At 63.0% G+C, this 85,493-nt stretch carries 87 protein-coding genes, 1 tRNA gene and 2 pseudogenes; 54 read left to right on the top strand and 36 right to left on the bottom strand.

Features of this window, described 5'->3' with window-relative positions:
- Positions 1 to 123 precede the first annotated feature (123 nt).
- The 3 genes from QYH69_RS29615 to QYH69_RS29605 all read right to left on the bottom strand — a co-directional run bounded on the left by QYH69_RS29615 (position 124) and on the right by QYH69_RS29605 (position 2,571).
- Positions 124 to 639 (bottom strand): hypothetical protein, encoded by a 516-nt coding sequence (locus QYH69_RS29615; protein WP_308835249.1) that lies wholly within the window; start codon positions 637 to 639, stop codon positions 124 to 126.
- A 62-nt stretch (positions 640 to 701) separates the two neighbouring features.
- Positions 702 to 1,250, bottom strand: coding sequence for a hypothetical protein (locus QYH69_RS29610; RefSeq protein ID WP_308835248.1), 549 nt, complete (start codon positions 1,248 to 1,250; stop codon positions 702 to 704).
- A 256-nt stretch (positions 1,251 to 1,506) separates the two neighbouring features.
- The gene (locus QYH69_RS29605) at positions 1,507 to 2,571 is read right to left on the bottom strand and encodes a sigma-54 dependent transcriptional regulator (RefSeq protein ID WP_308835242.1); all 1,065 of its coding nucleotides are present in this window, start codon (positions 2,569 to 2,571) and stop codon (positions 1,507 to 1,509) included.
- Positions 2,572 to 2,984: 413 nt separating this feature from the next.
- Between QYH69_RS29605 and QYH69_RS29600 the strand changes: the two genes are divergently transcribed.
- The 6 genes from QYH69_RS29600 to otsA all read left to right on the top strand — a co-directional run bounded on the left by QYH69_RS29600 (position 2,985) and on the right by otsA (position 7,746).
- Complete coding sequence (locus tag QYH69_RS29600) at positions 2,985 to 3,302, top strand: DUF883 family protein (protein WP_308835241.1); 318 nt, start codon at positions 2,985 to 2,987, stop codon at positions 3,300 to 3,302.
- A gap of 60 nt (positions 3,303 to 3,362) precedes the next feature.
- Positions 3,363 to 3,623 carry a hypothetical protein gene (locus QYH69_RS29595; RefSeq protein WP_308835240.1) on the top strand — a complete coding sequence of 87 codons (261 nt, stop codon included), beginning with the start codon at positions 3,363 to 3,365 and terminating at the stop codon, positions 3,621 to 3,623.
- A gap of 296 nt (positions 3,624 to 3,919) precedes the next feature.
- On the top strand, positions 3,920 to 5,326 hold the full coding sequence (locus tag QYH69_RS29590; protein WP_308835239.1) for a sigma-54 dependent transcriptional regulator: 1,407 nt from the start codon (positions 3,920 to 3,922) through the stop codon (positions 5,324 to 5,326).
- A 125-nt stretch (positions 5,327 to 5,451) separates the two neighbouring features.
- Positions 5,452 to 5,679, top strand: coding sequence for a hypothetical protein (locus tag QYH69_RS29585; RefSeq protein WP_308835238.1), 228 nt, complete (start codon positions 5,452 to 5,454; stop codon positions 5,677 to 5,679).
- 242 nt (positions 5,680 to 5,921) lie between these two features.
- The gene (locus tag QYH69_RS29580; protein ID WP_308835237.1) at positions 5,922 to 6,134 is read left to right on the top strand and encodes a hypothetical protein; all 213 of its coding nucleotides are present in this window, start codon (positions 5,922 to 5,924) and stop codon (positions 6,132 to 6,134) included.
- Between the two features lie 190 nt (positions 6,135 to 6,324).
- Positions 6,325 to 7,746 carry an alpha,alpha-trehalose-phosphate synthase (UDP-forming) gene (otsA, locus tag QYH69_RS29575; protein ID WP_308835236.1) on the top strand — a complete coding sequence of 474 codons (1,422 nt, stop codon included), beginning with the start codon at positions 6,325 to 6,327 and terminating at the stop codon, positions 7,744 to 7,746.
- A gap of 157 nt (positions 7,747 to 7,903) precedes the next feature.
- On the opposite strand, the gene QYH69_RS29570 is transcribed toward otsA, so the two are convergent.
- From QYH69_RS29570 to dcm, 4 genes are all read right to left on the bottom strand, one after another.
- Positions 7,904 to 9,349, bottom strand: coding sequence for an MFS transporter (locus tag QYH69_RS29570; protein WP_308835235.1), 1,446 nt, complete (start codon positions 9,347 to 9,349; stop codon positions 7,904 to 7,906).
- Between the two features lie 178 nt (positions 9,350 to 9,527).
- Positions 9,528 to 10,028, bottom strand: coding sequence for a YbhB/YbcL family Raf kinase inhibitor-like protein (locus QYH69_RS29565; RefSeq protein WP_075156592.1), 501 nt, complete (start codon positions 10,026 to 10,028; stop codon positions 9,528 to 9,530).
- Positions 10,029 to 10,153: 125 nt separating this feature from the next.
- Positions 10,154 to 10,600 (bottom strand): very short patch repair endonuclease, encoded by a 447-nt coding sequence (locus QYH69_RS29560; RefSeq protein WP_308835234.1) that lies wholly within the window; start codon positions 10,598 to 10,600, stop codon positions 10,154 to 10,156.
- Positions 10,601 to 11,989: a DNA (cytosine-5-)-methyltransferase gene (dcm, locus tag QYH69_RS29555; protein WP_308835233.1), complete on the bottom strand. Its 1,389-nt coding sequence runs from the start codon at positions 11,987 to 11,989 to the stop codon at positions 10,601 to 10,603.
- 513 nt (positions 11,990 to 12,502) lie between these two features.
- Between dcm and QYH69_RS29550 the strand changes: the two genes are divergently transcribed.
- From QYH69_RS29550 to QYH69_RS29540, 3 genes are all read left to right on the top strand, one after another.
- Positions 12,503 to 12,673 (top strand): hypothetical protein, encoded by a 171-nt coding sequence (locus tag QYH69_RS29550; RefSeq protein ID WP_198039212.1) that lies wholly within the window; start codon positions 12,503 to 12,505, stop codon positions 12,671 to 12,673.
- Between the two features lie 319 nt (positions 12,674 to 12,992).
- Positions 12,993 to 13,325 carry a DUF4148 domain-containing protein gene (locus tag QYH69_RS29545; RefSeq protein WP_308835232.1) on the top strand — a complete coding sequence of 111 codons (333 nt, stop codon included), beginning with the start codon at positions 12,993 to 12,995 and terminating at the stop codon, positions 13,323 to 13,325.
- A gap of 352 nt (positions 13,326 to 13,677) precedes the next feature.
- The gene (locus tag QYH69_RS29540; RefSeq protein WP_308835231.1) at positions 13,678 to 14,448 is read left to right on the top strand and encodes a YoaK family protein; all 771 of its coding nucleotides are present in this window, start codon (positions 13,678 to 13,680) and stop codon (positions 14,446 to 14,448) included.
- A gap of 27 nt (positions 14,449 to 14,475) precedes the next feature.
- On the opposite strand, the gene QYH69_RS29535 is transcribed toward QYH69_RS29540, so the two are convergent.
- A complete protein-coding gene (locus tag QYH69_RS29535) occupies positions 14,476 to 14,691 on the bottom strand; it encodes a hypothetical protein (protein ID WP_308835230.1) in 216 nt (71 codons plus the stop codon).
- A 226-nt stretch (positions 14,692 to 14,917) separates the two neighbouring features.
- Between QYH69_RS29535 and QYH69_RS29530 the strand changes: the two genes are divergently transcribed.
- On the top strand, positions 14,918 to 15,223 hold the full coding sequence (locus QYH69_RS29530; protein WP_308835229.1) for a DUF4148 domain-containing protein: 306 nt from the start codon (positions 14,918 to 14,920) through the stop codon (positions 15,221 to 15,223).
- Between the two features lie 323 nt (positions 15,224 to 15,546).
- The gene (locus QYH69_RS29525) at positions 15,547 to 15,852 is read left to right on the top strand and encodes a hypothetical protein (RefSeq protein WP_308835228.1); all 306 of its coding nucleotides are present in this window, start codon (positions 15,547 to 15,549) and stop codon (positions 15,850 to 15,852) included.
- 112 nt (positions 15,853 to 15,964) lie between these two features.
- Here the strand turns inward: QYH69_RS29525 and QYH69_RS29520 are convergent.
- A tRNA-Arg gene (locus tag QYH69_RS29520) sits at positions 15,965 to 16,039 on the bottom strand.
- Between the two features lie 217 nt (positions 16,040 to 16,256).
- On the opposite strand from QYH69_RS29520, the gene QYH69_RS29515 reads away from it, so the two are divergent.
- On the top strand, positions 16,257 to 17,357 hold the full coding sequence (locus tag QYH69_RS29515; RefSeq protein ID WP_308835227.1) for a tyrosine-type recombinase/integrase: 1,101 nt from the start codon (positions 16,257 to 16,259) through the stop codon (positions 17,355 to 17,357).
- 2 nt (positions 17,358 to 17,359) lie between these two features.
- Here the strand turns inward: QYH69_RS29515 and QYH69_RS29510 are convergent, their stop codons facing one another.
- The 13 genes from QYH69_RS29510 to QYH69_RS29450 form a co-directional block, all read right to left on the bottom strand.
- Positions 17,360 to 18,277: a DNA adenine methylase gene (locus tag QYH69_RS29510; protein ID WP_308835225.1), complete on the bottom strand. Its 918-nt coding sequence runs from the start codon at positions 18,275 to 18,277 to the stop codon at positions 17,360 to 17,362.
- A 2-nt stretch (positions 18,278 to 18,279) separates the two neighbouring features.
- Positions 18,280 to 19,719, bottom strand: a complete 1,440-nt coding sequence (locus QYH69_RS29505) for a hypothetical protein (protein ID WP_308835224.1) — start codon at positions 19,717 to 19,719, stop codon at positions 18,280 to 18,282.
- A gap of 97 nt (positions 19,720 to 19,816) precedes the next feature.
- A complete protein-coding gene (locus QYH69_RS29500; RefSeq protein WP_308835222.1) occupies positions 19,817 to 20,047 on the bottom strand; it encodes a hypothetical protein in 231 nt (76 codons plus the stop codon).
- Entirely contained in the window at positions 20,044 to 20,574 is a 531-nt protein-coding gene (locus QYH69_RS29495; RefSeq protein WP_308835221.1) for a hypothetical protein, read from the bottom strand. The genes QYH69_RS29500 and QYH69_RS29495 overlap by 4 nt, the downstream gene beginning before the upstream one ends.
- A complete protein-coding gene (locus tag QYH69_RS29490; RefSeq protein ID WP_308835220.1) occupies positions 20,567 to 21,031 on the bottom strand; it encodes a hypothetical protein in 465 nt (154 codons plus the stop codon). Before QYH69_RS29490 ends, QYH69_RS29495 begins: the two co-directional genes overlap by 8 nt.
- On the bottom strand, positions 21,028 to 22,308 hold the full coding sequence (locus QYH69_RS29485) for a hypothetical protein (protein ID WP_308835247.1): 1,281 nt from the start codon (positions 22,306 to 22,308) through the stop codon (positions 21,028 to 21,030). Before QYH69_RS29485 ends, QYH69_RS29490 begins: the two co-directional genes overlap by 4 nt.
- On the bottom strand, positions 22,301 to 22,912 hold the full coding sequence (locus tag QYH69_RS29480) for a hypothetical protein (protein ID WP_308835219.1): 612 nt from the start codon (positions 22,910 to 22,912) through the stop codon (positions 22,301 to 22,303). Before QYH69_RS29480 ends, QYH69_RS29485 begins: the two co-directional genes overlap by 8 nt.
- On the bottom strand, positions 22,902 to 23,144 hold the full coding sequence (locus tag QYH69_RS29475; RefSeq protein WP_308835218.1) for a hypothetical protein: 243 nt from the start codon (positions 23,142 to 23,144) through the stop codon (positions 22,902 to 22,904). Before QYH69_RS29475 ends, QYH69_RS29480 begins: the two co-directional genes overlap by 11 nt.
- Complete coding sequence (locus tag QYH69_RS29470) at positions 23,141 to 23,377, bottom strand: hypothetical protein (protein WP_308835217.1); 237 nt, start codon at positions 23,375 to 23,377, stop codon at positions 23,141 to 23,143. Before QYH69_RS29470 ends, QYH69_RS29475 begins: the two co-directional genes overlap by 4 nt.
- Before the next feature lie 117 nt (positions 23,378 to 23,494).
- Positions 23,495 to 23,698 (bottom strand): hypothetical protein, encoded by a 204-nt coding sequence (locus tag QYH69_RS29465; protein WP_308835216.1) that lies wholly within the window; start codon positions 23,696 to 23,698, stop codon positions 23,495 to 23,497.
- Positions 23,699 to 23,706: 8 nt separating this feature from the next.
- On the bottom strand, positions 23,707 to 23,943 hold the full coding sequence (locus QYH69_RS29460) for a hypothetical protein (protein WP_308835215.1): 237 nt from the start codon (positions 23,941 to 23,943) through the stop codon (positions 23,707 to 23,709).
- A gap of 161 nt (positions 23,944 to 24,104) precedes the next feature.
- A complete protein-coding gene (locus QYH69_RS29455; RefSeq protein WP_308835214.1) occupies positions 24,105 to 24,584 on the bottom strand; it encodes a hypothetical protein in 480 nt (159 codons plus the stop codon).
- Positions 24,526 to 25,029: a helix-turn-helix domain-containing protein gene (locus QYH69_RS29450; RefSeq protein WP_308835213.1), complete on the bottom strand. Its 504-nt coding sequence runs from the start codon at positions 25,027 to 25,029 to the stop codon at positions 24,526 to 24,528. The genes QYH69_RS29455 and QYH69_RS29450 overlap by 59 nt, the downstream gene beginning before the upstream one ends.
- A gap of 119 nt (positions 25,030 to 25,148) precedes the next feature.
- Here QYH69_RS29450 and QYH69_RS29445 point away from each other — a divergent pair, with 119 nt between their 5' ends.
- The 32 genes from QYH69_RS29445 to QYH69_RS29285 all read left to right on the top strand — a co-directional run bounded on the left by QYH69_RS29445 (position 25,149) and on the right by QYH69_RS29285 (position 57,327).
- Complete coding sequence (locus QYH69_RS29445) at positions 25,149 to 25,376, top strand: hypothetical protein (RefSeq protein WP_308835212.1); 228 nt, start codon at positions 25,149 to 25,151, stop codon at positions 25,374 to 25,376.
- A 109-nt stretch (positions 25,377 to 25,485) separates the two neighbouring features.
- Positions 25,486 to 25,995 (top strand): phage regulatory CII family protein, encoded by a 510-nt coding sequence (locus QYH69_RS29440; protein ID WP_308835211.1) that lies wholly within the window; start codon positions 25,486 to 25,488, stop codon positions 25,993 to 25,995.
- Positions 25,996 to 26,538: 543 nt separating this feature from the next.
- Positions 26,539 to 29,259 carry a VapE domain-containing protein gene (locus QYH69_RS29430; protein WP_308835210.1) on the top strand — a complete coding sequence of 907 codons (2,721 nt, stop codon included), beginning with the start codon at positions 26,539 to 26,541 and terminating at the stop codon, positions 29,257 to 29,259.
- Positions 29,260 to 29,491: 232 nt separating this feature from the next.
- Positions 29,492 to 30,280 (top strand): hypothetical protein, encoded by a 789-nt coding sequence (locus QYH69_RS29425; protein WP_308835245.1) that lies wholly within the window; start codon positions 29,492 to 29,494, stop codon positions 30,278 to 30,280.
- 247 nt (positions 30,281 to 30,527) lie between these two features.
- Positions 30,528 to 31,289, top strand: a complete 762-nt coding sequence (locus tag QYH69_RS29420; protein ID WP_308835209.1) for a hypothetical protein — start codon at positions 30,528 to 30,530, stop codon at positions 31,287 to 31,289.
- A 145-nt stretch (positions 31,290 to 31,434) separates the two neighbouring features.
- Entirely contained in the window at positions 31,435 to 32,004 is a 570-nt protein-coding gene (locus tag QYH69_RS29415; protein ID WP_308835208.1) for a helix-turn-helix domain-containing protein, read from the top strand.
- Complete coding sequence (locus QYH69_RS29410) at positions 31,931 to 33,967, top strand: phage terminase large subunit family protein (RefSeq protein ID WP_374992520.1); 2,037 nt, start codon at positions 31,931 to 31,933, stop codon at positions 33,965 to 33,967. The genes QYH69_RS29415 and QYH69_RS29410 overlap by 74 nt, the downstream gene beginning before the upstream one ends.
- Before the next feature lies 1 nt (position 33,968).
- Positions 33,969 to 34,178: a phage head-tail joining protein gene (locus QYH69_RS29405; protein ID WP_308835207.1), complete on the top strand. Its 210-nt coding sequence runs from the start codon at positions 33,969 to 33,971 to the stop codon at positions 34,176 to 34,178.
- On the top strand, positions 34,178 to 35,680 hold the full coding sequence (locus QYH69_RS29400; protein WP_308835206.1) for a phage portal protein: 1,503 nt from the start codon (positions 34,178 to 34,180) through the stop codon (positions 35,678 to 35,680). The genes QYH69_RS29405 and QYH69_RS29400 overlap by 1 nt, the downstream gene beginning before the upstream one ends.
- Before the next feature lie 59 nt (positions 35,681 to 35,739).
- Positions 35,740 to 36,783 (top strand): head maturation protease, ClpP-related, encoded by a 1,044-nt coding sequence (locus QYH69_RS29395; protein WP_308835205.1) that lies wholly within the window; start codon positions 35,740 to 35,742, stop codon positions 36,781 to 36,783.
- 3 nt (positions 36,784 to 36,786) lie between these two features.
- Entirely contained in the window at positions 36,787 to 37,125 is a 339-nt protein-coding gene (locus QYH69_RS29390) for a head decoration protein (RefSeq protein WP_308835204.1), read from the top strand.
- A gap of 127 nt (positions 37,126 to 37,252) precedes the next feature.
- Positions 37,253 to 38,260: a major capsid protein gene (locus QYH69_RS29385; RefSeq protein WP_308835203.1), complete on the top strand. Its 1,008-nt coding sequence runs from the start codon at positions 37,253 to 37,255 to the stop codon at positions 38,258 to 38,260.
- A complete protein-coding gene (locus QYH69_RS29380) occupies positions 38,260 to 38,592 on the top strand; it encodes a hypothetical protein (protein WP_308835202.1) in 333 nt (110 codons plus the stop codon). The genes QYH69_RS29385 and QYH69_RS29380 overlap by 1 nt, the downstream gene beginning before the upstream one ends.
- A complete protein-coding gene (locus QYH69_RS29375) occupies positions 38,589 to 39,008 on the top strand; it encodes a hypothetical protein (RefSeq protein ID WP_308835201.1) in 420 nt (139 codons plus the stop codon). The genes QYH69_RS29380 and QYH69_RS29375 overlap by 4 nt, the downstream gene beginning before the upstream one ends.
- Before the next feature lie 41 nt (positions 39,009 to 39,049).
- Positions 39,050 to 39,991 carry a phage tail tube protein gene (locus QYH69_RS29370; RefSeq protein WP_308835200.1) on the top strand — a complete coding sequence of 314 codons (942 nt, stop codon included), beginning with the start codon at positions 39,050 to 39,052 and terminating at the stop codon, positions 39,989 to 39,991.
- 2 nt (positions 39,992 to 39,993) lie between these two features.
- Positions 39,994 to 40,413 (top strand): hypothetical protein, encoded by a 420-nt coding sequence (locus QYH69_RS29365; protein ID WP_308835199.1) that lies wholly within the window; start codon positions 39,994 to 39,996, stop codon positions 40,411 to 40,413.
- 53 nt (positions 40,414 to 40,466) lie between these two features.
- Positions 40,467 to 40,802 carry a DUF1799 domain-containing protein gene (locus QYH69_RS29360; RefSeq protein ID WP_308835198.1) on the top strand — a complete coding sequence of 112 codons (336 nt, stop codon included), beginning with the start codon at positions 40,467 to 40,469 and terminating at the stop codon, positions 40,800 to 40,802.
- A gap of 47 nt (positions 40,803 to 40,849) precedes the next feature.
- Positions 40,850 to 43,675, top strand: coding sequence for a phage tail length tape measure family protein (locus tag QYH69_RS29355; RefSeq protein ID WP_308835197.1), 2,826 nt, complete (start codon positions 40,850 to 40,852; stop codon positions 43,673 to 43,675).
- Complete coding sequence (locus tag QYH69_RS29350) at positions 43,675 to 44,172, top strand: hypothetical protein (protein ID WP_308835196.1); 498 nt, start codon at positions 43,675 to 43,677, stop codon at positions 44,170 to 44,172. Before QYH69_RS29355 ends, QYH69_RS29350 begins: the two co-directional genes overlap by 1 nt.
- The gene (locus QYH69_RS29345; RefSeq protein WP_308835195.1) at positions 44,172 to 44,711 is read left to right on the top strand and encodes a DUF1833 family protein; all 540 of its coding nucleotides are present in this window, start codon (positions 44,172 to 44,174) and stop codon (positions 44,709 to 44,711) included. Before QYH69_RS29350 ends, QYH69_RS29345 begins: the two co-directional genes overlap by 1 nt.
- On the top strand, positions 44,708 to 45,097 hold the full coding sequence (locus QYH69_RS29340) for an NlpC/P60 family protein (protein ID WP_308835194.1): 390 nt from the start codon (positions 44,708 to 44,710) through the stop codon (positions 45,095 to 45,097). Before QYH69_RS29345 ends, QYH69_RS29340 begins: the two co-directional genes overlap by 4 nt.
- 1,323 nt (positions 45,098 to 46,420) lie before the next feature.
- Complete coding sequence (locus tag QYH69_RS29335) at positions 46,421 to 48,262, top strand: host specificity factor TipJ family phage tail protein (RefSeq protein ID WP_308835193.1); 1,842 nt, start codon at positions 46,421 to 46,423, stop codon at positions 48,260 to 48,262.
- A 53-nt stretch (positions 48,263 to 48,315) separates the two neighbouring features.
- Positions 48,316 to 50,568 carry a right-handed parallel beta-helix repeat-containing protein gene (locus QYH69_RS29330; RefSeq protein WP_308835192.1) on the top strand — a complete coding sequence of 751 codons (2,253 nt, stop codon included), beginning with the start codon at positions 48,316 to 48,318 and terminating at the stop codon, positions 50,566 to 50,568.
- Positions 50,569 to 50,576: 8 nt separating this feature from the next.
- Positions 50,577 to 50,840 carry a hypothetical protein gene (locus tag QYH69_RS29325; RefSeq protein WP_308835191.1) on the top strand — a complete coding sequence of 88 codons (264 nt, stop codon included), beginning with the start codon at positions 50,577 to 50,579 and terminating at the stop codon, positions 50,838 to 50,840.
- A gap of 116 nt (positions 50,841 to 50,956) precedes the next feature.
- The gene (locus QYH69_RS29320) at positions 50,957 to 51,220 is read left to right on the top strand and encodes a hypothetical protein (protein ID WP_308835190.1); all 264 of its coding nucleotides are present in this window, start codon (positions 50,957 to 50,959) and stop codon (positions 51,218 to 51,220) included.
- Between the two features lie 3 nt (positions 51,221 to 51,223).
- Positions 51,224 to 51,694, top strand: coding sequence for a glucosaminidase domain-containing protein (locus QYH69_RS29315; RefSeq protein ID WP_308835189.1), 471 nt, complete (start codon positions 51,224 to 51,226; stop codon positions 51,692 to 51,694).
- A 59-nt stretch (positions 51,695 to 51,753) separates the two neighbouring features.
- The gene (locus QYH69_RS29310) at positions 51,754 to 51,984 is read left to right on the top strand and encodes a hypothetical protein (RefSeq protein ID WP_308835188.1); all 231 of its coding nucleotides are present in this window, start codon (positions 51,754 to 51,756) and stop codon (positions 51,982 to 51,984) included.
- The gene (locus tag QYH69_RS29305) at positions 51,981 to 52,313 is read left to right on the top strand and encodes a hypothetical protein (RefSeq protein ID WP_308835187.1); all 333 of its coding nucleotides are present in this window, start codon (positions 51,981 to 51,983) and stop codon (positions 52,311 to 52,313) included. The genes QYH69_RS29310 and QYH69_RS29305 overlap by 4 nt, the downstream gene beginning before the upstream one ends.
- 10 nt (positions 52,314 to 52,323) lie before the next feature.
- Positions 52,324 to 52,776 (top strand): hypothetical protein, encoded by a 453-nt coding sequence (locus QYH69_RS29300; protein ID WP_308835186.1) that lies wholly within the window; start codon positions 52,324 to 52,326, stop codon positions 52,774 to 52,776.
- Positions 52,773 to 53,612 carry a patatin-like phospholipase family protein gene (locus QYH69_RS29295; protein ID WP_308835185.1) on the top strand — a complete coding sequence of 280 codons (840 nt, stop codon included), beginning with the start codon at positions 52,773 to 52,775 and terminating at the stop codon, positions 53,610 to 53,612. Before QYH69_RS29300 ends, QYH69_RS29295 begins: the two co-directional genes overlap by 4 nt.
- 178 nt (positions 53,613 to 53,790) lie before the next feature.
- Positions 53,791 to 54,582, top strand: a complete 792-nt coding sequence (locus QYH69_RS29290; protein WP_308835184.1) for a DNA adenine methylase — start codon at positions 53,791 to 53,793, stop codon at positions 54,580 to 54,582.
- 285 nt (positions 54,583 to 54,867) lie between these two features.
- Positions 54,868 to 57,327 carry a PAS domain S-box protein gene (locus tag QYH69_RS29285; protein ID WP_308835183.1) on the top strand — a complete coding sequence of 820 codons (2,460 nt, stop codon included), beginning with the start codon at positions 54,868 to 54,870 and terminating at the stop codon, positions 57,325 to 57,327.
- Between the two features lie 188 nt (positions 57,328 to 57,515).
- On the opposite strand, the gene QYH69_RS29280 is transcribed toward QYH69_RS29285, so the two are convergent.
- Positions 57,516 to 57,809 carry a hypothetical protein gene (locus QYH69_RS29280; RefSeq protein WP_308835182.1) on the bottom strand — a complete coding sequence of 98 codons (294 nt, stop codon included), beginning with the start codon at positions 57,807 to 57,809 and terminating at the stop codon, positions 57,516 to 57,518.
- Positions 57,810 to 58,100: 291 nt separating this feature from the next.
- Here QYH69_RS29280 and QYH69_RS29275 point away from each other — a divergent pair, with 291 nt between their 5' ends.
- Together QYH69_RS29275 and QYH69_RS29270 are read left to right on the top strand one after the other, a co-directional pair.
- Entirely contained in the window at positions 58,101 to 58,655 is a 555-nt protein-coding gene (locus QYH69_RS29275) for a low affinity iron permease family protein (protein ID WP_308835181.1), read from the top strand.
- 2 nt (positions 58,656 to 58,657) lie between these two features.
- The gene (locus tag QYH69_RS29270; RefSeq protein ID WP_308835180.1) at positions 58,658 to 58,930 is read left to right on the top strand and encodes a DUF6723 family protein; all 273 of its coding nucleotides are present in this window, start codon (positions 58,658 to 58,660) and stop codon (positions 58,928 to 58,930) included.
- Positions 58,931 to 59,390: 460 nt separating this feature from the next.
- Here QYH69_RS29270 and QYH69_RS29265 read toward each other — a convergent pair whose 3' ends face one another.
- The 4 genes from QYH69_RS29265 to QYH69_RS29250 all read right to left on the bottom strand — a co-directional run bounded on the left by QYH69_RS29265 (position 59,391) and on the right by QYH69_RS29250 (position 63,116).
- Positions 59,391 to 60,542, bottom strand: coding sequence for a HAMP domain-containing sensor histidine kinase (locus QYH69_RS29265; RefSeq protein ID WP_308835179.1), 1,152 nt, complete (start codon positions 60,540 to 60,542; stop codon positions 59,391 to 59,393).
- A 597-nt stretch (positions 60,543 to 61,139) separates the two neighbouring features.
- The gene (locus tag QYH69_RS29260) at positions 61,140 to 61,478 is read right to left on the bottom strand and encodes a hypothetical protein (protein ID WP_308835178.1); all 339 of its coding nucleotides are present in this window, start codon (positions 61,476 to 61,478) and stop codon (positions 61,140 to 61,142) included.
- Between the two features lie 324 nt (positions 61,479 to 61,802).
- Complete coding sequence (locus QYH69_RS29255; protein WP_308835177.1) at positions 61,803 to 62,675, bottom strand: NmrA family NAD(P)-binding protein; 873 nt, start codon at positions 62,673 to 62,675, stop codon at positions 61,803 to 61,805.
- Positions 62,676 to 62,720: 45 nt separating this feature from the next.
- Entirely contained in the window at positions 62,721 to 63,116 is a 396-nt protein-coding gene (locus QYH69_RS29250; protein WP_308835176.1) for a DoxX family protein, read from the bottom strand.
- Between the two features lie 117 nt (positions 63,117 to 63,233).
- Here QYH69_RS29250 and QYH69_RS29245 point away from each other — a divergent pair, with 117 nt between their 5' ends.
- Positions 63,234 to 64,139: a LysR substrate-binding domain-containing protein gene (locus tag QYH69_RS29245; RefSeq protein ID WP_308835175.1), complete on the top strand. Its 906-nt coding sequence runs from the start codon at positions 63,234 to 63,236 to the stop codon at positions 64,137 to 64,139.
- A 467-nt stretch (positions 64,140 to 64,606) separates the two neighbouring features.
- Here QYH69_RS29245 and QYH69_RS29240 read toward each other — a convergent pair whose 3' ends face one another.
- Complete coding sequence (locus QYH69_RS29240; protein ID WP_308835243.1) at positions 64,607 to 64,789, bottom strand: rubredoxin; 183 nt, start codon at positions 64,787 to 64,789, stop codon at positions 64,607 to 64,609.
- A 241-nt stretch (positions 64,790 to 65,030) separates the two neighbouring features.
- On the opposite strand from QYH69_RS29240, the gene QYH69_RS29235 reads away from it, so the two are divergent.
- Both QYH69_RS29235 and QYH69_RS29230 read left to right on the top strand, forming a co-directional pair.
- Entirely contained in the window at positions 65,031 to 65,432 is a 402-nt protein-coding gene (locus QYH69_RS29235; protein WP_308835174.1) for a DUF4399 domain-containing protein, read from the top strand.
- A 267-nt stretch (positions 65,433 to 65,699) separates the two neighbouring features.
- The gene (locus tag QYH69_RS29230; RefSeq protein ID WP_308835173.1) at positions 65,700 to 67,625 is read left to right on the top strand and encodes an ATP-binding cassette domain-containing protein; all 1,926 of its coding nucleotides are present in this window, start codon (positions 65,700 to 65,702) and stop codon (positions 67,623 to 67,625) included.
- Positions 67,626 to 67,748: 123 nt separating this feature from the next.
- On the opposite strand, the gene QYH69_RS29225 is transcribed toward QYH69_RS29230, so the two are convergent.
- Entirely contained in the window at positions 67,749 to 67,907 is a 159-nt protein-coding gene (locus QYH69_RS29225; RefSeq protein ID WP_308835172.1) for a hypothetical protein, read from the bottom strand.
- A gap of 458 nt (positions 67,908 to 68,365) precedes the next feature.
- On the opposite strand from QYH69_RS29225, the gene QYH69_RS29220 reads away from it, so the two are divergent.
- The 3 genes from QYH69_RS29220 to QYH69_RS29210 all read left to right on the top strand — a co-directional run bounded on the left by QYH69_RS29220 (position 68,366) and on the right by QYH69_RS29210 (position 73,546).
- Complete coding sequence (locus QYH69_RS29220; protein ID WP_308835171.1) at positions 68,366 to 70,357, top strand: DNA topoisomerase IV subunit B; 1,992 nt, start codon at positions 68,366 to 68,368, stop codon at positions 70,355 to 70,357.
- Positions 70,358 to 70,454: 97 nt separating this feature from the next.
- Positions 70,455 to 72,782: a DNA topoisomerase IV subunit A gene (parC, locus tag QYH69_RS29215; RefSeq protein ID WP_308835170.1), complete on the top strand. Its 2,328-nt coding sequence runs from the start codon at positions 70,455 to 70,457 to the stop codon at positions 72,780 to 72,782.
- A 305-nt stretch (positions 72,783 to 73,087) separates the two neighbouring features.
- Positions 73,088 to 73,546, top strand: coding sequence for a CopD family protein (locus QYH69_RS29210; RefSeq protein WP_308835169.1), 459 nt, complete (start codon positions 73,088 to 73,090; stop codon positions 73,544 to 73,546).
- 84 nt (positions 73,547 to 73,630) lie between these two features.
- On the opposite strand, the gene QYH69_RS29205 is transcribed toward QYH69_RS29210, so the two are convergent.
- The 7 genes and pseudogenes from QYH69_RS29205 to QYH69_RS29175 form a co-directional block, all read right to left on the bottom strand.
- Entirely contained in the window at positions 73,631 to 74,941 is a 1,311-nt protein-coding gene (locus QYH69_RS29205) for a hypothetical protein (RefSeq protein ID WP_308835168.1), read from the bottom strand.
- Between the two features lie 201 nt (positions 74,942 to 75,142).
- Positions 75,143 to 77,512: an EAL domain-containing protein gene (locus QYH69_RS29200; RefSeq protein WP_308835167.1), complete on the bottom strand. Its 2,370-nt coding sequence runs from the start codon at positions 77,510 to 77,512 to the stop codon at positions 75,143 to 75,145.
- Positions 77,513 to 78,109: 597 nt separating this feature from the next.
- Positions 78,110 to 79,036 (bottom strand): annotated as a pseudogene (locus QYH69_RS29195) (PhzF family phenazine biosynthesis protein); the annotation flags it as partial.
- 109 nt (positions 79,037 to 79,145) lie between these two features.
- A complete protein-coding gene (locus tag QYH69_RS29190) occupies positions 79,146 to 79,610 on the bottom strand; it encodes a RidA family protein (RefSeq protein ID WP_308835166.1) in 465 nt (154 codons plus the stop codon).
- A gap of 49 nt (positions 79,611 to 79,659) precedes the next feature.
- On the bottom strand, positions 79,660 to 80,877 hold the full coding sequence (locus tag QYH69_RS29185) for a PLP-dependent aminotransferase family protein (RefSeq protein ID WP_308835165.1): 1,218 nt from the start codon (positions 80,875 to 80,877) through the stop codon (positions 79,660 to 79,662).
- 65 nt (positions 80,878 to 80,942) lie between these two features.
- Complete coding sequence (locus tag QYH69_RS29180) at positions 80,943 to 81,851, bottom strand: DMT family transporter (RefSeq protein WP_308835164.1); 909 nt, start codon at positions 81,849 to 81,851, stop codon at positions 80,943 to 80,945.
- 16 nt (positions 81,852 to 81,867) lie between these two features.
- Positions 81,868 to 82,554 (bottom strand): VOC family protein, encoded by a 687-nt coding sequence (locus QYH69_RS29175; RefSeq protein ID WP_308835163.1) that lies wholly within the window; start codon positions 82,552 to 82,554, stop codon positions 81,868 to 81,870.
- Positions 82,555 to 82,840: 286 nt separating this feature from the next.
- Between QYH69_RS29175 and QYH69_RS29170 the strand changes: the two genes are divergently transcribed.
- Both QYH69_RS29170 and htpG read left to right on the top strand, forming a co-directional pair.
- Positions 82,841 to 84,295 (top strand): PLP-dependent aminotransferase family protein, encoded by a 1,455-nt coding sequence (locus tag QYH69_RS29170; protein ID WP_308835162.1) that lies wholly within the window; start codon positions 82,841 to 82,843, stop codon positions 84,293 to 84,295.
- 176 nt (positions 84,296 to 84,471) lie between these two features.
- Positions 84,472 to 85,419 (top strand): annotated as a pseudogene (gene htpG, locus QYH69_RS29165) (molecular chaperone HtpG); the annotation flags it as partial.
- Positions 85,420 to 85,493 lie beyond the last annotated feature (74 nt).

Here is an 85,493-nt window from a genome sequence, read left to right as displayed (position 1 = left end):
GCGGCCGAAGAGACGCTCGACGCGGTGATCAACTGGGGACGTTATGGCGAGATCTTTTCGTATAACGACCAGTCGGAGATTTTCAGCCTCGAAGACGTCGAGTCCTGACCGGCGCGGGAACCGCTACTGCAGGTTGCCCCACCGGTCGACCGCGGGCTCGGCCGAAGCCCATTTCCACCAGCGCTTGTCCTGCTGCATCTGACAAGCGGCAGCCGTGTACCAGTGCTCGGGCGAATTCGCTTCGTCGCCGTCGGCGACCGAAAACGCGAACTCCTTGCAGTCCGCGAGCGCCGATGAGAACGCGCGCGTCACGCGGATTTGCCCGTGGCCGTTCTCGATTGGCAGCGTGTGCTTGACGTTCCACGGCCGTGTGTCACCGACCTTCATCGTGCCGACGAGTGCCGCGATCACGTTTTGCTGATCGCTGTGCATGACGCGGTAATAGCGATTGATCGATTCGGTAGTCACCGCCTGCACCGCGATGCCGACGCCGATGCCGATCGCCGGATTCGCGGTAACGATGCCGGTTGCCGTGCCTGCCGCCGCACCGCCTGCCGCGCCGAGCGACGTGGAACTGCAGCCGCTCACGAGCGCCCCGGCGCTTGCGCATAGCGCGACGACAAACGCGGCGCGCAGCATGCGCCTCGCCTTGCACGCTTCATGCGTTACGCCGAGGGCTTTCGGACCGCCTGCGGCCGCGCTCATTGCAGCGCGCCCCAACGTTCGGTCGCGGGTTCCGCCGAAGCCCACTGCCACGTGTTGCCGTCGCGGCAGATCGAAGCGACATAGAACGCGCTCGACGCGGGTTTGTCCTGCGTGGCGGCCTTGTCGACCGAAAACACAATCTCCTTGCAATCGAGCGGACCGCTGCTGATGATGCGGCTCACGGTCACGCGCCCATGTTCGTCCTCTTCGAGCGGCACCGAATGCGTGACGCTCCACGGCGCAACGCCGCCGACGTCGAGTGGCCCCGCGACCTGGGCAATGCCGTTCTGCGTATTGCGATGGATCACGCGCTCCGAATACTGCACGCCCGCGCGCGCCGCGGCGACGGCACCGAGGCCGATGCCGGTTGCGACTGCCGCGTTGTTGGTGACGGACCCGGCGATCGCCGCGCCGGCGATGCCGGCGCCCGCCGTTGCGCTTTCGGAGTAGAGAGACGAGCAGCCGCTCAGTGCGGCAGCGGCCGCAACGACGACGAGCGCGGCCAGCAGCGCGCCCGGACGCGGCACCCGCAAGGCGCCGGACATGATGTTTTGCATTGCTTCTTTTTGCTCCTGCTCACCCGTCGCGCCTTGTGGAGGAGGCGGCCGCTACGGGTCAGATCTCATGACTTGTTTGCAAAAAGGATTGTGCAGGATGCCTTTTGTAATTGGCATAGAAAAAATGCAAATAATTGCAAAACCTGATGCGCGCGCCAAACGTTTCTGTTTAAAGCGCTTGCGTATTGCGGTTGCGCCGCCCGGCGTGCCTGCCGGTTGCGCATGCGCTCATGTCGCCTGGCCGCTAGCTGCTGCTTTCCGGGCTTCCGTCTTCTTCGTCGCCGTACATGCTGAGGCGGTTGTAGAGCGTCTTGAGACTGACGCCCAATGCTTTTGCCGCGCGCCGCTTGTCGCCGCCGCAGTACTTGAGCGTGCCGAGGATGATCTGCTTCTGCGCGTCCGCGAGCGGCGTGCCGATCCACACGCTCATCGAATCGCCGAGCGTGACGGGCTTTTTCACGCGCGACATCAGATGCGGATGGGGCAGTTCGACCGACTTCTCCGCGAGGATGAACGCGCGATACACGGCGTTCTTGAGCTCGCGCACGTTGCCGGGCCACGACCAGGTGCGCAGCGTTTCCATCGAGCGCTTGCTGAATACCTTGTTCGTGCCTTCCTGCTGGTTCAAGGCGGCGAGAAAGTGCTGTGCGAGCAGTTCGCGGTCGCCCTCGCGTTCGCGCAATGGCGGCGCGCGCAACGGAAAAACCGCGAGCCGGTACATCAGATCTTCACGCAGTCCGTTTTCCTTGACGGCGACGGCCGGGTCGCGGTTGGTCGCGGCGATCACGCGCACGTCGCCGCGAATCAGCTCCGAGCCGCCGACACGAAAGAACGTGCCGGTTTCGAGTGCGCGCAGCAGCTTGACCTGGCGCACGGGCGACATTTCGGTTACTTCGTCGAGAAACAGCGTGCCGCCGTTCGCGTGTTCGAAGTAGCCGATGCGGCCTTGCACGGCGCCTGTGAAGCTGCCCTTCTCGTGACCGAACAGTTCGGCTTCGATAAGCTCGTCGGGAATCGCGCCGCAATTGACCGCGACGAATGCGGCGCCCTTGCGCGCGCTGTGTTCGTGAATCGTGCGGGCGATCAGCTCCTTGCCGGTGCCCGATTCGCCGATGATCAGCGCGGTCGCGTCGGTCGCGGCCACGCGTTCGATCTGCTCGTAGAGATCGAGCATGACGGGAGACGAGCCGTACAGCGTTCCATACGACTTCAGTCCCGCGACGCTTTCCGCGCCGCGCGGTTTCGCCTGTGACCTTGCGCTGCCGCCGGCGGTGTCGGCGGCGGGCGAGTCCAGATCGGTTGACGCCATAACCAGGGTGTCCTGTGCAAATGTTCGAGGATGTGATGGCGCGGTAGGGAGATGGCCGGGTCGTCCAGAGACGTCGTCAGGAACTGCGCGCTGCATCGCGCGCTTTCGGGCGCGACGTGCGCCGGATGCGATCCGCTATCTCGCAAAAGCCAATTTAACCACTGGCACGGCATACCCGGCAAGGCGCTTGCATTCGTCGCGCAAGGTCGCGTCAGGCGGAAAAAAGTTCGTCGCAGGCGTTTGCGGACGTGGCAGTCGGCAACATTGCCCGAAGTCCGCGAGAGGCTTCGCGAGGAACGCTGCATCGTGGGCGCCGATCGACACGCTTGTCGGGTATGGCCGTTGCAAGCGTCCATTCATCCACACAACAATCGACGCAAAGATCGGCAAGACATGACAAACGGAGAAACACGATGACAGCCACCACCGAACAGTTCGCGCTCGGCAAGCAGAAGATCGTCGAGGACCTGAACGTGTTGTTGACGGACTCGGAGGAAATGCTGCGGCTCGTGGCCCAATTGCCGGGCGAAGGCGTCGGCGCATTGCGCGAACGGTTGCGCACGCATGTCGATACGCTGCAGGCGGCGCTCGCCGATGCGCAGGTCGCCGCGCAGCGCGGCTATCGAAGCGCGACGGTGCAGACCGAGCGATATGTGCGTCTAAACCCGTGGCGGTCGCTCGGCATTGCCGCGGGGGTTGGTTTCGTGCTCGGCGTGGTGGTGGCGCGCTGAGCCGGCAGTCGTTTCGTACATGTTTCATTGCCCACGGTTCTCACAAGCAAGGAGGTCAACATGGCTCGACCCAGAATCGGCATCTTCAGCGCGCTCTTCGCTATCGGCGGCATGCTTGCCTGGCGTTGGGCGCAGAACCGCCGCGCTGCTCAAGCAGCGACCGTGCGCGATCTGACGCGGTGGGAGGGGGAGGGCGGCTCGGTCTCGGCTGACCGTGACGCGTTACAGCCTGCGACCTTGCCGGGCGGGACGCACCCGCGTGCCGGTAACGGCGCCGATCACGCTGCGAGCGGCGGCGCCTGGCCGTTCCCGCGCAGTTAAGCCGCGCAGTTAAACCGCGCAGTTAAGCCGTCCTGCCAATGCATTACCGGCCACTCCGGCAAACCGGAGCGGCCGGTATCGTTTTATTGGGATATCGCCGTATAATAGGTAAATGAACAACAATGAACCGTTTTGATATACCGGCGGACGGCAATTGTTGCAAGATTGCGCAAAGTTGGTAAATTTTTCATATACGGCCGCTCCGAGCGGCCGTTTCACACCTAGCATGGTTATAGGCTCGCGACCTTGCGCGTTCGAGCTGTCTACCACTCGTACTTTTAAGTTTCGGAAACGCGATGCCACACGCACTGATTGTCGATGACGATCCGGGTACCCGCGAGGCGCTAGCCGCGATCATCGCCGAAGACGGCCTGACGACTGCGACTGCCGGCGACTTGCGCGAGGCCCGTATTCAACTCGTCCGGCAGATGCCGGACGTCGTATTCACGGACCTGAAGCTGCCGGACGGTACTGGCGTCGACCTGTTCGAGGACCTCGATCCCCGCTCGGGCGTCGAGTTCATCGTGATCACGGGGCACGCGACCGTCGAGTCCGCCGTGAGCGCATTGAAGATGGGCGCGGCCGACTATCTGGTCAAGCCGATCAACATGCAGCGCGTGAAGGCGATTCTGAATCGCCTGCCGCGCGCGGGCGATCTCAAAGCCGAAATCGGCACGTTGCGCGGCGAGCTGCGCCGCATGGGCCGCTTCGGTCTGATGCTCGGCAATTCGCCGGTCATGCAGCAGGTGTACGACCAGATCAGCCGCGTGGCGCCGACGGCCGCGTCGGTGATGCTCGTCGGCGAATCGGGCACCGGCAAGGAAGTTGCCGCGCAGACGCTGCATCAGTTGAGCCTGCGCCGTAAGCATGCGTTTCTCGCCGTGAATTGCGGCGCGATATCGCCGAACCTGATCGAGTCGGAAATGTTCGGCCACGAGCGCGGCTCGTTCACGGGCGCCGACCGTCAGCACAAAGGCTATTTCGAGCGCGCCAACGGCGGCACGCTGTTCCTCGACGAAATTACCGAAATGCCGATTGAGCTGCAGGTGAAGCTGCTGCGCGTGCTCGAAACCGGCATGTTCATGCGCGTGGGCACGACGAAGGAAATCGAGACCGACGTGCGGCTCATCGCCGCGACCAATCGCGATCCGGAGCAGGCGGTGCTCGAGGGCAAACTGCGTCTCGATCTGTATCACCGTCTCAACGTGTTCCCGATCAGCCTGCCGCCGCTGCGCGAGCGCGGCAAGGACGTCGAACTGCTCGCCCAGTCGTTCCTCGACGAGCTCAACGAGCAGCACGGCACGCGCAAGCACTTTCCGCCGGCGGTCAAGGAAATGCTGCTGTCGTATCCATGGCCCGGCAACGTGCGCGAACTGAAGAACTACGTGCAACGCGCGCACATCATGTCGGGCACCGATTCCGACAGCACGGCGACGGTGCCGCTGCAGATCACGCTGTCGAAGTCGACGGCGGGCACGGCGATCACGATTCCGTTCGGCACGTCGCTCGCCGAAGCGGACCGTCAGCTGATTCTCGCCACGCTCGACCAGTGCGGCGGCGTGAAGACGCGCGCCGCGGAAATTCTCGGCATCAGCCTGAAGACGCTTTACAACCGGCTTGTCGAATATGGCAACGATGCGGGCCGCGCTGACGATGGCGACGGCGCCGAAGAGCCGCAGGCGTTCGGCAAGGCTGACGCTTGATCATCCGCATGCGCAGGTGTCTGCCGATGCCCGGAGGTATCGGCAGATATCGTCGTCCAACCTCAACGGCACAGGCTTTGCAACGCCCTCGAAGCGACATACGAAGACGCTAACGAGGAGGCCCCATGTCCGATCCGGAGTGCGACACCGTCGCTCTATTTGATGCATCGGCATTGCTCGCGCGGCGAGCGTTGCCGGTGACGGACCGGCTCCATCGTCCCGAGCCGATCGAACCGCCAGGCCCCGACGAGCCCGATGAGGGCGACGAGGCGCCGCCCGACCCTGACCGGCTGCCCGGCGAACCGCTTGCGCCGCCGATCGGCGATCCTCCGCCAAATTACGCGCCGCCGTAAATTCATGCGCGCGCGGGCGCGCTGCGCAGCCGCTGCGAACGGCCGCGTTGTCGATGCACTGCCGCCTCAATCGTATTGATCCGACTTTTGAGATGTGCCAGGCGGCCCGGCGTTGCATGTGCGCGACTTGATGTACTCGTTACAAAACCAACGAACTTTTTACCGGCAATTTACGTTGCCGGCTCCTAGACTGTGGTGATGCCACCGCTCGGTGGCAAGCCTTCCCCTGGAGGCAATCGATCATGAGACACCCCGCATTGCGGCGCTCCGCGCGCCACTCGAAGCGCGAACCGCGCCCCGGCAGTGTTCCGGCCAGCCCGTCCAATGCACCGGATCCGGCTGCGCAGAATCGCGCCGCGCCCGATGCCCCGCCGGACGGGGATCACAACCAGGGCGGCACGCGTAAGGAAGGACTCGATTACCAGCGCGATCTCGGTTCCGAGCAGGACGCCTGAGCGCTGCGGTCGATCTGCGAGGCGAAGGAAAAAAGCTTGCGGGCGCATGCCGCGCGCAGGATGTTTTTCGCTCGTTTGTCACATTTGCATACATTTTTCTGTTCGCGTTTGTCGCAATGCGGCATAACTTTTGCGTGCACTACTTCGGCGCACCGCCGCACCGAACGTCAACTGAATGAGGGGGAGCTGTATGAGCAGATTGATCGTAGTGTCGAACCGCGTCGCGCCGACGCAGGAAGGCCGGCCCGCAGCGGGCGGTCTTGCGATCGGCGTGCTGGATGCGCTGAAGGAAACGGGCGGTGTCTGGTTCGGCTGGAGCGGAGAGATCGCGGGCGAGTCGTCTCAGCCGGTGATCGAGAGGCAGGGCAACGTGACCTACGCGACCGTGGCCCTCACGAAGCGCGACTACGACCAGTACTACCGCGGTTTCTCCAACGCGACGCTGTGGCCGACCTTCCACTACCGCAACGACCTGTCGCGCTACGACCGGCAGGAGTACGCGGGCTATCTGCGTGTGAACGCATCGCTCGCGAAGCAGTTGAAGGAGATGCTGCGGCCCGACGACATCATCTGGGTGCACGACTATCACCTGCTGCCGTTCGCACGCTGCCTGCGCGAGATCGGGGTGAAGAACCCGATCGGTTTCTTCCTGCATATCCCGTTTCCGGTTCCGCAAGTGCTGCTGACCGTGCCGCCGCACGAAGAACTCGTGCGGGACATGTGCAGCTACGACGTGGTGGGTTTCCAGACCGAAGCCGACCGTCAGTCGTTCGTCGACTATATCGAACGCGGCCGTCACGGCAGCGCGAGCGAGGACGGCATCGTCCACGCGTATAACCGTTTCCTGAAAGTGGGCGCGTACCCGATCGGCATCTATCCGGATGCGATCGCGAAAGCGGCCGAGCAGTTCGGCGATCGCAAGGCGGTGAAGAGCCTGCGCGACGCGATGCGCAACCGCAAGCTGATCATGAGCGTCGACCGGCTCGACTATTCGAAGGGTCTCGTCGAGCGCTTCCAGGCGTTCGAGCGGCTGCTGCTCAACGCGCCCGGCTGGCATGGCCGCGTGTCGCTCGTGCAGATCGCCCCGCCGACGCGTTCGGACGTGCAGACCTATCAGCGCATCCGTCAGAACCTCGAAGGCGAGGCGGGCCGCATCAACGGCCGGTTTGCGCAGCTCGACTGGACACCGATCCAGTACCTGAACCGCAAGTACGAACGCAATCTGCTCATGGCGTTGTTCCGCCAGTCGCAGGTCGGCTACGTGACGCCGCTGCGCGATGGCATGAACCTCGTCGCCAAGGAATATGTCGCGTCGCAGGATCCGGCCGATCCGGGCGTGCTCGTGCTGTCGCAATTCGCAGGTGCCGCGGAGCAGTTGCCCGGGGCGCTCGTCGTCAATCCGTTCGATCTGTCGCAAATGGCCGAGGCGCTCGAGCGCGCCTTGTCGATGCCGCTTGCCGAACGGCAGGCGCGGCACGCGGACATGATGGCGCCGCTGCGCGAGAACAATCTCTCGGTGTGGCGCGATACGTTCCTCGCGGATCTGCGGCATGTCGCGACCGCATCGTCGGTGACCGAAAAAGCGGTAAAGCGCGCTGACGTGACGGCTTGATGATGTTTTGACGTGGCGGCTGTCACGTCGACGCGCAGATTTGGAACCCGACTTGGAACCTGAATCGCGCATCCGAACGGTGCGCGGGTAATCGACGGCAGCTGCGGCTGCCGTTTTTTATTGCGCTCGCGTCGAACCGCGCGCTTCGCGTTGCGCGTCATGCGGACGCGGCCGCGCCCGTTTGCGTCACGCGCAGCGAACTGACCACGGCCGCGACCGCGGCAAAGCAGGCGGCGACATACAGCGCGACGACCGGTCCATGTTGCTGCACCACGCCGAAGATCAGCGCGACGAGCGCGGCGCCGAGGGTCTGCCCGGTCAGGCGCGCGGTGCCGAGCATGCCGCTTGCGCCGCCGCTGCGCGAGCGCGGCGCGGAGGAGAGGATCGTCCGGTTGTTCGGCGACTGGAAGATACCGAAGCCCGCGCCGCACAGCGCCATCCGCCACGCGATATCGAACGGCTGCGGGTGGGTGCCGATCGTCGCCGCGAGCAGCAGCAGGCCGCAGGTCAGCAACGCGAGCCCAATGCCGCCGAGCAGTCCCGCCGACATGCGATCGGACAGCACGCCCGCGACCGGCGCGGCGACGATGATGACGAGCGGCCACGGCGTCATCAGCAGGCCTGTCTGCACTTGCGACATGCCGAGCGCGTTCTGCATCAGGAACGGCAGCGAGACGAACGCCAGCATTTGCGCGGTGAACGAGCAGACCGACGTGCCGATCGACAGGGCGAACACCGGATTGCGCATCAGATCGACGGGTAGAAGCGGTGCGGGCTGCGTCAACTGGCGCCGCACGAAGAAGTAGCCGATCACGAGCGCCGCGACGAGTTCGACCGCGACATACGCGTAGGATTGCCCATGCCCGAGCCCGTCGACGGCGAAAATCAGCAGGCCGAATACGAACGCGTTCATGACGGCGCTCACGTAGTCGTACGGTGAGTCGTGACGCACGTTGCCGGGCAGCGCCTTGATGCCCATCACGAATGCGGCAATGCCGATCGGCACGTTGATCGCAAAGAGCCACTGCCACGATGCGACCGACAGAATGCCTGCCGCGACAGTCGGTCCGACCGCCGACGATACCGCAACGACCATCGCATTGATCGAAATGCCGCGGCCGAGCGACGCTGGCGGATAGATCATCCGCACGAGCGCCGTGTTCACGCTCATGATGCCCGCGGCGCCGAAACCCTGAATCACGCGCGCGAGCGCGAGCGTCGGCAGCGAACCGGCCAGCGCACAGCCGAGCGACGCGATGGTGAACAGCACGAGCCCGCCCAGATAGACGCGCCGGTAGCCGATCCGGTCGCCAAGCGACGACAGCGGCAGCAGCGAAATCGTGACGGCGAGCTGATACGCATTGACGACCCAGATCGAACTGGCCGCGCTCGCATGCAGATAGCGCGCGATGGTCGGCAGCGCGACGTTCGCGATCGCGCTGTCGATGACGGAGACCGAGATGCCGAACGCGACGACGAGGATCGCCCAATATCGTTGCGGCAAGGGCAAGCCCAGTTCGTTGTCTTGCGCTGCGGCCGGGCCCCGGGCGGCGGGATGGGCGGAGGAAGTCGAAGAAGGGCTGCGGGAAGGTTGTGCGCGCATCGGCTGTGGCGGTGTAGCGATGGTTGTTTTTGCTTGATGGCCTCGCGGCCGCTCAAATCGTTGTCAATGGAAAGGCGAGGCAGGCTTGCGAGCCGGCCTTGCCGGTCGATGCAATGTGCCGGCGTTTTCCGATGTGCTCGCGGGTCCGGCGTGTGTCTTCGCAGAGCGGATGCTCCGGCTACTTCAATTCATACAGCCCCGTGTACGTCGTCGAGTCGAGCTCGTTCTGGTGAATCAGCAGGCGCGCGACTGCGTTCGTCGTTTCCGGCGCGAGCGGCAGCGGCGCCTTCAGCGCATACAGCCTGAAGATGAAGCGATGCGTCTTCTCGCCGCGCGGCGGCGCGACGCCGCCAAAACCGTGTGTGCCGTAGTCGTTGCGCAGTTGCACCGCGCCTTGCGGCAGCAGCGTGCCGTCCGCCTTGCCCGCGTTGCGCGGCAGGCCGCGCGCATCGATCGGAATATTGACGACCACCCAGTGCCAGAATCCGCTGCCCGTATGCGCGTCGGCATCGTAGACCGTCAGCGCGAGGCTTTGCGCGTCTTCGGGCGGTGCCTCCCACTGCAACGCGGGCGAGATGTTTTCGCCGTCGACGCCGAACGATTTGTCGTTGTACTCGGCCGCTTTCGGCAGAAAACCGTTCGCGGGAAAGTCGTCCGACCAGATTCGGAAGTCAGCCATCGTATGCCTCTTTCATGTGAGTTCCGAGAGGGACGGGCTTGGCGGACAAGCCCCCGGCTTAGCCAGTCAGTTTACCACCGCGCGCTTACACGCTTGGAGCGTGCGGCGTGGCCTCGCGCGGGTGCTCAGGCGCGCTCGTCGAATGTCGCCGCGTCGCTTTGCAGCCAGTCGACCAAGCGCTGCAACACGCCGTCGAGATCCCGGTTCGCACCGCGCAATGCGCATTCCCAGACCGTTGCGACGCGCCAGCCGCGCTCGCGCAGCGCGGCCGTGACTTTCGCGTCGTTACTGCGGTTGCGGTCGATCTTCTCGCGCCAGAACTCGACGCGCGTTTGCGGCCATTTGAACAGATGGCAATCGTGGCCGTGCCAGAAACATCCATGTACGAATACAACCGCGCGATAGCGCGGCAACACGATGTCGGGCCGGCCCGGCAGGTCGCGCGCATCGAGGCGAAAGCGAAAGCCGCGGCGGTGCAGCAGGCTGCGGATCAGGATCTCGGGTTTCGTGTTGCGGCCGCGTATGCCGGACATCATCCGGCTGCGCGTCGCCGCATCGACGATATCGACCATTCATGCCACCTGGGCGTGAACCTGCGAGCGGGGCAGCACGAGCGGCACGGCGTTGTCGAGCGCGCCCGCCGTCGACGAGACGGCGGGCGATGCGACACCCGCAGCGGCGGGCGCCGCCGCGTGCAGGTGCGGCAGCATGATGCGCGCGACTTCGCGCATCACCGGCATCACGACGCTATTGCCGAACTGGCGGTATGCCTGCGTGTCGCTGACCGGAATGCGGAACGTGTCGGGAAAGCCCATCAGGCGCGCGCATTCGCGCGGCGTGAGCCGGCGCGGCCGGAGGCCGTGACCCTGATGCACGAGAATTTCGGAACCGTCCTTGTGATAGCGCGCCGACAGGGTGCGCGTGACGCTGTCGGGGAATGCGAGGCCGAAGCCGAAACCATTGCCCGCCGCGCGGTGTTTTTCCGCGTAGTTTTGCAGATAGGCCCAGAGTTTCGGGCTCAACGTGTACTTCGGTTGCACGGTGCGCGCGCGCGCGTCGAAGAAGCGTTCGCCGTCCCACGGCAGCACCGGCTCGCTGCCGTCGGTGCGGTGCAGGATCGACGCGAGCCGCGGGCCTTCTTCGGGCAGGCGCAAGTCGTCCCACGAAAAAGACGTAGCGTCCCGAAAGCCGACGATGATGATCCGCTCGCGATGCTGCGGCGTGAAATGCTGGCCGTCGATCACGCGGTAGTGCACTTCGTAGCCGAGCTCGTCGCGCAGCGTCTGCAGGATCACGTCGAACGTGCGGCCCTTGTCGTGCGACAGCAGGTTCTTTACGTTTTCGAGCAGAAACGCGGCCGGGCGGCGCGCCGCGATGATGCGCGCGACGTCGAAAAAGAGCGTGCCCTGCGTCGTGCATTCGAAGCCGTGCGGACGGCCGAGCGCGTTTTTCTTGCTGACGCCCGCGATCGAGAACGGCTGGCACGGGAAACCCGCGAGCAGCACGTCGTGCTCGGGCACCGCGTGTTCGGGGAAGGATACGATGTCGCCGATCAGGGTGTGATCGGGCGCGCGTGTCGAGGCTGCCGCTGCGATGCGTTCGTCGAACTGCTCGAAGTTCTCGCGATAGGTCTTCTGCGAAAACGTATTCCACTCGCTCGTGAACACGCATGTGCCGCCGTGCGCCTCGAAGCCCATGCGGATGCCGCCGATGCCGGCGAAGAGGTCGACAAAGCGAAAGCTCGACGCGCCGTCGCGCGCATGCCGATGAAGCCCGCTGGCCGTTGCCGGCGCCTGCAGCAGCGCCTGCAAGGTCGGCGCCATGCGCGCGGGGCAGGGCGTCTCGCCCTTTTCCCAGCGCCGCACCGTCTTGATGTCCTTGCCGACGTGCGCGGCGATTTCTCGTTGTGTAAAGCGGATGCGCGCCTGTTTCAACAGGTCAAGCGGTGAGGCCTGGGTCACAGGATGTCCTTGCTGGGTATTTTTGCGGACATTATGACGTATTGCGCGCCCCTATTTCGCCGGTGGCGCGTGCGCGCGACAGCGGGCGCGCAATCGCGTGCAGAGGCGACCACGGCTGTGCTAGCGAAACGTCTGCGCAATGCGAGCGTAGGGACGCGAAAAACTTTCGCTGACGGACGAAATCGGGTGTGTCAGGTGAGTACGAGCGCAAGACTGCAAGACAACACCATCAGCATGAGACCTGCGGCGAGGACGATGTTGTAGGGATAGGGCATGGCAGTCGGGCGAACGTAACGAAGACGGTGAGGCAATGATAAGAGGTTGAAATACGTCTGGCGTGACCGACCTGTACGCAAAGGTGGGCTCGCGCACACAGGCCGGCGGCGTTGCGTCGACACGGTGCGATCGCGATGCGCGGCAAGGCGGGAAACGAAGATGTTTCATGCTTCGAAACATCGGCGCGCATTGCCTAGAATGGTGGATGGAATGGACGTCGTCGGGATGGAGGATGCGATGAGCGAGTCGACATTGGCCTATCTGTTGGGGCCATCGGTGATGGTGATCGTCTGTGCCGCGCTGTGGATCGCCGCGCATCAGCATCACAAATCGTCGCATGGCGAGTCGCGCGCGCGTCGCTTGCGCTGGCTCGACACGTATCACGGAGACTGGCGTCATCGTCATTGATGCGCTCTCGCAGCTGTGGCTGGCGCCGCGCTGCGGTGCGGCCGCCGGGCGGCACGCAACAGGCGGGTGGCGTTCGCCCGCTGCGCGCCGTGCGCGCGCATGCGCTTCTTACGCTTCTTACGCTTCTTACGCTTCGAGCGCGTGGTTCAACACCTGCATTTCTGCTTCCGCTTTTTAATCCCTTCGATTTGTCCTGTCCCGCGAAATAATGAATTGGTCTTTTAGGCGTTTACCCTAAAGCCCCTCGCTCCTAGACTGTTTTCAACGGTTGCACGCAACGACGCGCAACTCAAACGAAACCAATCTCGGAGGTGTGATCATGAAATCGCTTATCAAAGCTGTGGCGCTTGCCGCTGTCCTCGCTGTTCCCGCTGTCTCGTTTGCTCAGTCGAATCAGCCGCTCACGCGCGCCGAAGTGCGCGGCGAACTGACGCAGCTGGAAAAGGTCGGCTACAACCCGTTCGATTCGAGCGACGCGCATTATCCGGCAGCGATCCAGCAGGCGGAATCGCGGGTCAGTGCGGCCAATCAAGCGGCCGACAACAGCGGCTACGGTTCCGCTACCGGCGGCACGTCCGCATCGGGCATGACGCGTTCCGAAGGCGCGCTGAGCAGCTACTCGCCGCCGATCTACATCTACCAGCATCACTAAGCCGATTGCACATCGGACGATGGACGCCGATTTTTTCTCCGGGCGAATCGTCCGATCTGGCAAGCAGGACGTGCAACGGAGCGGCCGGCGACGTTTGGTCGCTCCGTCGCGTCGAAATAGACGATAGAACCTCCATCGCCGGCTCCAACCGGCGATTTCGCCCAGCCCGCACCGCTGGGCATTTTTTCATCTGTTTTTGCTTTGCATGCCCGGCGCGTCGAACATCGCGTGCTACGATTTCGTGCGCCCCATCGCGGGCGTGCGGCCGTGTGCTTCGCGTCGGCCCACGCTCCGGCTCCGGTTCTGGTTCGGCCAGACCGGTTTACTGGCTGCTCATTTTCGGCCTGTCAGCATGCCCATCAACTATCTGCGCGGCTTGACCGCACCCGAACGAACCGACGCAACCAATCGGCGCCTCGGGCGCTCGCTCGCGTTCGTCGCGGGGGCGGCCAATGCCGGCGGATTTCTCGCGGTCGGGCAATACACGTCGCACATGTCGGGCGTCGTTTCGTCGCTGGCCGATAACCTCGCGCTCGGCGATATTGCGCTTGTCGTGGCGGGGTTGAGCTCGCTGCTGTCGTTTATGGTCGGCGCGGCGGTGTCAGCTGTGCTGATCAACTGGGGACGGCGGCGCCGGCTGCGCAGCGTCTACGCGACGCCGCTCGCCATCGAAGCCGCGTTACTGCTGTGCTTCGGCCTGCTTGGCTCGAACCTCGAACATCATCGGCTGTTTTTCCTGCCGGTCACCGTCTGCCTGCTGTGCTTCGTGATGGGCCTGCAGAACGCCATGATCACGAAAATCTCGCGCGCCGAAATCCGGACCACGCATATGACCGGGCTCGTCACCGACATCGGCATCGAGCTGGGCAAGCTGTTCTACTGGAATGGCCGGCGTCCTGAAGCGGACGACGGCGTGGAGGGCGTGGTGCGTGCGGACCGGCAGAAGCTTGCCTTGCTAGGGTCGCTGCTCGCGTTCTTTCTGGCCGGCGGATTGGCGGGCGCGGCCGGTTTCAAGCATCTGGGGTTTGTGTCGACCTTGCCGCTCGCGGTAGTCTTGCTCGCGCTCGCGGTCGTGCCCCTTATCGACGATATGCGCAGCGGCGCGCGCAAGATGCGTTTCTAGCGCGGATGTCGCGGCGCGGCGAGCCGACTACTCGCCTGCGTGCAGTTCGTTACCGGAAGCCCACAGCAAATCGATCAGAAAGCTTTCGATAACGGCATGCCATTCGGGCGTGCCTTCGGCAAAGTCTTCCGGATTGTGCTTACCGCGCGCGCGACGAATCACTCTCACGGAGTTTTCGAGCGCGATCGCCTCGTCGTACCGGGACGTGCCCCGCTTGAGGGGGAGATGTTTTTCGGATTCCATGCTCCGGTTGTCGGCAGTGCGCGGCCCGAACTTTAGGGCGTTTAGCGATGTTTAGCGGCGCGCGCGCATGGCGGAAATGCGCCAACCGCACTCGATTGTCACGTGTGTCGAAACAATGATTTCCTCCGATTAGGGTTTCCCCTAGCCCGCTGAATGCCTAGACTGGTTTCACACGGCGCTGATTCAGAACGCCGCCGCAAATGAAACCAATCTGGAGGTAATGAACATGAAATCGCTCATCAAGGCTGTCGCTATTGCTGCTGTGCTCGCCGTGCCGGCTGTGTCGTTTGCTCAATCGAATCAACCGGTGACGCGCGCACAGGTTCGTGCAGACCTCGTGCAGTTGGAAAAGGCCGGCTACAGCCCGTTCGACTCGAGCGACGCGCACTATCCGGCGGCCGTTCAGCGAGCTGAAGCACGCGTGACGGCGGATACGACCGGTTATGGTCCTGCCACGGCAGGCACGGCTGAATCGGGCGCACGTGGCCCGGTGTACAACCAGTTTCTGGGTTCGCCGTACGATCATTCGTAAGCAGTTGAGTGAGCAGTGAAGGTAGCGAAGAGGTAGTAGGGGTGTAAAGCTGTAAGCGTAGTGATGCGGTAAGCGGTAAGCGGTAAAGCGCAGTAGGCAGTAATCGCAATTGCAGTGAAAGTTCGCACTGGGGTAAGTGAAGCACCCGTCATGCGAACGCGAATGAAGCCCGCACCGTGCAGACGGTGCGGGCTTTTTCGCATCTCGTGATGCTGTATGCAGCCATGTATGGTGCGCAACGCAGGTATCGAAGTGCGCGTAATATCTGAGCCGTCTCTCCAACAGGCTCAGGCCATCGACCATCGCATACCCGGGATGCCGCGATGAGAACACTCACTCTCGCCTTCGCATTGCTGATCTTGTCCGCATCGACTGCCGCGCGCGCCGACGTCGTCAAGGACAATCTGAACTACAGCATGACTGCCGCGGCACCGCGCAATGCAGCCGATGCGGATTGCGGCGCATGGACCGCGGCGCCGATCCGCTTCGGCGATGGGGAAACTACTTTCGATGTGGGCAGGCTTGCGCTTCTAATGGTCGCGAACGCGGCGGCGGTGCATTCGGGCGCGCATGCGTATGGTCCGAATCCTCATGCGTGTAATCGGCGGGCGCCGCAGGAAGGGCCATAGGCGTCGGCCGTTCATTCGCCGCATACGGCGGCCGGTGCCGAAGAGCCGGCTTGTGGCAAGGCGGCAAGACGCGGCACGAAGCCGCGCGATGGAAATGACTTGTGCCGCTAACTGGTCCCCCTGACAGGAATCGAACCTGTATCTAGCGCTTAGGAGGCACTTGTTCTATCCATTGAACTACAGGGAGAGGATAGCAGTAACGGGATGGACCGGAGCCTTGCTGCTACTGGCCGGAGCCTTGTCCCGTGGGCGTTTACGGCTTTTGTGCTTCGTTCCTAATGAAGCGCCGTGAACTGCAATGTAGCAAAGTTTGAGTCTGTCCCTGCTACAATTCTGCTACAAAACCACCCTGTAGCAGCTTCCTGCGATCTGGCACTGCTACAGTTTTTCCGGACGGAAGAACCATGGCTTCGATCCTGCCAGTCGGCAATCGCTGGCGTGCCCAGGTGCGCAAGCGAGGGCAGAGTATAGCAAAGACCTTCCGCACCAAGGGCGCCGCCGAGGCCTGGGCGCGCGAGCGGGAAGTCGAGATCGAGAACGGCCACCATGCGGCCGACGCGGCGACCGTCAAGGTCGGCGAGCTCGTCACGAAGTACCGCGCCGCGCGCAGCGAGTCGGGCCGGCCGGTCACGGACAAGTCCAACGAGGACTACATCCTCCAGCGCCTGAAGGACGAGTTCGAAAGTGACTTTGCGGCGCAGCTGAACACGCAGCGCATCGTCAGGTTCGCACAGCAGCGCCGCAAGGCCGGCGCCGGTGGCTACACCGTCGACATGGACATTTCGAAGCTCGGCACCGTGATGCGGCATATGGCGTCGCTGCTCGACATCACGCTGCCCGACGTTGTCGGCGCCGCGCGGCCGACGCTGCATCACCTGCAGCTGATCGCGCCCGGCAACAGGCGCGAGCGGCGGCCGACGCCGGACGAAATCGGGAAGATCTTCGCGTGGTTCGCCGAGCACCCTGAGCGCGAACAGGCGATGCCCGATCTTCTGCGCGTGGCCATGCAGTGCGCCTTCAGGCGCGGCGAGCTCTTTCAGCTGATGTGGACGGATCTCGATCACGCGCAGCACCTTGCGCTGGTGCGCGACCGCAAGCATCCCCGGCAGAAGAAGGGTAATGATGAATGGATCCCGCTGATCGGCGATTCATACGAGATCCTGATGCGTCAGGCGCGATATCCGGTGCCTGAGGGCTATGCCCAGAAGCGGGCGCAGGATCCAACGTTGCCGCCGCACAGGAACGAGTTCATCTTCCGGTTCGACAAGGGCACAGCAAGCAAGTATTTCAAGCAGGCATGTGATGCGAAGGGCATCGTCGACCTGCATCTGCACGATCTGCGGCACGAGGCAACCAGTGCGTTATTCGAGGCGGGATGGGAAATTCCGGAAGTAGCAACCGTGACGGGCCACAAGGACTGGCGCAACCTGAAGCGGTACACAAATCTGGATCCCGCTCAGGTTGCGAAGAAGGGGCGACTGAAGCTGGTCGCGAATGACGGATGAAGTTATGCGTCGATCTCGGCTTCGTACGACAGCGGCGTGCCTTCATACACCGGAACCGGGATCACGAGGTTCGATATCGCAAGTTCCTGGGCGGTGCGACTCGATTTAACGTTGTAGTCGAGGTAGATCGGCTGGACAGTGTTATCAGCGTACAGCTCGCGGATGCGGGGATGGTCGTCGTAGCTTAGCAGCCACGGGTAGGCCTGGTTCTGCAGGAACGCCGCAAGATTTGCGTGGTCTGCATCGTCATAGTGGTGGCGGTACAGTTTGCGTCCCTGCTGGTAGTAGGGCGGATCGACATAGACGAACGAAAAGCCGGTCGATATCTGTTCGGTATTCGCGGTCATGAACGAAATCGCATCGCCCCAGTGCATGCTGACGCGACCCGAAAACGCCGCCGCTGCGCGGATCTGCCTGATGATCTTGTCTTTATTAAATCTGCAATCGATCTTGTACCGTGAAGCTTGACCCTCGCCGCCGATCGGACCCGCGCCGATAATGCCCGAAAAGTTGGTGCGATTGAAGAACAAGCCAGCCGTACCGAGTTGCAAGAGGGTGAATCGGTCATCCGTCGGGTCCAAGACCTCGCGAGTTGGCTGCAGTTGCTGCCACGTCTCCATAGACACGGGGCAGGCATCGACAGCTGCGCAGAGCTCCTCGGTTCGATTGAAAACGCATGACCAGAACGCATACACCAAGGGATCTTTCTCAATGAGTACCGCGTCGCTCACGAACCCGAGTCTCAGAAGTTCGAGGGATACAGATGCCCCGCCGGCAAACGGCTCGTAAAAGGTGCAGCCATTGAGGTAGTTCTCTTCAATTACGCCGCTTATATATGCTGCCAGTCGCGCCTTTCCGCCGGGATAGCGCAGCGGACTTAAAGGCTCGTTACGAGGCATAGCGCTTTTTCTCTTAGCCATCGTCAGTTGTCTTCCAATATGTATTTGATGGTACCGCGCAAATGATTCGCGTAAGACTCGAGGATCGAAGCGTCGACCCCTTGGTACTTGATATGCGTCATAGCGTCCAGGTAGTTTTTGGCCTGATCCGTGATGTGACTTGCCAGTGCCTTGCAGATGTTCCGCTCAGTGAATACGCCGTTGTCAAAATTCTTTGCGAACTTGATCAGATCGCCCAGCCCTGGGTCCCAGCCTGGCTTGTTCTGTGGGGCCATCTTAAGTACTTCGCCCCACTTCTTTGCTTTCTTGATCTGATAGACGAGCGCGCATTCGAAAAGCGCGCGAGTCATTAGTGAAGCGGCGATCGGCATCCTTTGATGGTTGATAGTTTTTATTTCTTGCGTCAACTTGATCAGGTTGTCGTCTACGACGTGACACGCGAGATTTTCGAAGAATACAGATGCACGAGGAGGCTTAGGGTCCGCGGTGCCGCCCTTCGAACCTGCTGGGTCTTTCTTGCCTGGTTCGCCTTGATCGTCGGATTTCGTATTGAAGGCGCCGGCGAAGCCATCCTTTCCTGCTGCTTTTGCCGCTTTCTTGCCCGCCGGCGTTTTGAGAAATTCTTCGAAATATACTGCCGGCACGGTGCGAGTATCGCACTGCGGGCGTCCTGTGACGGGGTCGGGTATCAGGAAGTCTCTTGCGATCTTCGTCATCTGCTTGCGGAAGATGGCCTCTGGCAATTCGCTGACTGGATTCTGCTGTTCGTCGAACGACAGCCGCAAGATTTGCTGGGTATCTGCCAACGTAAAAAAGCGAGTGTATGGATTGGTTTTGAGCTTCTCGTCTTCGAGGACGGTTCGCTCATCTTCGCTCCAGACGGTAAGGTCGAGCGCGTACTTAAGCAGCCGATAGGGCCTAATTAACTTCCTAACGGCACCTGGCGTCGTCCCGAGCAGTTCTGCGACTTCGTCAACCGACATCCGCTCCAGCAGTCGAACGGCCCGTCTCATCTTCGCGACGGGAGACCACGCCTTGACTCCGCGTTCGGTGTGCCTTTTTGTCAAAATCGGCTCGGCGGCTTGCCGAGTCGGCGCTACGTCCGCGCCTATTTCCCGTAAAGTTGCTTTTAGCGCAGTGCTAGGTTCAGGGAATCGCCCCTTGTACTCGTCCGGAATCAGTGATGGATTCAAAAGCATTTGGCATGCAGCGACGCGGCGATTGCCCTCAAGCACCACCTGCTTATTGTTTTCGATGACTGTGATGATCCGTTCGCCCTGGAACAAGCCGTCGCTTTTGGCGATAGATCGCGCGAGCGCCAACACCTCTTCCAGCTTCAGCAACTTCAACCGTATCTCTTCTTGCGATGCGTTCGGCCCGAGCTCGATCCGCGGATTGCGAACGTCCAACAGAATTTTTCTTGGATCGAGGTCTTGCGTTGTCCATGCTGAATTGACCGCCATTGTTCCCCCGGGAAGGTAATTTTTGGATTGTGACGGTATACCGGAAATCATAATGGCGCGCCAGAGGCTGTGGTGCGGCGTTCGCGGTAAAGTTGCGCTATGCATTTTCACTACGGGCTTTCTCGGACATACCATCGAGGTAGTCGGCCACCGCGTCGTACGGCGCGAAACGGGCGCCACCCTCTTTGTACGTGGGAATCGGAAAAGTCTCGGCGCTGATCTGGTTTCGGATCGTGCCTTCCGACATCACGAGCAGCCGCGAGAGCTGCGCCATGTTCAGGCGCACGCCGTAGTTTTCGAGAATGTATGCGCGCGTGAGAAGTTTCATCGTGATGTGCCTCCTGCCTGCGTGAAGTGGGTTGCCCGCAGGGCCTCGGATGCGTGACCTGCCATCGAGCTATCCATTTTCTCGATTTCGGCGATGATCAGCGCTGCAGCCTTTTCGAGATCTCGCTGCGGTGTCGACGGCTTCCACCATGTCGGATCCCACGGCCACATAACGGGCGGTCGGCCGTCCGAGTATCCGCCGTCGCCTTGCGAGAACGGATGCAGTTTGTCGGCAGCGGCGAGGGCATAGGCTGCGGCCGCAGCCGCGAGCTCGCCGGCATCGTGTTCGTCGTCGTGCGCAGCGTCGAAGCCTTCGTCAACGGACTGACGGCGCCGTTCGGAAAGCGCTGCAAGAACGCCTGGCGTCACGAGATCGCGCAATTCGGCCGCGATTGGCATGATCTCGATCAGGGCGGCACGTAGATAAACCGGCCAGAACTGGTCGTCGGCCGTGGACAGATTGCGGTCGATGCGTGCGACGGCGGTACAGGCCAGCGCATGCACAGCGAGAAGCGTCTTGTTATCCATGGTGTGCCTCGGGGGAAGTGGATTGCAGTGCTCGCTCGAGCTGCATCAAACCGGTTTCAAGCGTGACGCCAGCAGTCGCGGCCCACGTGCGTGCGTCCTGCGCGGCTTTGTGCCGGCTATAGCTGCCTACCTCGTCGCGCATGAGGTCTAGCAGCTCGACGTCGGCCGCGAGCGATATCTGCTCGACCAGCAGGCGGATCTGGGCGCGAAGGGTGTCCACGCGCTCAAGGTGGCCACGTCGGGAATCCGACGTGGCTTCGTTCGTCTGGACTGGTTTTCGCCGCGCAAACGGCGCTTCGTTGGTCTGGATAGCGGGCGTTAGCCCGCCGTCGTTGCTGTCAACGCCAGAGACGCGCGCCGGAGCGTTGCCAGCAAGCGCGAGCCTCGGACGCTTTTCCGCCTGTTCCCGCTTGCGCGGCAGCGGACGTGGGGTAGAGGGGGCCGGGGAGTGCGTCATTGGACAGGCTCCTTTGCCAGATCTTCCGTCCAGTCCGGGTCGGGTGCTTGCCAGAGCTTGTTAAGCCATGCGTGAACGCCGGGCGCTTCCTTCGCGTCTCTCTTTCGCGGATCCTCCATTTCACGCGTAATTTGCTTCACAGCAGCGCGAATCGCTTGGCCCCGCGTGGGGTGCGTTGGGGCGTTATCACGCAGCGTGCAGGGGCTGGATCCGGAGCCGGTTCCGATCGAATAGGATGTACTGAAAATCCATTTGCCGGCGGCGACCTGTGCAAGATGGATCTCGTACGGATGCTTGCCCGACCGCTTGAAAAGTGGCGCCTTGATCGTGTCGTGGTCGGCGTAGACGCCGTGCGCATTAGGCTTGCTGATGCGGTATTTGGAGCGTTTGGCGGGTACTGCATCCAGCAGGTCCGCATGAGGCGAAAGAGCGGCGTGTACGCCCGCGATCGTGCCAGGTGAAAGCTTTCCAAAAACCGGGTCATGCAGGACGGACTGCAGCGCCTGCAAAAGTTGCTTTGCCTGCGTGTCGGTGATCTTCTGCGCCTTTGGCGCTGCAGCCTTTTCGACGTGCTTTTTCGTCACCTTGGTCCTGCCGTCTGCCTGCGCCTGCTCGATGCCCCTGGCGATGCGATCGAGCGCTTTACCGGCGCCGTGCTGGCGGATCTGCTGGATCGCGAGCGTGCTCGATATCGTGCCGGCGCGCACAAGCTTGTGTAGCTCGAATGGACCGCTGGCGAGCAGCAGTACGTCGCGGATGGTCTGGTCCGTGATTTCGAGCCGCTTGCAGATCGTCGCGTTGTCGATGCCGTGCTGTTCGCGCAGCTCGATGATCTTCTCGGCGAGATCCAGCGGCGAGTTCGCCTTGCTGTCGTTGCTCGTGAGGCCGCCGAAAATCAGATTGACGCGGTCGACCGTCTTCGCGTCGGCGATAACGACCGGGATGAGGCCGGGATCGAATCCATTGTCGATCGCGATGCGGGTGCCGTGATAGCGGTGTTGCCCTTTCCACAGATACACGAGGTCTTCGCCATTGACCTTGCGGATGTAGCAATGCAGCGGCTGGCTCTTGTCGTACCCGTTCGACTGAATCAGCTGTGCGAGGTGCTTCGCCCATGCAGTGTCGAGCGGGCGCACGTTATCGCGCGGATCGAAATGGATCTTGTCGAACGGCAGCATCCAAAGATCTGCGGACTTGCCGCCCGCGGCTTTAACGGCGGCCTTGGTATTGCCAGTGACGATCGGCTCGTCGAGCGGAAGCGAGCGGGTCTTATTCATGAGCAGCCTCCGCTTCACGCGCCTTCGCTTCGCCCTTCAGCGCGGCGTACGCGATGCAGTCCTCTGCGCTATCGGCGTGATAACCCGGCGCCTGAAACAGGCGAACGTCCTTAAGCAGTTGCAGCAACAGCCAGCCTTCCGACTCGGCGAGATCGCGCCCGGTTACGGCGTTAAAGGCGATCACGGTTGCGCCCATGCTTCGCTCGCCTTCTGGTTGATCGTATTGAGCGGCTCGGGCACGCATGTGGCCGACCGCTTTGTCGAGCAGGCCGGGCGCAGTCGGAAGCGTGCTGCCGGTGCGCGGTGGGATGCCGCCTACATCGGCGTCCGTCATGACCCGTGAGGCAGGTCGCCGAGCGTGTATCCAGTAGTCGACGCCTGCCGGCTTCCCATTGTCGGCAAACCAGTACACCAGTTCTTGTGTGCTGGTTGCTATGCCGCGACAAACGACCTCGGAGCGGGACAGCATCAGCAGTTCATCGAAGAGCGCCGATTTGTCCGCGTCCGGCAGCTGCGCGCGGACCTGTTCCGCGGTCATATACGTCGTGCAGCGGCTGAACATCAATATCAGATGCTTCGCAATCGGAGAGAGGTCATTGCGCATGTCGCCCCCGCATGCCCTGGAAGAGGTGACGCAGGGCGGGCCGCATGAAACACAGCGCGCAGAACCCGGCAATGGCGACGACGGCGATCTTGCCGGCGTTGATCCCGGCGTAGAGCCAAAGAAAGGAATCGGCGAGGCCAAGCAGCATGCCGAATACTCGTTGACGCGAGGGGCCTGTGAGGAACCAGACCGCGGCGCAGGTGGCGAGTGCGACCAGGAGGGCGAATGTCATGCGGCCTCCTTTATGCGGAGCGCTCGGGGCTTGCGCTTCTTCGCTTTCTCGATCGCCGACGCGGTAAGCGCTGCCGCACGCTGCTGCTTGCGACGCGAGAAGAACGATGCGCAGTCTCCTTCGCTCGGGTAGGAGATCGACGTGCCGACTACTTCGGCCCCGTCCATCACCATGTACAGGGTGTGCACGCTGTCCGTAAGCGGACGGCGTGCGACGACGTACTTGCCGACCATGACTGACGTCGTCGGGCGCGGTGCGCGCGGGTCGTATCTGACAATGGTGCGTGTGCCGAGCGTGTCTCTCCGGCTCGGTTCCGGTGGTGCGGCGAAGATTGCTCTTTTCATTTTTCGTTACTCGGTGTCGCCAGCGGCGAGACGCTTGCCATCCGGCGTGGGTTGGTCCGGCTGCTTTTGCTTTTTTCGTAACTCGGCACAGTTCGCGAGGCAGATGCGGAGTGCGGCGTTGGTGATGGCGTCAGTAGCGGATCCGCGAATGCGGCGAAGCCGGAACTCGCGAACGATGTCGACATCGGTGACAGGGATCCGCTCGGACATGCCGGTCCCTAGACCGTCGCGTGATTGCTCGGTGCGGGCCGGGCAGGCGGCGGAGGCGATGAGAAAAGGTTGATGCCGATCACGACGACCGTGATGACGAGTGCGAGGCGAAAGGCAAACGACTTTTCAAAGTCACTTTGAGCGTTTGACGCGACGTTCGTCGATGCGGTCGGCGCGCTCTGAAGTGCCAGCAGCCATGTGCGTCGAGCCTCAGCGTTTGCATCGATGTGCGTGATGCTTTTCATGGGATCTCCCGGGTTGGCACTGCCTCGGATGAGGCAGTACGTGCCGGAGTATCCCCGTAGGGATATCTAATGTCAATCCTCTTGGGGATATCTCAAAGTGGAGTTATGCGTTTTGCCTCAAAATATGCAAAGTGAGTTGGGATGTAATACCCCCAAACGGATCACCGCCGACGCGATCTTGTGCGGTTCAGTGCAATACCGATTGCCACCTGACCCAGCAGCATCAGTGCGGAATCAAGCCACGCGATTTCATTCACGTACGTCGCTGCCATAAAGGCTAGGGAAATCAAGGGTGCCAGTGCCGCGGACCCTCGCTGCGATAGATTCGTGCGCTGCGTAGAGGCGGCGTGGAATCGCAGCGTTGTGGATAGTCGGTCAAGTGCATCCGCGACAGGCTCGGCAAACTCCTGTTCGATCGCGGTCGCCGAAAACTCCACGCTCCCGTCGGGAAGCACTGCTGCCAGTGCCAGAGCAACGGGCGAAGCCCGTTCGCTTACGCGGATGAGGTCGGCTAGCTTGCTGCGTACAAGTTGCTGGCGGGCAGCAACGTTATGGGTTTCCGGCGTTGGAAAACGGAGGATGTTACTGGTTTCCCCTTCGGTTCTTTCTATTCCCCGGTAGGTTCTCGTCTTTCTTTTCATGGATGCTCAACGAATCCTTCGAAATTGGACGTTGAGCGGCCCGACGTGTTTGGTCTTGTTGTTCTTTTGTCTGTGTCAGCTTTTGCGACAACGAGAGGGCGCCTGCCTCGTCGGCACTCGGCTGCGCCATCACGAAATCGATATAGCTTTGTATCTTGGCTCGCTCGCCTATAGGCAGCTTTGCGAACCGCTCGCGGTCGATCTGTAGGTCGGGCGCTGACGCTTCGTCTTCCAATAACCGGCCCGGCTGCACGCCAATGGCAGCCGCCAGCGCCGCCAAGATGCTGATCTGGGTGTCCACATTTCCGGCTAGCACGCGGGCAACCGAACTTTGCGAGATGCCCGCGCGTTTGGCGAGCTTCTGCTGCGTATCGATTGCTACGTTCCTGCTCATCTGAGCGCGGACGTTTTCGGCTAACACTTCTCTGAGAGGTTTCCTTTTCATGCGGCTGATATTGCCGAATCTGGATAACCCATGAGGGATATTGTTACGTATATGTCCACTTGAGGAAATATCCCTACCAGGATATTATCGCGACACTTCCGTAAGAATAGGCCCCAAAAATGCCGAAGGAAAAGATGCTGGATTGCGTCCTGCGCCGCTTGGATGCTGTACGCGGCAAGTGGCCGCAAATCTCCGAGCAAAGCGGAGTGCCTTATCAGACCCTCACGAAGATCGCCTGTCGCATCGTTACCGACCCTCGTATTTCGACGGTTCAAACCCTCTATGACTACTTTGCCTGTCTGCCTGATCGACCGGAGATTAGCCACGACAGGAATCCCAATCACTGATCGCCTGGGGTGACCTTGGCGAGATGCACCACGGTGTGATGTGGATCGTACGTCTGGCTTTGAGCGGCAAACAGAATGAAAAGCCGTATCTACAAAGAATGGGGTTCAAATGACATGCAGATACAGCGGCACAGAATGGCTTGACGTGTTGTACACGTCAGTTCGCGATACGCCAGGGGGCGTGGCAGATGCGGCTCAGTTTCTGACGAACCGTCGCGGCAAGAGCATTGGCACTGAATCGTTGCGTCTCCGGCTGCGCGGCGAAGGCGAAAACCGCCTCTCCATGGAAATGTTCGAACTGCTCATCGAGTGGATGGAGGAGAAGCGGCAGGACCACTACCTCGATGCGTTATACGCGCTTAACGAACGATTCGGCATGCGTGCGACACGGGCGGATCCGATTGCTGCAGGTGACACGGTTACTGCGGTGGCATCGCATGCGCTCGAAGTCGCGAAACATACGGGCCTGGTGGCGGAAGAAGTGCGGGCCGCGCTCGACGACGGGAAAATCAATCTCCGCGAGGCCGACGACATTGTCGCCGCAGCTCGAGGCAGTCAACGGATGATCGACCGCCTTGTGCAGACGGTACGGCGGGTCAGCACGAGAAGCGCACGCTAGACATGCTGTTTCGACCGGGGATGTCCTGTTGCAATCCGCACCGCGAGCGGATTGATCTGTCATGCGACGTCAATCAGCAGCTCGCGTGCGCAGCCACCGCGCTGACGTGGTCGGCCGAGTATGCGCCCGATGACGTCGTCCGTCTTATCGCCTCCCTCATTCGGACCTTTCCAGAACATCTTGCACTTGTGCGGGATGCCTGCGTTCTTGCGGCCGTGATAGGCGCCTTCGTCGAGCGGGTTGCGTTGCACTGCGCTGCACTTCCCACGAAAACGGAACGCCACGTGTGTCGAGGCCAGTTTGCGAACGGGTTGAGCGCTGCGGATCTGCAGCGCTTTGATGATCTTATGGCCGTCGAATGGCGGCGTCTACGTAGCAAATAACGGGGGACCGCAAAGTGACTTTGGGGAGCGTCAGTTCATCGCTACGCCGGCGTAACCAGTTCATTCGACGCTTGTCGTCGGGGCCGCAGACGTACGTTGCAGGCCGCGCGTCGTGGCGGGATTTCTCGCACCTTCGCGAACGTGAACGGAGGATTGCGGAATGTCATCGCTAGACCGGATCTTTGCGCAGCTGCAGGCTGCCGGCCATCCCGAGCTGCCTGCAGGGCATCCAGTGGCCGATGGCAAGCACCATCGATACGGGCCACGAAAGAAGTGGTGGTATCAGTTGCGGGAGGTTGTCAGCAAGGGCGTTGTGATTGGCTACTCCGGCACGTACGGACATTTTTCCGGCGACGATCCCGGCACTGAGCGCTTCCAGTGGGATGGTGCGCAGCTCAGTCCGGAGGACCTCACGGAGACCAGGCGCAGGCAGGAGGCGGCCGAGCGGTCTGAAGAAGAGAAACGCCTGCAAAAAGCGAAGCTCGCGGCGAATCGCGCACGCGATCAATGGCAGCGTGCGAGCGCTGAAGGTACGTCGGGCTATCTCGAGCGCAAGCAGATAACGCCGGAGGGCGTCCGCTTTGATAGCGACGGCACGCTTTTCGTACCCATGTTCCAGTACGCGGACAAGATACGCCTTGTCGGGTTGCAGAAGATCACGCCGGAGGGCGCAAAGCGGTTCAACACAGGGATGGAGAAAAAGGGCGCCTCCTACCTGCTCGGCGAAATCGGTGCTGACGACAAGATTGCGATGCTCGGCGAGGGCTATGCAACCGTGCGCACGATCCGCATGTCGACCGGCGAGGCCATTCCCGCATGCGTCTGTTTCGACGCGGGCGGCATCCTGTCTGCAGCACGATATCTGCGCGCGACTTACCCGGATCTGCATCTGCTGATTTGTGCCGACGACGATTGGACGATCGAGCAGCGCATGCGCGAGTTTCTCGCCGAGCAGCTCGGATATTCGGGCGAGTTGGAGATTGGTGCGGACCCGGTCAGGATCGAGTCCAACAAGACGTGGTACATGGTCTCCGCGGCCGTTCATCGGGACGATCACGGTGTCGGCTATCTCGAGCTGACCTACGGCAACGATGTTGTGCTTGAGCGGCGCAAGCGCTTCGAGAATGCCGGCATGAAGCGCGCGCACGAAGCGATGGCCGAGGTAGGCAATGCGAGCGTCGTGTGTCCGCGCTTCGCCGATCGTGGCATGCGCAAGCTGACCGACTTCAATGATCTGCATTGCGAAGAGGGGCTGCAAAGTCGGAGGCCAAGCGGTCTTAGGAAGACAAAACATTCTACCAACTCCTTGGCTCACAGAACGACATGGCTACGATCCGACTTATCGGGTGACGATCCGCTATTCGACAAGGCGGTTTCTGTCGTGCGTGCGGCCCGACGCGCGTCGATCTCGCTCGTTCAACGCGAGCTGAAGATCGGCTATAACCGGGCCGCCCGGCTGCTTGAGGCAATGGAGCACACGGGCATAGTGTCCGCGCCGTCGGATAACGGCATGCGCTCCGTGCTTGCGGCAGCCACGAGTGTCGACGCAACGTCCGCTGGCGCGGCGCCGGAGGAATGGGACGGTCGCGAAGCGGAGAACGGCGCGTACACATGGATGCGGGATCTGCGTCGCGCAGAAAAATCTGGCGCAATCCTTCCGACCATCGACAACGTGTTCCTGATCCTTTCGAATGATCGTCGTTGGACGGGCGTGCTTGCCTTCGAGCAGTTCGCGCTGCGGATCGTAAAGCGTCGCCCGCCGCCTTTCGAGGGTGGCGAGGTGGGTGAGTGGACCGACGCCGACGATTCGCGTCTGGCGCTTTGGCTTGGGCAGGGATGGGGATTCAGCCCGCGTGCAGACATCATCGCGCAGGCGGTGTTCCTCGTCGCCGATCGCAATCGCTATCACGAGGTACGCGACTATCTCAACGGCCTGACGTGGGACGGCACAGAGCGTCTGCGCTTCTGGCTGCATCGATGGCTGCATGCCGACGATAACGAATATACGCGGCTCGCCGGCTACAAGTATCTGCTCGGCGCCGTAGGCCGCGTCATGCAGCCCGGCTGCAAGATGGACAACGTGCTGATCCTTGAAGGCGCACAGGACGGTGGCAAATCGAATGCGTTCCGTACGCTCTTCGGCGAGCGGTGGTTCACCGACGCCAACATTGTTATCGGCGACAAGGATTCTTACGCGGTCATGGCCGGGAAGTGGGTCATTGAGCTAGCCGAACTCGACGCGCTCAACAAGAGCGATTCCTCCAGTTCGAAGCGATTCTTCACCGTCGCCGTGGATACCTACAGGCCACCGTACGCGAAGCGTGCCATCGATGTGCCCCGACAGAGCGTCTTTGGCGGCACGGTCAACTTCGATGTGTACCTGAAGGATGAATCGGGCGGGCGCCGCTACTGGCCCGCACGCTGCGGCGATGTTCTCGACATTTCCGGCCTTGCCGAAAACCGAGATCAGATCTGGGCAGAGGCGGTTCACGAATATCGTCGGTGGCAGCGGGAGAACGCCGACGCAGGCGGCCAGATATGGGCACCGTGGCGCGTTAAGCCCGAAGAGAAGCCACTGTTCCAGGAGGAACAGGAAGCACGTTTCGAGGGCGACGTGCTCGAGGTGAAGATCGCGCGCGAACTCAAGTACCGGCCGCGCGTGACGATGGAGGAGGTGCTTGATGACATCCTCAAGATCGAGATCACCAAGCAGACGCCCGCCGAACAGCGGCGCGTTGGCAAGGCACTCAAGCGGCTTGGCTGGACGCGACAGCGGGAGACGACGGGCGATCGCGAGTGGTACTACGTGCCCCAACAGCCCGCTGCGGCGCCAGCTCCGGTGTATTCGACAGAGGGGGGCGACGATGATAGCCCGCTGTGATTTTGCGCCGGTCCGGCGCGCTGCGTCGCGCATGTCGGCGCGCTTTTGCGGCAGCCATGGCGCGCTGGATTTCGTCCCATGTCCCGACGTCCCGAGCGTCTCCCTCACGTGTGCGTGCATGCGTGCGACGTGCGCGACGTGCACGTGAGAGGGCGCGCATGTCGCGAGCGCGCACGCACCTGCGACCTTTTGTCTTTGGGACATGGGACGTTGGGACGGTAAGGGGGTAATGATGATCGACGTAAAAGAGCAGGCCGGGATTGCGATGAATGTGCGCGGGCAGCTATCGGACCCGATCGCCGATCCCCAAGTAACTTTGGGTGCGCTTGCGTTCGCCAATGACCTTGGGCGTCTGCTGTGGCGAATGAAGTACGGGCAGGACGTGCGTCAATCGGGTTTGCACCGCGCGACGCTATTGCTCGCAAGCCGGATCCGGCACGCAGGCAAGTTCGAGCGTGCGAAGTTCACCGGGCTTGATCGCGCGGCACGTCGCGATCGTGATGCGGGCAAGCGGGTCGAGCGGGAGAAGGCCGATATCGTGGAGCGTTTCGCACGTCGAGTCATCGTCGAATGGGTCGTCGACCTGTGCACGCACTGCGAGGGTCGCGGCGTCATCGGTCGATCAGGGCGCCGTCGCACAATGTATGTCGAAGAAGTGCAGTGCGCCACCTGCGCGGGCTCGCGGTTCGTGTGCGTAAGCGAAGAACGGATTCCGTTTGCAGCAAGTGCGAACGGCAAGGGACCGATCGTATATCGGGAGTACGAACGGTGTGGCGCCTGCAATGGGCGAGGCATTGTCCGCGTCGAGCGGGAAGTGAAGCGTGTCGGACGACAGATCTGTCCGCGTTGCGGCGGGTCTGGGCGATATCCAGCCGACGCAGCTGCACGGGCATTGGCGTTGGGCGTGACGCTCGACGTCTACCGGAATCAGTGGGAGCGATACTTTGTTGGCATGCTGGCCCTGCTCGACAAGGTCGACAGCAGTGCAGCGGGCACAGTCATGCGACAGGTGCGAGCATGAAACTGTTGCATTCCAAGAAATCCGCGGAATATACTTCGGGCGTCCTTTACCGAGTCACTGGACAAACGGAGCACCCGCCGACTCGTGGTGCAGCCCTGTCCTCGCAGACGCAGAGTATCGCGGGAGCGCCGCGACCAATACCGATAAGAGCCTGCAAGGAATCGTTCGGCCCCCGTTCGGCCCGACGAAACGTGAATATCCAAGCCCTGAGCGCGCAAGCGTCAGGGCTTTTTGCTTTGGATCGGGCATGTCCAATCCGACGTTTTCGCTGAAGGTCGACACATCGCAGCTCGATGCGGCGATTGACGATCACCTGCAGGACCAGTTGCCGTTCGCGGCCTCAGTCGCGCTGAACCGGACCGGTAACGCGGTGATGGCCGCCGAACTGAAGACGATGCGAGACGTGTTTGACCGGCCAACGCCATACACGATGAACGCGCTGTACGTGAAGCGCGCGACGAAGACAAACCTGCTGGTCCAGGTGCGCTACAAAGACGATACGTTCAAGGGCACGTCGGCAACCAAGTACCTGGCGCCGCAGGCAGAAGGCGGAGACCGTCACGTCAAGCGCATAGAAGCGCTGTTGCGCGCGCGCGGCCTGCTGCCGGCCGACATGTACGTTGTGCCTGGCTCCGCTGCAAAGCTCGATGCGTTCGGCAACTTCAGTCGCGGGCAGTATTCGCAGATCCTCGCGCAGCTGCAGGCATCACGCGATCGCGCGCAGAACGAGACCGGGCAATCGCGCAAGCGTCGGCGTCGACGCAACCCGTCTGCCGACGCCAGGTTCTTTGTTGGCAGGCCGGGCAATGGCAGTTTGCCGCCCGGTGTGTGGGCGCGATACAGGTTCGCGTCGGGTTACGCGGTGCGGCCGATTCTCATGTTCGTGCGTGCACCGCACTACGCGGAGCGCTTTCCGTTCGATCAGGTCGGCGACGACACGGCAGCGGCCACGTTCCCGACCGAGATGGCGGCGGCATTGCAAATGGCTGTGAAGACGCGACGGCGATAGCGTCTCTCGAAGGCCGGATGAAAGGGCTGGGTATCGCAATGCAACTCTTTCTCATCTGTCGGGGGCCCCTGAAAAATCGGGCGGATGCGGGTAATTCGAGCCCCGAGTTTTTTGCACTAACGGCGCCGACCAGGGGGTTGTAAAGATGCCCACCCAGGCAGTCATCGCCGAGCACCTCGGCATCAGCCAGCAGGCTGTTTCCAATCAGCTTAACCGGCTCGAAATCGACTGGCGTTCCGCCTCGCTCGACGAGATCCGGCTTGCGTACATCGAACATCTGCGCGGCCTCGCGGCCGGCAACCGTAGCGAAAACGGCATCGATCTCGTGGCCGAGCGCGCGATGACCGAGCGCATCACGCGCGAGCTCAAGCTGCTCGAGCTGGCAGAGAAGCGCAACCAGCTGGTGAACGCTACGCAGCTCGAAGTGGCGTACGGCCAGATGGTCGACTCGTTCCGCGCCGAACTGCTGTCGCTGCCAGAGAAGATCGTCGATGACATCCGCACGCTTCATGGCATCGACGTTGACGTGGAGCTGGTCAATGAGTATGTCATCAACGCTCTCGCCGAGCTATCTGGACACGACGCAGGCGGTGGGCGCGCTGACCGCGCGCCTGCGCGCCCGGCTGACACCACCGCTGCGGGTGGGAACGACGGACTGGGCGAGGCGCTATCGTCGTCTTTCAGCGAAGAGCTCGGCCAAGGAGGGCCGCTATAACCCGGAGCTGACGCCCTGGGTGTACGGCATGCACGCGGCGCTCGACGATCCGAAAATCCAGAAAGTCATCTGCATGAAATCGGCGCAGGTCGCGTGGACCGATGGCGTGCTGATGAACTACATCGGCAAGCGGATTCACACGGACCCGTGTCCGATGATCGTGCTGTTTCCGAAGCTTAAGACGGCGCAGAGCTTCTTCAAGGAAAAGCTCAAGCCGGCGATCGAGGCGACGCCGGTGCTCAACGAAATCATCCCGGTCACGAAGGCCCGCGACACGGACAACCTGTGGAATCACAAGGCGTTCCCGCGCGGCTTCCTGAAGCTCGTCACATCGAACGCGCCGGACGACGTCAAGTCGACGTCCGCGCCTGTCGTCATGGTCGAGGAGCCGGACGACACCAATGAGAACGTCAAGGAGCAGGGTGATTCGATCACGCTGCTCGAGGAGCGGACGAAGTCGTACTCGGATCGCCGCCGCAAAGTTATTTTGGGCGGTACGCCGACGGTCGACGGATTCTCCCGGATCCAGCAGGCGTACGAAGCTTCCGACACGCGGGTCTATCTCGTTCAGTGTCCGGACTGCGATGAGCGCCACGAGCTTGCCTTCGAGAATGTCCGGTGGTCGAGCGAGGCCACCGCCGAACATCAGGTGTTCGGGCGCGCACAGCCGGAGACGGCGCATTACGTCTGCCCGCATTGTGGCTCGATCTGGAACGACGCGAAGAAATTCCGCGCGGTCCTGCAGACGTCGAAGTTGGAAAACTACGGCTGGGTGAAGACGGCCCACGCACCGGGAACGGCGGGCTTCCGTGTCGGAGAGCTCGTCTCTCCGTTTCCCGGCTCGCGCATGGAAGTGCTGGTCCGGAAGTTCCTTGTTGCGCAGCACGCGCTGAAGCAGGGCGACGACACGAAGATGCGCTCGTTCGTGAACAACACGGAAGGGCGTCCGTACAGGATCAGAAGCGGCCTGCCGGAGCTCGACGAGCTCGCCATGCGGGCACTCGACTATGAGCCATTTACGGTGCCCGACGGCGGCCTGCTGCTGACGATCGGAATCGACGTGCAGCACAACCGCCTCGCGATCATCATCCGCGCATGGGGTCGGGGAGAGGAAAGCTGGCTCGTCTGTTGGGGCGAGGTATTCGGCAACGTGCTGGATCAGGGCAATGATCCTCTTTCGCACGGCGTCTGGGGCGCACTCACGACGATCCTCATGTCCGGCTACCGGCACGAGACCGGCGGCGTGCTACGCGTTCGCGCTGCCTCGATCGATTCGAGCGACGGCAATACGTCGGACGCCGTCTACAAGTACGTGCGTGCGGCGCGTGCGCGAGGTATTCCCATCATGGCGATCAAGGGGGCGCGCGATGCGGGCGTCGAGATTTTCGCGGCGCCGCGCCAGTCTGTCGACGTCAATCAGGAGAACAGCAAGGCGGCGAGGTACGGTCTGCGTTCCTATCCGGTCGGAACCGTCAGGGCAAAGGACCTGATCCTCGGCAACCGCATGCAGCTCGAAGGCGATGGGCCGGGGCGCGTGCACTGGTATCGCGCGGTACGCGACGACTATCTCGCGCAGCTGACCGCCGAAGTGAAGGTGCCGGGTCGCCGCGGCGGCCGGCCGGTGTGGCAGGTGAAAGTGGGCTGCAGAAACGAGGCGCTCGACGGTGAGGTGTACGCACTGCATGCGGCACGGAGTCTGAAGATCCATCTCTTCACGGAAGCGCACTGGCTCGTTGAGCAGGCGCGTTTCCAGCAATCGGGTCTGTTTGAAACCGTGCCAGTCATCACGGCATTGCCATCCGGCGAGACTGCACCGCCGCTCGATGATTTTCCGGACGGCGTGCGCTCGGAATCAGCGGTGACTGCCCCGGCTGTCCTGCCGCAGCCTGTACTGCAACCTGCGCGACGCCCTGTCGGCCCCCGGCCGATCGCGCGCTCGCGCTATCTCAGTGGACGACGTTGACATGGCATACACACAGGCGGATCTCGACCGGATCAGGCGTGCGATCGCGCGCGGCGAAACCGAAGTGCGGCAGGGCGACCGTATGGTCCAGTTCCGCTCGGTTGATGAACTGCTGAAGGTCAAGCGTGCAATTGAAGACGAGCTCGGGACGACGGCGGGAGGTCAGCGTCGGTCAACCTCGTCGCTCGTGCGTGCCCGCAAGGGGGTGTGATGGCGCAACGCACTTTTCCTGCACTCAACAAACGCGGCTTCATGGTGCCGCGCGGCCTCGCGTATGAATCCGGTGGCACGACCGGCAGTCGCACGAAGCACTGGCGTACATCGGGCGCCGGGCCGAAGACGGCGGCGGCCGACAACCTGCGCACGCTGCGAAGCCGTGCGCGTGACGCGATCCGCAACGATCCATGGGCGAAGAGCGCGATCGCGAAGCTCGTGTCGTCCGCGATCGGCACGGGCATCCGGCCGTATCCGATGCATCCGGACGATGCCATGCGCAAGTTGCTGCTCGACCTGTGGGACGACTGGTCAGTGGAGGCGGACGCCGACAACCGGATGGACATCTATGGACAGCAGGCGCTCGCTGCCCGTGCGATGTTCGGGGATGGTGAGGGCCTGTTCCGCCTGCGCGCGCGGCAGGCACAGGACAACCTGAGCGTGCCGCTTCAGGTGCAGGCGATGGAGGCCGATCACCTGCCGGTCGAGCGCAACGAGGTGCTGCCCAACGGCAACGAGATCATCAACGGGATCGAGTTTGACCAGGTCGGACGGCGTGTCGCGTACTGGCTCTGGAACCGCCATCCGGGCGACGGCCGCTATCAGCCTTCGGTTGGTCTCGTGCAGCGTCGCGTGCCGGCTGACCAGATCATCCACCTGTATCAGGTGGACCGGGCCGGCCAGGCGCGCGGTGTGACGGCGCTTGCGACCGTGCTGCTGCGTCTGAAGACGCTCGACAGCATGGATGATGCGACGCTGGTCCGGCAGGAAATCGCGAACCTGTTTGCCGGCTTCGTGACACGCGAAGCAAGTGATAACGGCATACCGGGCGTCGACGTGCTCGGCAATCCGGCTTCTCCCGATGGCGATGGCTATACGCCGATCGCGACGCTCGAACCGGGTGTGCTGCAGGAGCTGGATCCTGGCGACAAGGTCGAGTGGTCGGATCCACCGGACGCGGGCGATAACTACGCCGACTTCATGCGGCAGCAGCTGATGGCGGCTGCCGCGTCAGTGGGTCTGCCATATGAACTTCTCACGGGCGATCTTCGCGGTGTGAGCGACCGGGCGCTGCGGGTGATCATCAACGAGTTCCACCGGGCGATCGAGCAGGTGCTGTGGTCGACGTTCATCCACCAGTGGTGCCGGCCCGTATGGGCCGCATTCATTGACGCGGCAGTGCTGGCCGGCGAGTTACCGGCCAGCGACTACCGGCGCAACCGGCGGCTCTACCGTCGTGTGCAGTGGGTGCCGCATGGCTGGGACTACATCCATCCGGTGCAGGACGTGCAGGCGCGCGGCCTCGAAGTCCAGTACGGGTTCCGGAGCCGCTCCTCGGTCATCCTCGCGGGCGGCCATCTGCCCGACCCGGTCGACCGGCAACGCGCGGCCGACATCGAGCGCGAAAAGTTACTTGGCCTTCCTTCCAGCGTCCGTCCGCCGGTCGCGAATTCAACCCGGCAGTCATCAACTGCAACCGAGTCACAGGATGAACAATGAAAAAGCGAAACTGGTACGCGATTACCACGCAGACGACCGACGCTGGCGTTATCGCGGAGGTGCGGATCTACGACGAGATCGGCTTCTGGGGCGTGACCGCGAAAGATTTCATCGGCGAGCTCGACGCCGCGGCTTCGAACGGCGCGCAGGTCGTCGTCGCCATCAACTCGCCGGGTGGGGACGTGCTCGACGCGTTCGCCATCTACAACGCACTCAAACGCTACGCGGGCCGGGTGACGACGCGCATTGACGGCATTGCGGCCTCGTCGGCCTCGCTCGTCGCGATGGCCGGTGACACGATCGTCATGCCGTCGAACGCGATGATGATGATCCACAACCCGTGGACCTTCGCCATCGGCGATGCTGATGCCCTGCGGTCGACCGCCGAAACCATCGAAAAGATGCAGGCGAGTTTCATTGCCGCATACGCGAGCCACACGGATCTGAGCGATGACGAGATCGCGAAGATGATGGACGAGGAGACGTGGCTGTCGGCGACCGAAGCAAAGGCGCTTGGCCTGTGCGACGAGATCGAGGATCCGGTGAAGCTGCAGGCATCGATCAACGTCGGTGCGGCGCTCGCGCGTTTCCGCGACGTGCCGCAGGGCCTGATCGATCAGATCGAGGAGATTGATCCGGCCCATGCACCGGCGTCCACACCGCAGCCGGAGCCCTCACCGAGAGCTGTGGCGCCGACGCCGACGCCCGCGCATACCCCGCCGCCGGTTGCCGGCTCGACCCTCGCGGCGCACGTCTTCACGGCGTGCCGAGAGGGCGGCATTGCGGAGCTGGCTGAGCCCATCATCGTCTCGTGTGGTCTGCGCGACCAGACGTCGGTCGATGCTCGGATCAGCGAAGCGCGCGAGATCTCGGGGCTGTGTGTCGCCGCGAAGCTGCCTGATGTCGCACCGGAGTTCGTCGCGAGCGGGCTGAACGTCGAGCAGGCGCGTGCGCGGCTCTTCGAACGCGTGACGGCGGCGAACGCGACACACATCGACAGCACGCAACGCCCGCAGGGCGACCAGAGCCGGACGGCGGGTGGCCTGTCCGCAGCGCAAATATACGCCACCCGTCGAACCGCCGTTCAGGCGAAAAGGAGCTAAGGCATGGCCATCGTCACTGAAGCAATCCACACCGGTGAATATCTGCTCTCGCAGGCGCCGGGAACCATCTCCCACGACAAGGTCACTGTAGCTGCAGGCGACGCGCTGCCGGCCGGGCAGCTGCTGACGAAGGCGGCTGACGGCACGTATGCCCCCTTCGTTGCGGCGGACGCAGCGACGGCGCCGGCTGATGCGGTGCTGTACGCCTCGCTACCGGCGAGCGCGGGGGAGCGCTCCGCCACGGCGACGGTGCGTCTTGCGGAAGTCGTCCAGTCGCTCCTCACCGGCTACGACGCGACAGCAGTCGCCGGCCTCGCCGCGCATTTCATCATCGTGCGCTAACGCGTGCCGGCGATGCCGGTGCGCAGCAGGACATAACGGGCTGCCTGCGGGCGGCTTTTCTTTTTCCTGAAACGGGCCACCATGGTACTGACCATGTGGCCCGTTTCCGTTTGTGGAGTCACACACGATGGCTGACATCGGAATCATGAACTCCGACGAGTTCAACGTCGAAAACCTCACGGCTGCGATCAACGAAGCGCCCACCGTTCCGGGCCGCGTGGGTGCGCTCGGCATCTTCGAAGAGGACGGCGTTCAGTCGACGTCGATCCAGATCGAAAAGGACGGCGACGTGCTCGCACTCGTGGCCGCGGGCGAGCGGGGCGCGCCTGGCCAGATCGTCACCGCCGATCGCCGCACGATGATCGCATTCAGCACCATTCACCTGCCGCAACTGGCGACGATCAAGGCGGACGAAATCCAGGGCGTGCGCGCGTTCGGCTCGACCACCGAGCTGCAGGTGATGCAGGACGTCGTCAACCGGCGCCTGAACAAGATGCGCCGGCAGCTCGATGCCACGCACGAGTGGCAGCGTATCGGCGCACTCAAAGGGCAGATCATCGACGCGAACGGAACGAGGGTCCTCGTCGACATCCTGCAGCAGTTCGGCATCGTGCAGACCGTCGTCCAGATGAAGTTCGCGACCGAGACCGATCTGCGAAATCCGGCGCTGGATATCACCGCGACCGTCGAGGACAACTTGGGCAACACGACCTGGTCGGGCATCCGCGTGCTGTGCGGTCGTGACTTCTGGAAGAAGCTCATCACGCACAAGTCGGTGAAGGAAACGTACCTCAACACGATCCAGGCTGCGGCCCTTCGCGGCGACCCGACGGAAGCCTTCACGTTCGGCGGTTGCTTCTGGGAACGGTACCAGGGGCGCTTTAACGGTGTCGGATTCATTGCCGATGGCGAGGCGCTCGCCGTGCCGCAGGATGTGCCGGAACTCTGCATCAGCCGGTTCGCGCCGGCCGACTATATGGAGACGGTCAATACGCCGGGCCTGCCTTACTACGCCAAGCAGGAAATCCTGCCGTTCGCGAAGGGCGTCGCGCTCGAAGCCCAGTCGAATCCGATTCACCTTCCGACGCGGCCGAAGGCGATCGTGCGGCTCGTCGACACGCTGGCGGACGACTGATGGGTGCGCCGGCCGATTCTCCGGCTGACTCTCCGTTCGACGGAATCTGGGACGCGTTCGGCGATGCCGGCCTGCTCGATGCGGCGATGATCGACCGTGATGGCGGCGAGCCGCTCGTCATCATGGTCGACCTTCGCACACCTGATGAGGTCGAATTCGATTCGCGCATCACCACGCACAAGCCGATGATCGATTACCGACGCGTGGATGCACCGGAGCTCGCCGTCGATTCGACTCTGACGGTCAGGGGCATACGGTACCGGGTGCGCAATCCACCACGTGATCTGGGCGACGGCGTTCATCTGCAGGCGGATCTGGAGGTGGTCCGATGACCGGGCGCGAGGCTTACCTGCAGGGACTTTTTGCTGCCCTGTCTGCGGATCCCGGCCTGCAGGCGCTCGGTGTCAGGTTCGGACGTTCCATCTGGCACGCCGTGCGCCGGGCAGAAGGTCCCACTCTCGTCGTCAGCCGCGGTCGCGACGTGCCGGTCGATACGAATATCGGGCGCACGACACGCAAGCTGGTTGTGATGGTGAGCGCGGTCGTCTGGTCTTCTACGCCCGATACCGAATCTGACAGGATTTTCGAGCTCTCGCATCCGGTCGTGATGCAGTTCGATGCGGACGGAATCGCAGGCGTGGAAGAGGGGCCGACGGGCGAACCCCAGACGGGCGACGAGGACGGTGGCATCGGTATCTACACGATGCAATACGCGGTCACTTACCAGACAGCGACGCACGCTCTCTAGCGTATCTCTAGCGTCGTTTTCCGGCCAATGAGCCAGGAGTCATGATGGGTACATTCAAATCAACGCGGAACTCGGTCGTGCTCGCCGCGCTTCAGAACGCGATCGGCGTGCCGGCCGAGCCGACCGGCGCGCAGGACGCGATGCTGGTGAGCAACATCAGTGCGACGCCGATCGCAGCTGACATGGTCAGTCGGGACCTGATCCGGCCGTTTTTCGGCAACAGTGATCAGTTACCCGCAGGCGCACATGCCGAGCTGAACTTCGATGTCGAGATCGCGGGATCCGGCACGGCCGGCGAAGCGCCCGCATGGGGCCGTCTGCTCGTGGCCAGTAACTTCACGGAAGCGGTCACCGAGGCAACGGATGTTACGTACACACCGAATAGCCTCGTCGTGGAGACGCCGCTGACGATTTACTACCATCTCGATGGTCTCCTGCATAAGCTCACCGACGCGCGCGGAACGGTGTCGTTTGCGTTCACCGTCAACCAGATCCCGAAGATGTCCTTCAAGTTCATGGGCGTCTATAACCCGGTGACGGATTCGCCGCTGCCGGCGGGGACAGACTTCGGCAAATTCCTTCAACCGAAGCTCGCGAGCTCGGCGGCAACGACATGGGCAATGCACGGTTATAGCGGCCCCCTGCAGGACCTGTCGCTGGACATCGCCAATACGCTGAACTGGGCCGCGCTCATCGGTTATGAGGCCGCTGAAATCACCGATCGAGCGCCGACCGGCAAGATCACGATGCAGCTTGGCTCGGTTGCCGACAAGGACTGGTGGACCGCGTCGCAGAACGCCGCGCTTGGGGCGCTGAACATCACGCACGGCGCGGTGGCCGGCAACATCGTCCAGTTCGATGCGCCGAAGGTGCAGATCTCCAACCTCGCGTATTCGGACACGAACAGCAAGGCACTGCTCGGCGGCGATCTGACGGTCACACCGGACGAAGGTAATGACGAGCTGGTGATCACAGTCAAGTAACTTTGCCGGCGACGTCCGGCCGGACGTGCGCTCATATCAATCCGGGCCGCCATGCGCGGCCCGATTCTATTGAGGTGGTTCCCATGTCGTACGTGCTGTCGAAAAATCCCACGTTCACGGTGGCCGTCAAAATCGTCGAGCCCGGCAACGCCGTCGACGGGCAGTTCGAGGAACACGAATTCATCGCCGAATTCAGGCGCCTGAAGCGCGACGAGACCATGACGCTGCTGTCAAGAAACCTGCCCGTGTACGAGGCACTGTCCGACGTTCTGGTCGGCTGGAGCGGCCTGAAAGACGAGCGTGGCAGTGAACTGCCATTTACGCCTGAGTATCGCGACGCGCTGCTGCAGATCCCGCACGCGATCGTCGGCCTGTGGGACGCGTTCCTGATTGGTAATTCGGGAGCCGCACGAAAAAACTGATTGACGCGGCACGGCAGTGGGCAGGCGTCGAGATCGAGCGGCCGGGGATCGCTGTGGGCAACGATGCGGGCGTAGCCGATGCGCTTGCCGCTTTTGGTGCGCGCTCGAGCGACGTCGACGACGCCCGCGCCCGGCAGCGCGAACAGGACTTCGGTGTGTATCCGGAGAACTGGAAAGCAGTTCGCGTGTTTCTCGCACTGTCGACGCAATGGCGCATGGTGGCGCTTTCGTCGCTCGGCGGCGGCCATGTGCTGCATACGGGCCTCGACTATTCGGCAGTCGAGCCGACCTGCCGCCTGATGGGCATCAAGCCCGAACGCCGTGCCGCGATCTTCAGAAAGCTCCGGATCATGGAAGAGGCCGCGCTCGACGCGCTGCTCTCCAGCTGAATCCTAATCACGCCCCGCCTTGCGGGGCTTTTTTATGGCAGGCCGCTATGGCTGAAACCTCTGGCACGCTGGGCCAGCTTGTCGTACAGCTCACGATGGATCCGTCGTCCTACAAGGCGGGGGCGCGTAGCATCAAGGCGGACGCAAAGGACATCGGCTCGAGCGTGTCGCAGGCCGGCAACGAGGCAGCAGCGGGCATGGACAAGGTCGGTGTCCATACCGCCGGTGCGCGCAAGGAACTCGTGGTGATGGCACACGAGCTCGCGACCGGCAGTCTCAAAAACTTCGCCGGCTCGGCGCTCGTGCTTGCCGAGCGCATGGACGCGATCGCGCTGGTCACCAGTCCGGCGGGCCTGGCCGTCGCCGGGCTCGTAGGCGTGCTGGCGGCTTTCGCTGTTGCGGCTGTGAAGGGTCATGAAGAAGCCCAGGCGCTGGCGAATTCGCTGCAGGTGACGAGCAACTATGCGGGCCTCACGTCGAGCAGCTTCGCCGCGCTGGCGAAGAGCGTCGCTGATTCGACGGGCTCGGGTTTCGGTACGGCAAGAGAAGGGCTGCAGGCGCTGGTGTCGACCGGCCAGATCACCGGACAGGCGCTCGATCTGCTCGGTCAGGCCGTGGTGCGCATGCACGATCTGACCGGCGAAAAGCTTGACGACATTGCCAAGGATTACGCGAAGATGCCCGAGGGCGTCGCGAAGTGGGCCGAGCAGCACAACCAGAGCATGCACTTCATCACGACCGCGCAGTACGATTACATCCGGTCGCTCGAGGAGGCTGGCGACAAGCAGGGCGCCATCCTCGTCGTGGCCCAGGCGCTCGACGACCATCTGCGCAACCAGTCGCTGCAGAACCTCGGTGCACTCGAGCAGGCGTGGCACGGCGTAGCAAACGCCGTGAGCAGCGCATGGGAGTGGATGAAATCGATCGGCCGTGCCGAGACGTCCGCCGAGCAGATCGCGAAGGCGACGGCCGAAGTGCAGCGACTGCAGAATGCGCTGAGCGCGCCCACGGGCGCCATGAACGCCGACCTGCTGCAACCGCAACTGGACGCGGCACAGCAGAAACTCGAATCGTTAAACCGCGATGCCCTGCGCGAGCAGGATGACGCGATGGCCAAGGCGCAGGCCGCGCAAACGCAGCAGCGGGGCATCGCCGCATCCGACTTTCTCAAAAAGCTGCAGGACGAAGAGAAGGGCATTACGCGCGTCAACAAGGCGCTCGACGACTACCGGCAGAAGGTCGCCGACTACAACAGGGCGAACCCGGCCAATCCGGTTTCGCCGAAGCAGCAGGCCGCCGACGAGGCGTACCTGCGCAAGCAGTTCGCGGACAAGGATGGTCAGTCGCAGGCGAACAGGGTGCGCAAGAGCGCACTCGACGCGGCGCTTCAGACCACAAAAAACAGTCTGACGCTGATCCAGTCGGCGTACAAGGCGTCCGACGACTATCTGCAGGCGCTGCACAAAGCAACCTTGATTTCCGATCAGACGTTCTACACGGCGGAAATTACGGCGGCCAACGATGCGGCAGAGAAGCAGATCGCAGCCTATGAGCAGGAAAAGAAGACGCTGCAGGATGCGTACTGGAAAGCGCCGCTTGATGAACGTATCAAAATCACGCAGGAGATCGGCGAGGTCGAGACGAACATCGCGAAAGTGCGTCAGGAGACGGCGGCGAAAGATGTCGTGTATCTGACGCAGCAGGCCGACGCGCAGCGTAAATACCAGAAGTCGATCGAGGATGCGCGTGATGCGCTGCTCGCCCAGGCAGGCGTCACCGCGCCCAAGGCCGTGCACGACTTCGATGAGAAAAACCGCGGTGCGATGCTGCAGGCGGCCACGACCGGCGACATCAGTGGTGCGGCGTTTCTCGACCAGAGCCGGCAGCTTACGTTGCTCAGCGCGCAGTACAACGACATCGTCGCGCAGGCGAAACAGGTCCAGACGAGCATCTCGCTCGACCAGCAAACGGGCCTGACCGGTTTTATCGACGGTTTCTCGCAGCTGCGCAGCAATTCGCAATCGACCGTCGAGTCGCTGCAGGCGCTCTACGATGAAGTGAACCGCCTCTCGTGGGGCACGACCGATCCCGGCGTGCTGCGCAACCTCGACCAGCTGCGCGACAAAATCCAGCAGTCGATGATCGACAGCCAGAGCTACATGCAGGACTTCACCGACGCCGGCAGGAGCGCTTTCTCGGGCATGTTTTCTGACATCGTGACCGGTTCGAAAACGCCGGCGCAGGCGGTGCAGTCGATGGTGTCCAGCATGCTGTCGTCGTTCGCGCAGCTCTTCGCCAACCGGGCGTATTCGAGCATCGTGAGCAGCCTGTTCGGCTCGATCTTTCCGACATCGACGGCAGCAACCGGCAGCGCCGCATACGGCTTCACCATGCCGTCGTCGATCCAGGGCAGCGGGGCACTGTTCGGTACGGGCGCCGGAATGGCCTTTGCGACAGGCGGCGCCGTCAGGGGGCCGGGATCCGGCACGAGCGACAGCATTCCCGCGCGTCTGTCGAATGGCGAATTCGTCGTGAAGGCGAGTGCGGTGTCGCAGCCGGGCGTGCGGGCGTTCCTCGAAATGCTCAATGGCGGGACTGCAATGAGCGGTCGCAACCGCTTTGCCAATGGTGGCATGGTCGGCGATGACGCGGGCGCGGCCGTGTCCGGTCCGAACATCGATCTGCACATCCACAACGCGCCGGCCGGTGCACAGGTGCAGCAGTCGAGGTCGGCTAACGGCGCACTGCGGCTGGACGTCATCCTGCAGCAGGTTGATCAGCACATCGCCTCCGGCATCCGCTCGGGGCGCAGCGCGACGGCCCGCACGATGCAGCAGCAGTACCGTCTCAATCGCACTGTTGGGAGCGTCTGATGGCAGACCTACCCGTGTTCCCGGCGTTCCTGCCGCGGCCGCGCGCGAGCGGCTACGGCATCCAGCCGGTCACGCCGTACGCGCGTACCGATATGGATAACGGCTCGGCGCGGCAACGTCGCCGCTTCACCAGCACACCGTCGCACGTGAGCGTGACGTGGCGCTTCAACGATGCGCAGCTCGTGCTGTTCGAGGGGTTCCTCGCGTACGAGATCAATCTCGGTGCCGACTGGTTCTCCGTTGGTCTGCGCAACGGCATGGGCATCAATTACGTTCAGGCCCGCTTCATGAATGACCCGCCCTACAAGGCGGCCATCAGCGATTCGCGGGCGTGGTTCGATGTGACGGCAACACTTGAAGTGAAGGCGTTGCCGCTCGCCTCACGTGACCAGTACGAGGTGCTCAAGACGTATACGGAAAGCGAAATCGCGGCCATGAGCGATCCGCTTCACGCGTTCATTCATGTCAGGTTGCCCGGCCCGTCGAGGTGGAACTGATGGCATCGATCACAGAAGCACTGGCGGAAGTGTATGCCGCCAATCCGAAGGGCGAGACGGTGCTCGACACGCTGGAATTCCGTCATCCGACGTTTATCGATGACAGCGGGAACCCTGCGCCCATTCGCGTCGTTGCGGATTACAACGATCTGACCGCAACCCTTGAACCGGATGCGCCGCTCAATGCCGGGCAGAGCGTGACCTTTATTGCAGTGGCGTTCCAGTTTGCGATGCCGTCGATGGAAGAGGGACAGGCGCCGCAGGTTGACATCATCGTCGACGGGGCCAGCGGCGAAATGATTGCGCACCTCGAGAGCGCGGTAACGCAGACCGCGCAGATCGAGGTCACGCACCGGCGTTTCCTGGCATCCAGTCCAGCTGCCGGTCCGCAGGATGGTGAACCGTTGACGCTGTACATCGCAAGCGCCCAAGTGACTTTGACGCGGGTCACCGCGACGGCAACGCTCACCGACATCCACAACAGTCCGTATCCCTCGGACGTGTACCGGCCGGACGTCTTTCCGGGGCTTGCACGATGAACGCGGCCGATGTGAACCGGTATATCGGTCGACCCTGGGTGAGCGGCGGTTGTGGGCCGGATGCCTTCGACTGCTGGGGGTTGCTCGGCTGGGTGCAACGGGAGTATTTCGGTATCCGTCTGCCGGATCTGCCTGCCGACGCGGACGATCGCCGGCTCCTCTATCAGGCACAGGTCGACCGGGGTATGTGGCAGCTCGTCGATGCGCCGTTTCATGGCTGCGGTGTGCTGCTTCGAGGCGGTGACCGGCCGCATGTAGGCGTCTGTCTGCAGCTCGACGCGGGCGGCGTGCTCCACGCGCTGGAAGGCGCCGGTGTGGTCTTCACCGAACGCACCAACCTCAAACGATTGGGATATCCACGTGCAAGCTGGTACCGGTTCCTATAGGGCGACGATCGTTCGCGCTGTCAATCCGATGTGCCACGCGCTCGGTCGCGAGGTGCACCTGCTCGATGCGCCCGTGTCGCCGCGCGGCTGGGCGCTCGGCGCCGGCATCGATCTCTCGCAGTCGATCGTGCGCGTAGACGGCGACTACTGGCTGCGTAGCGCGTGGGATCGTGAGCTGCCTGACGGCGCCATGGTGCACATCATCCCGGTCCCGCAGGGCGGTGGCGGATCGAACCCGCTGCAGGCCATCCTGCTGATTGCGGTGGCCGTCGCGTCGGTCTATTCGGGCGGCGCAGCGGCGGCGGCCTACGGGAGTGCAGCGGGCGTCGCAGCCGGCACCGTCAGCGCGGGCATGATTGCCGTGCAGGCGGGCGTATCGATGGCCGTCATGGCCGCCGGCTCGATGCTGGTCAACGCGATCGTGCCGGCCAAGACCGCCAGTGTCGCGCAGGGCACGACCAGTAGCCCGACGTATTCGCTCTCGGCAAGTGGCAACTCGGCACGGCTGCTCGAGGCGATTCCGGTGCTCTACGGACGCATGAAACTGACGCCCGATCTCGCGTCGCAGCCGTACACCGAGTACGCCGGCAACGACCTGTTCCTTTATGAGCTGTTCTGCCTCTCGAAAGGCGAGATCGATGTCGAGCAGATCCTGATCGGCGACACCGACATCAGCAGCTTCAGCGAGATCGAGTACGAGATCGTCGGGCCGAACAGGCCGGTGCTGCTCTTTCCAGACAACGTGGTCACGAGCGACGCCGTGAGCGGTATCGAGCTGCAGGCGCCGAACGACGGCGGCGGATGGGTCGGGCCGTTCGTCGCGAACCCGGCCGCGAGCGCGGCGAACTTCATCGGCATCGATATCACGCTGCCGTCGGGCCTCTTCTATGCGGCTAACGATGGTTCGCTGCAGCACCTGTCGCTGTCGTTCGAAGTGCAGGCGCAGCTGATCGATGACACGGGGGCGGCGACCGGCGGCTGGATAGCGCTGGATAGCCGTGTGCTGAGCATGGCGACGTCGCAGCCGCAGATGATCTCGTACCGTTATTCCGTTTCGCCGGGGCGCTATCAGGTACGTGCACGTCGTGTGTCCGCGCTCAATACCGACTCGCGGGCGCAAAATCGCATCCAGTGGGCCGCGCTGCGCGCGTATCTGCCGAGCGAACGCTTTTATGGCAATGTGACTTTGCTCGCGCTGCGTGCGCGTGCGACCAACTCGCTTAACTCGAGCACGGCGCACGACGTGAAGGTGATCGCCACGCGCAAGCTGCCGGTCTGGACCGGCTCGGGGTGGAGCGCGCCGCAACCGACGCGCAGCATCGCGTGGGCCATGCGGATGCCGCGCGTAACGACGACTACAGTCTCGGTCTGCCGGACCGGCGGATCGACATCGAGCAGCTCGCGTTGCTCGACGCGGTGTGGGCTTCGCGCGGCGACCAGTTCAATGGCGTGTTTGATTCGGTCGGCACGTTCTGGGATGCGCTCACGACGATCTGTGCGGCGGGCCGGGCGGTTCCGATGTACTTCGGCGGCGTCATCAGTGTCGTGCGCGACGGGGTCCGTTCCGTGCGCACGGCACTGTTCGGGCCGGACACGATCGTGCCAGGCTCGTTTGAAGTCGACTACGGTTTTTACAGTGCCGACTCGCCTGACTATGTGACGATCGAGTATATGGACGAGACGACGTGGTCGTGGCAGACCGTCTCGTGCATTCCGACCGGATCACCGGCGCTGAAGGAAAAGCGCATCCAGATGGTGGGGCCGACCAAACGCCGGCAGGCATGGGCCGAGGGGCTGTACAAAGCCTACGCGAACCGTGATCAGCGCAAGACCGTGAAGTTCACGACAGACGTCGGCGGGCTTATCCCGTTGTACGGCGATCTGGTGAGCGTATCGCACGATCTGCCGAAGTGGGGTATCTCCGGCACGGTCGACGGCTTCGATGGCGAGCGGGTGCACGTGAGCGAAGTGCTCGAATGGACACCGAAGACGCAGCACTATGTCTATTTCCGGCAGCGTAACGGCAGGCCAACGGACGCGCTGCGCGTGCTGCGGCCGGACGATGTGTCCGACGATCAGGAGATGATCCTCATTGACCCAGTGCCCGCCGGTTTTGTCTTCAGCGACGGATATTCGGAAGAGCCCACGATGTTCTCGTTCGGCCCGGCACGCGACAGGATCGCGCAAGACCTGCGGCTGATCAACGCGACGCCGCGCGACGATCAGGTTGAACTGACGTTCGTCAACAACGCAGACAGCCCGCATACGGCCGAGCTCGGCCTCGATCCGCCGCCGCCTGTCTCGCCGTCGCTGCTACCGGGCGTCGTGCACGCGCCGATCATCGCGCAGGTATCGGTGAACCAGAAGATCACGCCGGGCAGCGTGACGATCGTTGCAGCGCCCGCAGCCGGGGCGCTGCTGTACGACTATCAGGGCAGTCTCGATGGCGGCGCGACCTGGGTGCCGCTTGGCAGGTCGCCATCGAACACGCTGTCGGTGGCCGTGGCGCTCGGTCAGTGGGAGTTGCGCGTGCGCGCATTCGGCGCAAGCGGCCTGCCGGGGCCGTTCGCAGTCTGGACGGGCACCGTCGAGGAGTTCGTGTATCCGGCGGGCGCGCCTACGCTTTCATTGCGCGAACCGTTCACGGGCAACCAGCTGTCGATCGACATACAGCGTGCCGCAGGCGTCGACTTCTACGAGGTGCAGATCGTCGTGGGCGGTGTCATCCGGTACAGCGCGGATATGGCCTCGCAGAACTTCACCTGGACGCTCGACCAGGCGCGCGTATACGAAGCGGTTGATCCAACCTTCGACGTGCGCGTGGCGGCCGGCAACATCGAGGGCCTCGGGCCTGCGAGCTCGCTGACCGTCACGAGCACGCCGCCGCCGGCACCGTACGTCACGGCGTCGGCCACGGATAGCACAGTGACTTTGGGCATGAGCGTGCCGGGCTATCCGGGCATCGCAGGGTTCCGCGTGCTCACGCCCGATGGCGCGGTGGCATACGACGGCGCGGCCGGCACGTTCACGGTTGCGGCCGACGGCCAGGCGTACAGCGTGTTCGCGTACAACGCGTGGCAAAGCCTCTCCGCGCCGACGCTCGTGCTGGCATCGGCTGCACAGGACGGCGGCGGGGGCGGTGGCGGTGGTGGAAACAATCATTGAGTCAATCCTTGAGGGCCGCGTCAAGCGGCCTTTTTTATTTCCGAAGGGCAAGCATGGCACTCTCGACCATTGAAAAGATCAACCGCCTGTCGACCGATAGTGACCTTCTGCACGACGTGGTGCACGGCGGACCGGGCGAATCCGTACAGACCGAGGGCGGCGCTGTTCCGACGATCGCAAAGGCTGTTGCCGACGCCGAGGCCCGCATGCAGGCGGAGATCGACATCCTGCACGAGGTCACGCAAGGGGATGCGACGACGGTGGTGCAGACCGCGAGCGGGCCGGTCGACAGCATGGCGAAGGCGATCACGTCGCTCAGAGCGTTTAACTTTCGCGGCGACTGGGCCGCCGGCATGCAGCTGAACGTGAAAGACGTCGTCGCCTTTGCGGCGCTGGCGTATGTGTCGACGCAGGCAGGCGCGTTCGTATCGAACGACATCAACGCCGACATCGTCGCCGGCAGACTCGTCATTCATCAGGGCGCGACGCGCGAAGAGCTGGCCGCATCTGGCGGATCCACCCTGATCGGCTATCTGCCCGATGGTGAAAACGGTGCGCCGCTGACGGTGCACGCCAAGCTTGCGCAGTCCATCGATCTCGACGATTACGACACGTTTATCGCGGCGTGCAACGAGTCGATCGTGAAGGGTCGGTACGTCCGGCTCGCGGGTCGCAACTTCAACATTCCTGCGGGCACCGTGATTCCGGGTGGCGCCGACGTGCGGGGCGTGCATGGCCAGACGAGAGTCACCGTTGTCGGCAACGGGGCGCTTCTCTTCGGTGGCGATCGCGTCTCGCTGCGCAATATCGACTTCAGCGGCGGCACGTACGCACTGAACACCAACGGCAAGGTCAGGAACCGGATCGTGCGATGCGGCGTCACGGGCACGGCGATGCACGGCATCTACTGCGACAGCTCGCGTAACCTGTTCGAGCGCTGCGTGCTCGAGGGGTGCGGGCTGACCGGCATCGCGCTGTACGGTCCGAACGCGTATCGCAACCAGCTGATAGGCAATGAAGGGTCGGGTAACGGCAGCTTCGTGCTGTGGGTCGCAGCCGGCGCCAATCGCAACGAGCTTCAGGGGAACACGACCGAGGGCGGCAACGCGGCGGAACTGATCGGCGTCACGTATGACAGCTGGGCCAACCGCATCATTGGTAATCACGCGCAGGATACGCTCGATAACGGGATCTCCGTCACCGGCTATCGCAACGTCGTCATCGGCAACACGTGCATGTTGAATGCCAATCACGGCATCGGCATCTATGGTGAGCGCAATACCGTGGTCGGCAATACGTGTCTTAACAACGGGCAGGCGAATCTCACGGCGTCCGTGCAGCAGTATGCCGGTATCACGATGACGCCGGCCTTTGGCGGTCTCGCGCGCAAGAACATTGTCCATGGCAACACGTGCGACGACAATCAGGCAGTGAAGACGCAGCAATGGGGGCTGAAGGTCACGACCAATGCCCACATCCAGTGGACGGCGGGCATGCCGGTCGACGCCGGCCGGGCGTTCTGTTTCAACGGCCTGATCGTCTATCACACGAACGATACGGGCATCGCCGGCAACGCGCCGCCGGTCCATCGCGAGGGAACGGTAAGCGACGGCGCGATCAGCTGGACCGTCGTGGCGTCGAACCGCTGGACGCTCTCCGATCATCCCGCGTACTGGACGAGCGGTGATAACGTCAGGGCGGGCGCATTCCAGCGGTACGGCAACAACGTCTATCAGGCTGCAGGCGCCGGTGTCACGGGTGCGACGCCACCGACGCATCTTCTTGGCACGGCAAGCGATGGCGGCGTGTCGTGGATCTTCGTCGAGCAGTATCCGAACAATCTCGACGGGTGGGACAACGAGATCGGCTCGAACCAGGCGAACGGCAATGCACTCGGACCGTGGTCGGTGCAGACGTCGAATCCGCAGCGCATCAAACACACGGGCATGTTGCGCAACAGCGTCGACGGGCGGCTGCTCACCACCGACATCATTCCGTTGGCCCGCAACCCGGAGGGGGCGGTCACGGCGTCGCCTGGCGCGATTGCGCAGCGGCTGGACACGTCGACGACGCCCGGCATTGCGCTGTTTTCGAAACAGAGCGGGACCGGCAACATCGGCTGGCTGCCCGTCGCGCTGCGTCACCAGGGGCTGCTTGCGAACCGGCCCGATCTGAGCCCGCTTGGCAAAGGTGTGCGTGGCTACAAGTATTACGCGACGGACCTGACCGACTTCGGTCGAGAGCTCACGTGGCACGGCACGGGCTGGATCGATCCCGTCACCGGCCAGACCTATACCCCTGTCTAGGAGAAAGCATGGCACTTCAGAAAACGCTGGTCTTCCGCGGCATCCAGATCCCGAACGCGTACATCCGCATCATGCACGTCGCCGGCAAGATGTCGGTCGGCATTTACGTGAGCCTGCACGTGAACCGCGATCAGGATGCATACGACACGCGCGAATATAACTTCACGCCCAATCTGAACGACCCGATCCTGCGGCAGGCGTACGAGTTCGTGAAGAAGCAGGAGGAGTTCGCGGGAGCGCTCGATGTGCTCGAGGTGGGGCAGACAGCCTGACGACCGGACGGGTGTCAGCAAAGTAGCTTTGTCGAAAGCATCACAGGGGATGGCCGCCAGCTGGGCGGCCTTTTTTATGGCCGCTCGCAAAGTGGCTTTCTTTTACCGGGGTGTGTATGCCAGAAGACCAGATACCGGAGATCTCCGGTGAAACGCTGCAGCGCCTGAACCTGCGGCAGGAGGACGTGCACGAGCTGTCGAGATTCTTCGCGGCGTCGCTGCGCGAGAGCATGCGTAACGACTTCTATCGCGATGTCGGCAAGGGCTCGTTCGGGCTGGTGCGCAAAGCGGTCGTCGTCGTGCTGCTGTATCTCGCGTGGAAAGGCGCCGGTGCCGAACACGGCTGGATCGAACCGCTGCGCAAATTCCTCGTGGGCTGAACGATGAAACCCGAAGAATTCATTGCGGCGATCGCCCCGGCTGCACAGGATCTCGCGGCCCGCACGAAGATTCCCGCGAGCTTCACGGTGGCGCAGGCGGCGCTCGAATCGAGCTGGGGCGCATCGAAGCTCGCGCAGCTCGGCTTCAATCTGTTCGGTGTGAAGGCGGACCGCAGCTGGACAGGGCCGACGCTGTCGTTGCCGACGACGGAGTATCTCGGCGGCAAGCCCACGACGGTGCAGGCGCTCTGGCGCAAATACGACAGCTGGCTCGCGAGTCTCGAGGATCGCGCGAGATTCCTGCTCGATAACCCGCGTTACAGGGCGGCTTTCCTCTGCACTGACGGCGAGTCCTTCGCGGCTGCGGTACAGGCCGCCGGGTACGCGACCGATCCGCAATACGCCATGAAGATTCTCGCGATCATGCGCGGCAGGAATCTGCATTCGCTCGACGGGCCGGTTGCGTTGTCCTGAGTTTTTAACCGTTGTTTGTTCCGGCCGCCTCGAGCGGCCATTTTTATTGGGAGAGTGCAGTGGAAGCGAATGACAGGATGAAGTACGCGCTCGTCGTGCTCGCGTTTGCGGCATGGGGTGCGCTCGTGGTGTTGGGGAAGGCGGCGCCGGACCGCTATGTCGACGCCCTCGCTATTTCGATCACGGGTCTTGGCGTGCATGGTGCGACGAAGCGCCGTGCGAAGGGCACGGCGAGCGAGCTGGACGCAACTGCTGCGCCGGCGGCAAACGCGCCGGCAGCGGTCCAATGAGGCGCGCGCTCGCGCTGCTGCTTCTCGCGATCGGGCTCACCGGCTGCGATTCGCTGCAGTACGCCGGCATCGCCAATTACCGCATCGAGCCTCTGACGGACGCAGCCGGCACGCCGACCGGCTGCTGCGTGCTGATGGTGCACAACGGCAAGCAGTACGCGACCGTCGATGCAACGTTCTCGCGCACGCCAGCTGGCGATTACTCAATCTCGCTCCGCGAAACCGATGTTCAGGCTTTCAAGGGGCAGGCCGTCGCCGCGTCTGCGGCATCCGACGCCGCTGCAGCAGCTGCATCTGCTGCCGTATCGGCAATCAAAACCCTCCGATAGGAAATCCCTTATGAAACGCACCTTGATGCTGCTTGCGGCAGGCCTTGCCGCGACCACGTTCCTGCTGCTCGGCGGCTGTTCGTCCGCGCAGTTGCAAACGGCTGAGTCGTTCCAGAAGAACATCGACAACGCGTGTCTTGTCGCGCAAGCGACGATCAGCGACGTGAAGGCCGCGCAGCTCGATACGGGCGACCTGACGAAGCTGATGGACGATGTAGACAAGGCGTGCGACGCGAACGCGTCGATCGATACGTCGAGCGTCACGAGCCTCGCGAAAACGTCCATCCCGGCCGCGATCGGGATCGTCCAGTCCTCCGGGCTCTCCGACGCGAAGAAGAAGGCGATCAGGGACGGCCTGCTGGTTTTCCAGGCGGCCCTGCTGAATGCACTGCTGCTTTACGGCGGCGATCAACCGGTGCCGGATGCGCCGGCGCCGGCATCAACGACGGTGGCGACGCAATGACGCCCATCCGGGTCGCGCTCAGTGGCTCGGGCTTTCGCCTCAGCGCCCATCTCGGGGCGCTGTGGGCGATCGTCGAGGCGGGCTATCGGATCATCGAACTGGCCGGCACGTCGGGCGGCTCGATCGTCGCGGCGCTGTATGCATCGGGCGTGAATCTGAAGGACATGCGCGAGCTGTGCATGTCACTCGACTGGTCGCCGATGATGCGTTTTTCTCCGTGGTCGATGCTCACGGGAAAGGGACTTTGCTCCGGCGATGCGTTGCAGCGCTTTCTGCTGCAGGCCACGCAGGGCAAGACGTTTGCCTCGGTCGATATCGAGCTGAAAGCGATCGCGGCGGATCTGCTGACGGAAAAGGAATTTCTGTTCAGCCGCGAGCGCACGCCTGACGTTCCTATCGCGATCGCGGCGCGTGCGAGCGCGTCGATTCCAATCGTGTTTCCGCCGGTCGCATGCGCGGGGGCCATGCTGGTCGACGGCGGGACGTGCGACAACGTGCCGGCGAGCGACCTGACCGTCGACGGGATCCGGCGCATCGGCATCTATCTCGTGTCGGACGATGAACCGCTCGCACCCGGTAACTACGGGTTGAGTACGCTCGCGCCGCGCATCATCGATCTGATGCTCAGTTCGAACGAGGCTGCCCACGTTGCGCTCGATACGGCGAACGGCGCGGAGATCGTACGCGTGCCGACCGGGTATGCGAGCAGCTTCGATCGCAATATGCCGATTGAGTTGCGGCAACGTCTCTTCGATGACGGGTATGCGGAGACCGCGCGGGCGCTGCGCGTTCAGCGGCGATCGCCGGCGCCCCTTGTCGAACTGAGCACCTCGTAACAGCACAAAGCAACTTTGCTCGCGCGTCACGGCGCGAGAAAGACAGGACGGCCGGGGGCATGTTCGAGCATTCCCCCGGCCACCTTTCCACTGCATCAGCCAGTGAATTAGCCAAGGCCCTGCAGCCTACCGGTAGGCGGGGCGGATTCTAACCCAAAAAATTAAGGCAATTCCACATATGGCTACACCTATCGTTCCATGGATCGGCGGCAAGCGCCGCCTCGCAGACCATCTGATTCCGCGTTTTCCCGAGCACGATTGCTACGTTGAGGTATTCGCGGGCGGGGCCGCGCTCTACTTCATGCGTCCGCCGGCAAAGGTGGAGGTGATCAACGATATCAACGGAGAGCTGGTGAACCTGTATCGCGTCGTGCAGCACCACCTCGAGGAGTTCGTGCGGCAGTTCAAGTGGGCGTTATCGAGTCGCCAGGTGTTCAGGTGGTTGCAGGATACCGTTCCGGAAACGCTCACCGATATCCAGCGCGCAGCTCGTTTTTACTATCTGCAGCACAACTGCTTCGGCGCAAAGATCGAGGGACAGACGTTCGGAACGGCGACGACAACGCCGCCAGGCCTGAACCTGCTTCGGCTCGAAGAAACGTTGTCGGCCGCACACTTGCGATTGTCGCAAACGTACATTGAGCATCTGGACTGGAAAGCGTGCATTGATCGCTATGACCGGCCGCGCACGCTGTTTTATCTGGACCCGCCGTATTGGGAGACGGAAGGCTACGGTGTATCGTTTCCGTTCCACGAATACGAGGCGATGGCATTGATGCTGCGGTCAATCAAAGGCAGGGCGATCGTGAGTCTGAACGACCATCCGGCGATTCGGCAGGCATTCGAAGGGTTTCACATTGAACACGTGGATGTGAAGTACACCGTCGCCGGTGGCGGTCGCGATGCTGCGCGGAGGGAGGTGATCATTTTCAGCTGGAATGATGCTAGAGAGCCGGCGGGGCTGTTCTAACTGAGCCGCATCCTCGCATGCCATACACAGTACTGCCTTTCAAGCGCCCACCATCCCGCCCTTTTCGGTTGCCAGTGCTTGCGTGATGGCGAAGCGGGCGAACAGTGGCGTTGGCCTGCGAAGCGCGCTCTGGGTGTGCCGCGCTTTGCGGACCCGTTCGACAGACTGTTTCGGCCGCTCGTTGTTGTTCGCGAGGTCATATAAGTCTTCAGGCTCGAATATTGCGTGCTGCACGTAGTTCTGGCCTGGCGCCTGGCCGGGTAGGCATTTGCATCCGCTAAAAAAGTGAACGACGATACCACATCAGCCGGCGAGTTCAGTTCCGTCTGGCTTCGGTTATGGGCCGAATCGACCGACGAATACTCGATTTTTGCCCTGTCCCCCGACGGCAACGTGATGACCTGGAATCCAGGTGGCGAGCGGATCCAAGGTTATGAGGCCGATGAAATTATAGGGCAGCGATTTTCCATTTTTTACACGGAGACGGACCGGGCCTCAGGCGTGCCTGAAGCAGAGCTCCGGGCTGCGACCGCTTCCGGACGCCATGTCAGTGAAGGCTGGCGCCTGCGGAAGGACGGCACCACGTTCTGGACTAACGTCGTCTTTACGGCACTTCGTGACGGCGACGGCCAGCTCCTCGGCTTCGGCATGGTCGTTCATGACGTCACTGACAAAAAGGCGGCTCATGATGCGGTGATCGAGAGCGAGCGGAGCTTCCGCCTCCTGGTTCAGGGCGTTACCGACTACGCCATCTTCATGCTGTCGCCCGAGGGGCGGGTGACAAGCTGGAACTCGGGCGCGCGGCGGATCAAGGGATACAGCGAACGCGAAATCGTCGGCTCGCATTTCTCCAGGTTTTACACCCCGGAGGACATCGAGGCCGGCGTGCCGTTCCGCGCGCTCGAGACGGCGAGACGCGAAGGCCGTTTCGAGGCGGAGGGCTGGCGGGTGCGCCAGGACGGGAGCCGTTTCTGGGCGCACGTGGTAATTGATGCAATCCGTGAGAACGGCGAGGTTGTCGGGTTTGCGAAGGTCACCCGGGACGTTACCGAGCGTCGGCGCGCAGCGGAAACGCTGGAGCAGACGCAGCGGGCTCTCTTCCAGTCGCAAAAAATGGAGGCGCTGGGAAACTTGACCGGCGGGGTGGCGCACGATTTCAACAATGTTCTGCAAGTGCTCCGGGGGAACCTCGAACTGCTGGAAAACAGACACGGTCGCGACGCCTGGAGTGCTGAGCGCCTGGGCAAGGCGATTGACGCCGTGGACCGTGGGGCGAAACTCGCCTCGCAACTGCTCGCCTTCGGCCGCCAGCAACCCCTGGCGCCGGTCGTCATCAACCCGGCACGTCAGCTTCGCGCGCTGGACGACCTGTTGCGCCGGGCGCTGGGCGAGACGATCGAGATCGAGTCCGTTGTCGCGGGCGGTCTCTGGAACGTCCTCGTCGATCCGCATCAGCTGGAAAACGTGATTCTCAATCTGGCCATCAACGCACGTGACGCCATGCCGGACGGCGGCAAGCTCACGCTCGAACTGGCCAACGCAACGCTTGATGACGAATACGTATCGTCGGTGCCTGACGTCAGTGCCGGACAGTACGTCATGCTGGCCGTTACGGACACGGGAACTGGCATGAGTCAGGAAGTGATGGGGCGGGCCTTTGATCCCTTCTTCAGCACGAAACCGGAGGGCCGGGGCACTGGCCTCGGGCTGAGCATGGCATATGGTTTTGTCAAACAGAGTGGCGGACACATCAGGCTCTACAGCGAGATTGGCGAGGGAACCACCGTCAGGATCTATCTGCCCCGCTCCACCGGGACGGCAGTGGAAGCCGAAACGCTTACCATGCACAGTATGAAGCGGGGCGAAGAGACGATTCTCGTCGTGGAGGATGACCTGCAGGTCCAGTCGACGGTTGTCGAACTCCTTACCGGTCTCGGTTATTCGGTGCTGAAAGCAAACAACGCGGAGCAGGCACTGGCTGTCGTCGCGAGCGGCGTACATATCGATCTGCTGTTCACGGACGTTGTGATGCCCGGTGCGCTGCGCAGTCCCGAGATGGCACGACGAGCCATCCAGATGTTGCCAGGACTGAAGGTCCTTTTTACCTCCGGCTATACCCAGAACGCGATCGTTCACGGTGGCCGCTTGGACCCGGGGGTGGAACTGCTAAGCAAACCATACAGCCGCCAGCAACTGGCCATGAAGGTGCGGCGCGTGCTCGGCGACGGCGATAGCAAGGCGACAAGACAGAAGGCGGCTGAATCCGGTCGTGAGTCCAATGTCCGGGTAGCGCTCGATGAAGAAGTGCGCGTTCTCGCGGTAGACGATGACAAGGCGTCGCTCGACGCGCTATGTGAGCTTCTGCTGCTGCTAGGAACGAAGGCGCAACATGCGGATAGCGCAGAAGGGGCTCTCCGGGCGCTACAGGGAAGCGACTTTGACATTCTTCTGACAGACCTCGTGATGCCCGACATGCCGGGGGTGGAACTCGCGCGCCGTGCAGTTGCGATTCGTCCAGACCTCCAGGTAATCTTTATTTCCGGGAACAGCCCGCCGGCTTGGGAGACACTACCGTTCGACTGGTCGGCGCTGCGCAAGCCGTACACGCTCGCGCAGTTAGAGGATGCGCTGCAGTCCGCAAGAAACCGGCAGGCGAAGCCGCGACCAGGCGGCAATTCCAGTGGAACACGCGAGGCAAGCCACACGCCGGACTCCGCTGGCGAGGCATCGTCAGGGGAACAGTAGCCGCCAGCACTACTGCGAAACACGTGCGCACCATGACATGCGCAGCGTCCAGGCCTCGCAATATTTGTCCCATGCACCTCCGTGTCGAATGTTGCAGGTTCAGGAGTGCAGATTGATTTTGCAAGCGAGGTCGAATTCGGCGTGCTATCAGAACTATGCGTTGCGCTGCTCAGGCGCGCTGATGGGTCTCACGGGCGTGCGGCTGATCGCCGTGCTGCATGCCGTCGCGGTATGCGCTCGCACGTGCAAAAACAGTCCGTACAGGCCTTGGCCAACATCGCGGTGGTGTCGCGCCGGGCGACCCGGAACCTGTCCAGCTTGATGCCAAGCGCGGATGAGCAGTCGGCACCGTAGGGTCCGCGGTCTTCCGGCAACTTCGTCAGCCACCGCATGACTTCCGTCAGCTCCCGCTCGCAATCGGCGATCTCCGCGTCCACGTTCAGCAGCTTGACGAGGAGATCCAGATAATATGTTTCATTCACGCCTTCGCCTCATGTCGATCGCCGTCTGATCGCCAGCGCCGCAGTTGCTGTTCCTGCCCAGATCGGCGACAACATGCCGGCCCTGAAGCGTCCCAAACCCTGTCCGTGTACCGGGCAGTCGCCAGTTCGCAATCGATTATCTGTGGCTCGCATGTGTAGCTCACACTCCCTCAAGTGGCATTTAGGCACGCGATGTGCTGTCCGCTCCAGTACCAGCGGCGCCGTATGCGCGAGTGCCGTCATTCTGTGCTCCGGCGCGGCGCGATACCGAAAGCAGACGCGGAGGCGACAATGCGAATTCACCCGACAGACGGCGGCCCATCGGTCGATCGTCTTAACACCGTACCCGACACGTCGAGTCCCGCCTATGCGAGCCGGCACCCTGTCACGCGCGCCTTCGATGCCTTTGCGGCTGCCGTCACGCGATGGGCCGGCTCGCCAGTCGCTTTCAGCATTGCAGTAATGGCGATTGTTTTATGGATCATCACAGGGCCGCTCTTTCACTATTCAGATGGATGGCAACTCGTGATCAATACAGGCACCACGATCGTCACGTTCCTGATGGTGTTTCTGATCCAGCAGAGCCAGAACAAGGACAGCGTCGCTGTCCATCTGAAGCTTAACGAACTGCTCGCTTCGCATCACGATGCGAGCAACAGGCTGATCGGGATAGAGGATGCATCAGAAAACGACTTGCGACGCATTGCGGCCGCCTACCTCGAGCTCGCCGAAAAAGCAGGGCGACGCTCCGATGGTGCAGAGCAGATCGGCGATTCGGTAGAGCAGGCCCGCGCGGGTGCCAGCGAGAGCGCCAGACATGGCTGCGGCGGGACGCAGGGCAACTGATCATGGTGCGCCGGAAGCTTCGCATCGTGCCGACAGGCAAGGCACGCACCGAAAGCCGCGAGGATTACCACATCTTCGTCACGGCCAGAGCCTTGCCGAACGGGCAATTCCTCGGCGATCTGTCGCTCGTGCGCAGGACGGACGGCCGTCTGCTCTATCCCTTTGAAGGTGCCGCGAGCATCGGACCGTTCGAGTCGGTCAAGGAAGCGAGGGCCGCAGCGACATCGCAGGCCGAAAAGATCATCGATGCGGACATCGCCCATCCGGAGCCGTGACCCGGCGGGTCGTCGACATCGTCAAATGCGCCCAGACGCAGGTCAACCAGATACTTGTCCGCTAGTCGCACGTCAAATCGGGACGGCCGCTTCCTTTTCGCGCGCCCCGGGAAAGGCGCAGCGCCCGCCGTCGATCGGCTTTGCGCTCGAGCATGTCGGCATTGGCGCCGTCGATGAATCGCAGTACATCATCGAGCGGACGCAGTCGCCGCATGAGCCGGTACCACACACATCAGAGCCGTTCAACGCCGCTATATGCCTGTCCGTTTCGCGCGCGCCCCTTGCTGCCTGTTCGTCCGAATCCATGAAGGTTTCCTGTCACCGTTACATGGTCCGGGTAATGTGGCGCATTCCCGATCTCGCTGCTCCGGCGGGCATTAATTCGCGCAGCGGACAGCTCGTGAAAGGATGCCCTGCCGGACCAGTCCGATCCCGTTGAACATCGGTCGGGAACATCCTGTCATTCGCGGCTGCCCTTGCCGCCAGAGGCGCAGGTCCGCGGTAATCGCACCGTAAAGCTGGTGGCGTTCGCATCCGACGCTGCAGAAATGTTTCCGCCGTGCGACACAACGATCTGACGCGCGATGAACAGGCCAAGACCCAGTCCGGCGCCAGCGCGGCGCGGCTCGGTTTGTGTGGACCGGCGTATCAGCGGATCGAATAGGCGGTCAAGTTCGCTGTCCGGGATCGGCTCGCCTTCGTTACTGACGACGATGTATACGCTGTCCGCCTCTCCCCGCGTCGACAATCTAACCACAGCGCCACGTCGCCCGTGCTCGATGGCATTTTCAAGCAGATTCGTAATTACCTGGGCCAGGCGCGCGGCATCCCACTCGCCAGCGAGATCGCCGCCAGAGTTCCAGCGGATTTCTTCATCCATATGAAGCGCGGACAGCTCCGCAAGCGCCTGCTGGCAGATGTTGCCGAGGTTGACCGGTTCAGGATTCACCGGAAGGGCGCCGCCAATGCGGGTACGGGTAAAATCGAGCAGATCGTCGAGCATTCGCTGGATGCGCGCGCAGCTGCGCTGTACCACCGCAATGGAGCGCAGCGCGGAGGCTGGTTGCTCCTCGAGCCGCATCAGGTATTCGACCGACATGGAGATGGCACCGAGCGGTGTCCGCAGGTCGTGCGCCAGTATTCCGATGAACTGGTCCCGCGTGCGGACCATGCCGGACCAGTAGCGGGCAACAGCCTCAGTCAGTGCCTCATCGACTGCGTTGTTGAAGCGCACGAGCTCATGCAGCGCTGCCGGGTCCATCTGCGCATCAGCGGGTAGCCAGCGTTTCACTACACTGGCACGCAGCAGCCGGTAATCCTCCGTCAGATCGTTCAGCGAGTAGCCGCTTGCCGGCAAACTTACCGGTTGCACATCGAAACCGGACTCGCCGCCCGGAAGGCGTTCAGATGACATCGCGCCGGGCGGGCCAGCGGCGTCGTGTCCAGCCTGTGGGCGGCGCATGCGGTCGACGATGTCGAGCAGAGTCCGGCGCGCGGTTTGCTGAAGTTCTGTCCGGGCAATACCCCCGATGGCTCGTAACGTGCGCGCAGCCGAGAGCCGGTCGTCAACCAGGGCCTCCAGATTTTCGTTAATGAACTCGCAGAGATCCATACTCCCTCCAGAGGAACGGCTGGCGAAGGCACTGAGCTGTATGGCGGTGACTGCGAGAAACACGTGCCCGCGCGTTTCGCAGCGGTGAGCGACACTTCTGGATGCAGCAGCGAGGATAATGGTTATTGACGATGATACGCGCACTGGCCTGCCAGTCGAGGCCTGCTCAACACGAACGGCTGGACGCTCGTCATGTGAGCGGCGCCGAGTAGGCGCGCACGCAGGTTCGATCCTTGACGCCGCATCTTTTCATCATTGATGGACCATGCCCGAAACAGATGGTTTCCAGGTGGCGCGCATTCTGCGCTCCATGCAGGCGTCGAGAAACACCACTGATTGCCTACACGTCGCTCTCGACGGCCGACCTGCGCGAAAAAGGGCCGCTTGAGGACTTCGATGGCTACTACCGGAAAGGGTCTCCGCCCGATGAGCTAGTTGGTCTGGTCGCGCGATTTATTCGAGGATCAGGCGCCAGAAACGGTGACGTTGTACACGACGCCGCCCCGAGGGGCGCAAAATGAATGCGCGGAGCACGTCGACCGCAGAGGCACGAGTGGTCGGTGCGCGCCAATCCGTGACGCATGACAAGTCTGGCGTTCAGCCGTGTCCCGGAGGCTGTCGCATGATTGACCGGGTGGGCTTGATGCCTTTGATGTGGAATCCGTCCGGACCGGTCAGCTGCGCCCACTGCCCTTCGTCCGTTTCGAATCTTACGGCCTCAAGATTGCCGCGACCTTCGTATGCCACATATGTGACGACGAACATCGCGCGCATGGCGGTGGCTTCGCGCTCGAAGTCTTCGCCGGTCAATCCTTCAGCATCGAGATCGCTGGCGATTTCCTCTTCGGTCAAAGGCGCGGTCACTTCCTCGACGAAAATTTTTTCACCGGCGCGGTTTTCCCAAACGGAATAAAGCGGCGGGCGATCGGTAGTCATGTCTCGATTCCTTTTGATGGAATTCAGTGCCCCTTGCATGCAAAACGGCGCGCGGCGGTGGCGCTGCTGCTGCTTCCCGTGTCTCTGCGGGGCGCAGGCGATCCGGCGGCTGCACCGATGGATACGTTGGTCATAGTCCGTCGCAAAGTTGCTTTGGTGTTAGTTTAAAGCGCGCAAGCGCGCAACAGCAATCATCCCGGTCTTCTGCTTGCGGCCAATACCAGCCCTTCGACTGCTTCAAATTGATGCCGCAAAGCGGACATTCGAGAACAACTGAAAACGAGTCGTCTTTCCAAAGTCGTATCCCCTCGGTGATCCGCTGACCTATTCTGTAGCGGCCCTCAGGGCCGCCGCGAAGACATCGCGGGCGGATGTCGCGCCCGGGACGTGCTCCGTACCCTCGACGCCGAGGTCCATCCAGCCTGAGTTGACGGCGTCATACATCGCTTCGGCCGGTCCCGTCTGGCCCTTCGGAACGCCGAGCTGCTCGAACGCTGCCGGCCACCCGGCCCGCGGTACAGCAAAAGCGTTGACGTCGACCTTCAGGACTTCACCCAGTTGTGTCGCTACTTCATCCGCACTGACCATCGAACCGAGCTCGATGGCGCGATGCCCCGACCATGCCCGCCCGGCCAGAAGCGCTGCGACTTCGGCGCCGATGTCGTTGGTCGCGACCATGGTCGATTTCCGATCGGTCGGGTTGTAGTAGACGGGGAGCGTGCCACCTTGGGCAACATGCAAGCCGTAAAGGAAGTTTTCAAAAAATCCGCCGGCGCGCACATAGGCGATCGGCAATGTCAGGTCGCGAAATCCTTGCTCCAGAAGCGACAGCGCCGTGATCATCCCCAGCCCGCTGGTTCTGTTCGCCCCCATCGACGAAAGCGCAACCACTCGTGGCGGCGATGCCCTGGTGAGCGCCTCGACATAGTTTGCAATCACGCCCCTGGCTTCTTTGAAATCGGGCGAGGGCGCCCAGACAGCCGGCAACATGACGAACGCGCCTTCGACACCCTTGAGCGCGTGCTCGATGGCTGCCGAATCATTCCAATCGCCGTCTACCAGTTCCACGCCCCGGTTCTCCCACTGAGCCGCCTTCTCGCGATTGCGGACGAGCGCGCGTACTTTCTTGCCGTGCGCCAACAGATGTTCTGCCGTTGCGCCGCCTACTTTTCCCGTGATTCCCGTTACTAAAAACATATGCTTTCTCCGGATATTGACGGACAGAGGACTGCCCCGGTTGGCTTAACGAATGAGCGGCAGAATCGCTCGGATACGGGAGTTGCGTGCGTAGAGGCCACCCCATGTCAACGCGCCCAGAACCAGCGAAATGATCTCTGGCAACGATCCCAACTCACCAATGCGGACATGGGCGCAGATGGCACCTCCCAGATAGCCCGTCACCAGGATCGCGCCGAGGACGGCGGTAGCCGGGATGGCGTAAAGGATGGCGCAGGCAAGGACGATCGGACCCACGACACAGGTAACGTCCATCGCGAACCCGGTTTCCTGCAAGACGCTCGCGATCTGTGCGGGCACGAAAAGTTGAATAATCCCGTCTGCCACCAGAGCGATAACGACAAGCACGCTCATTACGCGGCCAGCCCACAGGGCGCGATGCAAGGTCATGGTTTCAGTCACTCGTTGTTCTCCGATGTGGGTCTCAATTTCGAAGGGTATTGTGTTTTTCAGGTATGGTAAACGTCGATAAAGTGAACTGAGTGTTCCCTCTGCGGGTAACAATACCGAGGCGCGAAAATGCATAATCTCGAACCCCTCCTCATATTCATAACGGTCGCGGAAATGGGGAGCTTCACCCGCGCTGCCGACAGCTTGGGCATCCAGAAAGGGAGGGTCTCAACGGCTGTCCGGAAGCTGGAAGAAGATGTCGGTGTCAGACTCCTGCACCGCACGACGCGGAGCGTGCAGTTGACAGAGGACGGACGTGTGTTTCATGCGCGCGCCCGCGATCTGCTTGCCGAAGTAGATGACCTGCATTCAATGTTCGCAAGCGAGCACGTCGCACTTCGCGGGCGTCTAAGGGTGGATTTTCCGTCCGAAGTGGCGCGCACCACGATCATGCCGGCCTTGCCGGAGTTCATGGCGGCTCACCCCGAGTTGGAGCTGGAGGTGTCGAGTACGGATCGGCAAGTCGATCTGGTTCAAGAGGGGTTCGACTGTGTATTGCGGCTTGGACCGATACGGGACGAGACGCTCATTGCCCGCCCACTGGGTCTGCTACGCATGGTCAACGCTGCCAGTCCCGCCTATCTGGCACGCTATGGCGTCCCCCGATCGCTAGTGGATCTCCAGCGTCAGGGACATCGGGCAATTCATTTTTCGACCATGCTCGGCTCAAGACCTTATGGATGGGAATATCCGAACGGCGACGGCTACGCGACGCTTCAGTTGCCGGGTACGCTACACGTCAACAACGCGCAGATCTACGAAGCCGCTGCGCTCGCCGGCCTCGGCATGATTCAGGCGCCCCTCCTGGGGATTGGCCGATACTTGGAAAGTGGGGCGCTTGTGGAGGTTATTCCCGACTCTCGTCGCCGGGCGCTCGCCGCGTCCCTCGTCGTAGCACATCGGAGCAATCTGTCGCGCCGAGTCCGCGCATTCATGAAATGGATCGAAGTTGTGCTGACGCCGTATCTGGAATGAGGGGGGTGGATAGACGTTGATCGAGAGTGCCCTAAAATTGGCTGCTCCGAAGCTGCCACTCGTCGGGGGCAGCAACGGGCAAGCGCGACCACACAGGAAATCGACGGCGTAGGCAATGGCGTAGGCCATCGCGCAAAAGCTTATCAGGCGGGGCGGAAATACTGCTGCATCAAGGGCGTCTACCGCATGTCGCTTGATTAGTGCCAGGACGTTGTCCGGGAAGCGGAGAAATGTCGTTGCTACAGATTTGCTATAGCAAGATGTGAGTCTGTTGAATTATAACGTTTTTTCTTCTCATTCCATCCCCTGAACTACAGGGAGAGGACCCAGGACCGCCGAAAGTCCAACCTACGGACCCAACCGCGGACCCAACAACGCAACGGCAGGGGCCAGAGTATAACAAAGCTGCCCTAGCCTACGAATGACGCGCCACCACAAGCAGCACAAACGATGGCATAAGGCGCCGCTCAGAACTCCACAACAGCGAATTCCGACTTGCTCACATCGCACAACGGGCAGCGCCAGTCTTCGGGAATATCGGCGAAGCGCGTCCCCGCCGCGATGCCATCTTCCGGCAGTCCTTCTTCTTCGTTGTAGATCCAGCCGCAGATCAAACAAACCCAGCTTTTGTATTCGACAACTTCACTCACGACGTACTCACCCATCCGTTCAAAACGCTCGATTCGCGCGTTGTTCCTTTCCTCGACCGGAAACGCGCAGCGATCCACAATTTTACCGGAAATCGTCAGGGCACTTCGTCGGCAAAAGCGTCGCAGTCGCGGATGCGTCGCGACGCTGCGCACGCGATCGCCGGCGTGCGCCGGTGTATGCTTTGGCGCGCGGTCGTTACGCCACCGTCCCGTCACGGGCCGTCATTTCAAGGAGAAGACGATGTTCAGGAACAGATGGATGGGGACCGCGCTGTGCGTTGGTCTGCTGGTTGCATCGGGCGTTGCGCGCGCCAACGGCGTGTCGTTCGTCGAGCCCAAAGACGGCGCGACCGTGAGCAACCCCGTGCACGTGAAATTCGCCGTCGACGGCATGAAAGTCGCGCCGGCCGGCACGATGACCGACGGCACCGGTCATCATCATTTGCTGATCGACGGGCAGCCCGTGCCGAAGGGCGCCGTGATTCCGGCCAACGACAAATCGCTGCATTTCGGCAAAGGGCAGTCCGAAACCGAGATTACACTGCCGCCGGGCGATCACACGCTCACGCTGCAATTCGGCGATGGCGCACATCGCTCGTACGGGCCCGATTGGAGTCAGACAATTACGGTGCATGTGAAGTAGCGCGACCGGAACCGCGCAAGTGAAGTAACGCGAATGGCAACGCAAGGCGCCGCACTCCGGCGTCGCCTTGCGCCACCACGCGCGGCATCGCAACGCGCTCGTCGCGCGTTCGGTCGCGCATCGAGTCGCGCACTTCGCCACGCACTTCGCCACACCGTTCGCCACACGGCCCACCTCGCACGCGGCTTCCCGGTCGGTCACGCGGCCACCGCGCATGCCGCCCGGTACAATGAGCGTTTCGCCTCATCGCAGCCCGATCCTTTTCCCATGTCGCTTTACACCATCACCGGCGCGCAACTCGCGTTCGGTCACGTCGCGTTGCTCGATCACGCGGACTTTTCGCTCGAAGCCGGCGAGCGCGTCGGCCTGATCGGCCGCAATGGCGCGGGCAAGTCGTCATTGCTGAAAATCGTCGCGGACCTCGCGAAGCCCGACGACGGACTCGTCACGCGTCAACAGAATCTCGTCACGGTCTACGTGCCGCAGGAGCCTGAATTCGAAGCGGGCACGTCGGTGTTCGACACGGTCGCGGGCGGGCTCGCGCATGCGCGCGAACTGCTCGACGAATACGACCGCGTCGCGCATGCGCTCGCGCAGACGCCGGAAGGCGGCGAGCACGATGCCTTGCTCGCGCGCATGAACACCGTGCAGTCGTCGCTCGACGCGGCCGATGCATGGAACTGGCGCACGCGTGTGTCCACGACGCTCGCGCAGATCGGCCTCGACGGCGACGCGCAGGTCGACGCGCTGTCGGGCGGCATGCAAAAGCGCGTCGCGCTTGCGCGTGCGCTCGTGCTGCAGCCGGACGTGCTGCTGCTCGACGAGCCGACGAACCACCTCGACTTCGACGGCATCCGCTGGCTCGAAGAACTGTTGCTCTCGCAACGCGCGGGTCTGCTGTTCATCACGCACGACCGCGCGTTTCTCGACCGCATCGCGACGCGCATCGTCGAACTCGACCGCGGCCGGCTGCTGTCGTACCCGGGCAATTTCTCCGCGTATCAGACGCGTAAAGCGCAGCAGCTCGAAGTCGAGCGGGTCGAAAACGAGAAATTCGACAAGCTGCTCGCTCAGGAAGAAGTGTGGATCCGCAAGGGCGTCGAAGCGCGCCGCACGCGCAGCGTCGGCCGCATTGCGCGGCTCGTGCAGATGCGCAACGAGCGGGCCGAACGTCGCAACGTGCAGGGCAACGTGAAGCTCGATGTCGCGCAGGGCGAAAAGTCCGGCAAGATCGTCGCGGAGCTCACGGACGTGACGAAGCGCTTCGGCGCACGCACCGTGGTCGAGCGCTTTTCGGCCACGCTGATGCGCGGCGACAAGATCGGCCTCGTCGGTCCGAACGGCGCGGGCAAGACGACGCTGCTCAAGCTGATTCTCGGCGAGTTGCAGCCCGACGAAGGGCGCGTGCGCGTCGGCACGAATCTGCAGGTCGCGTACTTCGACCAGATGCGCGCGCAACTGGATCAGGAGAAGAGTCTCGCCGATACGATCAGCCCCGGCAGCGACTGGGTCGAGATCAACGGCGCGAAGAAGCATGTGATGAGCTACCTCGGCGATTTCCTGTTTGCACCGGAGCGTGCGCGCTCGCCGGTGAAGTCGCTGTCGGGCGGCGAGCGCAACCGGCTGCTGCTGGCGCGGCTGTTCGCGCGTCCGGCGAACGTGCTGGTGCTCGACGAACCGACGAACGATCTCGACATTCCGACGCTCGAACTGCTCGAAGAACTGCTGACCGACTACGACGGCACCGTGCTGCTCGTGAGCCACGACCGGGCGTTTCTCGACAACGTGGTGACTTCGGTTATCGCGGCGGAGGGCGAAGGCAAGTGGCGCGAATATGTCGGCGGCTTCACCGACTGGCAGATGCAGCGCGAGCGCGCCGAACAGCTCGCGCAGCGCGACGCGCCGAAGGAAGCGGCTAGGGAGACAGCGCCGAAAGAAAGCGCGGCGGGCCGCAATGCTCAGCGGTCGGTGAAGCTGTCATACAAGGAACAGCGCGAACTCGAGGCGCTGCCGGAACGGATCGCGGCGCTCGAGGGGGAGCAGAAAACCATTGCCGTCCAACTCGAAGACGGGTCGATCTTCGCGAAGGACGCCCAGGAAGGCACGCGTCTCACGCAGCGTTACGCGGAAATCGATGAGGAACTGATGGTAGCGCTCGAGCGGTGGGATGAGCTGGAGAACAAGGGGAAGTAAAACGCTTCCGGGGACGATCTGATTCGGGTCGTTTATTCTGGCTGTCGTATCCGGGCAAGCTGGCGCTGTAGTTCCGGCCGGTCGCGCACCAGTGTCTGCCATACCGCAGATCGCTCTTTCTCTTCACACGGGCACCGCTTCGCTGACCACCTTCGCACGGAACGATTCCGGCAATGCAGGCGGCGTAAGCACATCGACCGATACGCCCCGCAACGTTTGCACGCGCCGCTGGATGCGAACGATATCGAACAGAGTTGTTTCCGGCGTCGGATCGATGAGCAAATCGAGGCGCTGTTTTCGTCGTCGTCGCCGGTGACGACGGAACCGAATATGCGTGCGTTGGCCGCATCGTGATCGGCAACGATCGTCCTGATTTCGGCGCGAGGGGCGCCCAACGCTTCGGACGGTCTCACGGCTGCGCTCCGGTATGAAACACGGGGAGGAATCGCATTCTATCGCTCCCGAACGGCCAATCCTGCCCGATCCAAATTGCCGCGCGCATCGAAATCAGTACAATACCCGCGAATCCGCTGCCGACCGCGGCGCGCCGCAGATGCCGTCCCATCCGCGTTAGCGGGCGGTGCGGGCGCGCAGGCGCGCGGGCGGTCACACTGCCCGTGTATCGTGCAAACGTTCCATTCCGTTGTTTCGTTTCGCTTTTTTTGAAAATTCAACGCATTGTCCACGCAGATGTCCACAGGACTTGTGGACAACGATGAACCGACGGACCCGAGCAAGCCATGTCTACGAAGAAGTCAAACGCAAACGCTGCGTATAGCGAAGCGTCGATCAAGGTGCTGAAGGGGCTCGAGCCGGTCAAGCAGCGGCCCGGCATGTACACGCGCACCGAGAATCCGCTGCACATCATCCAGGAAGTCATCGACAACGCGTCGGATGAGGCGCTCGGCGGCTTCGGCAAGCAGATCACGGTCACGCTGCACGCCGACCAGTCGGTGTCGGTCGACGACGATGGCCGCGGCATCCCGTTCGGCATGCACCCCGACGAACGCGTGCCCGTCGTCGAGATCGTCTTCACGCGCCTGCACGCCGGCGGCAAGTTCGACAAGGCCGCGGGCGGCGCCTATACGTTCTCGGGCGGTCTGCACGGCGTCGGCGTGTCGGTCACGAACGCGCTGTCCACGCGTCTGGACGTCACGGTCTGGCGCGACGGCAAGGTCGCCGAACTCGGTTTCTCGAATGGCGACGTGGTCAGGCCGCTCAAAGTGCGCGCGGCCGAGCGCGGCGAAAAGAAGTCCGGCACGCGCGTCACGGTCACGCCGAACGCGAAGTACTTCGATTCGCCGAACCTGCCGGTCGGCGAACTGCAGCGGCTGCTGCGCTCGAAAGCGGTGTTGCTGCCGGGCGTCGAAGTCGTGCTCGTCAACGAAAAGACCGGCGAGCGGCAAAGCTGGAAGTACGAGGACGGTCTGCGCGGCTATCTGCTCGAAGGCATGGCCGGCAGCGATCTGCTGATTCCGCTGTTCGAGGGCGAGCGCTACGCGGAAAGCTCGCGCTCGAACGAGGAGACGTTTGCCGAGGGCGAAGGCGCCGCGTGGGTCGTCGCGTGGAGCGAGGAAGGGCCGCTCACGCGCGAGTCTTACGTGAACCTGATCCCGACGCCGGCCGGCGGCACGCACGAGGCGGGTCTGCGCGACGGCCTGTTCCAGGCCGTGAAGAGCTTCGTCGAGTTGCACGGCCTGCAGCCGAAGGGCGTGAAGCTGCTCGCCGAAGACGTATTCGCGCGCGTATCGTTCGTGTTGTCGGCGAAAGTGCTCGATCCGCAGTTCCAAGGCCAGATCAAGGAACGCCTCAATAGCCGCGATGCGGTGAAGCTCGTGTCCTCGTTCGCGCGCCCGGCACTCGAACTGTGGCTGAACCAGCATGTCGAGCATGGCAGGAAGCTTGCCGATCTCGTCATCAAGCAGGCGCAGGCGCGTACGCGCGCGGGGCAGAAGGTCGAAAAGCGCAAGAGCTCGGGCGTCGCCGTGCTTCCCGGCAAGCTTACCGATTGCGAATCGACCGAAATCGAGCGTAATGAACTGTTCCTCGTCGAAGGCGATTCCGCCGGCGGCTCCGCGAAGATGGGCCGCGACAAGGAATTCCAGGCGATCCTGCCTCTGCGCGGCAAGGTGCTGAATACGTGGGAAACCGAGCGCGATCGCCTGTTCGCGAACAACGAGGTGCACGACATCTCGGTCGCGATCGGCGTCGACCCGCACAACCCGGACGACACCGTCGACCTGTCGAATCTGCGCTACGGCAAGATCTGCATCCTGTCGGACGCGGACGTCGACGGCGCGCATATCCAGGTGCTGCTGCTCACGCTGTTCTTCAAGCACTTCCCGCAGCTGATCGAGCGCGGCAACGTGTACGTCGCGCGGCCGCCGCTGTTTCGCGTCGATGCGCCGGCCCGCGGCAAGAAGCCCGCGCAGAAGCTCTACGCGCTCGACGACGGCGAGCTCGAAGCGATTCTCGACAAGCTGCGCAAGGACGGCGTGCGCGAATCGCAATGGACGATCAGCCGCTTCAAGGGCCTCGGCGAAATGAGCGCCGAGCAGTTGTGGGACACGACGATGAACCCGGACACGCGGCGCCTGTCGCCGATCGCGCTCGGCGAACTCGACTTCGAGAAGACCGTTGCGCGCATGACGATGCTGATGGGCAAGGGCGAAGCGGCGTCGCGGCGCAGCTGGCTCGAAGAGAAGGGCAACGAGGTCGAAGCGGATATCTAGGCCCAAACTAAGGCCCAAACCCAGGCCGGAACTCAGGCCGGAACTCATGCCGAAAAGCAAGCCGCACCTCGAGCCGCAACACGGACACGGAACGTAGATGGAAGACAACACTCCCGATCTTTTCGAAGAGGCGCCGCCGCCCGGCGACCTGCTGACACTGGGCCATTACGCGGAGCAGGCGTACCTCGAATACGCGGTCAGCGTCGTGAAGGGCCGCGCGCTGCCCGACGTCAGCGACGGTCAGAAGCCCGTGCAGCGTCGCATCCTGTACGCCATGAGCGAGATGGGCCTCGCCGACAACGCGAAGCCCGTGAAATCGGCGCGCGTGGTCGGCGACGTGCTCGGCAAGTATCACCCGCACGGCGACCAGTCCGCCTACGACGCACTCGTGCGTCTCGCGCAGGATTTCTCGATGCGCTATCCGCTCATCGACGGCCAGGGCAACTTCGGCTCGCGCGATGGCGACGGCGCTGCGGCGATGCGCTACACCGAAGCGCGCCTGACGCCGATCGCGAAGCTGCTGCTCGACGAAATCGATCAGGGCACGGTCGATTTCATGCCGAACTACGACGGTTCGTTCGAAGAGCCGAAGCTGCTGCCCGCGCGTCTGCCGTTCGTGTTGCTGAACGGCGCATCCGGTATCGCGGTGGGCCTCGCGACTGAAATTCCGTCGCATAACCTGCGCGAGGTGGCGGCGGCCGCGGTCGCGATGATCCGTCATCCGAAGATCACGCAAGCGGAGCTCATGCAGCATCTGCCGGGGCCGGACTTCCCGGGCGGCGGCCAGATCATTTCGAGCGAAGCCGAGATCGCGGCGGCCTACGAAACGGGCCGCGGCAGCCTGAAGGTGCGTGCGCGCTGGAAGATCGAAGAGCTCGCGCGCGGCCAGTGGCAGCTCGTCATCAACGAATTGCCGCCGAACACGTCGTGCCAGAAGGTGCTCGAGGAAATCGAGGAGCAGACGAACCCGAAGATCAAGCTCGGCAAGAAGTCGCTGACACCCGAGCAGTTGCAGACGAAGCAGACGCTGCTCGCGCTGCTCGACGCGGTGCGCGACGAATCGGGCAAGGACGCGCCGGTGCGCCTCGTGTTCGAGCCGAAGTCGAGCCGCATCGAGCAGACCGAGTTCGTCAATACGCTGCTTGCGCATACGAGCCTCGAATCGAACGCGCCGCTCAATCTCGTGATGGTCGGCGCCGACGGCCGGCCGCGCCAGAAGGGCGTCGGCGAAATCCTCAGCGAGTGGGTCGGCTTCCGCTTCACGACGGTTACGCGCCGCACGCAGTTCCGGCTTACGAAGGTCGACGACCGCATCCATATTCTCGAAGGCCGGATGATCGTCTTCCTGAATCTGGACGAAGTGATCCGGATCATCCGCGAATCGGACGAGCCGAAGGCCGCGCTGATCTCGGCGTTCGAGCTGTCCGAACGCCAGGCCGACGACATTCTCGATATCCGGCTGCGTCAATTGGCGCGCCTCGAAAAGATCAAGATCGAGAAGGAGCTCGAAGAACTGCGCGACGAGAAAGCGAAGCTCGAAGAGCTGCTCGGCAGCGAGAGCGCGATGAAGCGGCTTATCGTCAAGGAAATCGAAGCCGATGCGAAGCAGTACGGCGACGCGCGCCGCACGCTGATCCAGCAGGACAAGCGCGCGACGTTCGAAGCGCGCGTGATCGACGAGCCGGTCACGGTCGTCGTGTCGCAGAAAGGCTGGGTGCGCGCGCTGAAGGGCCACGGGCTCGATCCGGCCGGCTTCACGTTCAAGGCCGGCGATAGTCTTTACGCGGCGTTCCAGTGCCGCACGCCGGACACGTTGATCGCGTGGGGCAGCAACGGCCGCGTCTACTCGGTCGCGGTCAGCCAGTTGCCGGGCGGCCGCGGCGACGGCGTGCCGGTCACGACGATGATCGAACTCGAATCGGGCACGCACCTCATGCATTACTACGCGGCGACGGCCGACCAGGCGCTGCTGCTCGCGTCGAGCAACGGTTTCGGCTTTATCGCGAAGCTCGGCGATATGGTGAGCCGCGTGAAGGCCGGCAAGTCGTTCATGACGATCGACGAAGGCGCGGCGCCGCTCGTGCCGATGCCGATGGTGCCCGACGCGACGCAGGTCGCGTGTCTGTCGAGCACGGGGCGCATGCTCGTGTTCGGCCTCGACGAGATGAAGACATTGTCGGGCGGTGGACGCGGCGTCACGCTGATGGGGCTCGACGCCAACGAAACGCTCGCGCAGGCGCTGGCGATCGGCAAGGCGGGCGTCGTGCTGATGGGCACGGGCCGCGGCGGCAAGCCGGGCGAGGAAACGCTGTCCGGCAAGGCGCTCGCCGCGCATGTCGGCAAACGCGCCCGCAAGGGGCACAAGCCCGATACGAAGCTCAAGGTGGCGGGGTTGCGGCCCGCGCTCGAAGAAGGGCAGGGCTAGCTGCACATCGCCACGCCTTAGCACCTTCGCAGCCAGCCGGAACACGCGGCGTGCAGCGCATTTCCCGGAATGCACTGCACGCCGCGGTTTTATTGAGCGTTATTTCGCGGCCCATGTCGTCCGATGAAAAGCCTCGTACGTTAATGGGCCAGTAAAACGATGGACTGAACTGCGCGGCGCGTGGGCGGTCGAACGCGCAGTCCGACCGCGACCCTTGTCGACTCATCTGCGTCAACAAGACTGCGTCGACACAAGTGCATCGATACAACCGCGTCGCTACCACACCGATACGACAGAGGAAACGAATGACCAAAGCGATCGAAATCGCACTCTTTCTCCACCTGCTGGGTGTTGCCCTCTGGGTCGGCGGCATGGTGTTCGCTCATTTTTGCCTGCGGCCGGCCTTGGGCGACCTGTCGCCGCAATTGCGGCTGCCGCTGTGGGAGTCGGTATTCGGACGGTTCTTCAACTGGGTCGGCGTGTCGGTGCTCGTTATTCTGGTCTCCGGCGGCTTTCTGCTGTCGCAGTACGGCGGCGCGCACGCGATGTGGCAACTGCATGCGATGGCGGGGCTCGGCATCGTGATGATGCTGATCTTCGGCCATATCCGCTTCGCCGTGTTTCCGCGCATCCGTCGCGCGGTACAGGCGCAGAAGTGGCCCGACGGTGCGAACGCGGTCGCGACCGTGCGGCGGCTCGTCGTCGTGAATCTCGTGCTTGGTGTCGTGACGATCGGCTTTGCGGTGATGTCGCGCGGGTTTTGAGGTGTTGACCGCGGCGGGAAGCAAACCGGTGTCGCGCGTCGTGCGGTCCGGCCGTTACGACGGACGGACCAAAGCGGCCGCTGCCTAGCCTAGCTGCGCGAGCAACAGACGTTTGGCGCTGCCGAGCAGCGAAGGCACGGGCTCCGCGCTGACGTTGGTCATGCAAAGCAGGCCATCGACGGTCGCTACCGAGATGTGTTGCGTCTGCGGCGCGCCGTGCACCGCGGCAGGCGTCACCCACTTGATGCGCAGGCGCCCCTCGCCGTACCGCGTCGGAATCGCAAGCCGCCCATAGTTGTCGATGCGCAGCGTCGGGGCGCGCTGGCGGTTGCCCATCACGAGCCGGTCCGGGTCGGCGCCGGCCGCGATCATCTCCAGCACCGGCGTCGAAAAGCCGCCCGCCGCTTCGACGGCCGTGCGCCGTATCGCGAGGCTTTGCTTGACGGCGCGTGCAAGATCCCAGAACGGAAGCGTCGTGGACGGTTCCAGCTCCGCGCTGCGCTGCGTCGGAAAAAGCCCGAGATGCTCGCTTGCGCCGAGTAACGCGCGCGTGTCGAGCGAACTCGCACAGCGGATCGTATGGTCGCGCCATGAGCGCGACAGGGCTCGCCCCGCCAGCATCGCGGCGGCGCACAGCGCCGCATGCACGGACGCCTGTTCTTCGCGCGCGCGCCGTGTCATCAGCGATGTGACCGACGGTTCGAGCCAGATCTGCTGAAGCAACGGCTGCTCGTCGCTCGCGGCAAGCAACGGGGCGGACAGGGAACGCCGGTCATCACGCGTATGACTGTCCGTCTCGTCGCGTGATGAACCCGGCGGCGGGCCAAACGGCGCGCACTGTTCGCTCGTCGACAAACCCAGCAGTTCATCATGCGACGGCGCCATCGCGCGCGGACTGCCGAGCGCCTCACCGGCCAGTGCGCGCATCAGATCGCGGATCAGCAAGATCAGCGAGGTACCGTCCAGTGCCGCATGATGGGCGCCCAGCACCAGCGTCGTGCGGTTGCGGCCATAGAGGATCGACGCGCGCAGCAACGCATCGTCGGGTCCGAAACGCGTGGCGAGTTCCGCCGATACGAGTTCGAAAAGACGGGTGCCCGATTCGCTCGGCACCACCTTCAGCGCGAGCGGCGCATCGGGCATCAGCTCGAAACACGGGCGATAGCCGGGCCTTTGACGGATGCGCGAAGAGAGCACGGTGTGGCGCGCCTCGACCGTAGCGAGCGCCGCGGCCCATTGTTCGACCGTCGTGCGTCCTTCCACTTCCGCGGCGACGACGGTCGTGCGCGGCACACGTTGCTGCAGCAGCCAGAAATACTCTTCGAATACGCCGAGCGTGCGCAGCGTTTTGCCGGGTCGGATCGACGCATGGTGGCGGGTGAGCGAATCGGTCATGAGCGGCCCTCGAACGTTCAGGCAAGTCCTTATTAGAACGTTCCTGGGCGCAACCTATTCCCGTCCGACTAATAGCGAGCTAATACTGCATTCCGCGCACACCGCCATAGAATTGGCATCGTGTGGAATACGCGGCAACTCAGAAATGAGCGGTCGGCACAATACGAGGCCTGCTGTGCGATCCGCCGCCGGCACCGGTCGTCAGACAGGCTGACCGCTCGTGCTCGGCGCGTCGCTCGTGTCACCGTCGACGCGCTCGCGCGGCAGCGCACGCGCGCGCAAGCCGCACACGCCGAACTTGTCGAGCAGCGCCGGAATGCCGTCGCTCGGCACGGGCCGCGAGAACAGGAAGCCTTGCGCTTCGATCTGCCCGAGCGCCGCGAGCCACGCGATCTGTTCCTCGGTCTCGGTGCCTTCGACGACGACGGTCAGCCCGAGCGAGCGCGCCAGATTGACGATCGCGGTCACCATCACGCAGACGCTGCGGTCGCCCGGAATCGCCTGGACGAACGAGCGATCGACCTTCAGCGTGTCGACCGAGAAGCGGTTCAGATACGACAGCGACGAATAGCCGGTGCCGAAATCGTCGAGCGCGATGCGCACGCCGAGCCGCTTCAGCGCGAAGATTTTCTCCGAGACGAGATCCGGGAATTCCATCATCGCGGTCTCGGTGATCTCGAGTTCGAGGCGTCGCGCGGGAATGCCGCTGTCTTCGATCGCGCGCGCGATCGTATCGAACAGATCGCCGCGCCAGAACTGCACGGCCGAAATATTGACCGCGAGCGACAGCGATTCGTAGCCTTGCGCCTGCCACTGCGCGAGCTGGCGGCAGGCCGTCTGGATGACGAAGTCGCCGATCGGCACGATCAGGCCCGTCGACTCGGCAACGGGAATGAACTCGTTCGCCGGAATCAGGCCATGCTGCGGATGGTTCCAGCGCACGAGCGCCTCGAAGCCCGTAATGCAGCGGCGCGTCAGGTCGATCTTCGGCTGGTACGCGAGGAATAACTGCCCGTCGGCGAGCGCAATGCGCAGTTGCTGCTCCCACTTCATCAAATGGTCGGCGCGGTGCGAGAGCTGCGGCGAATAGAACTGATAGCAGTTCTTGCCCGCGTCCTTCGCGCTGTACATCGCGAGATCGGCTTTCTTCAACAGATCGATCTCGCTTTCGTTCGCAATCGAGTAGAGCGCGATGCCGATGCTCGCATGCAGCACGAAGCTGCTGCCGCGCACTTCGAACGGCTTCGCGAACACGTCCGACGCTGCCTCGGCCGCCGCGACCGCGCGTTCTTCGACATCGTCGCTTTTGACGATCACGACGAACTCGTCGCCGCCGATGCGCGACAACGTGCCGACGTCGGCCACGGCATCGGCGAGGCGTGCCGCTGTCATTTGCAGGACGATGTCGCCGGCGTTGTGGCCGAGCGTGTCGTTGACGGTCTTGAAGTTGTCGAGATCGATAAACAGAATTGCGAGCCGCCCGACGTTCGATGTCTGCGCAACTTCATGGTGAAGAATCTGCAGCGTCGAATAGCGGTTACGCAAGCCGGTCAACAGATCGTATTCGACGAGGTGCGTCATCTCGCGTTCGCGGCCGAGCAGCTTGCCGATCAGCCCTGTCGCGACCGCAAAGAAGCCGAGCATCGCGAGCGAGATAAAGCTCGCCATCAGCAGATAGACGTTGCGCGTGTGGTTGTAGTCGGCGAATTCTTCGGCCTGCGACAGACCGACGAGCACGCCTAACGGATAGCCGTCGATATGCCGGTACGATACGACGCGCGTGACGTTATCGATCGGATCGACATAGGTGCCCGACACATGCTCGGAGGTCGGATACGTGCCGCTTGCGGTGAATACGCCCGAGGCGCGGTCGTCGTTGCCGGTGCGGCGAGCGAGCACGGTGCCGTCGTCCGAGATCACTGCGATCACGCCATCGCGGCCGATCGCCGCGTTGTTATAGAAGTCGGTGGTGAAGTAGCTCGGGTCTTCGGAGACCACGACCACGCCCGCGAACGAGCCGTCGGGATGGTTGAGGCGCCGCGTCATCTGCAGCGTCCAGTGGCCGGAGACGCGGCCGAGCACCGGCTTGCTGATATAAAGCTGGTCGTCGTTCTCGTGCTCGTGCACCTTGAAATGTTCGCGGTCCGACAGATCGATCGGGCGCGGGTTCGCTTCGGCGGTGCTGGCGATCAGTTTGCCGTGTTCGTCGATCAGCGACACCTGCACGAGCGTCTCGCTCTGCACGACGCCTTTCTCGACGGTGCTCGCGAGATCGAAGCGGGCCGGGGATTTTTCGAGTTCGAATTTGACGAAGCGCGTGATCTGGTCGACCTGGTGAATCGCCTTCACCGTATGCTGCTCGAGCGCAGCGGAGAGGATGCCTGCCGACGCCATCGCTTCCCGATAGGTCGATTCTTTCTCGACCGACAGCCGCGCGAAGATGACAGTCCATAGCAGCACGAGCACCAGCACGCCGAGCGCCGGGATCGCGAGCAGCGCGCGGCGGCGCGAGGCGGCCGGGTCAAGCCGGTTCCTGGCTTCGCGTACGCTGGAGTGATGGAGCTGATTCATGGAGAGTGGACCGCGACCCTATGGCTGATGACTGCGCTGCTTGCGACGCATCAGGCAGTGTTTGTGTTCGAACGACGACTGCGCTAACTGTAACCCGGCTGCATGGTAAGCGAAGTACCGGCATTGATGCGCAATGCGGTCTGGCGTCGTGCGGAACCATCCGGCCGATCCGCGGCCGAGGTCATCGGTTAGGTTTTGATATTACTGAATGCCTCAGGATTAAGAAAGCGTTCACGCATCGGGTATACGCGTGCTTTTCAAAGGCCTTGTAGTGCGCTCCCGGTATCGCGCTACGCGGCCCGAAGAGCCGCGCGCAGCGTGCGTTTCAGCAGGATCGGGGCCGATGCTTCCGTCACGGTTCGCCGCATTTTTCAAGGCGGGCGTTGCTTGAATAGGCACTGGCATTTCCACTAATTCGCTTTATGGTGCAATAACTGCTATGCACGTTGCATGAAAGGAAAGGAAACGCCGAATTCGCATAGCGATGCTATGCGAATTCGTTGTACTTGCAGTACTTCAATTTAAATTGATTTTTGCGGCGACTTCTTGCAAGTCGCGCCGCTTTACGGTGTTCCCGAATGTTCTCGCGTTTCGGCCGAGCCTGAACGTGCCATCGACGATGGTGACGGACGCGCCGCCGATCCATGTCTTGCCCGCCGCATCGTCGTAATGAACGGCGACGTCGCCGGCGCGGCCGAGCACCGTACCCTGGCGGACTGTGTAGCGCTCGCCCGGACGCCGCTGTTGTGTGGTTAGCAGGCATGCAAGCGCGGCGTTCGCGCTGCCCGTCACCGGGTCTTCGCCGAGGCCGAATGCGTCGCCGGTCATCAGGCAACGCACCTCGAACGTCGCGGGTCCGCCTTGCGGATGCGGGCCATAAGCTGCAAGCCCGTGCGCGCCGACCGAGTGCGCGATCTCGGCGAGTGCGTGCGCATCGGGTTCGAGCGCGAGGCAGTCGCTTGCCGATGCGAGCCGCACGACGAGCCACGGCGCGCCGTTGTCGACGCCGCACGGCGCCGCGCTGAAGTCGATTGCATCGCTGCGCAAGGCGGCCGAAAGCGCCGCGTACTGCATGTCGGGCAACGGCGCGATGCGTGCCGGCGGCGCCGCGAAGGCCCATGCGCCGCCGCGATGCGCTGCTGTCGATGGTTCCGCCGCAGCCGTTGCATCGGCTGCGCCAAGCGCGACGAGTTCGACGAGACCGACGCCGCATTGCTGAACCAGCCGTCCCGCCTGCTTCGGCTGATAACCGCTTTCGAGCAGCGCATGCGCGGTGCCGAGCGTCGGATGGCCCGCGAACGGCAACTCGCGGCCGGGCGTGAAGATGCGCACGCGATAGTCGGCGGCCGGCTCCGTCGGTTTGCACAGGAAGGTGGTTTCGGACAGATTCGTCCAGCGTGCGATGGCCTGCATCTGGTCGCTGTCGAGTTCGTCCGCATCGAATACGACCGCAAGCGGATTGCCTTTGAACGGTACCGAAGTGAAAACGTCGACTTGTTTGAAGCGGACAGTGCGCGCGGTCATCGTGCTTCCTGGTGGCGGGTATCGAACAGCGGCGGGAGCGGATCGCGAGCGGCCGGCAGCATGGCCGCCTCGCGCGTCACTCACGAATGCGTGGAGGCTCAGGCGAAGTTCACGCCACTTCGGCGATCAGTTCGATTTCGACGCATGCGCCGAGCGGAATCTGCGCGACGCCGAATGCCGAGCGCGCATGTTTGCCACGCTCGCCAAATACGTCGACGAAGAACTCGGAGGCGCCGTTCGTGACGAGATGCTGTTCGGTGAACGACAGCGCGGAGTTGACGAGGCTCATCACCTTGACGATGCGCGTGACGCGGTTCAGATCGCCGACGTGCGCGTGGAGCGTCGCAAGCAGGTCGATTGCGATCGAGCGGGCCGCTGCCTTGCCTTCTTCGGTGGAGAGGTTGTCGCCGAGCTTGCCGACCCACGGCTTGCCGTCTTTCTTTGCGATATGGCCCGACAGATAGACGGTGTTGCCGCTTTGCGCGCTCATCACATAGGCGGCGGCCGGGGCGCCGGCGGTCGGCAGTTCGATGCCGAGTTCCTTCAGTTTGTCGTAGACGTTTGCTTGAGCCATGGTCAGTCCTTTCGGCGAGTGTAAAACCTCAATGGTAGCGCCGCCGCGATCAGATGCGCGCGCGCACGAGCGTCGCGAGCCGCGCGATGCCGGCGTCGATCTTCTCGGGCGGCACGGTGACGAACGACAGGCGCAGCGTGTTGTGCTGTGCTTGATTCGCAAAGAACGGCGCGCCGGGCACGAACGCGACGTTTTGCGCAATCGCCTCTTCGAGCAGTTTCATCGTGTCGATCGCGGCCGGCAGTTGCGCCCACACGAACATGCCACCCTCGGGCCGCGTCCAGGTGACGCCTTCCGGCATGTAGCGCTCGAGCGCCGCGAGCATCGCCGCGCATTGATCGCGGTACAGCGCGCGGATGGTCGGCACGTGCGTATCGAGAAAGCCGTCCTTGACGACTTCATGCACGATGCGCTGCGTGAAGCTCGGCGTGTGCAGATCGGTGGCCTGCTTCGCCTGCACGAGCTTGAAGTGCAATTCTTCGGGCGCGATGATGTAGCCGACGCGCAGGCCCGGCGCCAGCACCTTCGAGAACGAGCCAAGATGCACGATATGCTCGGGCGCCATCGACAGCATCGTCGGCAACGGTTCGCCGCGGTAGTCGAGCGCGCCGTACGGGTCGTCTTCGATCACCGGAAACGGCGCGCGCTGCGCGAACGCGGCGAGTTCGCGCCGGCGCTCGACGGCCATGCGCCGGCCCGTCGGGTTCTGGAAATTCGGCTGCGCGTAAAGCAGGCGCGCGGCCGCGGTCAGTTCCGGTGTGAGCGCGGCGGAGATCAGGCCGGCCTCGTCGGTCGGCACCTGCACGTAGCGCGGCTCGTAGAGCGAGAACGATTGCAGCGCGCCGAGATAGGTCGGCGTTTCGACGAGCACCGGGCTTTGCGGGCAGACCAGCACCTTGCCGAGCAGATCGAGCGCCTGTTGCGAGCCGGTTGTGATCAGCACCTGCGTCGGACGGATCTGCACGCTACCGTTCGCGCCGTGCGCCGAATGTTGCGCGGCGATCCACTCGCGCAGCGGCAGATACCCTTCCGTCGCGCTGTACTGAAGCGCGGCGCCCGGCGTATCGCGCAGAATGCGATCCGAGGCCGCGCGCATCCGTTCCGCGGGAAAGGTGGATGGGGCCGGCAAGCCGCCCGCGAACGAAATGACGTCGGGCCGTTCGGTTACCTTAAGAATTTCGCGGATGGCGGAACTCGTGAGCTTGCGCGCCCGTTCGGACAATTGCCACGAGCGGGTGCTCACGTTGGTCAGATCGCTTTGGTCCACGTTGAGGTCTCCTTGTCTGCTTGTGGTGACGTCTTGCGTTGATGTCATGCTTGCTCGACTGCCGTTTAACTTGCGCGAACCGCACGCGGCGCCGTCTGCACCGTCGCACGGCGGCCGAGCATGACCGTGGCGATGACCGCGGCGGCAAAAATCCACGTCGACGGCGCGACGCTTTCGCCGAAAAACAGCGCCGAAAACGCCATCGTGAAGAAAATCTGCAGCAGTTGCACCTGGCCGACGCGCGCGATGCCGCCCATCGCGAGCCCCGCGTACCACGCGAAAAAGCCGAGGAACTGCGAAAAGAACGCCACATAGGCAAACGCGAGCCACGTCTTGAGCGCAACCGGCCCCGGGTGCATCAGATGCTGCTGCCACGCGAGCCAGCCGACCGGCAGCGCAAGAAACGGCGCGGATACGACGAGCGCCCAGCAGATCACCTGCCAGCCGCCGATCTGTTTCGCGAGCCGCGCGCCTTCCGCGTAACCGAGCGCGCCGATGCCGACCGCGACGAGCATGAGCAGGTCGCCTGCCTGCGGTGCGCCGCCGCCCGCCTCGAACGCGAATGCGACGACGATCGCACTGCCCGCGAGCGCGCACGACCAGAAGAGCTTCGACGGCCGTTCGTGCGAGAGCCACGCCGCGTAGATCGCGACGCACAACGGCTGCAAGCCGTTGACGACCGCACCGTGCGACGCGGGCACGTACTTCATCGACCATGCGGAAAACACCGGAAACGCGATCACCACGCCGAGCGAGACGACGCAGAGGCTTTTCAGCTGGGCCCAGTTCGGCAGGCGTTCGCGGCGCCAGAGGAGCAGCGCGCCGGCAGGCACAGCGGCGACGAGCGCGCGGCCGAGGCCGTTCAGCAGCGGGTGCCATTCGGCCACGACGATACGCGTCATCGGCAGCGTGAGGCTGAACACCACCACGCCGATCAGGCCGAGCAGCATGCCTTGGGATTCACGCGAATTCATGGCTTCGACGGCTCCGTTATTTGAGTGTGCGCAGACCGCCCGGCGTCTCGAACTCGGCGACAAGCGCGGGTGCGCCGTCGGTTGCGGCGAGTTTGATCAGATGCGCGGCGCCGAGCCAGTCGAGATGAGCCGCAATCAGATCGGCTTGCGGATGCACGGCGCTGAGCGTTCTCAATGCAATACCCGATTCGGGCAGGCGCTGCGTCGGATGCAGCGCCGTGCTCCATTGGATCAGCGACGGCACGATGCCGTCGCCGGCGTGCTGCCAGCTCGGGAATGCGCCGTCGTCGGGCACCGACAGGCCCCATGTGAAATCGCCGCGCGTCATCGGCACGACGGGCGCAATCCGGTCGGGGTATTGCGCCTGCCAGCGCGCGAGATCTTTCGGCCGTTCGACGCGCGCCACCCAGTGCGACAGATACGGGCCGCTGTCGAGCCGCGCGGCGAGCGCGGGGTCGTCGAGCGCGAAGAGGCGCGGGCGGGCCGCGCCGTCGGTGGGTTCGGGCGCGTCGGGATCGATCGCGATCACCTCGAGATAGACGCCGCCCCACAGGCTCAGCAGCCGGTTGCTCGTGCGCATCAGCGGATGCGAGCCGCCGCCGGATGGCGCGACGCCGAGCGTGTCGGCGACATATTGCGAACCTTCGTCGAGCGTGCGGGCCGAGACGACGAGATGATCGAGGCGAAGCGTGTGGACGGTCATGGCGGATCGAAAAAACAGTTGTGCAGCGGCGGGGCGGACGCAATGCGGCGCGAAGCTTCGCGCTGCCGCGGTGAAAGGTTCAAGCATACCCGCTCTGGCGTAGCGGCCCCGGTGCTGCGCAGCCCGCGGATGCGGTGTGTGGCACGCCCGCCTGCTGCCCGATGGTATGGCGCACGCGCGGCGGCAAGGTCTACGGTTACCGCGACGTCTGTCGAATGTATCGTCTGCGACCTGCACAGTAACGGTACAATCGCACAGGTAGTCCTCGGTACAGTTGGAGTCAGCCATGTCCGTCCCGCTCGAACAGATTCCCGCTCCGCACGACGCGTCCGCGCTGACGCTCGTCGATCAGCTCGTCCAATGGGCGCGCCGCCGCGTCGACGAACGCGTGTTCCGTCCCGGCACGCGCATGCCGTCCATTCGCAAGCTCGCGCTCGATAAAGGCGTGTCGCGCTTTACCGTCGTCGAGGCGTACGAGCGGCTCGTCGCGCAGGGCTATCTCGACTCGCGGCGCGGTTCGGGCTTCTACGTGCGCGAGCGGCTCGCCTCGCCGATGCCGGGCGAGCGCCGCACGGCCAACGAGGCCGCGCCGGCGCCGAGCACGATCGACGTGGTCTGGCTGTTGCGCAATATGCTGCATACGTCGACGCAGCCCGAACGCGGACCCGGGCTCGGCTATCTGCCGTCGCGCTGGCTCGACGGCGAGCTGATCGCGGGCGCGCTGCGCACGCTCGGCCGCCAGAGCGGCGCGCAGATGCTCGGCTTCGGCACGCCGCAAGGCTTCCTGCCGCTGCGTCAGCAATTGCAGACGCGCCTCGAGGAGCTCGAAATCGGCGCGTCGCCGGAGAGCATCGTGCTCGTGTCCGGCATCACGCAAGGCGTCGATCTGCTGTCGCGACTCTATCTGCAGGCGGGCGACGCAGTCATCGTCGGCGATCCGGCGTGGTTCCAGATGTTCGGACGCATCGCTTCGCAAGGCGCGCATCTGGTCGGCATGCCGTACACACCGGACGGCCCCGATCTCGACGCGCTCGAAACGCTCGTGCAGACGTGGCGTCCGAAGATGCTCGTGATCAACTCGGTGCTGCAGAACCCGACCGGCACGTCGCTGACGGCCGCGCAGGCGTTCCGCATCCTGAGGCTTGCCGAAGAGTACGACTTCATCGTCGTCGAAGACGACATCTACGGCGATCTGTGCCCGCCCGGCTATCCGGCCACACGCCTCGCGAGCCTCGATCAGCTGAAGCGCGTGATCTACATGGGCAGTTTTTCGAAGACGCTTGCCGCGAACCTGCGCGTCGGATTTATCGCGTGCGCGCCGGAAATCGCGCAGGCCGTCGCGGACCAGAAGATGCTCGTCAATATGACGACGCCCGAACTCAACGAGCGCGTGCTGTACAAAATCCTCACGGAAGGGCACTACCGGCGCCATGTCGAGCGGCTGCGCGCGCGGCTCGACACGGTGCGCGACAAGACCTGCCGCATGCTCGAGAAGACCGGCATGCGGCACTTCCTGACGCCGGGCGCGGGCATGTTCGTGTGGACCGATACCGGCGTCGACGCCGACGCGCTCGCGGCCGCCGGCCACGAAGCCGGTTTTTTGCTGACGCCGGGCAGTCTTTTTTCGCCGCAGCAGTCGCCGACCACGTGGATGCGCTTTAATGTGGCGAACTGCGGCGACCCGGCGCTGCCCGCATTCCTCGGCGAGTATCTGGACAGCGTGATCCGGCGCGCGTCCTGACCCCCTTGAAATCATGCGCCGCGCCCCCAATTGGGCGGGCGAATTGGGCGGGCGATCAGCGTGATCCGGTTCCGCGCTTATCATGCACGGCGCGCTTGCAACAGTGGCGCCGTGCGGCGCCACGCATCGCCGCCCCCTGATTTCGAATCAACCTGCAATAGAGAGGACGTCCGACCATGGCACAAGAGACCATGAGCTTTCAGGCGGAAGTGAAGCAACTTCTGCATCTGATGATCCATTCGCTGTACAGCAACAAGGAAATCTTTCTGCGCGAGCTGATCTCGAATGCCTCCGACGCGGCCGACAAGCTGCGCTTCGAGGCCATCGCGGACAACGCACTGTACGAAAACGACCCGAACCTGCGCATTCGCGTGTCTTACGACAAGGCCGCGCGCACCGTGACGATTGACGACAACGGCATCGGCATGAGCCGCGACGAAGCGATCGCGAATCTCGGCACGATCGCGCGCTCGGGCACGAAGGAATTCTTCGGCAAGCTGTCCGGCGACCAGCAGAAAGATGCGGCGCTGATCGGCCAGTTCGGCGTGGGCTTTTATTCGGGCTTTATCGTCGCGGACAGGATCACTGTCGAAACGCGTCGTGCCGGCTTGCCGGCATCCGAAGGCGTGCGCTGGGAAAGCGCGGGCGAAGGCGACTTCGCGGTCGACACGATCGAGCGCGCACAGCGCGGCACGACCATCACGCTGCACCTGCGCGCCGATGAAGACGATCTGCTGTCGTCGTACCGCCTGAAGTCGATCATCCAGAAGTATTCGGACCACGTCGCACTGCCCATCCTGATGCGCAAAGAGGAATGGGACGCGGAAAAAAGCGAGATGGTCACGAAGGACGAAGACGAGACCGTCAATCAGGCGAGCGCATTGTGGACGCGCGCGAAGAACGACATTGCCGACGAGCAGTACAAGCAGTTCTATCAGCATCTGTCGCACGACCATCAGGATCCGCTGACGTGGACGCATAACCGTGTGGAGGGCCGCAGCGAATACACGCAGCTGCTCTACGTGCCCGCGCATGCGCCGTTCGACCTGTGGAACCGCGAGCACCGCGGCGGTCTGAAGCTGTACGTGAAGCGCGTGTTCATCATGGACGACGCCGAGCAGTTGAAGTCGGATCGTAGCCATGTCGTTCTGTGAGCCAAGGAGTTGGTAGAATGTTTTGTCTTCCTAAGACCGCATGG

The sequence above is a fragment of the Paraburkholderia sp. SARCC-3016 genome (genome assembly GCF_031119615.1).
Taxonomy (GTDB): Bacteria; Pseudomonadota; Gammaproteobacteria; order Burkholderiales; family Burkholderiaceae; genus Paraburkholderia.
This window is presented reverse-complemented; position numbering and strand designations above follow the sequence as displayed.

Coding starts and splice junctions, on each gene's coding strand:
- QYH69_RS29615 (WP_308835249.1), bottom strand. CDS start 639: ATGCTGCGCGCCGCGTTTGTCGTCGCGCTATGCGCAAGCGCCGGGGCG.
- QYH69_RS29610 (WP_308835248.1), bottom strand. CDS start 1,250: ATGTCCGGCGCCTTGCGGGTGCCGCGTCCGGGCGCGCTGCTGGCCGCG.
- QYH69_RS29605 (WP_308835242.1), bottom strand. CDS start 2,571: ATGGCGTCAACCGATCTGGACTCGCCCGCCGCCGACACCGCCGGCGGC.
- QYH69_RS29600 (WP_308835241.1), top strand. CDS start 2,985: ATGACAGCCACCACCGAACAGTTCGCGCTCGGCAAGCAGAAGATCGTC.
- QYH69_RS29595 (WP_308835240.1), top strand. CDS start 3,363: ATGGCTCGACCCAGAATCGGCATCTTCAGCGCGCTCTTCGCTATCGGC.
- QYH69_RS29590 (WP_308835239.1), top strand. CDS start 3,920: ATGCCACACGCACTGATTGTCGATGACGATCCGGGTACCCGCGAGGCG.
- QYH69_RS29585 (WP_308835238.1), top strand. CDS start 5,452: ATGTCCGATCCGGAGTGCGACACCGTCGCTCTATTTGATGCATCGGCA.
- QYH69_RS29580 (WP_308835237.1), top strand. CDS start 5,922: ATGAGACACCCCGCATTGCGGCGCTCCGCGCGCCACTCGAAGCGCGAA.
- otsA (WP_308835236.1), top strand. CDS start 6,325: ATGAGCAGATTGATCGTAGTGTCGAACCGCGTCGCGCCGACGCAGGAA.
- QYH69_RS29570 (WP_308835235.1), bottom strand. CDS start 9,349: ATGCGCGCACAACCTTCCCGCAGCCCTTCTTCGACTTCCTCCGCCCAT.
- QYH69_RS29565 (WP_075156592.1), bottom strand. CDS start 10,028: ATGGCTGACTTCCGAATCTGGTCGGACGACTTTCCCGCGAACGGTTTT.
- QYH69_RS29560 (WP_308835234.1), bottom strand. CDS start 10,600: ATGGTCGATATCGTCGATGCGGCGACGCGCAGCCGGATGATGTCCGGC.
- QYH69_RS29550 (WP_198039212.1), top strand. CDS start 12,503: ATGAGCGAGTCGACATTGGCCTATCTGTTGGGGCCATCGGTGATGGTG.
- QYH69_RS29545 (WP_308835232.1), top strand. CDS start 12,993: ATGAAATCGCTTATCAAAGCTGTGGCGCTTGCCGCTGTCCTCGCTGTT.
- QYH69_RS29540 (WP_308835231.1), top strand. CDS start 13,678: ATGCCCATCAACTATCTGCGCGGCTTGACCGCACCCGAACGAACCGAC.
- QYH69_RS29535 (WP_308835230.1), bottom strand. CDS start 14,691: ATGGAATCCGAAAAACATCTCCCCCTCAAGCGGGGCACGTCCCGGTAC.
- QYH69_RS29530 (WP_308835229.1), top strand. CDS start 14,918: ATGAAATCGCTCATCAAGGCTGTCGCTATTGCTGCTGTGCTCGCCGTG.
- QYH69_RS29525 (WP_308835228.1), top strand. CDS start 15,547: ATGAGAACACTCACTCTCGCCTTCGCATTGCTGATCTTGTCCGCATCG.
- QYH69_RS29515 (WP_308835227.1), top strand. CDS start 16,257: ATGGCTTCGATCCTGCCAGTCGGCAATCGCTGGCGTGCCCAGGTGCGC.
- QYH69_RS29510 (WP_308835225.1), bottom strand. CDS start 18,277: ATGGCTAAGAGAAAAAGCGCTATGCCTCGTAACGAGCCTTTAAGTCCG.
- QYH69_RS29505 (WP_308835224.1), bottom strand. CDS start 19,719: ATGGCGGTCAATTCAGCATGGACAACGCAAGACCTCGATCCAAGAAAA.
- QYH69_RS29500 (WP_308835222.1), bottom strand. CDS start 20,047: ATGAAACTTCTCACGCGCGCATACATTCTCGAAAACTACGGCGTGCGC.
- QYH69_RS29495 (WP_308835221.1), bottom strand. CDS start 20,574: ATGGATAACAAGACGCTTCTCGCTGTGCATGCGCTGGCCTGTACCGCC.
- QYH69_RS29490 (WP_308835220.1), bottom strand. CDS start 21,031: ATGACGCACTCCCCGGCCCCCTCTACCCCACGTCCGCTGCCGCGCAAG.
- QYH69_RS29485 (WP_308835247.1), bottom strand. CDS start 22,308: ATGAATAAGACCCGCTCGCTTCCGCTCGACGAGCCGATCGTCACTGGC.
- QYH69_RS29480 (WP_308835219.1), bottom strand. CDS start 22,912: ATGCGCAATGACCTCTCTCCGATTGCGAAGCATCTGATATTGATGTTC.
- QYH69_RS29475 (WP_308835218.1), bottom strand. CDS start 23,144: ATGACATTCGCCCTCCTGGTCGCACTCGCCACCTGCGCCGCGGTCTGG.
- QYH69_RS29470 (WP_308835217.1), bottom strand. CDS start 23,377: ATGGTCGGCAAGTACGTCGTCGCACGCCGTCCGCTTACGGACAGCGTG.
- QYH69_RS29465 (WP_308835216.1), bottom strand. CDS start 23,698: ATGTCCGAGCGGATCCCTGTCACCGATGTCGACATCGTTCGCGAGTTC.
- QYH69_RS29460 (WP_308835215.1), bottom strand. CDS start 23,943: ATGAAAAGCATCACGCACATCGATGCAAACGCTGAGGCTCGACGCACA.
- QYH69_RS29455 (WP_308835214.1), bottom strand. CDS start 24,584: ATGAAAAGAAAGACGAGAACCTACCGGGGAATAGAAAGAACCGAAGGG.
- QYH69_RS29450 (WP_308835213.1), bottom strand. CDS start 25,029: ATGAAAAGGAAACCTCTCAGAGAAGTGTTAGCCGAAAACGTCCGCGCT.
- QYH69_RS29445 (WP_308835212.1), top strand. CDS start 25,149: ATGCCGAAGGAAAAGATGCTGGATTGCGTCCTGCGCCGCTTGGATGCT.
- QYH69_RS29440 (WP_308835211.1), top strand. CDS start 25,486: ATGACATGCAGATACAGCGGCACAGAATGGCTTGACGTGTTGTACACG.
- QYH69_RS29430 (WP_308835210.1), top strand. CDS start 26,539: ATGTCATCGCTAGACCGGATCTTTGCGCAGCTGCAGGCTGCCGGCCAT.
- QYH69_RS29425 (WP_308835245.1), top strand. CDS start 29,492: ATGATCGACGTAAAAGAGCAGGCCGGGATTGCGATGAATGTGCGCGGG.
- QYH69_RS29420 (WP_308835209.1), top strand. CDS start 30,528: ATGTCCAATCCGACGTTTTCGCTGAAGGTCGACACATCGCAGCTCGAT.
- QYH69_RS29415 (WP_308835208.1), top strand. CDS start 31,435: ATGCCCACCCAGGCAGTCATCGCCGAGCACCTCGGCATCAGCCAGCAG.
- QYH69_RS29405 (WP_308835207.1), top strand. CDS start 33,969: ATGGCATACACACAGGCGGATCTCGACCGGATCAGGCGTGCGATCGCG.
- QYH69_RS29400 (WP_308835206.1), top strand. CDS start 34,178: ATGGCGCAACGCACTTTTCCTGCACTCAACAAACGCGGCTTCATGGTG.
- QYH69_RS29390 (WP_308835204.1), top strand. CDS start 36,787: ATGGCCATCGTCACTGAAGCAATCCACACCGGTGAATATCTGCTCTCG.
- QYH69_RS29385 (WP_308835203.1), top strand. CDS start 37,253: ATGGCTGACATCGGAATCATGAACTCCGACGAGTTCAACGTCGAAAAC.
- QYH69_RS29380 (WP_308835202.1), top strand. CDS start 38,260: ATGGGTGCGCCGGCCGATTCTCCGGCTGACTCTCCGTTCGACGGAATC.
- QYH69_RS29375 (WP_308835201.1), top strand. CDS start 38,589: ATGACCGGGCGCGAGGCTTACCTGCAGGGACTTTTTGCTGCCCTGTCT.
- QYH69_RS29370 (WP_308835200.1), top strand. CDS start 39,050: ATGATGGGTACATTCAAATCAACGCGGAACTCGGTCGTGCTCGCCGCG.
- QYH69_RS29355 (WP_308835197.1), top strand. CDS start 40,850: ATGGCTGAAACCTCTGGCACGCTGGGCCAGCTTGTCGTACAGCTCACG.
- QYH69_RS29350 (WP_308835196.1), top strand. CDS start 43,675: ATGGCAGACCTACCCGTGTTCCCGGCGTTCCTGCCGCGGCCGCGCGCG.
- QYH69_RS29345 (WP_308835195.1), top strand. CDS start 44,172: ATGGCATCGATCACAGAAGCACTGGCGGAAGTGTATGCCGCCAATCCG.
- QYH69_RS29340 (WP_308835194.1), top strand. CDS start 44,708: ATGAACGCGGCCGATGTGAACCGGTATATCGGTCGACCCTGGGTGAGC.
- QYH69_RS29330 (WP_308835192.1), top strand. CDS start 48,316: ATGGCACTCTCGACCATTGAAAAGATCAACCGCCTGTCGACCGATAGT.
- QYH69_RS29325 (WP_308835191.1), top strand. CDS start 50,577: ATGGCACTTCAGAAAACGCTGGTCTTCCGCGGCATCCAGATCCCGAAC.
- QYH69_RS29320 (WP_308835190.1), top strand. CDS start 50,957: ATGCCAGAAGACCAGATACCGGAGATCTCCGGTGAAACGCTGCAGCGC.
- QYH69_RS29315 (WP_308835189.1), top strand. CDS start 51,224: ATGAAACCCGAAGAATTCATTGCGGCGATCGCCCCGGCTGCACAGGAT.
- QYH69_RS29305 (WP_308835187.1), top strand. CDS start 51,981: ATGAGGCGCGCGCTCGCGCTGCTGCTTCTCGCGATCGGGCTCACCGGC.
- QYH69_RS29300 (WP_308835186.1), top strand. CDS start 52,324: ATGAAACGCACCTTGATGCTGCTTGCGGCAGGCCTTGCCGCGACCACG.
- QYH69_RS29295 (WP_308835185.1), top strand. CDS start 52,773: ATGACGCCCATCCGGGTCGCGCTCAGTGGCTCGGGCTTTCGCCTCAGC.
- QYH69_RS29290 (WP_308835184.1), top strand. CDS start 53,791: ATGGCTACACCTATCGTTCCATGGATCGGCGGCAAGCGCCGCCTCGCA.
- QYH69_RS29275 (WP_308835181.1), top strand. CDS start 58,101: ATGCGAATTCACCCGACAGACGGCGGCCCATCGGTCGATCGTCTTAAC.
- QYH69_RS29270 (WP_308835180.1), top strand. CDS start 58,658: ATGGTGCGCCGGAAGCTTCGCATCGTGCCGACAGGCAAGGCACGCACC.
- QYH69_RS29265 (WP_308835179.1), bottom strand. CDS start 60,542: ATGGATCTCTGCGAGTTCATTAACGAAAATCTGGAGGCCCTGGTTGAC.
- QYH69_RS29260 (WP_308835178.1), bottom strand. CDS start 61,478: ATGACTACCGATCGCCCGCCGCTTTATTCCGTTTGGGAAAACCGCGCC.
- QYH69_RS29255 (WP_308835177.1), bottom strand. CDS start 62,675: ATGTTTTTAGTAACGGGAATCACGGGAAAAGTAGGCGGCGCAACGGCA.
- QYH69_RS29245 (WP_308835175.1), top strand. CDS start 63,234: ATGCATAATCTCGAACCCCTCCTCATATTCATAACGGTCGCGGAAATG.
- QYH69_RS29235 (WP_308835174.1), top strand. CDS start 65,031: ATGTTCAGGAACAGATGGATGGGGACCGCGCTGTGCGTTGGTCTGCTG.
- QYH69_RS29230 (WP_308835173.1), top strand. CDS start 65,700: ATGTCGCTTTACACCATCACCGGCGCGCAACTCGCGTTCGGTCACGTC.
- QYH69_RS29220 (WP_308835171.1), top strand. CDS start 68,366: ATGTCTACGAAGAAGTCAAACGCAAACGCTGCGTATAGCGAAGCGTCG.
- parC (WP_308835170.1), top strand. CDS start 70,455: ATGGAAGACAACACTCCCGATCTTTTCGAAGAGGCGCCGCCGCCCGGC.
- QYH69_RS29210 (WP_308835169.1), top strand. CDS start 73,088: ATGACCAAAGCGATCGAAATCGCACTCTTTCTCCACCTGCTGGGTGTT.
- QYH69_RS29205 (WP_308835168.1), bottom strand. CDS start 74,941: ATGACCGATTCGCTCACCCGCCACCATGCGTCGATCCGACCCGGCAAA.
- QYH69_RS29200 (WP_308835167.1), bottom strand. CDS start 77,512: ATGAATCAGCTCCATCACTCCAGCGTACGCGAAGCCAGGAACCGGCTT.
- QYH69_RS29190 (WP_308835166.1), bottom strand. CDS start 79,610: ATGGCTCAAGCAAACGTCTACGACAAACTGAAGGAACTCGGCATCGAA.
- QYH69_RS29180 (WP_308835164.1), bottom strand. CDS start 81,851: ATGAATTCGCGTGAATCCCAAGGCATGCTGCTCGGCCTGATCGGCGTG.
- QYH69_RS29175 (WP_308835163.1), bottom strand. CDS start 82,554: ATGACCGTCCACACGCTTCGCCTCGATCATCTCGTCGTCTCGGCCCGC.
- QYH69_RS29170 (WP_308835162.1), top strand. CDS start 82,841: ATGTCCGTCCCGCTCGAACAGATTCCCGCTCCGCACGACGCGTCCGCG.